Origin of the sequence: Achromobacter sp. Marseille-Q4954 (assembly GCF_943737025.1) — a bacterium.
Classification (GTDB): domain Bacteria; phylum Pseudomonadota; class Gammaproteobacteria; order Burkholderiales; family Burkholderiaceae_B; genus Achromobacter; species Achromobacter bronchisepticus_A.
Window position 1 is genome coordinate 2262499 of the sequence record NZ_CALSFQ010000001.1, and the last position, 112041, is coordinate 2374539.

109 protein-coding genes (2 of these 109 cut by a window edge) are annotated in these 112041 nt (G+C 66.1%); 34 read left to right on the plus strand and 75 right to left on the minus strand.

What is annotated here, in order from left to right; translation table 11 throughout:
* The 6 genes from aspS to NGK62_RS10645 form a co-directional block, all read right to left on the minus strand.
* Positions 1 to 1438, minus strand: partial view of an aspartate--tRNA ligase gene (gene aspS, locus NGK62_RS10620; protein WP_059374057.1) — the 5' portion only. The gene continues 350 nt to the left of window position 1, outside the view; 1438 of the gene's 1788 nt are visible here — the first part of the coding sequence; the start codon lies at positions 1436 to 1438; its stop codon lies beyond the left edge, outside the window.
* Between the two features lie 40 nt (positions 1439 to 1478).
* Positions 1479 to 2144: a DUF502 domain-containing protein gene (locus NGK62_RS10625; protein ID WP_059374056.1), complete on the minus strand. Its 666-nt coding sequence runs from the start codon at positions 2142 to 2144 to the stop codon at positions 1479 to 1481.
* Between the two features lie 16 nt (positions 2145 to 2160).
* Entirely contained in the window at positions 2161 to 2475 is a 315-nt protein-coding gene (locus NGK62_RS10630) for an FmdB family zinc ribbon protein (RefSeq protein ID WP_251878297.1), read from the minus strand.
* Positions 2476 to 2704: 229 nt separating this feature from the next.
* Complete coding sequence (locus NGK62_RS10635) at positions 2705 to 3988, minus strand: putative Na+/H+ antiporter (RefSeq protein WP_059374054.1); 1284 nt, start codon at positions 3986 to 3988, stop codon at positions 2705 to 2707.
* Positions 3989 to 4148: 160 nt separating this feature from the next.
* Positions 4149 to 5645, minus strand: a complete 1497-nt coding sequence (locus tag NGK62_RS10640) for a M81 family metallopeptidase (RefSeq protein ID WP_059374053.1) — start codon at positions 5643 to 5645, stop codon at positions 4149 to 4151.
* Between the two features lie 12 nt (positions 5646 to 5657).
* The gene (locus NGK62_RS10645) at positions 5658 to 6638 is read right to left on the minus strand and encodes a Bug family tripartite tricarboxylate transporter substrate binding protein (RefSeq protein WP_118934586.1); all 981 of its coding nucleotides are present in this window, start codon (positions 6636 to 6638) and stop codon (positions 5658 to 5660) included.
* 121 nt (positions 6639 to 6759) lie between these two features.
* Between NGK62_RS10645 and NGK62_RS10650 the strand changes: the two genes are divergently transcribed.
* Positions 6760 to 8091, plus strand: a complete 1332-nt coding sequence (locus NGK62_RS10650; protein ID WP_251878299.1) for an aspartate aminotransferase family protein — start codon at positions 6760 to 6762, stop codon at positions 8089 to 8091.
* Between the two features lie 26 nt (positions 8092 to 8117).
* Positions 8118 to 8990 carry a MurR/RpiR family transcriptional regulator gene (locus tag NGK62_RS10655; RefSeq protein WP_251878301.1) on the plus strand — a complete coding sequence of 291 codons (873 nt, stop codon included), beginning with the start codon at positions 8118 to 8120 and terminating at the stop codon, positions 8988 to 8990.
* Between the two features lie 4 nt (positions 8991 to 8994).
* Here NGK62_RS10655 and NGK62_RS10660 read toward each other — a convergent pair whose 3' ends face one another.
* The 6 genes from NGK62_RS10660 to msrC form a co-directional block, all read right to left on the minus strand.
* On the minus strand, positions 8995 to 9891 hold the full coding sequence (locus NGK62_RS10660) for a DUF6999 family protein (RefSeq protein WP_251878303.1): 897 nt from the start codon (positions 9889 to 9891) through the stop codon (positions 8995 to 8997).
* A complete protein-coding gene (locus NGK62_RS10665; RefSeq protein ID WP_251878305.1) occupies positions 9891 to 11813 on the minus strand; it encodes an iron-containing redox enzyme family protein in 1923 nt (640 codons plus the stop codon). Before NGK62_RS10665 ends, NGK62_RS10660 begins: the two co-directional genes overlap by 1 nt.
* Positions 11814 to 11846: 33 nt before the next feature.
* Complete coding sequence (locus NGK62_RS10670) at positions 11847 to 12779, minus strand: fatty acid desaturase (protein ID WP_223283407.1); 933 nt, start codon at positions 12777 to 12779, stop codon at positions 11847 to 11849.
* Positions 12739 to 13515, minus strand: a complete 777-nt coding sequence (locus NGK62_RS10675; protein ID WP_059374047.1) for a sterol desaturase family protein — start codon at positions 13513 to 13515, stop codon at positions 12739 to 12741. Before NGK62_RS10675 ends, NGK62_RS10670 begins: the two co-directional genes overlap by 41 nt.
* Before the next feature lie 123 nt (positions 13516 to 13638).
* Positions 13639 to 14535, minus strand: coding sequence for a 4-hydroxy-tetrahydrodipicolinate synthase (dapA, locus tag NGK62_RS10680; RefSeq protein ID WP_059374046.1), 897 nt, complete (start codon positions 14533 to 14535; stop codon positions 13639 to 13641).
* A 316-nt stretch (positions 14536 to 14851) separates the two neighbouring features.
* Entirely contained in the window at positions 14852 to 15337 is a 486-nt protein-coding gene (gene msrC, locus NGK62_RS10685) for a free L-methionine (R)-S-oxide reductase MsrC (RefSeq protein WP_059374045.1), read from the minus strand.
* Positions 15338 to 15501: 164 nt separating this feature from the next.
* On the opposite strand from msrC, the gene NGK62_RS10690 reads away from it, so the two are divergent.
* The 5 genes from NGK62_RS10690 to NGK62_RS10710 all read left to right on the plus strand — a co-directional run bounded on the left by NGK62_RS10690 (position 15502) and on the right by NGK62_RS10710 (position 20284).
* Positions 15502 to 16701: an aminotransferase-like domain-containing protein gene (locus NGK62_RS10690; RefSeq protein WP_059374044.1), complete on the plus strand. Its 1200-nt coding sequence runs from the start codon at positions 15502 to 15504 to the stop codon at positions 16699 to 16701.
* A gap of 108 nt (positions 16702 to 16809) precedes the next feature.
* Positions 16810 to 17736: a 4-hydroxybenzoate octaprenyltransferase gene (gene ubiA / locus NGK62_RS10695; RefSeq protein WP_059374163.1), complete on the plus strand. Its 927-nt coding sequence runs from the start codon at positions 16810 to 16812 to the stop codon at positions 17734 to 17736.
* A 116-nt stretch (positions 17737 to 17852) separates the two neighbouring features.
* Positions 17853 to 18260, plus strand: coding sequence for a DUF1090 domain-containing protein (locus NGK62_RS10700; RefSeq protein ID WP_251878307.1), 408 nt, complete (start codon positions 17853 to 17855; stop codon positions 18258 to 18260).
* A gap of 304 nt (positions 18261 to 18564) precedes the next feature.
* The gene (locus tag NGK62_RS10705; protein WP_118934576.1) at positions 18565 to 18957 is read left to right on the plus strand and encodes a DUF4148 domain-containing protein; all 393 of its coding nucleotides are present in this window, start codon (positions 18565 to 18567) and stop codon (positions 18955 to 18957) included.
* A gap of 202 nt (positions 18958 to 19159) precedes the next feature.
* Positions 19160 to 20284 carry a saccharopine dehydrogenase family protein gene (locus tag NGK62_RS10710; protein ID WP_059374041.1) on the plus strand — a complete coding sequence of 375 codons (1125 nt, stop codon included), beginning with the start codon at positions 19160 to 19162 and terminating at the stop codon, positions 20282 to 20284.
* A gap of 48 nt (positions 20285 to 20332) precedes the next feature.
* Here the strand turns inward: NGK62_RS10710 and glcC are convergent, their stop codons facing one another.
* Positions 20333 to 21097: a transcriptional regulator GlcC gene (gene glcC, locus NGK62_RS10715; protein ID WP_013396917.1), complete on the minus strand. Its 765-nt coding sequence runs from the start codon at positions 21095 to 21097 to the stop codon at positions 20333 to 20335.
* 237 nt (positions 21098 to 21334) lie between these two features.
* On the opposite strand from glcC, the gene NGK62_RS10720 reads away from it, so the two are divergent.
* The 3 genes from NGK62_RS10720 (at position 21335) to NGK62_RS10730 (ending at position 25352) form a co-directional block, all read left to right on the plus strand.
* Positions 21335 to 23509 (plus strand): malate synthase G, encoded by a 2175-nt coding sequence (locus tag NGK62_RS10720; protein WP_251878309.1) that lies wholly within the window; start codon positions 21335 to 21337, stop codon positions 23507 to 23509.
* Positions 23510 to 23624: 115 nt separating this feature from the next.
* Positions 23625 to 24242 carry a TetR/AcrR family transcriptional regulator gene (locus NGK62_RS10725; RefSeq protein ID WP_059374038.1) on the plus strand — a complete coding sequence of 206 codons (618 nt, stop codon included), beginning with the start codon at positions 23625 to 23627 and terminating at the stop codon, positions 24240 to 24242.
* Positions 24243 to 24491: 249 nt separating this feature from the next.
* A complete protein-coding gene (locus NGK62_RS10730) occupies positions 24492 to 25352 on the plus strand; it encodes a cysteine hydrolase family protein (RefSeq protein ID WP_251879560.1) in 861 nt (286 codons plus the stop codon).
* A 77-nt stretch (positions 25353 to 25429) separates the two neighbouring features.
* Here NGK62_RS10730 and NGK62_RS10735 read toward each other — a convergent pair whose 3' ends face one another.
* The 9 genes from NGK62_RS10735 to NGK62_RS10775 all read right to left on the minus strand — a co-directional run bounded on the left by NGK62_RS10735 (position 25430) and on the right by NGK62_RS10775 (position 33920).
* Positions 25430 to 26026 carry a TetR/AcrR family transcriptional regulator gene (locus NGK62_RS10735; RefSeq protein ID WP_059374037.1) on the minus strand — a complete coding sequence of 199 codons (597 nt, stop codon included), beginning with the start codon at positions 26024 to 26026 and terminating at the stop codon, positions 25430 to 25432.
* A gap of 130 nt (positions 26027 to 26156) precedes the next feature.
* On the minus strand, positions 26157 to 26462 hold the full coding sequence (locus NGK62_RS10740) for a DUF4148 domain-containing protein (protein WP_088143445.1): 306 nt from the start codon (positions 26460 to 26462) through the stop codon (positions 26157 to 26159).
* An 84-nt stretch (positions 26463 to 26546) separates the two neighbouring features.
* Positions 26547 to 26852 carry a DUF4148 domain-containing protein gene (locus tag NGK62_RS10745; protein WP_118934569.1) on the minus strand — a complete coding sequence of 102 codons (306 nt, stop codon included), beginning with the start codon at positions 26850 to 26852 and terminating at the stop codon, positions 26547 to 26549.
* A gap of 321 nt (positions 26853 to 27173) precedes the next feature.
* Positions 27174 to 28724: an AAA family ATPase gene (locus NGK62_RS10750; protein ID WP_251878311.1), complete on the minus strand. Its 1551-nt coding sequence runs from the start codon at positions 28722 to 28724 to the stop codon at positions 27174 to 27176.
* Between the two features lie 9 nt (positions 28725 to 28733).
* A complete protein-coding gene (locus NGK62_RS10755; protein ID WP_251878313.1) occupies positions 28734 to 29288 on the minus strand; it encodes a hypothetical protein in 555 nt (184 codons plus the stop codon).
* 189 nt (positions 29289 to 29477) lie between these two features.
* Positions 29478 to 31190 carry a hypothetical protein gene (locus tag NGK62_RS10760; protein ID WP_251878315.1) on the minus strand — a complete coding sequence of 571 codons (1713 nt, stop codon included), beginning with the start codon at positions 31188 to 31190 and terminating at the stop codon, positions 29478 to 29480.
* A gap of 10 nt (positions 31191 to 31200) precedes the next feature.
* Complete coding sequence (locus NGK62_RS10765) at positions 31201 to 31680, minus strand: hypothetical protein (protein ID WP_251878317.1); 480 nt, start codon at positions 31678 to 31680, stop codon at positions 31201 to 31203.
* Between the two features lie 219 nt (positions 31681 to 31899).
* Positions 31900 to 32421, minus strand: a complete 522-nt coding sequence (gene ssb, locus NGK62_RS10770) for a single-stranded DNA-binding protein (RefSeq protein ID WP_054457172.1) — start codon at positions 32419 to 32421, stop codon at positions 31900 to 31902.
* A gap of 281 nt (positions 32422 to 32702) precedes the next feature.
* Entirely contained in the window at positions 32703 to 33920 is a 1218-nt protein-coding gene (locus tag NGK62_RS10775) for an MFS transporter (RefSeq protein WP_059379442.1), read from the minus strand.
* 187 nt (positions 33921 to 34107) lie between these two features.
* Here NGK62_RS10775 and uvrA point away from each other — a divergent pair, with 187 nt between their 5' ends.
* Positions 34108 to 36951 carry an excinuclease ABC subunit UvrA gene (gene uvrA, locus NGK62_RS10780; protein WP_502802956.1) on the plus strand — a complete coding sequence of 948 codons (2844 nt, stop codon included), beginning with the start codon at positions 34108 to 34110 and terminating at the stop codon, positions 36949 to 36951.
* A gap of 45 nt (positions 36952 to 36996) precedes the next feature.
* Positions 36997 to 37659 carry a glutathione S-transferase family protein gene (locus NGK62_RS10785; RefSeq protein ID WP_118933104.1) on the plus strand — a complete coding sequence of 221 codons (663 nt, stop codon included), beginning with the start codon at positions 36997 to 36999 and terminating at the stop codon, positions 37657 to 37659.
* Positions 37660 to 37679: 20 nt separating this feature from the next.
* Here the strand turns inward: NGK62_RS10785 and NGK62_RS10790 are convergent, their stop codons facing one another.
* A complete protein-coding gene (locus NGK62_RS10790; RefSeq protein ID WP_059379439.1) occupies positions 37680 to 38582 on the minus strand; it encodes a LysR family transcriptional regulator in 903 nt (300 codons plus the stop codon).
* A 128-nt stretch (positions 38583 to 38710) separates the two neighbouring features.
* Here NGK62_RS10790 and NGK62_RS10795 point away from each other — a divergent pair, with 128 nt between their 5' ends.
* Both NGK62_RS10795 and NGK62_RS10800 read left to right on the plus strand, forming a co-directional pair.
* Complete coding sequence (locus NGK62_RS10795; protein ID WP_251879562.1) at positions 38711 to 39712, plus strand: tripartite tricarboxylate transporter substrate binding protein; 1002 nt, start codon at positions 38711 to 38713, stop codon at positions 39710 to 39712.
* A 23-nt stretch (positions 39713 to 39735) separates the two neighbouring features.
* Positions 39736 to 40929 (plus strand): M20 aminoacylase family protein, encoded by a 1194-nt coding sequence (locus tag NGK62_RS10800; protein ID WP_118933134.1) that lies wholly within the window; start codon positions 39736 to 39738, stop codon positions 40927 to 40929.
* 31 nt (positions 40930 to 40960) lie between these two features.
* Here the strand turns inward: NGK62_RS10800 and NGK62_RS10805 are convergent, their stop codons facing one another.
* Genes NGK62_RS10805 through NGK62_RS10815 form a run of 3 tightly spaced genes read right to left on the minus strand, consistent with a single transcriptional unit; the run spans position 40961 to position 43826 of the window.
* A complete protein-coding gene (locus NGK62_RS10805) occupies positions 40961 to 42109 on the minus strand; it encodes a deoxyguanosinetriphosphate triphosphohydrolase (protein WP_373429025.1) in 1149 nt (382 codons plus the stop codon).
* A gap of 2 nt (positions 42110 to 42111) precedes the next feature.
* Entirely contained in the window at positions 42112 to 43188 is a 1077-nt protein-coding gene (gene aroB, locus NGK62_RS10810; protein WP_251878321.1) for a 3-dehydroquinate synthase, read from the minus strand.
* Positions 43185 to 43826 carry a shikimate kinase gene (locus NGK62_RS10815; RefSeq protein ID WP_054457189.1) on the minus strand — a complete coding sequence of 214 codons (642 nt, stop codon included), beginning with the start codon at positions 43824 to 43826 and terminating at the stop codon, positions 43185 to 43187. The genes aroB and NGK62_RS10815 overlap by 4 nt, the downstream gene beginning before the upstream one ends.
* Positions 43827 to 43940: 114 nt before the next feature.
* On the opposite strand from NGK62_RS10815, the gene NGK62_RS10820 reads away from it, so the two are divergent.
* On the plus strand, positions 43941 to 46388 hold the full coding sequence (locus NGK62_RS10820; RefSeq protein ID WP_059379435.1) for a penicillin-binding protein 1A: 2448 nt from the start codon (positions 43941 to 43943) through the stop codon (positions 46386 to 46388).
* 61 nt (positions 46389 to 46449) lie between these two features.
* On the opposite strand, the gene cyaY is transcribed toward NGK62_RS10820, so the two are convergent.
* Positions 46450 to 46779, minus strand: coding sequence for an iron donor protein CyaY (gene cyaY / locus NGK62_RS10825; RefSeq protein WP_013396958.1), 330 nt, complete (start codon positions 46777 to 46779; stop codon positions 46450 to 46452).
* Positions 46780 to 46833: 54 nt separating this feature from the next.
* Between cyaY and lptM the strand changes: the two genes are divergently transcribed.
* Both lptM and lysA read left to right on the plus strand, forming a co-directional pair.
* A complete protein-coding gene (gene lptM, locus NGK62_RS10830) occupies positions 46834 to 46992 on the plus strand; it encodes an LPS translocon maturation chaperone LptM (RefSeq protein ID WP_191295227.1) in 159 nt (52 codons plus the stop codon).
* Positions 46989 to 48281: a diaminopimelate decarboxylase gene (lysA, locus tag NGK62_RS10835; RefSeq protein ID WP_251878323.1), complete on the plus strand. Its 1293-nt coding sequence runs from the start codon at positions 46989 to 46991 to the stop codon at positions 48279 to 48281. The genes lptM and lysA overlap by 4 nt, the downstream gene beginning before the upstream one ends.
* A gap of 60 nt (positions 48282 to 48341) precedes the next feature.
* On the opposite strand, the gene NGK62_RS10840 is transcribed toward lysA, so the two are convergent.
* Genes NGK62_RS10840 through tssJ form a run of 6 tightly spaced genes read right to left on the minus strand, consistent with a single transcriptional unit; the run spans position 48342 to position 57252 of the window.
* Positions 48342 to 49679: a hypothetical protein gene (locus NGK62_RS10840; RefSeq protein WP_251878325.1), complete on the minus strand. Its 1338-nt coding sequence runs from the start codon at positions 49677 to 49679 to the stop codon at positions 48342 to 48344.
* 19 nt (positions 49680 to 49698) lie between these two features.
* Positions 49699 to 50415 carry a type VI secretion system-associated protein TagF gene (tagF, locus tag NGK62_RS10845; RefSeq protein ID WP_059379431.1) on the minus strand — a complete coding sequence of 239 codons (717 nt, stop codon included), beginning with the start codon at positions 50413 to 50415 and terminating at the stop codon, positions 49699 to 49701.
* A 13-nt stretch (positions 50416 to 50428) separates the two neighbouring features.
* Complete coding sequence (gene tssM, locus NGK62_RS10850) at positions 50429 to 54058, minus strand: type VI secretion system membrane subunit TssM (RefSeq protein WP_251878328.1); 3630 nt, start codon at positions 54056 to 54058, stop codon at positions 50429 to 50431.
* Positions 54055 to 55332, minus strand: a complete 1278-nt coding sequence (locus tag NGK62_RS10855; RefSeq protein ID WP_059379429.1) for a DotU family type VI secretion system protein — start codon at positions 55330 to 55332, stop codon at positions 54055 to 54057. The genes tssM and NGK62_RS10855 overlap by 4 nt, the downstream gene beginning before the upstream one ends.
* 27 nt (positions 55333 to 55359) lie before the next feature.
* Positions 55360 to 56694, minus strand: a complete 1335-nt coding sequence (gene tssK, locus NGK62_RS10860; RefSeq protein ID WP_118933110.1) for a type VI secretion system baseplate subunit TssK — start codon at positions 56692 to 56694, stop codon at positions 55360 to 55362.
* 18 nt (positions 56695 to 56712) lie between these two features.
* Positions 56713 to 57252, minus strand: coding sequence for a type VI secretion system lipoprotein TssJ (gene tssJ, locus NGK62_RS10865; protein WP_118933111.1), 540 nt, complete (start codon positions 57250 to 57252; stop codon positions 56713 to 56715).
* Between the two features lie 139 nt (positions 57253 to 57391).
* Here tssJ and NGK62_RS10870 point away from each other — a divergent pair, with 139 nt between their 5' ends.
* Both NGK62_RS10870 and NGK62_RS10875 read left to right on the plus strand, forming a co-directional pair.
* Positions 57392 to 57763, plus strand: a complete 372-nt coding sequence (locus NGK62_RS10870) for a TssQ family T6SS-associated lipoprotein (protein ID WP_059379426.1) — start codon at positions 57392 to 57394, stop codon at positions 57761 to 57763.
* A gap of 27 nt (positions 57764 to 57790) precedes the next feature.
* Positions 57791 to 58552 carry an FHA domain-containing protein gene (locus tag NGK62_RS10875; RefSeq protein WP_251878330.1) on the plus strand — a complete coding sequence of 254 codons (762 nt, stop codon included), beginning with the start codon at positions 57791 to 57793 and terminating at the stop codon, positions 58550 to 58552.
* A 4-nt stretch (positions 58553 to 58556) separates the two neighbouring features.
* On the opposite strand, the gene tssH is transcribed toward NGK62_RS10875, so the two are convergent.
* The 10 genes from tssH to tssA all read right to left on the minus strand — a co-directional run bounded on the left by tssH (position 58557) and on the right by tssA (position 69944).
* Positions 58557 to 61166, minus strand: a complete 2610-nt coding sequence (tssH, locus tag NGK62_RS10880) for a type VI secretion system ATPase TssH (RefSeq protein WP_118933135.1) — start codon at positions 61164 to 61166, stop codon at positions 58557 to 58559.
* 14 nt (positions 61167 to 61180) lie between these two features.
* The gene (tssG, locus tag NGK62_RS10885) at positions 61181 to 62284 is read right to left on the minus strand and encodes a type VI secretion system baseplate subunit TssG (protein WP_502802957.1); all 1104 of its coding nucleotides are present in this window, start codon (positions 62282 to 62284) and stop codon (positions 61181 to 61183) included.
* Between the two features lie 4 nt (positions 62285 to 62288).
* Positions 62289 to 62921 (minus strand): DUF3540 domain-containing protein, encoded by a 633-nt coding sequence (locus NGK62_RS10890; RefSeq protein ID WP_059379424.1) that lies wholly within the window; start codon positions 62919 to 62921, stop codon positions 62289 to 62291.
* 28 nt (positions 62922 to 62949) lie between these two features.
* A complete protein-coding gene (gene tssF, locus NGK62_RS10895; protein ID WP_059379423.1) occupies positions 62950 to 64854 on the minus strand; it encodes a type VI secretion system baseplate subunit TssF in 1905 nt (634 codons plus the stop codon).
* Positions 64854 to 65405 (minus strand): type VI secretion system baseplate subunit TssE, encoded by a 552-nt coding sequence (gene tssE / locus NGK62_RS10900; RefSeq protein ID WP_059379422.1) that lies wholly within the window; start codon positions 65403 to 65405, stop codon positions 64854 to 64856. The genes tssF and tssE overlap by 1 nt, the downstream gene beginning before the upstream one ends.
* Positions 65405 to 66220 (minus strand): type VI secretion system accessory protein TagJ, encoded by an 816-nt coding sequence (locus NGK62_RS10905; RefSeq protein ID WP_118933115.1) that lies wholly within the window; start codon positions 66218 to 66220, stop codon positions 65405 to 65407. The genes tssE and NGK62_RS10905 overlap by 1 nt, the downstream gene beginning before the upstream one ends.
* A gap of 13 nt (positions 66221 to 66233) precedes the next feature.
* A complete protein-coding gene (locus NGK62_RS10910; protein ID WP_088607795.1) occupies positions 66234 to 66701 on the minus strand; it encodes an Hcp family type VI secretion system effector in 468 nt (155 codons plus the stop codon).
* Between the two features lie 71 nt (positions 66702 to 66772).
* Positions 66773 to 68275, minus strand: a complete 1503-nt coding sequence (gene tssC / locus NGK62_RS10915) for a type VI secretion system contractile sheath large subunit (RefSeq protein WP_059379448.1) — start codon at positions 68273 to 68275, stop codon at positions 66773 to 66775.
* Positions 68276 to 68306: 31 nt separating this feature from the next.
* Entirely contained in the window at positions 68307 to 68858 is a 552-nt protein-coding gene (gene tssB, locus NGK62_RS10920) for a type VI secretion system contractile sheath small subunit (protein WP_059379420.1), read from the minus strand.
* A 39-nt stretch (positions 68859 to 68897) separates the two neighbouring features.
* Positions 68898 to 69944: a type VI secretion system protein TssA gene (gene tssA, locus NGK62_RS10925; protein WP_059379419.1), complete on the minus strand. Its 1047-nt coding sequence runs from the start codon at positions 69942 to 69944 to the stop codon at positions 68898 to 68900.
* A gap of 527 nt (positions 69945 to 70471) precedes the next feature.
* On the opposite strand from tssA, the gene NGK62_RS10930 reads away from it, so the two are divergent.
* From NGK62_RS10930 to NGK62_RS10950, 5 genes are read left to right on the plus strand one after another with little or no spacing between them, the layout of a single operon-like run.
* Positions 70472 to 72859, plus strand: a complete 2388-nt coding sequence (locus NGK62_RS10930) for a type VI secretion system Vgr family protein (protein ID WP_251878333.1) — start codon at positions 70472 to 70474, stop codon at positions 72857 to 72859.
* A gap of 7 nt (positions 72860 to 72866) precedes the next feature.
* Positions 72867 to 73271: a hypothetical protein gene (locus NGK62_RS10935; RefSeq protein WP_059379417.1), complete on the plus strand. Its 405-nt coding sequence runs from the start codon at positions 72867 to 72869 to the stop codon at positions 73269 to 73271.
* 2 nt (positions 73272 to 73273) lie between these two features.
* On the plus strand, positions 73274 to 75901 hold the full coding sequence (locus NGK62_RS10940) for a DUF2169 family type VI secretion system accessory protein (RefSeq protein WP_251878335.1): 2628 nt from the start codon (positions 73274 to 73276) through the stop codon (positions 75899 to 75901).
* Positions 75898 to 76956: a pentapeptide repeat-containing protein gene (locus tag NGK62_RS10945; RefSeq protein ID WP_251878337.1), complete on the plus strand. Its 1059-nt coding sequence runs from the start codon at positions 75898 to 75900 to the stop codon at positions 76954 to 76956. The genes NGK62_RS10940 and NGK62_RS10945 overlap by 4 nt, the downstream gene beginning before the upstream one ends.
* A gap of 44 nt (positions 76957 to 77000) precedes the next feature.
* Positions 77001 to 77384 (plus strand): DUF4150 domain-containing protein, encoded by a 384-nt coding sequence (locus tag NGK62_RS10950; protein WP_059379414.1) that lies wholly within the window; start codon positions 77001 to 77003, stop codon positions 77382 to 77384.
* 15 nt (positions 77385 to 77399) lie between these two features.
* Here the strand turns inward: NGK62_RS10950 and ccsB are convergent, their stop codons facing one another.
* From ccsB to NGK62_RS10965, 3 genes are all read right to left on the minus strand, one after another.
* Positions 77400 to 78767, minus strand: a complete 1368-nt coding sequence (gene ccsB / locus NGK62_RS10955) for a c-type cytochrome biogenesis protein CcsB (protein WP_059379413.1) — start codon at positions 78765 to 78767, stop codon at positions 77400 to 77402.
* Between the two features lie 8 nt (positions 78768 to 78775).
* Entirely contained in the window at positions 78776 to 80854 is a 2079-nt protein-coding gene (locus NGK62_RS10960; protein WP_187523987.1) for a cytochrome c biogenesis protein ResB, read from the minus strand.
* Positions 80855 to 80972: 118 nt separating this feature from the next.
* Positions 80973 to 81674 carry a c-type cytochrome gene (locus tag NGK62_RS10965; RefSeq protein ID WP_041656906.1) on the minus strand — a complete coding sequence of 234 codons (702 nt, stop codon included), beginning with the start codon at positions 81672 to 81674 and terminating at the stop codon, positions 80973 to 80975.
* Between NGK62_RS10965 and NGK62_RS32350 the strand changes: the two genes are divergently transcribed.
* The 3 genes from NGK62_RS32350 (at position 81673) to hemB (ending at position 83552) form a co-directional block, all read left to right on the plus strand.
* Positions 81673 to 81801, plus strand: coding sequence for a hypothetical protein (locus NGK62_RS32350; RefSeq protein ID WP_255509206.1), 129 nt, complete (start codon positions 81673 to 81675; stop codon positions 81799 to 81801). The genes NGK62_RS10965 and NGK62_RS32350 overlap by 2 nt on opposite strands.
* Positions 81802 to 81915: 114 nt before the next feature.
* Positions 81916 to 82539, plus strand: a complete 624-nt coding sequence (yihA, locus tag NGK62_RS10970) for a ribosome biogenesis GTP-binding protein YihA/YsxC (RefSeq protein ID WP_008169015.1) — start codon at positions 81916 to 81918, stop codon at positions 82537 to 82539.
* The gene (gene hemB / locus NGK62_RS10975; protein WP_059379411.1) at positions 82536 to 83552 is read left to right on the plus strand and encodes a porphobilinogen synthase; all 1017 of its coding nucleotides are present in this window, start codon (positions 82536 to 82538) and stop codon (positions 83550 to 83552) included. The genes yihA and hemB overlap by 4 nt, the downstream gene beginning before the upstream one ends.
* Before the next feature lie 57 nt (positions 83553 to 83609).
* Here hemB and NGK62_RS10980 read toward each other — a convergent pair whose 3' ends face one another.
* From NGK62_RS10980 to NGK62_RS11010, 7 genes are all read right to left on the minus strand, one after another.
* Positions 83610 to 84494, minus strand: coding sequence for a DMT family transporter (locus NGK62_RS10980; protein ID WP_251879564.1), 885 nt, complete (start codon positions 84492 to 84494; stop codon positions 83610 to 83612).
* A 138-nt stretch (positions 84495 to 84632) separates the two neighbouring features.
* Entirely contained in the window at positions 84633 to 85343 is a 711-nt protein-coding gene (locus tag NGK62_RS10985; RefSeq protein WP_054457241.1) for an ABC transporter ATP-binding protein, read from the minus strand.
* A gap of 36 nt (positions 85344 to 85379) precedes the next feature.
* Positions 85380 to 87155, minus strand: coding sequence for a branched-chain amino acid ABC transporter ATP-binding protein/permease (locus NGK62_RS10990; protein ID WP_251878339.1), 1776 nt, complete (start codon positions 87153 to 87155; stop codon positions 85380 to 85382).
* Complete coding sequence (locus tag NGK62_RS10995) at positions 87152 to 88075, minus strand: branched-chain amino acid ABC transporter permease (RefSeq protein ID WP_059379409.1); 924 nt, start codon at positions 88073 to 88075, stop codon at positions 87152 to 87154. The genes NGK62_RS10990 and NGK62_RS10995 overlap by 4 nt, the downstream gene beginning before the upstream one ends.
* A 32-nt stretch (positions 88076 to 88107) precedes the next feature.
* Positions 88108 to 89295, minus strand: coding sequence for an ABC transporter substrate-binding protein (locus NGK62_RS11000; RefSeq protein ID WP_251878341.1), 1188 nt, complete (start codon positions 89293 to 89295; stop codon positions 88108 to 88110).
* Between the two features lie 76 nt (positions 89296 to 89371).
* Positions 89372 to 90139 carry an SDR family NAD(P)-dependent oxidoreductase gene (locus NGK62_RS11005; RefSeq protein ID WP_251878343.1) on the minus strand — a complete coding sequence of 256 codons (768 nt, stop codon included), beginning with the start codon at positions 90137 to 90139 and terminating at the stop codon, positions 89372 to 89374.
* Positions 90136 to 91887, minus strand: a complete 1752-nt coding sequence (locus NGK62_RS11010; protein WP_286012360.1) for an FAD-dependent oxidoreductase — start codon at positions 91885 to 91887, stop codon at positions 90136 to 90138. Before NGK62_RS11010 ends, NGK62_RS11005 begins: the two co-directional genes overlap by 4 nt.
* Before the next feature lie 153 nt (positions 91888 to 92040).
* Between NGK62_RS11010 and NGK62_RS11015 the strand changes: the two genes are divergently transcribed.
* Positions 92041 to 92889: an IclR family transcriptional regulator gene (locus NGK62_RS11015; protein ID WP_251878345.1), complete on the plus strand. Its 849-nt coding sequence runs from the start codon at positions 92041 to 92043 to the stop codon at positions 92887 to 92889.
* 105 nt (positions 92890 to 92994) lie between these two features.
* Here NGK62_RS11015 and dsbD read toward each other — a convergent pair whose 3' ends face one another.
* Positions 92995 to 94884, minus strand: a complete 1890-nt coding sequence (gene dsbD, locus NGK62_RS11020) for a protein-disulfide reductase DsbD (RefSeq protein WP_502802958.1) — start codon at positions 94882 to 94884, stop codon at positions 92995 to 92997.
* Positions 94884 to 95231 carry a divalent-cation tolerance protein CutA gene (cutA, locus tag NGK62_RS11025; protein ID WP_059379404.1) on the minus strand — a complete coding sequence of 116 codons (348 nt, stop codon included), beginning with the start codon at positions 95229 to 95231 and terminating at the stop codon, positions 94884 to 94886. Before cutA ends, dsbD begins: the two co-directional genes overlap by 1 nt.
* Positions 95232 to 95353: 122 nt before the next feature.
* Between cutA and NGK62_RS11030 the strand changes: the two genes are divergently transcribed.
* Positions 95354 to 95791, plus strand: coding sequence for an HIT family protein (locus NGK62_RS11030; RefSeq protein WP_059379403.1), 438 nt, complete (start codon positions 95354 to 95356; stop codon positions 95789 to 95791).
* Between the two features lie 72 nt (positions 95792 to 95863).
* On the opposite strand, the gene rplQ is transcribed toward NGK62_RS11030, so the two are convergent.
* The 19 genes from rplQ to NGK62_RS11125 form a co-directional block, all read right to left on the minus strand.
* Positions 95864 to 96256, minus strand: coding sequence for a 50S ribosomal protein L17 (rplQ, locus tag NGK62_RS11035; RefSeq protein WP_006389635.1), 393 nt, complete (start codon positions 96254 to 96256; stop codon positions 95864 to 95866).
* Between the two features lie 184 nt (positions 96257 to 96440).
* Entirely contained in the window at positions 96441 to 97427 is a 987-nt protein-coding gene (locus NGK62_RS11040) for a DNA-directed RNA polymerase subunit alpha (protein ID WP_006216514.1), read from the minus strand.
* A gap of 215 nt (positions 97428 to 97642) precedes the next feature.
* Positions 97643 to 98266, minus strand: coding sequence for a 30S ribosomal protein S4 (gene rpsD, locus NGK62_RS11045; protein ID WP_054457258.1), 624 nt, complete (start codon positions 98264 to 98266; stop codon positions 97643 to 97645).
* 11 nt (positions 98267 to 98277) lie between these two features.
* Positions 98278 to 98679 (minus strand): 30S ribosomal protein S11, encoded by a 402-nt coding sequence (gene rpsK, locus NGK62_RS11050; protein ID WP_006216516.1) that lies wholly within the window; start codon positions 98677 to 98679, stop codon positions 98278 to 98280.
* A 15-nt stretch (positions 98680 to 98694) separates the two neighbouring features.
* On the minus strand, positions 98695 to 99060 hold the full coding sequence (gene rpsM, locus NGK62_RS11055) for a 30S ribosomal protein S13 (protein ID WP_006216517.1): 366 nt from the start codon (positions 99058 to 99060) through the stop codon (positions 98695 to 98697).
* Between the two features lie 43 nt (positions 99061 to 99103).
* A complete protein-coding gene (gene rpmJ / locus NGK62_RS11060; protein ID WP_003806928.1) occupies positions 99104 to 99217 on the minus strand; it encodes a 50S ribosomal protein L36 in 114 nt (37 codons plus the stop codon).
* Positions 99218 to 99251: 34 nt separating this feature from the next.
* Positions 99252 to 99470, minus strand: coding sequence for a translation initiation factor IF-1 (gene infA, locus NGK62_RS11065; protein ID WP_003806927.1), 219 nt, complete (start codon positions 99468 to 99470; stop codon positions 99252 to 99254).
* An 8-nt stretch (positions 99471 to 99478) separates the two neighbouring features.
* Positions 99479 to 100804, minus strand: a complete 1326-nt coding sequence (gene secY / locus NGK62_RS11070; RefSeq protein ID WP_013397001.1) for a preprotein translocase subunit SecY — start codon at positions 100802 to 100804, stop codon at positions 99479 to 99481.
* 14 nt (positions 100805 to 100818) lie between these two features.
* Positions 100819 to 101259 (minus strand): 50S ribosomal protein L15, encoded by a 441-nt coding sequence (gene rplO, locus NGK62_RS11075; RefSeq protein ID WP_059379401.1) that lies wholly within the window; start codon positions 101257 to 101259, stop codon positions 100819 to 100821.
* A gap of 9 nt (positions 101260 to 101268) precedes the next feature.
* Complete coding sequence (gene rpmD, locus NGK62_RS11080; RefSeq protein WP_006216520.1) at positions 101269 to 101454, minus strand: 50S ribosomal protein L30; 186 nt, start codon at positions 101452 to 101454, stop codon at positions 101269 to 101271.
* A 3-nt stretch (positions 101455 to 101457) separates the two neighbouring features.
* Positions 101458 to 101979: a 30S ribosomal protein S5 gene (gene rpsE, locus NGK62_RS11085; protein WP_013397003.1), complete on the minus strand. Its 522-nt coding sequence runs from the start codon at positions 101977 to 101979 to the stop codon at positions 101458 to 101460.
* Positions 101980 to 101994: 15 nt separating this feature from the next.
* On the minus strand, positions 101995 to 102360 hold the full coding sequence (rplR, locus tag NGK62_RS11090) for a 50S ribosomal protein L18 (protein ID WP_013397004.1): 366 nt from the start codon (positions 102358 to 102360) through the stop codon (positions 101995 to 101997).
* A 21-nt stretch (positions 102361 to 102381) separates the two neighbouring features.
* Complete coding sequence (rplF, locus tag NGK62_RS11095; RefSeq protein WP_054457262.1) at positions 102382 to 102915, minus strand: 50S ribosomal protein L6; 534 nt, start codon at positions 102913 to 102915, stop codon at positions 102382 to 102384.
* Between the two features lie 12 nt (positions 102916 to 102927).
* Complete coding sequence (gene rpsH / locus NGK62_RS11100) at positions 102928 to 103323, minus strand: 30S ribosomal protein S8 (protein WP_006216525.1); 396 nt, start codon at positions 103321 to 103323, stop codon at positions 102928 to 102930.
* 10 nt (positions 103324 to 103333) lie between these two features.
* Complete coding sequence (gene rpsN, locus NGK62_RS11105) at positions 103334 to 103639, minus strand: 30S ribosomal protein S14 (RefSeq protein ID WP_006216527.1); 306 nt, start codon at positions 103637 to 103639, stop codon at positions 103334 to 103336.
* A 12-nt stretch (positions 103640 to 103651) separates the two neighbouring features.
* Positions 103652 to 104191: a 50S ribosomal protein L5 gene (gene rplE, locus NGK62_RS11110; RefSeq protein ID WP_054457265.1), complete on the minus strand. Its 540-nt coding sequence runs from the start codon at positions 104189 to 104191 to the stop codon at positions 103652 to 103654.
* Between the two features lie 12 nt (positions 104192 to 104203).
* The gene (gene rplX / locus NGK62_RS11115; protein ID WP_006389623.1) at positions 104204 to 104524 is read right to left on the minus strand and encodes a 50S ribosomal protein L24; all 321 of its coding nucleotides are present in this window, start codon (positions 104522 to 104524) and stop codon (positions 104204 to 104206) included.
* Positions 104525 to 104535: 11 nt separating this feature from the next.
* Positions 104536 to 104904, minus strand: a complete 369-nt coding sequence (gene rplN, locus NGK62_RS11120; RefSeq protein ID WP_006216531.1) for a 50S ribosomal protein L14 — start codon at positions 104902 to 104904, stop codon at positions 104536 to 104538.
* A 353-nt stretch (positions 104905 to 105257) separates the two neighbouring features.
* A complete protein-coding gene (locus tag NGK62_RS11125; RefSeq protein ID WP_251879572.1) occupies positions 105258 to 106055 on the minus strand; it encodes an aspartyl/asparaginyl beta-hydroxylase domain-containing protein in 798 nt (265 codons plus the stop codon).
* Positions 106056 to 106202: 147 nt separating this feature from the next.
* Here NGK62_RS11125 and NGK62_RS11130 point away from each other — a divergent pair, with 147 nt between their 5' ends.
* Positions 106203 to 107630 (plus strand): NAD-dependent succinate-semialdehyde dehydrogenase, encoded by a 1428-nt coding sequence (locus NGK62_RS11130; protein ID WP_118933125.1) that lies wholly within the window; start codon positions 106203 to 106205, stop codon positions 107628 to 107630.
* A 97-nt stretch (positions 107631 to 107727) separates the two neighbouring features.
* Here the strand turns inward: NGK62_RS11130 and NGK62_RS11135 are convergent, their stop codons facing one another.
* Positions 107728 to 108687 carry an AraC-like ligand-binding domain-containing protein gene (locus NGK62_RS11135; protein WP_059379399.1) on the minus strand — a complete coding sequence of 320 codons (960 nt, stop codon included), beginning with the start codon at positions 108685 to 108687 and terminating at the stop codon, positions 107728 to 107730.
* A gap of 168 nt (positions 108688 to 108855) precedes the next feature.
* On the opposite strand from NGK62_RS11135, the gene NGK62_RS11140 reads away from it, so the two are divergent.
* The 4 genes in view from NGK62_RS11140 to NGK62_RS11155 are tightly spaced (at most 15 nt apart) and all read left to right on the plus strand, a layout consistent with a single transcriptional unit that may run on beyond the window.
* Complete coding sequence (locus NGK62_RS11140) at positions 108856 to 109752, plus strand: alpha/beta fold hydrolase (protein WP_118933126.1); 897 nt, start codon at positions 108856 to 108858, stop codon at positions 109750 to 109752.
* Between the two features lie 12 nt (positions 109753 to 109764).
* The gene (locus NGK62_RS11145) at positions 109765 to 110937 is read left to right on the plus strand and encodes a substrate-binding domain-containing protein (protein WP_118933127.1); all 1173 of its coding nucleotides are present in this window, start codon (positions 109765 to 109767) and stop codon (positions 110935 to 110937) included.
* 15 nt (positions 110938 to 110952) lie between these two features.
* The gene (locus NGK62_RS11150) at positions 110953 to 111723 is read left to right on the plus strand and encodes an ABC transporter ATP-binding protein (protein ID WP_059379396.1); all 771 of its coding nucleotides are present in this window, start codon (positions 110953 to 110955) and stop codon (positions 111721 to 111723) included.
* Positions 111720 to 112041, plus strand: partial view of an ABC transporter ATP-binding protein gene (locus NGK62_RS11155; RefSeq protein WP_059379395.1) — the beginning only. Its footprint extends 428 nt past the window's final position; 322 of the gene's 750 nt are visible here — the first part of the coding sequence; it begins with the start codon at positions 111720 to 111722; its stop codon lies beyond the right edge, outside the window. The genes NGK62_RS11150 and NGK62_RS11155 overlap by 4 nt, the downstream gene beginning before the upstream one ends.

The following is a 112041-nucleotide window of genomic DNA, read 5'->3' on the forward strand; positions in this document are numbered from 1 at the left end:
AGGCCTTGGCGAAAGCCTTGCTGGGATCGGATTCCAGGAAGTCCTCGTGGCCATCCTTCGGGCTGGTGAAGGGGTGATGGGCGGCGGTGTAGCGGCCGTCTTCCTCGTCGTATTCGAACATCGGGAAGTCGACGACCCACAGCGGCTTCCAGCCGGCGGTGGACAGGCCGGTCTTCTTGCCGAATTCGCTGTGGCCAATCTTCACGCGCAGCGCGCCGATGGCGTCGTTGACGACCTTTTCACGGTCAGCGCCGAAGAAAATGATGTCGCCATCCTGCGCGCCGGTGCGCTTGACCAGTTCGGCCAGGGCAGCGTCATGCAGGTTCTTGACGATGGGCGATTGCAGGCCGTCGCGGCCCTTGGCCACTTCGTTGACCTTGATGTAGGCCAGGCCCTTGGCGCCGTAGATGCCGACGAACTGGGTGTAGCCGTCGATCTCGCTGCGCGACATCTCGGCGCCGCCGGGCACGCGCAAGGCGACCACGCGGCTGCCGGGCGCCGTGGCGGCGGCGGCGAACACCTTGAAGTCCACGTCGCGCATGACGTCGGTCATGTCGGTGAATTCGAGGTTCACGCGCAGGTCCGGCTTGTCCGAGCCGTAGCGGCGCATGGCTTCGGTCCAGGTCATGATCGGGAACGGCGTCGGCAGATCGACGTCCTGCACCACCTTGAACACGTGGCGGATCATGTTTTCGAAGATTTCACGGATCTCGAACTCGTTCAGGAACGAGGTTTCGCAGTCGATCTGGGTGAATTCGGGCTGGCGGTCGGCGCGCAGGTCTTCGTCGCGGAAGCACTTGGTGATCTGGTAGTAGCGGTCGAAACCGGACACCATCAGCATCTGCTTGAACAGCTGCGGCGATTGCGGCAGCGCGAAGAAGTGGCCGGCGTTGACGCGCGAAGGCACCAGGTAGTCGCGCGCGCCTTCGGGCGTGCTCTTGGTCAGCATCGGGGTTTCGATGTCGATGAAGCCCAGCTGGTCCAGGAACTTGCGCACTTCGATGGAGACGCGGTAGCGCAGCATCAGGTTGCGCTGCATCTGCGGACGGCGCAGGTCCAGCACGCGGTGCGTGAGGCGCGTCGTTTCCGAGAGGTTGTCGTCGTCCAGCTGGAACGGCGGCGTGACCGACGCGTTCAGGATCTCGACTTCCTTGCAGAGCACTTCGATTTCACCCGAAGCCAGCTCGGCGTTGGCGGTACCCGCCGGACGCTCGCGCACCAGGCCGGTGACGCGGATGCAGAATTCGTTGCGCAGGCGCTCCGCGGTGGCGAAGGCGGCGTTGTCCGGATCGAACACGATCTGCGCCAGGCCCGCGCGGTCGCGCAGGTCGATGAAGATGACCCCGCCGTGGTCGCGGCGGCGGTTCACCCAGCCGTACAGGGTGACGGTCTGGCCGAGATGGTCACGGCAAACCTGGCCGGTGTAGCAGGTACGCATGCGGGGGACTCCGTTTATGTGCTTGGTTATAGCGTAAGGGTTACGAATCGGCGCGAGGCGTGTCTTGCACGCCGGGAGCCGGGACGGGCGCGGCCGGCCGGTCCGCGGGCGTCGCCGCCTGGACCGGGGCGACCACGCCCATGGAAACGATGTACTTCAGGGCCGCGTCCACGCTCATCTGAAGATCCATGGCGTCAGCGCGCGGAACCATCAGGAAGAAGCCGGACGTGGGATTCGGCGTGGTCGGCACGTACACGCTGATGTGATCGCCGGGAAGCCGGTCGGCCACTTCGCCGCTGGGCGTGCCGGTAACGAAAGCAATGGTCCAGCTGCCGGCGCGCGGATACTGCACCAGCACCGCGCGGCGGAACGCCTGACCGTTGGGGGCAAGCACGGTATCGCTGACCTGCTTGACCGAGTTGTAGATCGAACGCACCAGCGGTATGCGGCCCAGCAGGTTTTCCCACTGGTCCACCATGGTACGGCCGATCAGGTTGGCCGCGAATATGCCCGTCAGCAGCACCACCACCACGACCAGGACGAAGCGGAAGCCGGGAATGTCGACGCCGAACAGCGATTCGGACGACAGGAAGCCAGGCACGAACCCTTCCAGGGTCGCGACCAGCAAGCCCAGCACCCACACCGTGATGACCAGGGGAACCCAGATCAGCAGGCCGGTGATGAAGTACTTCTTGATGACGCGCATACGCATCGCGTGTGCTCTAGGAGGCGGTGCTACCGGCAGCGGGCGCCGCAGGAGCGGCCGGGGCTGCGGGCGCGGCGGCAGGTGCGGCTGCGGGCGCGGCGCTTTCGGCCGGGGCCGTCGTGCCGGCCGAGGCCGAACCGCCGCTGCCGTTGCCGCGGAAGTCCGTGACATACCAGCCGGAGCCCTTGAGCTGGAACCCAGCCGCGGTCACCTGCTTGGAGAACGTGCTTTCGCCGCATTCGGGGCAAACCGAAAGCGGCGCATCGGAAATCTTCTGCAAGACGTCTTTGGCATGGCCGCAGGCGCTGCACTTGTAAGCGTAAATGGGCATCTAGGGCTCCCAGGCGCGGGCCCGGCGTATCAAGAGCCGCTGTCGCCGGACGCAATGTCCGGGGCCGGATCGGGTCGCAAGACCTGGTCCGAACGGAAGCGGCGGGTGGGCGAGGCCGGAAAAAGTACGGGAAAGTCTTGAATTTTAGCGGTTTTTCGTGAACGGCCGGTGTCCGGCCCCGGCGGCCCGCCTTGGACGGCGCCTCAGGGGCCTCCCGGGGCCCGTCTCCCTATACGGGAAGCAGGAACATGACCGCCGCCACCAGGGTTGGCGCCAGGGCCGACAGGAACAGCCGCCCCGATGAAATGCTGCCGTCCGGGAAGTGGTTCTTCAGGATGGCGAAACCGGCCGGGTTGGGCGCATTGGCGATCACGGTCAGCCCGCCGCCCGTGACGGCGCCGGCCACCAGCATGTAGCGCCAGGCCTCGCTGGTGCCTTCGACCAGCGAACCCAGGTAGGTCAGCGCGGCGTTGTCGGTGATGGCGGTGAGCGCGGTCGCGCCCCAGAACAGCACGAAAGGTTCAAGCCCGCCCAGCAGGTCCTGCAGCCACCACTTCTGCAGGCCGCCCAGCACCACCAGCCCGGCCAGGAAGAAGCCGACCATCAGGCCTTCCTTGATCATCAGGCGGCTCTGGTGGCGCTTGTAGGCTTCGGCAAAGCCAATGAACATCATCAACAGACCCAGGAAGATGGCCGGATGATGCGCGCTGAGCACCACGGCGACCAGGAAGACCAGGTGCACCAGCATGACCAGCAGCGGCACCGGCCCGCGCGCATCGCCGCCTTCGGGCGCGTCCACGCCGCCGCCCGTGCCCACCGAGCGCTCCAGCAGCGCCTTGCGGCAGATGAAGGTCAACAGCGCCGCATTCAGGCAGACGGCGATCGCGGCGCGCCAGCCGAAATGCTGCGCCATGAAGCTCGAGTCCCAGCCGAAGGTGGAAGCCACCATCAGCACGGGCGGCGCGGCATACGAAGTCAGCACGCCGCCGATGGAGACGTTGACGAACAGCACGCCCAGCGTAAGGTACTTGAAGCCCGCGCGCCCGCTGCTGCGGAAATAGGCGTCGCGCAACAGGATGGCGGCCAGCGTCATCGCGGCGGGTTCGGTGATGAAGGAGCCGCCCAGCGGCACCAGCGACATCACGACAAAAAACGTGGCGAGTTCGCGCGGCAGCGGCAGCACGCGCGCCACCAGCCGCACCAGCATGCCCACCAGCTCCAGAATTGGCCGGCTGGCCGCCACCACCATGATCACGAAGACGAACAGCGGCTCGGTGAAGTTGCGCGTGTCCATGTACTCGATGGCATGCGAGGGACCCGCCAGCGCCGCCATCGCCACGATCAGCACGAAGGCCCAGACGCCGAACACAGCCTCGACTTCGGAGAACAGATGCCAGATGCCCGCATGCGGTCCGCCACGATGCGCGAGCCGCGCGAAGAACGGAACCGAGAAGGTATGAAGAACCGCCACGGCGAACAGGAGGGTGGCGATGACTTCAAGTGTCTGGGGCATGTAAACGACTTCCGGAAGAGGGATACGACAGCGCGGACACCGCCCGGCGGGCCTGCGGGACAAGGGTCGCAATATAGCGCAAGGCCCTTGCCGTGTAACGCAGGGTCAACACCAAGATGCGCGGGTCCGCGCCGCTAGTTCCCCAAGTCTCGCGGGCGGGTCACTGCGCCCTGCGCGCATGCCGGAACGGCAGCAGCCGCAGGTCCAGCGCCGCGGGGCCGGGCGCGTCGACGTCGATGATCGCGGCGCACAGCGGCAGGAAAGCCGCGCGGAAGTGGTTCTTGGCCTTCACGCACAGCAAGCGCACCTGACCGAGGTCGATGCCATGCAAGGTGAAGAAGCCCGGATCGTTGGCTGGCGCCACCAGCTCGGTGATGATGACCTGCACGTTGGGCCTGTCGCGCAGCGACAGCAGCGCGGTGCGTCCGCAGCTCGTGCGCACGCCCGTTTCCATCGGGCCGGCATTGCGGAATTCGCCATCGGTATAGCGTTCGACCCGGAACGCCGCACGCACCGGCGCGCCGAAATCGCGGCTCACGCGGCCGCCCAGGTCCAGTTCGCAAGCGCCGCCCAAACCCGCTTCGTACGCGCGCCGCACCGCCTGCGGATCCGCGAAGCTGGCGAACACGCAAGGCAGGTCGATCGACGCATCCAGCAAGGCGCGGAACAGCGCGGGCGTGTCGCATGCGCCGCCCGACAAGGGGTTGTCCCCCGGGTCTGTGACTGCCACCAAGCCGCCCGCGCGCGCCGCTTCCATGGCCAACGCCAGCCCCTCTTGCGGTGTCGGCAAGCTGACCGCAAACGCGGGCGCCAGACGCCGCATCGCCGCCGTCATGGTCTCGGTCACGGCCTGCGACCGCGCGCCTGCGGCATCGCGCGCCATGTCGGCCACCACCAGCACCGATGCGCCGGTATCGACGGTATCGGCATACGGAAAGCCGCCGAACACCGAGACTTCCACCACGCCCTCGCCCACCTGGGCTGCGGCCAGATCCTGCAATTCGCGCATGGGTCCGGCATCGGTGCGCATATTGAAGCTGGACAACAGCAAATCCGGCTTGGCCACCAGCACGCGCGGCGACAGCATGCCGGCCTGCGTGCGCAACAGCATGCCGAGCACCCGCCCAGCCGCTTCGCGCATGTCTATGTGGGGGTAGGTCTTGTAGCCGCTGGCGCAATCCAGCAGGCCGCCCAGCTCTGGGGCCAGGTTGGCGTGCAAGTCGAAGCTCGCGCCCAGAGGCACTTCGGGCAGCAAGGCCCGCACGGCCCGCACGAAATCCAGATCGGGCGTCTGGCGCAGGTCGGTGATGGCGGCGCCATGCAGCGACAGGTAGACGGCATCCCAGCCATCCTCGTCCGCGGCCAGTCCGGCCAGCACCTCTTCGGTAAAGGCGCGGTGCACGGCGTCGTCTATCGGCCCGCCAGGCAGGGCGGACGCGCAGCGCAAGGCCACCACCTCCCAGTCCGGATGCGCGCGGACGAACTCGGCCACTTCGCCCAGTTCGGTGGCCGTGCCAGCGGCGGCCGCCAGGGCGTCGCCGCCCTTGCGCCACTCGCGCCGCTCGAAATCCGCCATGGTGCAAGGCGCCGGGCAGAAGGCGTTGCCTTCGTACCAGAAGCGCGCCACCGCCAGCCGTTTCTTCGTGCCCTTGCCCATGCGTTTCCCCGTTTATTCCGGACGGATATCGGTACCTTCGATCAGGACGCGGTACTTCTCGCGCTCCGTCTGCAGATGCTGCCCCAGCGCTTGCGGCGTGCCGCCCACGGGCTGCGCGGCCAGCGCCTCGAGCCGTTCGCGCGTGGCGGGCGATTGCAGCACCCGCTGGGCGGCGGCGTTGAGCTTGTCGACGACCGGCTGCGGCGTGCCGGCGGGCGCCATCAGCACGAACCACGAAGTCAGCTCGAAGCCCGGCACGGACTGCGCGATGGCGGCCACGCCCGGCGCTGCGGCAACCGGCTGGGCCGAGGTCACGCCCAGGGCCACCAGCTTGCCTGCCTTGATCAGCGGCAAGGCGGTGGGCAGGTTGTCGGCCGACAGATCGATCTGCCCACCCAGCAGGTCATTGTTGGCCTGGCTCGCGCCCTTGTACGGCACGTGGCGGATGTCCACCTTGCCCATGCGCTTGATCATCTCCAGCGCCAGATGGCCAGAACTGCCCACGCCGGGCGACCCCCAGTTCAAGCGGCCGGGCTCGGCGCGCGCGGTGCGCAGCAGATCGTCCATGTTCTTCAGGCCGGAGCCGGGATGCGTCAACACCACGTTGGGCACCTGCGCCACGTAGGCGACCGGCGCGAAATCCTTGACCGGGTCATAGCCGATCTTCTTGTAGACGTAGGCGTTGATGATCTGCGTACCAGGCGTGCCCAGCAGCAAGGTGTAGCCGTCCGGCTGTGCGTGCGCCACCTCGGATGCGCCCAGGCTGCCGCCCGCGCCGGCCTTGTTGACCACCACCACGGACTGGCCGAGTTCGGCGCCCAGGCCCTCGGCCATCAGGCGGCCCAGCAAGTCGGTCGTGCCGCCGGCGGCGAACGGCACCACCAGACGCACCGGCTGCTCCGGCCACGCGGCGCTGGCCTGCCCGGCCGCGCCCAACGCGGCAGCCGCCGCAATCCCGAAAGTCCAACGACGCAACAGATGGGAAAACTTCATGACGCCCCCTTGAGCGAATGATGACGATGCAACGGCCTACGCGACAATAAAACCGTTTGGTTTATTTTCACAACAAATATACCATGTGTTTTATTTTGCCAACCACACCACGCACGACGCCATGAGCCGCATCATCCATCGCAACTCCAGCCCCCTGCCCGTCGCCATCAAGGGCGAAGGCAGCTTCATCGTCGACCAGGAAGGTCGGCGCTACTTCGACGCCTCCGGCGGCGCGGCGGTCTCGTGCCTGGGACACGCGCACCCCGAAGTGCGCGCCGCGGCTGCCGCGCAGCTGGATGCGCTGGAGTACGCGCACACCAGCTTCTTCACCACCCCGGCCGCCGAAGAACTGGCCGAACTGCTGGCGGCCAACAGCCCGGCGGGCCTGGGCAATGCCTACTTCGTTTCGGGCGGTTCGGAAGCCGTCGAGACCGCCTTGAAGATGGCGCGCCAGTACCACGTCGAGCGCGGCGAGCCCGGGCGCTATCGCTACATCGCCCGGCGTCAGAGCTATCACGGCAACACGCTGGCGGCCTTGTCGGTAGGCGGCAACGCTGGACGCCGCGCGCTGTATCAGCCCATACTGATCGAAAGCCACCACGTCTCGCCCTGCTTTGCCCTGCACTACCGCGAAGCCGGAGAAAGCGACGAGCAATACACCGACCGCCTGGCGGCGGAACTGGACGCAGAGATCTTGCGATTGGGTCCGGATACCGTGTCCGCATTCATCGCGGAAACCGTGGTCGGCGCCACTGCGGGGACCGTCGCGCCGGTACCGGGCTACTTCCGCAAGATCCGCCAGGTATGCGACCGCCATGGCGTGCTGCTGATCCTGGACGAGGTCATGTGCGGGCTGGGCCGCACCGGCAGCTATCACGCCTTCGAACAGGAAGGCGTAACGCCTGACCTGCTGACGCTGGCCAAGGGTTTGGGCGGCGGTTATGTGCCCATCGGCGCCGTGCTGGCGCACGACCGCGTCATCGGCGCCATCAACGCGGGCTCGGGCGCGTTCCAGCACGGCTACACCTATGTCGGCCATCCGGTGGCCTGCGCCGCGGCGCTGGCGGTGCAGCGCATCGTGCTGCGCGACAAGCTGGTGGCGCGCGTGGCGGATATGGGCGCGCAGTTCGGCGCCGTGCTGGCGGCGCGCCTGGAAAGGCATCCGCACGTCGCCGACATCCGCGGCCGGGGCATGTTCTGGAGCGTGGAGCTGGCCGAGGATCCCGGCAGCCTGCGCGCATTCGCGCCGCAGCGCCGCCTGCATGCGCGCATCAAGACTCAGGCGCGCGAACTGGGCCTGCTGTGCTATCCGGGCGGAGGAACCATAGACGGCAAGCTTGGCGACCACGTGCTGCTGGCGCCGCCTTACCTCAGCACGGCCGATGAGCTGGCCTTTGCGGCGGACGCGCTGGCCCGCGCCATCGACCTGGCGCTGGCGGACGATACGCCATAATACGCGGCACCTTACCCGGAGCGCAGATGGATAAAGCCGCCATCGACAAACTGATCGAAACCCAGTTCTCCTCCCTGCCGCCCAAGCTGCGGCAGGCGGCCCGCTATGCAATCGATCATCCCAAGGACATCGCCCTGGAGTCGATGCGCGCCGCGGCCGGCCACGCCGGCGTGCAGGCCGGCGTCATGCTGCGCCTGGCCCGGCAACTGGGGTTCGATACCTACGAAGCGTTCCGCCAGCCCTACCGCGACTGGCTGGCCGCCGGCGGATCCAGCTTCTCGGGCCGCGCCACCGCGTTGCGCAAGCGTCCGCAGCACGACGCCGACGCCGGGCTGGTCGCCGACATCCTCGACGCCGAAGTGCGCAACCTGGGCAGCAGCCTCGGTCCCTCCGCACTGCCGGCGCTGAAGGCCGCCCACGGCCTGCTGGCGGGCGCACGCCGCGTCTATGTCATCGGCCTGCGCAGCCTGTATCCGGCGGCCTATCACTTCAGCTATGCCTGCGGCATGTTCCTGGACAAGGTCACCCTGCTCAGCGGCGTCGGCGGCACCTTGGCCGACGAGTTGCGCCGCATCGGACCGGACGACGCGCTGGTCGCCTTCAGCCAGGCGCCTTATGCGCAGGCGGCAGTCACGGCCGTAGAGTTCGCGCGTGAGCGCGGCGCCGGCGTGGTGGCGGTCACCGACAGCGCGGTGTCGCCCATCGCCCCGGGCACCAAGGCGCTGCTGCTGGTGGCCAACGACACGCCCTCGCTGTTTCCCTCGGTGGTGCCTGCGCTGTCCATCGCCCAGACGCTGGCCGCGATGCTGGTCGCGCACAGCGGCGAGGAAAGCCTGCGCGAAATCGCCAACAGCGAAGCCCAGCTGCAGCGCTTCGGCGTGTACGCCGAAAAGCGCTGAGGACTCAGGCGATCGGCGCGGGCGGCTCGCCGCCTTGCTGCGCCTCTTTCATTTCCATCAGCAGGCTGTGCAGCATTTCGGTGGACAGCCCGTGCAGCACCAGCCGGTAGCCCGCGCGCAGGGTCGACATCGGCACCAGCGGATGGTTGTTGTTGACCAGGATCAGGTGCTGCGGCGCGCCCAGCAGCTTGGCCGCGTAAATGCCTATGGTCTCGTCCAGCTGCAGCGAATTGGCCGCGCGCCAGAAGTCGTTGTCAGTCAGCATCAGTTGATACAGCGGCGTGAAGAGCTCGATGGCGCTTTGCAGGTCCAGGAAATTCAGCTTGCCTTGCGGCATGTCTTCTAGCAACAGGTCCGGGTCGCGGATCATCGAGAAATCGACCTGTTGCGGCGCGTGCATCTCCACCCCCGCATCGCGCAGAGCCTGGTTCAGGCGGATGACGAAGTTGAACAGGTTCAGGTCGTGCTTGACGAACAGTTCGTCCTTCAGATCATCGATGTTGCGCGGTTCCAGCGGCGTGGTGGTGACGCGCACCGGCGAGTTGGCGGCAATGAACGACAGGATCTGCGCGCCTAGATGGAAGTGGCGCAGGATCAGCCAGTTGGCCTCGGGCGACACGAAGCGCTTCAGGCCCCAGGCCAGGATGCGGTGCAACAGCTTCGAATGCGACCAGCGGCGCGGCAGGAAGGTCTTGATGACCTGGATCAGGATGATGAAGGCGCGCGCGAACGGCCGCAGGAACGGCAGCAGGTACTGGCGCGAGGCGCAGCTGGAATCGGTCAGCCAGGCCTTCTTCACCTTGTCCGGCAAGGGCGTGCTGCGGTCCAGGTAGAGCGCAAGCCAGGGGCTGGGGTCGGCGGGATCGTGCGGTTTGGCAAGGAATTCGGGTTCTTTGCTCATTACGCTTCGCCTTCCATCACATGGTGGAACTGCATCAGGTACAGCGCGGCCGTGCGGCGCGCCGTGTCGACGATGCGCTGCTCGGCGCGGCCGTCCTCGTCGCAGTCCAGCGCCAGCTCCACCGCCGACAGCCAGCGCGCCAGGTGATGCTCGTCGTTGTGGCCGTGGTACTCCAGGAAGCGGAAGGCGTCCGGCGGCAGCTTCAGGCTGGCCTTCAGCAGCGGCAGCAGCGCAGGCACGATGCGCTGGCCCGTGCCTTCGATGATGTAGATGGCGCCCAGCAGGCCAATGGGGTCGCGCGTGGCGGCCAAACCGTGGAGATAGGCGTTGAGCGCCTCGCCGCCGGGGTTGCGGCGCAGGGCGTCGATGTCCGCGACCGCGCCGCCCGCGGTGCGATAGTCCTGGAACAGGATCTGGAAGTCGTTCTGCTCCTCGCCCGCATGCGTGTCGATCAAGGCCGCGAGCGGCGCGTACTGCTCCGTCAGCGAGGCCGCGCCTTCGCGCATCCACTTGCTGCCTTCGCGCACCTGCGGAATCCAGTTCTCCATCCAGTTCAGGTAGTCGGCCGTCTGGAATTGGCGGTTGCGCAGGCGCCGCACCACCGGCGTGCGCCACACGCGCGAGCGGTAGTCGTGCCAGATCGCGGCCAGTTCGGTCAGCAGCTGGCCCAGGCCTTGGGGCGCCATGTCCGGGTCATGCGGCGGCGCGATGGCGGCGGCGTCATCGCTGTTCGCGTCCTCGCGCGGCGCAGCCGCCGCCGGCACGCCCGCGGTGATCTGCGGGGCATGGACCGCCTCGGCCTCCAGCAGCATGTAGGCGGCCATGAAACGGCCCGATTCCGGGATGTAGCAGAAGATCTGTTCGCCCGGCTTCACTTCGCGCGTTTCCAGGAACTCCGCCAGCATGATCAGGATGGACGCCGCGCCGGTGTTGCCGCGCCACGCCAGATTGCTGAACCAGCGTTCGCGCGGGATCACCAGGCCGGCCTTCTCCATCAGGTCTTCCACCACAGGAATGAATTTCTCCGACGAGTAGTGGCACAGGAAGTGATCGACCTGGTCCGGATCCACCCAGCCGTCGCGCACCAGCTTGGCGTATTCATGGATGCCGATGTCGAACAGGTGCGGCAGCAGGCGGATGTCCTGGCGCAGCGACAACGCGCCGTCGGCCTCGGCCTCGTTCCAGGACGGATAGTCCAGATGGCCGCGGGCGCGGTCGGCCGACAGGCCCAGCTGCATGCACACCGGATAGTCGCCCGAGAACGAGCGCTGGTGCACCCACTTCAGGCGCAGGCGCACGCCTTGCGACGCGCCCGGCAGGGGCCGGCCGCTATTGCCCAACAGCACCGCCCCCGCGCCGTCCGAAAGCATCCAGCGCAGGAAATGCGCGTCGAAGTCCGCGTCATAGCCGCGCGCCGCAAAACGCGAACGCTTGAACAGCCGCGACGGCAGTTCGCTGGCCACGGCCAGGGCGCTGGCATGTCCGCCCAGTTCCACGCCCTGCGCGGCCGTCTGGATGGCCGATACGCCCGCCGCGCAGATGCCGTGCACCGACAGGGTTTCCATCGGATGCGCGGCCAACTCGCCCTGGATCATGTTGGAGAAGCCCGGCATCAACGCATCCCCGCCCGAGGAGCCGCTGGCCAGCAGCGACACGGCGGACAGGTCGCTGTCGTTGCGCCGCAGGCAATCGCGGATGGCGTTGGCCGCCAGTTGCGCGTTGCTGAACACCGTGGCGCCTTCGGGGTCGATCGCGTAGTAGCGCTGCTTGATGCCGTTCTCGGCCAGGATGCGGCTCTTGATGCGGCTGGACATGCGATTCAGCGGCGCGATGTAGCTGTCCATGGCATCGTTGGACACGGGTTCGCCCGGCATGAAATAACCGGCGCTTTCCAGATAGACACGATGAAACGCGATGGGCATGAGAGGCCTCTGGTGGATATAGGGGGTGCGGCGCTAGCGGATGTGCTCGGGCGCCATGCATGAACGGCTGCGAAAGCGCGGCAGGAAAGCGCCCAGCACGAACACGCGGAACATGTAGGGCGTGAGGCCGGGCTCGTTCAAGGCCGGATTCACGCGGCTGCGGTATTGCTCGCGGTGCAGGCGCACCAGTTCGGACCAGTGCGCCCGCGGATGCTCATGGTGCGCGGTGTGCAGGCCGATGTTGAAGAGCAGCGGATTGACCAGCCCTTCGAAATTGCGCGCATAGTTCAGGCCTGCGACGGACCGGGGTCCGCCATCGGCATGGGCATGCTGCAGATAGTTGGTGGCCAGCAGCCAGTGCAGGCCGTGCAGCTGCGGCACGATGACAAACACCAGCGCCTTCATGGGGTTCACCGCCAACAGCCCGCCCCACAGGCCCAGCCACACGCCGTACTGCGCCATGCAATAGCGCCACGCGCCCGGCCAGTGGCGGCGCAGGCGGCCCAGCCACGCGAAGAACAGCGGGTACAGCACCCAGCCGGCCTGCAAGGGATGGATCAGGTAGCCCCACAGGTGATTGGTGTCGCCGCCGAACCGATAGGTGCGCGCCACGTCGCGCGCGCCGTGCTTGTAGCGATGGTGATTGGCCACGTGCGCCGGATAGAACACGAAGGTCGGATGCCCTTGGAGCAGCGTGATCCAGAAGTCGGTGGCGCGGTTGGTCCAGCGCCCCCGCCACATGCGGATGTGCGTGTGATTGTGGTGGATGACGCCCACGCCCAGGGTCAGGAACAGCATCAGGCCGTACAGCGGCCACCAGAACCCGTGCACCCACTGCCAGGCCGCCAGGGCGGGCAGCGCGGCCAGATAGGCCAGGCTTTGCCAGTCGCGCCAGTTGCGCAGCGACGGCAGCCTGCGTTGCCGCTTAAGCGCGCCCGCCAAGCGATTCTCGCTGCCGGAAAGCATTCAGCTGGGACTGCGCCGCCTCGGCCTTAAGGCGGGTGCGGAACAGGCGGTCCATGAACGTGAACTGGAAACCGTAATTGCCGTTGTAGCAGGCGTGGTGCAGGTGGTGCCGGCGGCTGGCGGCGAACCAATGCGCGTAGGACACATTGGGGAAGAAGTCGTAGTTGGCGTGGCCGATGCAGTTGAAGAACAGGCTGAACAGCGGCACCGAGGCCAGCGCCCAGAAGCTGAAATCATGCAGCACCATGGGCAGCATGATCACGTTGCCCAGCATCAGCGCCTCGATGGGATGGAAGCTGTAGGTCGAGAATGGCGTGGTCACCACCGAGCGGTGATGCGGCAGGTGGAAGCGGCGCAAAAGCTTGGTGTGCAGCAGGCGGTGGTTGATCCAGAAATGCACGTCGTTCCAGGCCACCAGCACCAGGATTTCAAGCGTGATCTTTTGCCAGCTGGCGTCAGGGTCCAGGTGCGCCCAGCCCAGCTGCAGCAGGCCCCACGGAAAAATCATGCCCGTGCCGAACAGCAGGATGGACAAGCCGGATTGCGCGAACTCGCGCCGCAGCTGGCCCGGCGCCAGCGGACGCGGATCCAGCGGACGTCCGATGCCCAGCGCGGGCAGGATATGGTGCGTCAGCAGCCAGGTGGCCGCGCCGAAGACCAGATAGATGCCGCCGAAGAAAAGCAGGCCCGCCAGCATGACTTGCCAGGCGGACAAGGCTACAAAAGCTTGGGCCATGAACGTTCTGTTTCACCCGAAGAATGGGCGCATGATAAGCAATCCGTCAGCTTCCCGGTAGGACATTTATTACAAAATGAATCCGAAGACCACAAAGCTGGCGGACTGCTCACCAAGTTCGGGCTACTGGCAGGGATATTGCCGGTTCAGCCCCGCCACGGCGGCGTCCATGCGCGCGGCCAGACCCGTGCTTGCGGCCGGCATCGGCAGCCGCAGTTCGTCGCTCAGCAGGCCCTGGCGGCCCAGTTGCGCCTTCAAGGGGCCGGGGTTCGGCTCGGCGAAGGTCAGCTGGATGATGGGGACCAGCGCGTGGAACAGCTTCCTGGCCAGGTCCAGTTGCTGCGCCTTCACCGCCTGGTGCATGGCCACGAACAGGTCGGGGCGGATGTGCGCGGCGGCCGCGATCATGCCCGCGCCCCCCAGGCTCATCACGGACAGCGCCTGCAGATCCTCGCCCGCCAGCACGTTCATGTTGCCGTCGGCGATCAACGCGATGGTCTTTTCCAGCGAACCGCCGCAGTCCTTGATCGCCGCGATGTTGGGATGCGCGGCCAGCGCCAGCAGGGTCGCTGTATCCAGCGTAGTGCCGGTGCGGTAGGGAATGTCGTAGAGCACCAGGGGGAAACGCGAGGCATCGGCCAGGCAGCGGAAATACAGGGCGGCGCCTTCCTGGCCGGGGCGCACGTAGTACGGCGCGGGCGCCAGGATGCCGGCCAGCGGACGCGTGCCGAAGGCGGCCAGGCGCTGCATCACGTGTCCATGATGATTGCCCGCCAGGCCCATGATGACGGGCAGCCTGCCCGCCTCGGTCAGCACGGCGTCCAGCACCGCCAGTTGCTCGGCGTCATCCAGCGACGCGGCTTCGCCGGTGCTGCCGCACACGACCAGCCCGTCCACGCCCGCGGCGGCATAGTGGCGCACCAGGCGGCGCAAGGCCCCGCCGTCGACGGCGCCGCCGGAAAACGGCGTGACCAGAGGCACCCAGACGCCCTGGATCGGAGATTGATGATGAGATTGCATGAGAACACTCCTTCGGTGTAAGCGGACCGTGGTTGGACCGTACAGAAGTGCTCGGGATGTCAGGGGATGCGCGGACGGCGCCAAGCGCCGCCAGGAGGCCGCTGTTCCGTCGCCCATCTGACGGAACAGCATGCTCCGGTCAGATGAGCGGCTGTTTTTTGGATTTCAGGCCGGCGCAAACCAGCACCACGCCCTGGGCGCGGAACGGGAAAACGGATTGGTTGGCCTGATGAATCATTTATGGATTGAATGCAGTGATCTGCAAGCGCAGATGCGGGAATCTACCGGTAGCCCGCAACGCTGTCAACGCCGCGCCTCAGCCCAGGCTGGCCAGAAACACCGCGCACAGGGCTTCCATGCCCTGGCGGTCGTCTTGGTCGAAGCGGTCGGGCACGGGGCTGTCCACATCCCACACGCCGATCAATTGGCCCTGGTGCACCAGCGGCACCACGATTTCGGAACGCGAGGCCGCATCGCAGGCGATGTGGCCGGGGAACGCGTGCACGTCAGGCACCAGCTGCGTCTGGCGCTGGCTGGCGGCCGCGCCGCACACGCCGCGGTTCAGCGGAATGCGCACGCAGGCCGGCTTGCCCTGGAACGGGCCCAACACCAGTTCGGTGCCGTCGAAGAAATAGAAACCCGCCCAGTTCAGTTCGGGCAGGGCCTGATAGGCCAGCGCGCTCAGGTTGGCGGCATTGGCGATGCGGTCATGCTCGCCTTCGAGCAGGGCACGGGCCTGGGCGACCAGTCCGGCATACAGGGCGGCCTTGGAATCGGCGACGATGGGAGCGGCTTCGAACATGGGAAATGTAACTGTACAGGCGGTTATCGATGCAGGTGATTTTAGGGGCTGCGGCCATTAAGAGGGCCGGGTGACGGTCGTGTGGGACAATAATTTCTAGATTGCCCTAGCCCACCCCCAACGGACAAACTGCCCGCATTTCCTTACCCTTCCAAAGAGCACTCATGGATAAACCTCTCGAACCCGCATTTTCCTTTTCGGAACGCGCCCAGCAACTCACCAGTTCCGCCATTCGTGAAATCCTCAAGGTAACGGAACGCCCCGAGGTCATCTCGTTCGCTGGCGGCCTGCCGGCGCCCGGCGGTTTCCCGGTAGAAGTGGTGCGTGCGGCATTCGACAAGGTATTGGCCACCAACGGCCGCGCGGCACTCCAGTATGGCCCCACGGAAGGCTACGCACCGCTGCGCCAATGGGTCGCGGACGACATGAAGAAGGCGGGCGTCAACGTCAACCCGGACCAGGTCCTGATCGTGTCGGGCTCGCAGCAGGCGTTGGACCTGCTGGGCAAGGTGCTGATCGACAAGAACAGCAAGGTCCTGGTCGAAGACCCCAGCTATCTGGGCGCGCTGCAATCGTTCGGTCTGTACCAGCCCAAGTTCGTGCCAGTACCCAGCGACGACGGCGGCCTGATCCCCGAAGCCATCACGCCCGAACTGGCCGACGGCGCCCGCTTCCTGTACGCCCTGCCCAACTTCCAGAACCCCACCGGCCGCACGCTCAACCTGGAGCGCCGCATCGCACTGCTCAAGCGCGCCGCCGAACTGAACCTCACCATCGTTGAGGACGATCCCTACGGCGAACTCCGCTACGCGGGCGAGCCTCAGCCCGGCCTGATCGCCCTGGCCGCCGAGTACGGCGCCAACGTCGTACGCCTGGGTACGTTCTCCAAGGTGCTGGCCCCCGGCCTGCGCCTGGGCTACATCGTCGGCGCACAGGCGCTCATCAACAAGCTGCAGCAAGCCAAGCAGGCCACCGACCTGCACACGCCCACCCTAACCCAGATGGCCGTGTACGAGATCGTCAAGGACGGCTTCCTGGAAGAACACCTGCCCAACGTGCGCGAGATCTACCGCGCCCAGGGCAGCTGCATGCTCGAAGCCATCAAGCAGGACTTCCCTGACACCGTCAGCTGGACCAAGCCGGAGGGCGGCATGTTCATCTGGCTCACGCTGCCCAAGCATATCGACGCCACCAAGCTGCTGGAAAAGGCCGTCGCCCAAAACGTCGCCTTCGTGCCCGGCGCGCCGTTCTACAGCGGCGGCGGCGGTGCCAACACGCTGCGCCTGAGCTTTGCCACCGTGCCGGAAGACAAGATCCGCCGCGGCATCGCCATCCTGGGCAAGCTGTTGAAAGAAGAGGTTTGATCCTCCCGAAGCGCCTGCGGCGCTGCGGAACATGAGCGGCGGCCGGGCGCGATGTCCGGCCGCCGTTGTTTTATGCTCTTGGTTTTCCCATTCCGTTTCGCCGTGACAGTGAGCGCTCCCCAACAATCTCCCGTCGACCTCAGCGACATCGTTTTCACCGACTGGGTCGAACGCTGGCTACCCAAGTCCTGGCGGCCCTATGCCCGCCTGTGCCGCCTGGACCGCCCCATCGGCACCTGGCTGACCCTGCTGCCGGCCATTGCCGCGCTGATCCAGGCCGCGGGCGGCCTGCCCGACCTGCAGCGGCTGATCGTGTTCTCGCTGGGCGCGCTGCTGATGCGCGGCATCGGCTGCACCGTCAACGACATGTGCGACCGCAATTTCGACAAGCACGTCGAGCGCACGCGCTTCCGGCCGCTGACCAGCGGCCAGCTGACGATGAAGAACGCGGTCTGGTTCCTGCTCGGGCAGTTGCTGGTCTGCGGGTCGCTGCTGTTCTTCCTGAACGACATGAGCCGCTGGCTGGCCGTGGCCGTGCTGCCCTTCGTCTTCATCTACCCGCTGTGCAAGCGCGTCACCTACTGGCCGCAAGTGGTGCTGGGCATCTGCTTCAACTGGGGCATGCTGATGGCCTGGTCGGATACGCAGAACCACGTGCCGCTGGCCGCCGTCGCCATGTGGGCCGGCGCGGTGCTGTGGCAGGTGGGCTACGACAGCATCTACGCCTACGTGGACGTGCGCGACGACCGCAGCCTGGGCCTGCATTCCACCGCCATGCGATTTGGCGACCAGGGCAAGCTCTGGATCGGCGGCTTCTACGTGGCCACCGTGGCGCTGTGGGCCTGGGGCGGTTACGCCATCGGTCTGTCGTGGGCTTACCAGGTCGGCATGGTGGCCGTGGCGGCGCACCTGGCGTGGCAGCTGAAGGTCTTCGACATCCAGCGCCCCGACCGCAACTTCATGCTGTTCCGCGCCAACCTCTGGCTGGGCGCGCTGCTGGTTGCCGCCGCGCTGGCGGGTACGCTGATCCGCTAAAAGCAGCATCGGCGCCGCACTGGCGACCGCGCCGATGCCCCGTTGACGCCGCGCATTGCCCGTGGCGCCGACTGGGGCCATGATGGAGTCTCCGCAACGCACTACGGAGACCACGCATGCCCTCATTGCTCAAATCCCTGGCCTTGACGGCCGCCGCAGCCGCCGCGTTCGTGGCCATTCCAGCACAGGCCGCCGCCAGCGATTGCTCTGCCCAGCGCGGCTGCGCAGCCAAGTTCTGCGCAATCGAAAACGACATCGCCGCCGCCAAGGCGCAAAACAATACCCGCCGCGAGGCCGGGCTGCGCAAGGCCCTGGCCGAAGCCCGGGCAAATTGCACCGACAGCCGCCTGCAATCCCAGCGCGAAGCGGACGTGCGCGAGAAGCAGAACAAGGTCGCCGAGCGCGAAAGCGAGCTCAAGCAGGCCCGCACCAAGGGCAAGCAGGACAAGATCGACAAAGCCCAGCGCAAGCTGGACGAAGCCCAGGCGGAATACAACGCCGCGCTGGTCGAACTGAACCGCTGATTCCTTCCAGCCGGCCCCGGGGCCTTCCCGGGGCTGCGCGCCCCATTTCCCCCGCCGCCAGATCTCTCCCCTCCCGGGGGGACTACTTCCTATGGTGTCATCAAATGGAAATTCCACCACCCATGGTGCCATTTGGTGAAATGGAAACCTATTAGTCTTCTTTTTGGAAAGATGTTTTCAGAGAATCAGGGTTTATCCGGAGATGATTTGCGCCCAGAATGCATCTCATCGGGACACAGCAAGCGAACCCCAGGCAATCAGGCCAGCGGTTCGGCTCCCAAGCTCAAGACATTGGAGGTCTGCTATGAAAACCCTTGCTACCGCTTTGATGCTGTCCATGTCCGTTCTGGCTGCCGGCGCCCAAGCCGCCGAGGCCGATCAGGGCCCGACCCGCGCTCAGGTCCAAGCCGAACTGCAACAAGCCAAGGCCTCGGGCCAATACACCTTCGGCGAAGAAGGCTACCCCGCCGCCATCGCCCCGAAGTCGACCCTGACCTCGCAGCAAGTGCAAGCTGAACTGCAACAAGCCAAGAACGCCGGTGAAGTGACCTTCGGCAACCTGGACTACCCGCCCGTCGCCGCGGCTGAACAAGCCACCTCGCTGACCCGCGCCCAAGTCCGCACCGAACTGGCTCAAGCCAAGTCGGAAGGCCTGGTCACCTTCGGCAACCTGGACTACCCGCCCCTGGGCAGCTGATCCCCCCCTGGCCTCCCCGGCCAGGCAGCGCCCCAAAGCCCTCCGGCCCCAAACCGGAGGGCTTTGTTTTTGACGTTTCGATATTTGATTAAGTCGAATTGACGTTACCTATGGCCGATTCGACTATTTAGTCTCTACACATCGACAGCGCCCGCGCATAGGATGAGCTCACCTACTCCCCCATCCATGCAGGAGCCGCACCATGACCACCGCCTCTCCCCGGCCCGTCCTACTTCTGGGCGCCGGAAAAATCGGTTTCGCCATTGCCCTGATGCTGGAACGCAGCGGCGGCTATTCGGTGCTGGTCGCCGACCAGGATCCCGAGCGGCTGCGCATCGTGGCCGAACTGGGCTGCGAAACCCGCCAGATTTCCGGCGACGACTCCGTGGCGCAATGCATCGAGGGGCGTTACGCGGTCATCAACGCGCTGCCTTTTCACCGCGCCGCCGCGGTGGCGGGGCTGTGCGCAAAGGCGGGCGTGCACTACTTCGACCTGACCGAAGACGTGGCCAGCACGCACGCCATCCAGGCGCTGGCGGAAAGCGCCCGCAGCGTGCTGATGCCGCAATGCGGCCTGGCCCCGGGTTTCATCGGCGTGGTCGGCAACGCGCTGGCGCGCCGCTTCGATACCCTGCTGGATCTGCGCATGCGCGTGGGCGCCCTGCCGCGCTATCCCTCCAACAGCCTGCGCTACAACCTGACCTGGAGCACGGAGGGACTGATCAACGAGTACTGCAACCCTTGCGAAGCCATCGTCGACGGCCAGCTGACCAGCGTGCCCGCGCTCGAAGGCTACGAGACCTTCGCGCTGGACGGCGTGGAGTACGAAGCCTTCAACACCTCCGGCGGACTGGGCACCCTGCCCGCCACCTTGCGCGGCCGCGCCCGCAACGTGGACTACAAGTCCGTGCGCTACCCGGGCCACTGCAGCATCATGAAGCTGCTGCTCAATGACCTGCGCCTGCGCGACCGCCGCGACCTGCTCAAGGAAATCTTCGAAGCCGCCATTCCCACGACCGAACAGGACGTGATCGTGATCCAGGCTTCGGCTTCAGGCCGCCGGCATGGACGCCTGGAAGAAGAGTCTTACCCCATCCGCATCTTCGGCGCGGACGTCGACGGCCATCGTCTCAGCGCCATCCAACTGTCCACGGCTGCGGGCATCTGCGCCGCGCTGGACCTCGTGGCGCAAGGCGCACTGCCGCAACGCGGGTTCGTCGGGCAGGAAGCCATCGATCTGGATGCGTTCGTCAACAACCGCTTTGGCCGGGTCTACGCGGGCAAGCCGCTGGCCTTGGCGGGCAGCGGCGCCATGGCCGACCGCTGAACCAGGACGCGCAGCCTCTGGCGTCCCGCCCTGCCATAGCGCGGGACGCTAGCTCCAGCCTTCCAGCCGCAGCGTCGCGCGCACCAGACGCTGCTCTTCCTGCTCGATATCGGCCAGGCTCTGGCGCACGCTGTCCACGTGATCCGCGGCCGCCTTGCGCGCCTGTTCCGGCTGGCGCGCGGTCACGGCGTTGAACAGCCGCGTGTGCTGCCGGTCGATCTGGCGTTTCTCCGGCTGGCGATGGTACAGGTTGTTGACACAGGCGAAGACCGAGCCCAGCAGCAGATCCGTCAAGGACTGCAGCGTATGCACCAGCACCGGATTGTGCGAAGCCTCGCAAATCGCCAGGTGAAAGGCGTGGTCCAGATGCGCATGCGTCGCCGTGTCGGTGGCCGTGCCCTGCGCCGCCACCATTTCGTCATAGCGGCGGCGGATCATGATGAAGTCCGCCTCGGTGCCGCGTATGGCCGCCAGCCGGGCGGACTCGGCTTCCAGCAGCGAACGCACTTCCAGCAGGTCATAGAGCGTGCGCGGCTGCGAATTGAACAGATGCATCAAGGGGCCCGCGTCCACCTTGGAGATGTGCGCCACATACGAGCCCTTGCCTTGCGCGGTATGGATGATTTCGCGCGCGCGCAGCAGCTTGAGCCCTTCGCGCAAGGCCGTGCGCGACACGCCCAGCTTCTCGGTCAGGCGCCGTTCGGAAGGCAGCGCCTGGCCGGCCTTCAGCACGCCGTCCAGGATCAGGCGTTCGATCCGTTCGGCGACCTCGTCCGCCACCTGGCGAGGCTTTTCTTCAGTTTCCGCGTACATGCACTCTCCGCACCAGTGGTATGACCAAGGGCATCCCCGATCGGATCTCTTGCATCACACCCCTGTAAGTAGCTGATATAAAACCATAAAAATTACAGGTTTGCCCATACGGCAGCGCACAAACTGGTATGACCAGTGGGTTTTGATATGGACATTGCGACAGGCGCGAACGATGATGTCGAGACCAGATACGCCCGGCGCGCGGCGTCGGCCAGTCCCTTACCGCTAGAGAACCGCATGACTCAACGCATCCAGCACCACGGCCTGCAAGTGGCGGCCAATCTCAATCAATTCATCGAACAGGAAGCCCTGCCCGGCACCGGCCTGGATGCCGAAGGCTTCTGGCAAGGCTTCGCGGCCCTGGTGGACGACCTGGCCCCGAAGAACCGCGCGCTGCTGGCCGAGCGTGACCGCCTTCAGGCCGAGCTCGACGCCTGGCACCGCGCCCACCCCGGCCCCATCGCCGACCCGGCCGCCTACCGCAAATTCCTGGAAGGCATCGGCTACCTGCTGCCGCAGCCGGCCAGCGTGCGCGCCACCACCGACAACGTCGACACCGAGATCTCGCAGCAGGCCGGCCCGCAGCTGGTCGTGCCCATGTCCAACTCGCGCTACGCGCTGAACGCCGCCAACGCGCGCTGGGGCAGCCTGTACGACGCGCTCTACGGCACCGACGCCATTCCCGCCACGCCCGGCGACACCGGCCGCGGCTACAACCCGGAACGCGGCGCCGCCGTCATCGCCCGCGCCCGCGCCTTCCTGGACACCGCCGCCCCGCTGGCCCAGGGCTCGCACGCCGACGCCCGCGCCTATACCGTTGAAAACGGCCGATTGCGCGTGGCGCTGGCCAACGGCTCCACGGGCCTGAAGAACCCCGCGCAGTTCACCGGCTACCAAGGCGGGGCCTCAGCGCCCACGGCCATCCTGCTCAAGAACAACGGCTTGCACTTCGAAATCCAGATCGACCGCAGCCACAGCATCGGCGCCACCGATGCCGCCGGCGTCAAGGACGTGCTGGTGGAAGCCGCGCTCACCACCATCATGGACTGCGAGGACTCCATCGCCGCCGTGGATGCCGAGGACAAGGTCCACGTCTACCGCAACTGGCTGGGCCTGATGAAGGGCGACCTGACCGAAGAAGTCACCAAGGGCGGCAAGACCTTCACCCGCAAGCTCAACGCCGACCGTGACTACACGCGTCCCGACGGCTCGCCGCTGACCCTGCACGGCCGTTCGCTCATGTTCGTGCGCAACGTCGGCCACCTGATGACCAACCCGGCCATCCTGGACCGCGAGGGCCGCGAAATCCCCGAGGGCATCCTGGACGCCGTGGTCACCAGCCTGGCCGCGTTGCAGGACCGCAAGTACAAGCTGAATTCGCGCACCGGCTCCGTCTACATCGTGAAGCCCAAGATGCACGGCCCCGTCGAAGCCGCTTTCGCCAGCGAACTTTTCGATCGCGTCGAAGACCTGCTCAAGCTGCCGCGCAATACCCTGAAAATGGGCATCATGGACGAAGAGCGCCGCACCAGCATCAACCTCAAGGCGTGCATCGAGGCCGCCGCCGCGCGCGTGGCCTTCATCAACACGGGCTTCCTGGACCGCACCGGCGACGAAATGCATTCCAGCATGGAAGCCGGCCCGATGCTGCGCAAGGGCGACATGAAATCCACCGCCTGGATCACCGCCTACGAACGCAACAACGTGCTGGTCGGGCTGGACGCGGGCCTGCGTGGCCGCGCCCAGATCGGCAAGGGCATGTGGGCCATGCCGGACCTGATGGCCGCGATGCTGGAACAGAAGATCGCCCATCCCAAGGCCGGCGCCAACACCGCCTGGGTGCCCTCGCCCACCGCCGCCACGCTGCACGCGCTGCACTACCACCAGGTCGACGTGCAGGCCGTGCAGCAGGAACTGGAACGCACCAAGCTGGACAGCGTGCGCGACGATTTGCTGGGCGGCCTGCTGACCGTGCCGGTCGGCGATCCGTCCAAGTGGTCCGCGCAGGACATCCAGCAGGAACTCGACAACAACGTGCAGGGCATCCTGGGCTACGTAGTGCGCTGGATCGACCAGGGCGTGGGCTGCTCCAAGGTGCCGGACATCCACAACGTCGGCCTGATGGAAGACCGCGCCACGCTGCGCATCTCCAGCCAGCACATCGCCAACTGGCTGCGCCACGGCGTGACCAACCGCGAGCAGGTCATGGAAACCTTCAAGCGCATGGCCAAGGTAGTCGACGGCCAGAACGCGGGCGACGCGCTCTACCGTCCGATGGCCGGCAACTTCGACACCTCGCTGGCGTTCAAGGCCGCCTGCGCGCTGGTGTTCGAAGGCCTGACCCAGCCCAACGGCTACACCGAGCCGCTGCTGCACAAGTACCGCCTGGAGTTCAAGGCCGCCCAGGCCTGATCCCCGCGCGCTTTGCCGCAACAAGACCGGACAGCCTGGCTGTCCGGTTTTTTTTCGGGACGCGACCCCGGAAAATAATCCGTTCAATTTCGCACGGTCGTGCTAAATTTGCCGCATGACTGCCAAAACCGAGAAAAGCGAGCTGACCTTCGCGGCCATTGTCGACGCGGCCCTCGACATGGCTGCCGCGCAAGGCATGGAGAGCCTGTCGCTCGGCCAGGTGGCCAAGCGCCTGGGCATCAGTAAAAGCGGCGTGTTCTCACGCGTGGGGTCGCTGGAAGCCCTGCAGCAGGCGGTGCTGGACGAATACGACCGGCGCTTCCTCGAGGCGGTGTTCACCCCGGCCCTGGCCTATCCGCGCGGCCTGCCGCGCTTGAACGCCCTGGTCTCGCTCTGGATCGAGCGCGCCAGCAATGTCGAAACGCTGACGGGCTGCATCTATGTGGCCGGCGCCTTCGAGTACGACGACGTGGAATCCCCGCTGCGCTCGGTGCTGGAGGGCAATCTGCGGCGCTGGCGCGGCGCCATGCTGCGCACGGTCAACCAGGCATTGGAAGCTGGCCACGTCAGGCCGGACACGGATCCCGAACAGCTCGTGTTCGAGGTCTACAGCCTGATGATCGGGCTGATGCACGATGCCCGCTTCCTGCGGGATCCGAAGGCCCCCCAGCGCGTGCGGGCGGCCTATGAGCGATTGATTTCGACCTACCGCAGTTTCAAGTACCTCGAGTAGCCGTATTTCCAGCGCCGGCCCGTGCCGGCAATTCTTCACTTTAATTTCGCACGGTCGTGCGAAATTATCCAGGAGCCTGACATGTGGATCGTTATCGCAGTGATCGCCGTTTCAGCGGGGGGCAGCGTCTGGCTGCAGTGGCGCGAGCTGCTCAAGCAGCTACCGGACCACGCCGAGCATCTGGTACTTTTCTAGAAAGACATGGCCATCCCGTTCTATATTTCGGGTTCGCCTGTCCCGAACGTCGTCATGCCGCGCTCCAATCATCTCCTGATCATCGATCCGCAGAATGACTTCTGCGATCTGCCCGAGTCCTACCTGCCCACGGATCCCGTGACGGGCGCCGCGCACGCGCCCGCATTGCCCGTGGCCGGCGCGCACGCCGACATGCAGCGGCTTGCGCGCTTTATCGACACCGCCGCGCCTGCGCTTACCTCGATCACGGTGACGCTGGATTCGCACCATCGCCTGGACATCGCCCATCCGACCTTCTGGTCCACCGGCGACGGCCAGCCCGTGGGGCCGTACACGCAGATCACGGCGGCACAGCTGCGCGCGGGCGAGTTCCGTCCGCGCCACGACGACGACCTGCCGCGCACCCTGTCGTATCTGGACGAACTCGAAGCGCGCGGCCGCTACACGCTGATGGTGTGGCCGCTGCATTGCGAAATCGGCACCTGGGGCCATAACGTGCATGCCGACGTGCGCGCCGCCTACAGCCGGTGGGAAGACGAGCGCCAGTTCATCGTGCGCAAGGTGCCCAAGGGCATGAACCCCTGGACCGAGCACTACAGCGCGCTGATGGCCGAAGTTCCAGACGCCGACGATCCGCGCAGCCAGCTCAACCGCAGCCTGCTGGATTCGCTGGACCGCGCCGAACTCATCCTGATCGCCGGCCAAGCCGGCAGCCATTGCGTCAAGGCTACCGTCGAGCACCTGGCCGAGCACCTGCCCGGCCGCGACCTGTCGCGCCTGGTGCTGCTGACGGACTGCATGAGTCCCGTCGCCGGTTTCGAAGACGCGCAGGCAACATTCCAGCAACGCATGCGCGACCTGGGTATCCAGGCGCGCACCAGCGTCGACATGGCGCGGGCGCTGCTCGCGGCCTGAACCCGCCGCGCAAAAGACCACGGCCGCCTGCTTGCGCATGGCGGCCGTGACTGATGGGCTGTTTGGAGCGGGAACGGTCAGGCTGCGCCGCTGCGCTTGCCGTCGCACTCCACGTACAGGGCGCCGATGGCCTCGCACAGCGCCGCGGGCTGTTGGAACAGGCGCGCAACCAGTATGCAGCCCTGCACCGTCGCGAACACCGCGCGGCCGGCCGCCTCGGGCGTGCCGGAGAACTTCATCGTGCCCTGCGCCGCGCCTTCGGCCAGCACGCGGGCCAGCCAGGCCTCGTGCGCGCGGAAGAATCCCTGCAATGCGCCGCGCACGCGTTCGGGCAGCGAATTGACCTCGGCCGCCAGCATGCCAGCCAGGCAGAGTTCGCCGGACCCGCAGGCGCGCGATTCCATCATCGACAGGTATTGGTCGAGCTGCGCTTGCGCCGGCAGCGACGTGTCGATGCCGCGCATGGCTGCCAACGCGCGCGCGCTGTAGGCTTCGACAGCCTCGTAGAGCAAGTCGTCCTTGCCCGGAAAGTAGTAGTGGATGCTGGACGTCTTCACGCCCACATGTTCAGCCAGGTCGCGGTAGCTGAAACCGTTGCATCCGCGCGTGCGGATCAGCTTCTCGGCGTGGGCCAGAAGCTGTTCGCGAGTGGTGTTGGAAGTAGGAGTGTCCATGGCTGAATATTACCTACTAATAGGTTGATTCGTCATCGGTTCCGGCAGCGTTGCCACTGCTCCAAAACCCTTGCGGACCCCGGCCGGGAATCATCCCTCCCCCCGGGATCCGCATGTGCCAGCATGAAACTCAGCCTTGCACGGGCGGGTAGTCCAGCTCGCCGCTGTCGGTCAGGCCATGCGCGCGGGCGGCGGCCAATTCCTGCTGCACCTGCTTGCGGCTCTTGTCGCCAGCCGACGCAAACATCGTGGCGGCGTAGCCTTCTTCGCCCGACACCAGCTCGCCATTGGCGCGGGCCTGGGCCAACTCTTGCTGCACCTGGGCGCGGGTCACCGTGCTTTCGGTGTTCAGGGGAGGCGGATAGTCCAGCTCGCCGGCTTGGGCGGCGCCGATGAAGGAAGCGGACAGGATCAGGGCGGATACGAGGGTCTTCATGGTTGATCTCCAGTAAGGATCAGGTGCTGCATCAGGGTTTCGATGGAGCTATCTACTTATAGATAGATATCAAGGAAAAAAAACTCAGCCTTGCACGGGCGGATAAGCCAGTTCGGCGCTGTCGGTCAGGCCTTGGGCGCGGGCGGCGGCCAGTTCTTTCTGCACCTGAGCGCGGGTCTTGTTGCCGGAGTCGGCAAAGATCGTGGCGGCGTAGCCTTCTTCGCCAGACACCAGTTCGCCATTGGCGCGGGCCTGGGCCAGCTCTTGTTGCACCTGAGCGCGGGTCACCGTGCTTTCGGTATTCAGGGCGGGCGGATAGTCCAGTTCGCCGGCTTGGGCGGCGCCAATGAAGGAAGCGGACAGGATCAGGGCGGATACGAGGGTCTTCATGGTTGATCTCCAGATAACGATTGCGTAGCGGTTCAAAAAACTATCTACTTATAGGTAGATGACTGAGGAAATAAAAAAGCGGTCCTACTGTATTTCTGGTTTCGACGTCGGCGGGTGTTTGGTTTGCTGCGTCGATGGATGAATCTTATCTACTACTAGGTAGATGACACAAGGGGGATTTGTGAAACAAAATGCTTCTGCCAGCAGCATCCGCCTTTCTGGCGCTGTTGCTACTAGCCCCTGCTTCGCCTCGCGAATAGCCGATACGTGCCTGGAACGCCGGCCTGCTCGCACAGCCGGCTCTCACGCCGCGAGGTTCCGTCACCCCAGCACTTGCCGCCGCGGCCGCGTCGGAGCAATGGCCGCGCCTATGGGCTGGCCGGAAGCCGGCACGGCGCGCTCGCGGCCCCACGCACGGATGTTCTCGATCTGCTCCGGGGCGGTCTTGGACAACGGCACCACGTTGCGGAAGCTGTCACGGAACAACTCGGGCGTGGCGGCGGCATCGCCATTGAGATAAGCCTCCTTGACGACCTCGCGCACCGCAGCTTCCAGGTCCGACCCGGCGAAGCCATCGGATAGCTCCACCAACTCGTCCATCAAGGCCTGCGGCTGGACGGCTTTCAGGCCGCGCTTGATGTAGATGTCGATGATCTCGTGACGCTCGTGCGCAGTGGGCAGGTCCACGAAGAACAACTCGTCGAACCGGCCGCGGCGCAGCAGCTCGGGCGGCAGTTTGGACACGTCATTGGCCGTGGCGACCACGAACACCCGCGACCGGGCTTCCTGCAACCAATAGAGGAACTGTCCCACCAATCGGGTTGACGTGCCGCCGTCGCCCGAACCCTGTGCGCCAGCCAGGCCTTTCTCGATCTCGTCGATCCACAATATGCAAGGCGCCACATGGTCCGCCGTGGCAAGCGCGTCCTTGAGACGCGACTCGCTCTGGCCCAGATACTGTCCATGGATGGTGGACAGGTCCAGGCGATACAACGGCAGGCTCCAGCTCGCTGCGATGGCCTTGGCGGACAGGGACTTGCCGCAACCCGGCACGCCCACCAGCAGCACACCGCGCGGCGGCCGGATGCCGCGTTCGCGCAGGTCGGCGGTCAGCAGTGGGCGCTCCTTGTCCAGCCAGGCCTTCAGGCCGCCCAAGCCGCCCACGCTCAATTCATTGCCGCGCACCGACACGCGTTCGATGCCGCTGATGTCGGCGAAGATGCGATCCTTCGCGTGCATGAGCTCCACCATGTCGCTCTTCGCGATCCGGCCGTTGGCCAGCAGCGTCGCGATGATATTCTCGGCTTCTATGCGCGAGATTCCCGCGAGGATCGCGGCGGCGCGACGCTCGTCATCAGTGTCCCATTCGATCTCAAAGTGGCCGCGATACGCCTCCAGCGTCTCGTGGATGATGGCGTACATCTCGTCCTCGCTTGGCGCGGAAAGCGTCAGCGCCATGCCGGCCCGCTGCAACTGCCCCCATACCGGCTTGGTCGTGATCACGATGACCACCCCGCTGTGCTCGGCGGCCAGCATGACGACATCGAGCAAGTGGCGGGCGGAGGCGGTGTCGTCCTCGATATCCGAGATCTCGGTCAGCACGCAAGACAGATTCTGGCGCTGTGCGAACTGCTGGCTCGCGAAGTCGACCGCGCCCGTCACCGAACGGTCTTCGTTCACGCCGCGGCCGGTCGCGAGTTCGCGCGTGCCCTGCGACAGGGTGTGCACGAATACGGGTGCGTTGAGCGGCGCCACCACTTCGCGCAACAGCTCCAGCACCCTGCTGCGCTCGGCGCTGCGGATCGAAATGAAAGGTATGCGGGCTTTGAGGTAGCGCGTCAGCGTGGCCTTGAACTCGATCGTGTCGCTCATGGATCTATATCAGAGAATGATGTTGCGCCGGCGTACGCCGGTTTGCGAAATTGGGGGTTGCGCCGTCGCGCCAGCAGCAGGAACGCCAGCCACAGCCGACTCGTAGCGCACCAGCGGGTTGTTGCGCAACAAGACCAGCAGGCGGCCGCTGCGGTCGGTCTTGGCGCTGTCCTCCAACGACTGTTGCGCGCGCTGCGCGAACTTGCGCAGTTCATCGATCAGGTGCGTGCGCAGCGTCGCGGGAAATATCTCGACCTGCGCCAGGCGATGCAGGAAGGCCAGGTGCTTGCGCGCATTGAGAATGGCGCGCACGATCAGGCTTTCCTCGCCACCGACGCGCAGATCGCGGGTCAGATGCTCCGAGCAACGCGTCAGGCGTGCATTGAACTCGTCCGCCAGTCGCCGTGAAAACAGCGTGACTACGCCGCCGCTGGCATTGAGATCGCCCGCGCGCATCGCATCCAGGCAGGCCTCGTCGTGCAGCCCTTCAGACAAGCGGTCCAGGCAGGCAGACCACTGCGCATAACTGCGCGGAGCTTCGATGGACGCAGGCGCTGCGTTCACTTGACGCGGCGAATGAAGGGCGAGGCTGGCAGGAGATCCCACGCCGGCAAGGCCCCCGCCAACGCGTCGCGCGTATCGGCGGGTGCGGGCGCGGCGGCGGGCGCCGGCGCTGCAACTGGGACTGCCGCAAGTGCCGGCTGCGATTCGGGCGTGGAGTCCGGGGAAATCTGGCGGATCATCGTTGGCTCCTTAAGCCTTGACCATGACGCGGCGCACCGAGTCATGCGAAGAGAGCACGTGCTGTTCAGGGGAAATGCCTTCCAGCAGTTCAACCACACGGGCCGACGTTCCATCGCGGGCCGCAATATCGCGGCGCAGCTCCACCACTTCCGCCAGACACGCGCGCAGGGCGTCGCCGGCCTGCTGACGCAGCTTGGCATAGTTCGCCTTGACCGTCTTGCGCTTGGTCTCCATCTGGCGATGCGTGAGGTAAACCCACAACAGGCCTGCCGCGCCCAGCAGCAAGGGCAGCAAACCCGCACTGACAGCACTCAGGACGAGCGCCACGCTGAGCGCGACGCCCAGCCAATGCTTGGCCGTGAACTTGATGGCCGCCAGATCGCCAGCCTCGCGCGCCGCGATGGCGTCCTCCAGGCTGCGCAGCAGTTCGGCCTCGTTGTCGCCGTTTTGCGTAACGCCCTGCCAGTCTTCAATGTCGAGATGCACGTCGGCCGGCACGGCCATGCGCGCCTTGGCGGTCACGTCGGCATGACCGTCCAGGATCCAGTCTCGCGAATGCGCCACCGCGAACCGTTGCGTGGCCCGAGTCACATGCGAGACCTCGGGGTGCATGGCCGCGTTGGTGAGCAGCTGGGTGAAATCGACTTCCTCGTCCAGCGCCGCGCTCTGCAGGTCGAAACGCTTCTGGGCGGCGCGGCGGTCGCCGCCTTCCTCGATGATGAGGCGGCACAACTCTTCCTGGCGGCGTAGCGGCAGCTCTTCATCATCGAAACGCGTGACCAGCTTGCTCAACAGGTCGTCGACCGCCACCAGCACGCTGGCGGCGGGACGGATCTCGCCCTGGAACACACCTTCGAAGTGCGCCAGCACGGCGGCGTGCACAGCTGTCCCATTGATGGCCTGGTTAAGCTCGGGCCAGGTCGGGCTCATGCGCTTGAGGTGTGGATAGCGATTGCCGTGGTCCTCGTTGGGCGCCTTGGACAGCAGCGCGCGCCCCCATTGGTTGCGTTGCGCCTCGACGAACCCGGCCTGGGCCGACAGCTCGTCGATCCAGTCGGTAATACGCTTGCTGCAATGCAGGGCGACGTCCGCGCCGAATACGCCATTGGCCAGCGCATCGACCATGACCACCGTCTGGCGGTCAAGTTTGAACGGATTCTGCAAACCGAAATAGCGATCCAGCCAGATGCGATTGAGTTCGTTGCGACCCGCGCGGCGGGCGATCAGGGCGAAGAACAACGAGGTTTTCTCGTCATCGCGGCGTATGGCTTCGCTGAGCGCGCGTTCGGCCAGCCCGCGGTTGTCGCCCAACCAGGAGGACAGCGCCACCAACGCCGGTGCGAGCCAATAGCGCGGCGCCGAGATCATGAGTTCCTCGGTCGCGCTACGCAGCGTCTCGTTGCGCACGAGCTGGATATCCGAGGCCTGCAGGATGCCGGTAGCCTGGCGCCGTACGGTACCGTAATACTCGTAGGTCGTGTCCAGTTCCTGGCGCACCTTCACCTGCCGGGTTTCGGCGAGCGATAGTTCCTTGGCTTTCAGGTCGGACGCCACGAAGTCGGCGAACGCCTGCTCGAGCCGGGACAACTCGGCGCGCGTCTGGTTCAACTCACGCCCCACCGAACCTACCTGATCCGATACCGTGCCGATGTCGCCCTGCAACCCGCGCAGTGAACCCAGGATGTTGCTCAGGTCCGCGGTCTGGATGATGCGATCTGCCATGTCTGCCTATTCAGTTTTCGATGATGGCGGTCTGACCGTTGACGCCCACGGCGATCATTTTGTCGGTATAGACCTCGATAAATGCGTAATAGCCGTTGCGCGCCAGCGACCGGGCCTGCTCCATGCCCTGGGGCAAAGCCTCGCCACCCTTGAAATGCTGGATGATGGTGCCCGAACAACTCAGGGTATGAACCTCGTAAGGCGCACCCAGAAAGCATTTGGCGATGATGCCCAAGGGCCAGGCCTCGACATGCACGTCCGGGAATTCCTGGCGGATCGCTTCCGTGAGCGCCTCGGTGGCGGCCTTGCCGTGGACATGGCCGCCGGCATCGAGACGCGTCATGGCTTCGACATAGCCGGTTGATCGACGCTGGCGCAGCCGGGCCTGCAATTCAGCGGGGTTCAAGCGGGCACGAGAGGCCGTGCTGAGGCTCAAATCGGTCTTGAGCTCGACTTTGGGACCTGCAGCCCCAAGGATGGAACGCACCATTTCATCTGGCGGGACGCGAAGGTCCACGGCGCAAAAAACTGTGACGGAGCGAAGCTTAACCTATTCTTACAAAAAATTTCGTAATGAACGGGACGTGCATACGGCGATTGGGCGCGAAGAAAACAGCCGCCGCCGCGCGGACGCCCCAGATCAAAGCAGGACAAAAATAAAAACCCCCTGCCTAGGGCAGGGGGTTTTTTATCAGCCGGCCAGTAGCGGTTAGAACGGAATATCGTCGTCCATATCCGCCAGATTGGCGCCGCTGCTGGCCGGAGCCGCCGCGGGGGCCGGGCGCTGCTGCGGGGCCGGGCGTTGGGCCGGGGCGCGCTGCTGTGCCGGACGCGAAGGCGCGTCGTCGTAGCCGCCACCGCCGCCAAAGCTTGCGCCACCGCCGCCGCCGTCTTCGCGGCCGCCCAGCATCTGCATCTGGTCGGCAACGATTTCGGTGCTGTAGCGGTCAGCGCCGGTATCCTTGTCTTGCCACTTGCGCGTCTTCAGGCGGCCTTCGATGTAGACCGAGCGGCCCTTCTTCAGGTACTCGCCGGCGATTTCAGCCAGGCGGTTGTACATGACGACGCGGTGCCATTCCGTTTCTTCGCGGCGTTCGCCCGAAGCCTTGTCTTTCCAGGTGGAGGTGGTGGCAATGGACATATTGCAGATTGCCGCCCCTTCGGGGCTGTAGCGGACTTCCGGGTCGCGTCCCAGATTGCCCACGAGTATGACTTTGTTAACCGATGCCATGCCGTTGTCCCTCTGTTGTTGACAGCCTGCGTGTGCGTTGCCGCGGACGCGCCGGCAACAACATAAAAGCGATGATGTTGAAGACCGGCTTCATGAAACACGCCGGTCACCGCAACGATGACCGGCGACGCCGGGTTGAACCCTGAGTGAAGCCCTGATTTGATGCGTATTATCGACGAAAAGAGCCCGCCGCGCCAAACCAGGATGTGACAAAGCCGTCCACCCTGGCGAGCCGATTTTCGTGGCTATTGACCGCTTTTGGGGGTGCGATCCGAGATGTTTCAGCCGGCCCGCGCCGACGCGGGGCGGTCCGCCTCGGGCAGCGGCCGCAGCGCCCAGGTCACCGCCAGCCAGATCGCCGACAGGCCGGCGGCGGCGATGAAAACGGCGTTGGAACCGGAATGCGAGGCCAGCCAGCCGCCCAGCGCGCCGCCCGCGAACAGGCCAGCGGCCTGAGCGGTGTTGTAGAAGCCCAGCGCCAGGCCCTTGTAGGCCTGCGGCGCAACCCGCGACACCAGCGAGGGCTGCAGGGCTTCCAGCACGTTGAAAGCCACGAAGAAGCCTGTCAGGGCGGCGGCCAAGGTGTAGAAACCATGGCTGGCCGCGGGCAGCAAGGCGCACACCAGCACCAATCCGGCCACGGCGGCGCGCAGGGCGCCGCGATGGGCGCGGCGCTTTTCGGCGACGAACACCACCGGCACCATCAGCACGAAGGACACCAGGATGACGGGCAGGTAGACCTTCCAGAGCTCGCGCGCGTCCAGGCCGCCCACCTTCGCCAGCAGGGCCGGCACCACGACAAACAGCGCCACCTGGATCAGATGCAGGACAAAAACGCCGAAATTCAGGCGCAGCAGATCGCTGTGGGTCAAGACTTCGCGCGGCCGGGCCGCCTGCATGGTGCGGGCCTGGGTCAGCGGCACCACGGGCACGACCCAGCCGGCCACAGCCAGGCAGATCACGCCCAGGCAGGCGATGGTCCAGAACAGGCCGGACAGGCCCCACCAGCCCACCAGCACGGGCGACAGCACCAGCGAGACGGCAAAGGACAGGCCTATCGAGCCGCCCACCATGGCCATGGCGCGGGTGCGGACCTCGTCGCGGGTCGAGTCCGCCAACCAGGCGGTGACCGCCGCGGAAATCGCGCCCGCGCCCTGAATGGCGCGGCCGATGGTGATCCAGTACACGTCGGAGGCCTGCGCACAGACGATGCTGCCCGCCACGAACAGCAGCAGGCCGAACAGCACCACGGGGCGGCGGCCCCAGCGGTCGGACGCCAGGCCGAAAGGAATCTGCATGAAGGCCTGCGTCAGGCCGTACATGCCCAGCGCCAGGCCGACGCGGGCGGGATCGTCGCCGCCCGGCATGCCGGCGGCGGCCACGGCAAAGACGGGCAGCAACAGGAACAGCCCCAGCATCCGCGCGGCGAACAGGCCGGCCAGCGCCACGCTGGCGCGGCGCTCGGACGGGGTCAATTTCAGTTTTTTATCTGCCTGCATGCGAAAAATTCAACGATGACTAGGGCTCGCCTGCGCGCGTGGATGTCACACGCTCACGGTCTGATCTGGCGGTGCGGCGCCGCCCCCCGGGTCTATCCAGGCTGGAGTACTGCCCCGAACGCAGGGGGATTCGGCGCGCTATAGTACCAAGTTGGCCTTTGAAACCGCTTAAAAGAGCCCGATGGACGTGACAATACGCATTCGGGGTGCGCGCACCCACAATCTCAAGAACGTCTCGCTCGACCTGCCACGCCACAAGCTGGTGGTCGTCACCGGCTTGTCCGGCTCGGGCAAATCGTCGCTGGCCTTCGACACGCTGTACGCGGAGGGCCAACGCCGCTACGTGGAAAGCCTGTCCGCCTACGCCCGCCAGTTCCTGCAGCTGATGGACAAGCCGGACGTGGACCTGATCGAGGGCCTGTCCCCGGCCATCTCCATCGAACAGAAGGCCGCGGGCCACAACCCCCGCTCCACCGTCGGCACCATTACCGAGATCCACGACTACCTGCGGCTCCTGTACGCGCGGGTCGGCACGCCCTACTGCCCTGACCATGGCCTGCCGCTGCAGGCGCAAAGCGTCAGCCAGATGGTGGACGCGGTGCTGTCCTGGACGCCCGAAACCCGGCTGGCGGTGCTGGCGCCGATCGCGCGCGGCAAGAAAGGCAGCTTCGAGGACGAATGCGCCAGCCTGCAGGCGCAGGGCTACGTGCGCCTGCGCGTGGACGGCCAGCTGACCGAAATCGACGGCATGGCGCCGTTGAAAAAGACCGAGAAGCACGACATCGACGTCGTCATCGACCGGCTGCGCATCAAGCCCGAAAGCAAGCAGCGCCTGGCGGAGAGCTTTGAGACCGCGTTGCAGCTGGCCGAAGGCCGCGCCCTGGCATTGGACATGGACAACGGCCGCGAACAGGTCTTCTCCAGCCGCTACGCCTGCCCGGTATGCAGCCACAGCCTGCCCGAGCTGGAACCGCGCCTGTTCAGCTTCAACAACCCCATGGGCGCCTGCCCCAGTTGCGACGGCATCGGCCAGGTCGGTTTCTTCGACCCCAAGCGCGTGGTCGCCTTCCCCGAACTCAGCCTGGCGGCCGGCGCCATCCGCGGCTGGGACCGCCGCAACGCCTTCACCCATTCGCTCTTGACCAGCCTGGCGGCGCACTATGAATTCGACATCGAGGCGCCCTTCGAGGAACTGCCCGAGGCGCTGCGCGACAAGGTGCTGTACGGCTCCGGCGACGAAGAGATCTCGTTCCTCTACCTGAACGAGAAAGGCCGCAGCACGGTCAAGCGCCATACTTTCGAGGGCGTGATCCCGAACCTGGAACGCCGCTGGCGCGAAACCGATTCGGCCACCGTGCGCGAAGAGCTCGGCAAGTACCGCAACATCAAGACCTGCCCGGACTGCGGCGGATCGCGCTTGCGGCCCGAGGCCCGCAACGTGCTGATCGGCCAGGATCCGCGGGGCGGCGAACGCCACGGCCAGGCCATTTACGAAGTCGAGGCCATGCCGCTGTCGACCTGCCTGGCCTGGTTCCGCGACCTGAGCCTGACGGGCGCCAAGCAGGAAATCGCGCAGCGCATCGTGCGCGAGATCGAGGCGCGCCTGAGCTTCCTGAACAACGTGGGCCTGAACTACCTGTCGCTGGACCGCAGCGCCGACACCATCTCGGGCGGCGAGGCGCAGCGCATCCGCCTGGCCAGCCAGATCGGATCGGGCCTGACCGGCGTGATGTACGTGCTGGACGAGCCCTCCATCGGCCTGCACCAGCGCGACAACGATCGCCTGATCGGCACCTTGCAGCACCTGCGCAACCTCGGCAACAGCGTCATCGTCGTGGAGCACGACGAAGACATGATCCGCATGGCCGACTGGGTCGTGGACATGGGACCGGGCGCGGGCGAACACGGCGGCCAGGTGGTGGCGCAGGGCGACCCGGAAACCGTGCAGCGCGACCCCCAGTCGCTGACCGGCCAGTACCTGAGCGGCGCGCGCGCCATCGCCATCCCCAAGCGGCGCCCCGTCAACGACGAACTGTCCTGGCTCACCCTGACGGGCGCCAGCGGCAACAACCTGAAGAACGTGGACCTGCGCATCCCGGCGGGCCGGCTGGTGTGCGTGACCGGCGTGTCCGGTTCCGGCAAGTCCACGCTGGTCAACGACACGCTGGCGGTCGCCGTGTCGCGCCAGTTGCACCATGCGCAGAGCGAACCCGCACCCTACGTGTCGATGCAGGGGCTGGAGAACTTCGACAAGATCATCAGCGTGGACCAGAGCCCCATCGGCCGCACGCCGCGCAGCAACCCCGCTACCTACACGGGCCTGTTCACGCCCATCCGCGAACTCTTCGCGGGCGTGCCGGAAGCGCGCACCCGCGGCTATGACCCCGGGCGCTTCAGCTTCAACGTCAAGGGCGGCCGCTGCGAGGCCTGCCAGGGCGACGGCGTGGTCAAGGTAGAGATGCACTTCCTGCCCGACATGTACGTGCCTTGCGACGTCTGCCACGGCAAGCGCTACAACCGCGAAACGCTGGAAATCCGCTATCGCGGCCGCAACATCAGCGAAGTGCTGGACCTGACGGTCGAGCAGGCGCTGGAATACTTCGAGTCCGTGCCGGCCATCGCCCGCAAGCTGCACACGCTGATCGACGTGGGCCTGTCCTATATCCGGCTGGGCCAGAGCGCGACCACCCTGTCGGGCGGCGAAGCGCAGCGCGTGAAGCTGTCGCAGGAGCTGTCGCGACGCAGCACCGGCCGCACGCTCTACATCCTGGACGAGCCCACCACGGGCCTGCACTTCCGCGACATCGAACTGCTGCTGCAGGTGCTGAACCAGTTGGTCGACAGCGGCAATACGGTGCTGATCATCGAGCACAACCTGGACGTCATCAAGACTGCGGACTGGGTGGTCGACATGGGTCCCGAAGGCGGCGACGGCGGTGGGCGCGTAGTGGCGCAGGGTACGCCCGAAGACGTGGCCGGCACGTCCGCCAGCCACACCGGGCAATACCTGGGCAAGCTGCTGCGCCGCTGAACCGGCGCCTGAATCATCACATCAACGGCTAGGAAGGATCGCGGCATGTACACCTTGATCATCGGCAACAAGAACTACTCGTCCTGGTCCCTGCGGCCATGGATCGCCTTGCGCGTCGCGGGCATCCCGTTTACCGAGCAAAAGCTCGGTTTCTTCACCGAGGAATTCTCGCGCCGCGTGGGCGCGGTATCGCCCGCGGGCCTGGTGCCGGTGCTGCTGGATGGCGAATTCGCGATCTGGGACACGCTGGCGATCTGCGAGTATCTGGCCGAACGCCATCCCGAAGCCCGCCTGTGGCCCCAGGACGCGCGGGCCCGGGCCCGCGCGCGGTCGCTCGCCGCGCAGATGCACAGCGGCTTCGGCGCAATGCGCCAGGCGCTACCCATGAACGTCGAGGCGCACCTGCCCGGCATCGACTTTCCCGCGGCTGCGCTACAGGACATCGCGCGCCTGCAAGCGATCTGGCACGACACGCGCGCGGCATTCGGCCAGGGCGGGCCGTTTCTGTTCGGCGAGTTCTCGATTGCCGACGCCTTCTTCGCGCCGGTGGTCTCGCGCTTCACGACCTATGGCATCGCGGCGTCCGGCCCGGTGCGCGACTATATGGACGCCGTGCTGGCGCTGCCCGCCATGCAGGAATGGACCCGCGACGCGCTCGCGGAAGCCACCTTCGTGCCCGAAGACGAGCCCTACCGCAAGCAGCGCTGAAGCACGTTCAATCGACGCGTTCAATCGCGCAGGCGCTGGGCCACGAATTCACGCACCAGCGCCATCGCCGGCGCTTCGGTGCGGCCCGTCAGCGTCACCATCGCGAACAGCGCGTGACTGCGCAGCGGCGGATCGGTGGGCAACTCCGTCAATTCGCCCGCGGCGATGCCGACCCGCGCCGCGCCCACGATGCCCAGGAACACCGCGTCCGACACGCGCACCGCTTCCAGCACGCTGCCGATTTCATCGCAGCGCAGGCGCATCGCGCTCTGCGGGTCGGCCTCAACACCGAAATGGTCGACCACGATGCGTACGGTATCGGCCGCGAGAAACGTGGACGCCAGCGGATAGGCCGCGACCTCCGCGAAGCGCGCCGGCCGACCCGTCTGCGCCAGCGGATGGCCGCGGCGGCAGATGAACCCGGCGCGCATTTCCGAAATGGGTTCGATGCGCAGATCGGCCGCCGGCACGATGCCGCGCGTATCGACCACCAGCGCATCCAGGCGCCGCTGGCGCAACAGCGCCAGATGCGCCTCCGGCGAACCGCGCATCACGTCCAGCCGCAATTGCGGATAGTGCTGCGCCACGTGCGCCAGCAGCGGCGTCATGAGCATGACGCCCGGCCCCGAACCCAGCCCGATGCTGATGCTGCCCCGGTCGCCTTGGGTCAGCAGTTCCGCGCTGCGGCGCAGCTCGCCCGATTCGAACAGGATGCGCCGCGCGCGGCTGGCGACGGTCAGGCCGAGCGGAGTCAGCTCGGTGCGCTTGCCCATGCGGTCCAGCAGGCGCGCCCCCAGGTCTTCTTCCAGCAGGCGGATGCTGCGGCTGAGCGCCGACTGGGTCAGGTACAGGCGTTCGGCCGCGCGGCTGAAGGAACCCGCCTCGGCCACGGCCAACAGATGTTCGAGCTGCTTGAGATTCATGCTCGAGTCCCCGTTTATCTATGAGTTTTTTTTCTAGCTTCCAGAATAACAATTCGTTAGACAACTAGCGAGGCCTGTCCCTAGCATGCGAATCACGACTAGATCATTCCAAGGGGAATTTCGTGAGCATGCTTTTCAATGGCCTGCGCCTGGCCGGCTGCGCGCTGGCGTTGGGCGCGACGCTGCTGGGCCAGGGCGCCCGCGCCGCAGACTATCCCGACCGTGCCGTCATGATGATGGTGCCCTACCCGGCCGGCGGCGCATCCGATTCCATCGCCCGGGTCGTGGCCTCGCCCGTGTCCAAGCAACTCGGCCAGCCCGTGCTGGTGGAGAACCTGGGCGGCGTCAGCGGCGCGCTGGGAGCGCAAAAGGTGCTGGGAGCCAAGGCCGACGGCTACTACCTGTTCCAGGGCTCGCCCAACGAACTGATTCTGTCCCCCATAGCCAACCCCGCAATCAAGCTCAAGAGCGAGGATTTCCGCCTGGTACAAATGATAGGTATGGCGCCCATGGTGATCGTGGCGCGCGCCGACCTGCCCGCCAACAACGCCGACGAACTGGTCACGCTGGCGCGTTCGCGCTCGGCCACCCAGCCGCTGAGCTTCGGCAGCGTGGGCGTGGGTTCGCTGTACCACGTGCTGGGCGAACACATGGCCCGCACCATCGGCGTCAACATGATGCACGTGCCTTACAAGGGCGGCGCGCCGCTGATGCAGGACATCGGCGGCGGTCAGGTGGACCTGGCCATTCTGCCGCTGTCGCAGCAGCAGGTAGCGCTGGCCGAGCAAGGCCGCATCAAGCTGCTGGCCACCCTGGAGCCGCAGCGCAGCCAGCTGCCCGCGCTCAAGACCGTGCCGTCGGTCAACGAAGGCCAATTGCTCAAGGGGTTCAACTTCACCACCTGGACCGGCTACTTCGTCAAGCGCGACACGCCGCAGGACGTGGTCTTGCGGCTGAATACCGCGCTCAACGCCGCCATGCAGGATCCCTCGGTGAAGGACAGCCTGGCGCATCAGAACATCGAAGTCTCCGCCCCCATGAGCGCGGAACAGGCCGACGCCATGTACCGCGCCGAGACCGAGCGCTTCCGCGAAATCTCCAGCCACATGAAACTGGCAGGCAATCCGTGACCCGATTCCAGGACTTCTCCGCCATGCATCCCGTTCTGCAGGCCATGACCGCCCAGGCCGATGAGTTCGTCTCGATCCGCCGCGACATCCACCGCCACCCCGAACTCGGCTTCCAGGAGTTCCGCACCAGCGATCTGGTGGCGCAATGCCTGACGCAATGGGGCTATGAAGTGGAACGCGGACTGGGCGGCACCGGCGTGGTGGGGCAGTTGCGCCGCGGCAGCGGCGGCAAGCGCCTGGGACTGCGCGCCGACATGGACGCCCTGCCCATCCAGGAAGCGACCGGCCTGGAGCACGCCAGCTGCAACGAAGGCGTGATGCATGCCTGCGGGCACGACGGCCACACCGCCATGCTGCTGGCGGCGGCGCACCATCTGGCCAAGCATGGCGGCTTCGACGGCACGCTCAACCTGATCTTCCAGCCCGCAGAGGAAGGCCTGGGCGGCGCCAAGCGCATGATGGAGGACGGACTGTTCCGCAAGTATCCCTGCGACGCCATCTTCGCGATGCACAACATGCCGGGCCATCCGCAAGGCCGCCTGCTGCTGCGCGACGGCGCCGCGATGGCCTCATCCGACAACGTCACCATCGTGCTGGAAGGCGTGGGCGGACACGGCGCGATGCCGCATTGCGCCGCCGATCCGGTGGTGGCCGGCGCGGCCATCGTGCTGGGCCTGCAAAGCATCGTCGCGCGCAACATCGATCCCCTGCACATGGCGGTGATCACGGTCGGCGCATTCAATGCGGGTAAAGCCAACAACGTCATCCCCCAGACCGCCACGCTGAAACTCAGCGTGCGTGCGCTGGACCGTGGCGTGCGCGACACGCTGCAAGCCCGCATCACGGAACTGGTCCACAGCCAGGCGGCCAGCTATCAGGTGCGCGCCACCATCGACTACGGTCGCGGTTATCCCGTGCTGGTCAACACTCGCGAAGAAACCGATTTCGCGCGCCAGGTCGCGGTGGAACTGGTGGGCGCCGGGCAAGTGGACCTCCAGACCCGGGCGCTGACCGGCAGCGAGGACTTCGCCTTCATGCTGGAGGAAGTGCCCGGCTCCTACCTGCTGGTGGGCAATGGCGATGGCTCGGCGGAAGGCTTCAACAGCGGGCATGGGGCCTGCATGGTGCACAACCCGGGCTATGACTTCAACGACCATAGCCTGCCCGTAGGCGCAGCCTACTGGGTGCTGCTGACGCAGCGCTATCTGGCGGGCTGAAGCCGCGGCGCAAGCCTGAGGCCCGCGGGCCTCAGGCCATCTCGAACAGGCGCTTGTGTTCGCGGATGGCGTAGCGGTCCGTCATGCCCGCAATGTAGTCGGCGATGGCGCGGGCCTGCTCGTTGAAAGCCGGACGGCGATAGTCGGGCGGCAATAGGCGCGGATCGTCCAGGAAAGCCGCAAACAGCTCGCGCACGATGCGGCGCGCCTTGGCCGTCATGCGCAGCACGCGGTAGTGACGGTACAGGTTGTCGAACAGGAATTTCTTCAGCTCGTCGGCCTCGCTACGGATCTCGGGTGAGAAGGTCGCCAGCGGCGGCGCGCGGCGCACGTCGTCGGCGGTGGCGGGCGCGAACTCGCGGATGCGCGCCAGCGAGGTCCGCGTCAGGTCGACGATCAGCGTATTGATCATGCGGCGTATGGTCTCGGCCACGGCGCGGCGCGCAGCCAGCCCCGGATAGCTTTCCAGCACATGGGCGTGATGGCGCTCGAAGATCGATACTTCCTTCAGCTGTTCCAGCGTGATCAGGCCCGACCGCAGGCCGTCGTCGATGTCGTGGTTGTTGTAAGCGACCTCGTCCGCCAGGTTGGCCAACTGCGCCTCCAGCGAGGGCTGGGTGCGGTCCAGAAAGCGCTGGCCGACCTCGCCCAACTGGCGCGCGTGCGCGGCCGAGCAGTGCTTGAGAATGCCTTCCCGCGTTTCGAAACACAGGTTCAGGCCGTTGAAGTCCGCGTAGCGTTCTTCGAGTTCGTCCACCACCCGCAGGCTTTGCAGGTTGTGCTCGAAGCCGCCCGCCTCGGGCGCCAATTCGCGCATGCAGGCGTTGAGCTCGTCCTGGCCGGCATGGCCGAACGGCGTGTGGCCCAGGTCATGCGCCAGCGAAATGGCTTCGGTCAGGTCTTCGGACAGGCCCAGGCTGCGCGCCAGCGTGCGCGCAATCTGGGCCACTTCCAGGCTGTGGGTCAGGCGGGTGCGGAACAGGTCGCCCTCGTGGTTCACGAAGACCTGGGTCTTGTATTCCAGGCGCCGGAAGGCGCCGGAATGGACGATGCGATCACGATCGCGTTGAAACTCCGTCCGGTTTTCCGGCGGCGGCTCGGCATAGGTCCGCCCGCGCGATTGAGACGGGTGGGATGCATAGGAAGCCAGCTCTTTCATCTGCAACACCGTCTCCAGCATGTCTATTGAGTAGTGCGAGCCAGGACGGCGCGCACGGCGTCGTCGGGAGCAGCCCGGGTCATGGCTTCGCCGATGCGCGGCATGAGCACGTAGCGGATCGAGCCGCCTTCCGTCTTCTTGTCCACCTGCATCAGGTCCAGCCAGCGGTCGGCGCCCAGGTCAGGAGCCACGACGGGGCAACCGATGGCGGCCACCAGGGCGCGCACCCGCGCCACGTCGGCGCGGTCGAAACCGGCGACATCGGCCGACAGCTCGGCAGCCTGCACCATGCCGCAACCGACCGCCTCGCCATGCAGCCAGGCGCCATAACCCAGGCCGGACTCGATGGCGTGGCCGAAGGTGTGGCCCAGGTTGAGTATGGCGCGCAGGCCGGACTCGCGCTCGTCCTTGCCTACCACTTGGGCCTTGAGCTCGCAGGAGCGGCGGATGGCGTAGGCCACCGCCTCGGCATCCAGCTCGCGCAGTTTCTGCGCATTTTCCTCGCACCAGGACCAGAAGGCCGGATCCAGGATCAGGCCATACTTGATCACTTCCGCCAGGCCCGCGGACACCTCGCGCGCCGGCAGCGTGTTCAGCACGTCGGTATCGATCTCGACGGCCACCGGCTGGTAGAACGCGCCGATCATGTTCTTGCCCAGCGGATGGTTGACGGCGGTCTTGCCGCCCACGGACGAATCGACCTGCGACAGCAGGGTCGTGGGCACCTGCAGGAAGCGCACGCCGCGCATGTAGACCGCGGCCGCGAAACCGGTCATGTCGCCGATGACGCCGCCGCCCAGCGCCACCAGCACGCAGCGGCGGTCCAGGCGGTTGCCCAGCAAGGCATCGAAGATCAGGTTCAGCGATTGCCAGTCCTTGTAGGCTTCGCCATCGGGCAATTCGATGCGCAGCACCCGCTTGCCGGTACGGGCCAGCGCGGCTTCGGCGCGTTCGCCATACAGGGCCGCGACGGTCGGATTGGTGACCACGGCGATCGCGGTGGCGTCCGCCGGAATGCTCTGGTCCAGGACGTCCAGGCGGCCGGCGCCGATATGGATCGGGTAGGCCCCGCCCGGGGTGTCCACGTGTACAACGTTCATATGCGCTTCTCGAAGGCTTGCAGTTGCGGCAGCAGCGCCTTGACCAGGGTGTGGATGGGCATGGCGCCCGTCTCCACCACCAGGTCGGCCACTTCCTTATAGAGGGGTTCCCGCAGGGTCATGAGGTCACGCAGCGTGCCGCGCGGGTCGGCCGTGGCCAACAGGGGACGGTTGCGGTCGCGGCAGGTGCGGCGGAACAGTTCGTCCACGCTGGCGCGCAGGTAGACCACGATGCCGCGTTCGCGCAGGCGCTGGCGGTTTTCCGGCGCCAGGATCGCGCCGCCGCCGGTGGCAAGAATTATGTTGCGCCGTTGGGTACACTCTTCCAAGGCGGCGGATTCCCGGCGACGAAAACCGGCCTCGCCCTCGATTTCGAAGATTACCGGCACCCGCACGCCGCAACGCGCCTCGAGCTCATGATCCAAGTCCATAAACTCGCGCCCCAGGGCACGCGCCAAGCCACGCCCTATGGTGGTCTTGCCCGCGCCCATCATCCCGACCAGGAAAACCGGCAGGTCATGCGGCAGCGTGGCGGCCTTGCCTGTGCACTCGATCGCGCAAGGCTGGTTTTCGGGCGTCTCGCAGGAGGACGCCGGGTCCGGGTCAGCCTCCGGACATGAGTTAGCGGAAAAGTTCATGACGGCATTATCACATCAGCCGCCAGTTGCCCGCCTACCACACTGAACGACTTTGTTACAGAAACCGGTGCCCCGTGCCAAGACGGACCCGGAGATACCCGTAAAATCGCCGCGATGAGCAAGCCCCAGAATTCCTCCAAGAAAGACAAGCCCGCCAAGAGCGGTTCCCCGATACTGCGATTCTTCGTAAAAACCGGCATTTTCTTTGCCGGCCTGTTCCTGTGCGGCGTGTTGCTGGCCGGGATGGCGTTGGCGCTGGCCTGGCCCAACCTGCCCGACCTGAACGCCATGACGGACTACCGCCCCCGGGTGCCGCTGCGCGTCTTTACGGCGGATCGCGTCCTGATCGGCGAATTCGGCGAAGAGCGCCGCAACGTGCTGCGCTTCAACGAAATCCCGGACGTCATGAAGTCCGCGGTGCTGGCGGCCGAGGACGACCGCTTCTATCAGCACGGCGGGATCGACTGGATGGGCGTGGTGCGGGCGGGCCTGACCAACCTGGTCAACATGTCGAAGTCGCAGGGCGCCAGCACCATCACGATGCAGGTGGCGCGCAACTTCTACCTGTCGTCGGAAAAGACCTATTCGCGCAAGTTCTATGAACTGCTGCTGACCTTCAAGATCGAGTCGGAGCTCACCAAGGACCAGATCCTCGAGCTCTACATGAACCAGATCTACCTGGGCCACCGCGCCTATGGTTTCGCGGCCGCCTCGCGCACCTATTTCGGCAAACCCCTGTCGGAAGTCACGCCCGCGGAAGCCGCCATGCTGGCCGGCATTCCCAAGGCGCCGTCGCGTTTCAACCCCATCGCCAACCGTCCGCGCGCCGAGCTGCGCCAGCGCTACGTGCTGGGCCGCATGCACTCGCTGGGCTACCTGACCGAACCGGAATACCAACAGGCGCTGGCCCAGCCCATCGTCATGAAGTCCGCGGAAGGCACGCCGGCCGGCGGCTATTCCGTCCATGGCGAATACGTGGCGGAACTGGCGCGCCAGCTGTTGTTCAACGTGTACCAGGACAACGTCTATTCGCGCGGCATCAACATCTACACCACGGTGCAGTCCAAGGACCAGGAAGCGGCCTATCGCGCCGTGCGCGAAGGCGTGCTGGAATACACGCGCCGCGCGCCCTACCCCGGCCCCGAGGAACAGCTCGACCTGCCGCCGGGCACCGAGAACAATCCGCAGGCGCTCGACGAATTCCTGGACGGCGTGTTCGACAAGTTCAGCGACAGCGGCGACCTGCTGACCGCGCTGGTGCTGTCGGCCAGCCCCACCGAAGTAAAGCTGGCGCGCAGCTCGCGCGAGATCATCACGGTCACCGACAAGAAGGTGCTGGGCGTCGTGGCGCGCGCACTGAACGACAAGGCCAAACCCGAGCAGCGCATCAAGCGCGGCTCCGTGGTCTACATCCGCAAGTTCGGCGACAACTGGGAAATCATCAACCTGCCTTCGGTGCAGGCGGCCTTCGTGGCGCTGTCGCCGCAAGATGGCGCCATCCGCGCCATGGTCGGCGGCTTTGACTTCTACCGCGGCAACTTCAACCGCGTGACGCAAGCCTGGCGCCAGCCCGGTTCGAACATCAAGCCCTTCATCTATGCCGCTTCGCTGGAGCGCGGCCTGACCCCGGGCACGCAGATCTCGGACCAGCCCTTCGAACTGACGGCCGCGCAGACCGGCTCCAAGGCCTGGAACCCGAAGAACTACGGCAACCAGTACGAACCCATGCTGACCCTGCGCCAGGGCCTGTACAAGTCCAAGAACATGGTGTCGATCCGTATCCTGCAGGCCATCGGCCCGCAGTACGCGCAGGACTACCTGACCCGCTTCGGCTTCGACAAGGCCCGCCAGCCCGCCGTGTTGCCGCTGGCGCTGGGCGCGGGCTCGGTCACGCCCTTGCAGCTGGCCGGCGCCTTCTCGGTGTTCGCCAACGGCGGCTACCGCGTCACGCCCTACCTGATCGACCGCGTCACCGACAGCAGCGGCAAGGTCATCATGCAGTCCAAGCCGGTCGTGGCCGGCGACGCCGCCGCCCGCGCCATCGATCCGCGCACCGCCTGGGTCATGGACGACATCCTGCGCGGCGTGGCCACCTACGGCACCGCGGCGCGCGCCCGCGTCCTGCTCAAGCGCAACGACATCGCCGGCAAGACCGGCACCACCAACGAATCGGTGGACGCCTGGTTCTCCGGCTACACCCCGTCGCTGGTCGCCACCGCGTGGCTGGGCTTTGACCAGCCCAAGTCCCTGGGTTCGCGCGAAACCGGCGGCGGCGTCGCCATGCCGATTTGGGTCGATTACATGCAGACGGTCCTCAAGGGCGTGCCCGAAGAGAAGCCGCGCCCCCGTCCCGATGGCCTGTTGGTCGAAAACGGCGAGTTCTACTTCTCCGAATTCCCGCCCGGGCAGGCGGTGGCGCGCCTGGGCTTGCCCGAGGCCGACACGCTGGGTGAATTCCTCAACGGCCTGAACGGCAGCACCAGCGAGGAAACCAAGATCAAGGTGGCGCCGGGCGTGGGCACGCAAGGCAACACGCCCTGGTCCCAGAAGATTCCGTTCTGACGCGCAAATGACAAGGCCGGCCCCATGGGGCCGGCCTTTTTTTTCGCCTGAACCTGGTGTTTTACAGGCGTATCGTCACGGGCACGCCCGCGGCCGCGGAACAGATCTGCGACAGGGCGTCCGGCAACTGCGGGCCGCCTCGGGTATCGTTCCAGTGCTGGCCATCGTAGCGGTAGTGGAAGCCGCCGCTGCGCGCCGCGACCCACAGTTCCTGCATGGCAGCCTGGCTATTCACCACCACGTGGGTGTTGTCTTCGAAAACCATCGTCAGCACATTGCCGCTGCGGCTGGTTTCGACATCGACATCGAGCGAAGCCGCCCAGTCATCGGCCTGGCTTTCGATGCTGTTCAGCACCTGGTCGATCAACGCAAGAAATTCGGTTTCGGTCATAATCGAGCCTGCAAGATTTAGGAGTTCCCAGTGTTCCACTTGGCATTTCGCCGCATGGTCCTTCGCATTGTAGCCACGCTGCTGGCGACCGGCATGGTTGCCGCCTGCGGGTATAAAGGTCCCTTGTACATGCCGACGCCGGACGGCAAGCCGCCCTCGCGTACGGAGCAACCGCCGCAGACGGTCATTCCGCCGGCGCCATCGCTGCCATGACACCCCGATTCCCCGCGCAGCCTGAACTGGCCGGTCATCCGTACTTCCAGTTCCGCAACAATGTCCTGTACGCCGAGGACGTGCCGCTGGATCACCTGGCCGAAAAGCTGGGCACGCCGCTGTACGTGTACTCGCGCGCCGCGCTCAAGGCTGCCTGGGAATCCTACCGCAACGCCGTCGGCCAGCATCCGGTGCTGGTCTGCTACGGCATGAAGGCCAATTCCAACCTGGCCGTCCTGAAGGAATTCGCGCGCCTGGGCGCGGGCTTCGACATCGTTTCCGGCGGCGAACTCAAGCGCGCCCTGGCGGTGGGTGCGGACCCGTCCAGGATCGTGTTTTCCGGCGTGGGCAAGCAGGCCTGGGAAATGCGCGCCGCGCTCGCGGCCAAGGTCAAGTGCTTCAACGTCGAGTCCGAAGCCGAGCTACGCCTGCTATCGACAATTGCGCATGGCATGGGCCTGCGCGCACCCGTCTCGCTGCGGGTGAACCCGGACGTGGACGCGCAGACGCATCCCTACATCTCCACCGGCCTGAAGGAGAACAAGTTCGGCATCGCCATCGAGTCGGCGCTGGACGTCTACCGCCTGGCCCAGTCGCTGCCGGCCTTGGAAATCGTGGGAGTGGACTGCCATATCGGTTCGCAGCTCACGGATATCAGTCCCTATTTCGACGCGCTGGAAAAACTGCTGGACCTGATCGAAAAGCTGGATCAGGCCGGCATCCGGATCGCCCATCTGGACCTGGGCGGCGGCCTGGGCATCCGCTATACGGATGAAATTCCGCCCTCGCCCCAGGCCCTGCTGGACCGTGTCTTCGAACGCCTGAACGCGCGCGGCTTCGGCCATCTGCACCTGGTGCTGGAGCCCGGCCGCTCGCTGGTGGGCAACGCCGGCGTGCTGCTCACGCGGGTCCAGTACCTGAAGCATTCGGAAGCGCGCAACTTCGCCATCGTCGACGCCGCCATGAACGACCTGCTGCGTCCCGCGCTGTACGAAGCCTTCCACGGCGTGCGCCCCGTGCATCCGCGCGCGGGCGACGAAACCCTATACGACATCGTCGGCCCGGTCTGCGAAAGCGCCGACTGGCTGGCCCGGCAGCGCAAGCTGGCCATCCAACAGGGCGACCTGCTGGCGGTGGAGTCCGCGGGCGCCTACAGCATGGCCATGGCCAGCAATTACAACGCCCGCCCCCGCGCGGCCGAAGCCATGGTCGATGGCGACAAGTACTACGTCGTGCGCCAGCGCGAAACGCTGGAAGACCTGCTCAAGGGCGAGTCCACGCTGCCCTGAGGGGCTGCCGCCACTCGCGGCACGGACCGCGCGCCGCAGGCGGACCCGATACCGAATCGTTCATTCGAACTCATGCGTAATGGAAGCCGGACGGCCGGCCGCCACCGTCAGGGTCATGCGGTAGTCGCCCGCTGATGCGTTGCGCACCGTCACCTGGTAACGGCCGGGCGGCAGGGACAGTTCGCGCAGCGGCGGGCTGACGCCGCGCGAGCGGCCATTGACCAGCACCTCTCCCCATGGACGCACGGCCACGCGCACCGTGACGGGCGCCGCCTGAGGCGGCGGGGTCACGGGCGCGGCGGGGGCTGCCGCGGCTTCAGGCTCAGAGGCGCTTTCTGGTTTTGGGCCGGCGGACGGCATGGCGGAGCCAATGGCCGCGGCCTGCGGCGGCGAGGCTGGTACGGCCGCGGCGGGGGAATCTGGCAAGGTCGGTGGAGCCGGCGCGGGCGCGGGTTGCGGCTGTGGTTCCGACTGCGGCTGGGGTTGCGGCGGCGGTTGGGACGGTGGCTCCGATTGCGGCTGGGGTTGCGGTTGGGGTTGGGGCGGCGCCACGCCAGCCAGTTCGACCGGCGGCTGTGCCGGCCGCAGCCATGCATATCCCCCCGCCGCCAGCAGCAGAAGGCCCGCCACGGCCAGCGGCAGCATGCGCCGCGCCGGCCCCGGGTGTTCAGGCCGCATCGCCGTCAGGCGCGCCGCAGCCGGCGGTGGATCGTCAAACTCGTCGGCGGGCGTCTCCGCCATCAATGAAGGCGCGGCCGTGTCCGGCTCCGGATCCTCCATCGGACCGGGTACGGAAGCCGCCGCAGGCGCCGGCACCGCCGGCGGGATCACCCCCATCGCCGCAGCAAGCGCCGCGGCTGTGCGCGGCCTCGCCTGCTCGTCCATCGCCAGGCCCTCGTCCACGGCGGCGCAGAACGCCGCGCGATAGGCGCCCGGCTGCCATGCATCCAGAGGCAGGCAATCGTCGCGCACGCGGCGCGCCAGCGCGCCTGGCGGGGCCGCGCCCGTCGCCAGGAAGTACGCCAGCGCCGCCAGCCCGTACACGTCCGTCCAGGGGCCGCAAGAATGGCCCGGATCGTCCGTGTACTGTTCGAACGCGGCGTAACCGGCATGGCGTGCGGCGTCTTCATCATCGGGCGCCGCATCGCAAGGCGGCGCCAGGACGGCAAAATCCTGTCCGTCACGGACCACGGCATCAGGGCTGATGCCGCCATGCGCCCGGCCGGCTTCGTGCATGGCGGCCAGGGACGCGGACAAGCCGGCGACGACTCGCAGGATCTCCTGTTCACGCAGCCTCCCGGGCGGCAGGCGCAGGATATCGTCCAGGCGTGCCGCATCTGAAGCGGCCGGGAAGCCTGCCGCGCCCGGCTCAGGCGGCACAGCTGAAGTTCGTAGCATGCGCGGTCCTCCGGCAGTTTCAGGGATGCCAGGTCGGCAGGGATGAGAACAGCCTGGCGAACAGCGTCGCGTTCAACGCGCCGCCATGGATGTAGGTCTGCAATGCCGCGCCGTCCGCCTGGTTGGTCCACCAATAGCTGGTGTGGGAACTGGGGTTGAAGCAGAACGGCAGATCGGGCCAGGCGCCCAGCGCGCGGCGCGCCAGCGGCGCGGAGTCCTGCTCCCGGCCGGCGCTCAGGATGTCCATGATGTCGCTGCCGCCGCGCGGCGCGGCGGCGCCCGGCGCCGCGGCAGGCGTACGCACCTGCTGCAGGCTGCGGTCGAACTGTTCCGCCGGGCAGCCATGACGCACCGCCGCCAGCATGCTGGCGCCGATCTGCCGGTAGTAGTCGCTGGCGCCATCCAGGATGCTGCTGTGGTATTGCGCGGGCGGCACGGCCATGACCACGCACAGCGGATAGCCCCGGCCCACCCGGTCGCGGCTGGGCGTGATGCAGCCCAGCTGTGCGACACCCGCGCCCGGCCCCGCCGGAATCGCGAAATTCCAGATGGGCGCCGACGCGAAGCCGCGCGCGGCATTGATGTCTGGCGCCTGCTTCAGCGCCGCCAGCCCGAACTGCAGCCAGCGGTCCCACCAGGTGATCAGCTCACGCGGCAGGCGCCGGTGCACGAAGTCGCCCGCCGCCGGAATCTTGCCGTACCAGCCCACACGCCCACGCTCCACTGCTAGCTCCATGTCCTTGTCCTGTTCACGACGCGCCCGGGCAGGCAAATGCCTGCATCTCGCCCAGATGGAAAGGGCTCTTGACGCTGCTGGCGGTGATCTCCAGCACCACCTTGCGTCCGCCCAGGTCGAATGTGGCCAGCGTGACCTCCGGCGTGGCCCCGCGCCGCAGCTGGGCGCGGTCCAGCATGCGGTTCAGCGCCCAGGGACCGGACGTGGTCATGCCCGCCGCCCCGACCTGTGGCGTAAGCTCGATGCGCACCTGGTTGCTGCCGCGGGGGCCGGGCCACTGCACCGTGGTCGCCACCTGCGGGCCATGCGCGTAGCGCACCGCCTGGCCGTCCACGTCCATCACGAACTGGGTAATGCCCGCGTCCATTTCCACGGGCTTGATGGCCACCCGATACGAGGGCATGGGGTTGCCTGCCATGAAGTACACGTCGCGGATCACGCCCGCGCGCTGGAACGCGTCCAGCGTGGCGGAGTTCTCCCCCGACTTGCCGTCGATGCCCGGTTTGAAGCGCCACCGCTGTCCGGAAACGTCGATCTGGTTCGCCAAATTCTTCTGGAAGAAGTCGTCCATCAGGCCGTTGGGCCCGAACAGCCGCGCCATGTCGTTGGGCGCCACGTCGCGCGCCGAACGGCTCGAAAACGGATAGCGTCCGGCCACCGACTGGCCGCAGAACATGCCGATGGTGGCGGACACGGTCTCGCCCATGCGCGCGCGGGCCACGTCGGACACTTCGCCGGACGCGTTCACCGATAGCGCATTGAGCACGTCGCGCAGCGGCCCCGGCAAGCGGCCCGCCTCGGCCCGCAGCTTGGTCACGGAATCCGAGCTGGGCGCGGGGCTGCCGCTGCGCAAGGCCGCATCCGCCGCCGTCAGGTAGGTATAGAGCTCGTTGATGAGGCCGGTGGTGGCGGCGATCGGCGAGGTGGCGCCGGCCGCCGCGCCCTCGCCTTCGGCCAGCCGGCGGTACGGCTCGAAATGCTGGTCCACGATGCGCTCGAGCTTCTCGTCCGTGGCGTCGGCCCGCATGGCCGCGCCGGGTCCGGTTGGCCCGAACATCTGCTCCAACGCCTCGCGCGTGCTGCTGACGCGATCGCGCGCCTGGTCCACCAGCGAGCGGTCATCCTTGCCGGTATCGCGCAGCAAGGAGGTCTCTCGTGCAACGCCGCGCACCAGCTGCACCAGCGGCGACTCTGGCGCGGACAAGGTGCGCGCCATCTGGATGTTCTGCAGCAGCGACTTGCTGGGCGCCAGCTGCATATCGTTCAGATAGCCGTCCCACTGCGCCACGTAATCGTTCATGTACAAGCGCTTGATGTCCACCACCAGCTGGCGTTGCGCCGTCTGGTCCAGCTGGCTGCGCAATGGGATGTTCAGGATCCACGCATCATCCGAACGCAACACCTCGGCCACGCCGGTCACGCGCTTGTTGAAGACGTCCCAATAGCCGCGATAGCTGTAGAGCGCGGGAATGCCCTGGCTCAACGGCTTGCCGCTCTTGCGCACGAAGACGGCGCTGGCCTGCGCGCCGCCCAGCGTCACCACCGTGATCTCGGGCGCCGCATCGGCGTTGGCCAGGGTACGGCGCAGCCGGCTGTACGCGCGTTGCGCCAGCGTGTAGCGTGCCAGCTTCTCGCGCGCCTGGGCCACCAGCGCGTCGTCCTTGGGAAACGGCGAGGCCAGCACGTGGCTCTGCGTCAGGTTGCGCAGGTGCAGCGACAGCTGTTCGTACTGGCGCCGCGTGTAGCCTTCAGGCAGGGTGGCCTGCATGTCCGAGAGCAGCCACGCATGCATGAACTCCGCATCGTAGCGCTCGGCCTCGTACAGCATCAGGTAGGCCCGCAGCGCCTCGTAGGAATACTCCAGGTCGCTGGCCGAGGCGTCGCGCAGGGCCGTCTCGACGCGCCGCGCCACCTGCGGCAGCAGCACCTGGTCCAGCGTATTGCCGTACACGCCCTGCGCCGCCGCCCGCAGCTTCTGGCCCTGGTAGAGGCCATAGCGATAGCTCAGCGGCGGATTGTCGATCTCGAAGCCCTCGTGCTGGGGCAGGTACCAGAGGCTGTCCAGGAACGGCATCAGCCCCAACAGGTCGCCGGTGCGCGTGATCTTGATGTCGCGGCTCAGCTTCTCCACCGCTGGCACCCGCCGCGCCACTTCTTCCACGTAATCCGCGTTGTTGCGATAGCTCATGGCCCAGCCCGCGACCAGGGTCAGGAAGGCCGCCGTCACCAGGCCGTACCCCGCCCAGTGCAGCTGCCGATAGCGACGTTCCCAGCGCAGGTTGCGGCTGGCCAGGCCCGCCTCGCGGAAGATGACGTCCTGCAGCAGGTTCTTCAGGAAGTAGCTGCGTCCTTCCGCCTCGCCCGGCACGCTGGCCGCGGGCGCGGCGCCGCCGTCGATGCGCAGGTAGCGCTTCAGATGGCCAGTCACCTGGTCGAAGGTCTCTCCGCCCTGCGTGCCGCTGGTGAAGTAGACGCCTCGCGGGATCACGCGCGCTTCGAACTTCGAGGTCGCGAACACGTCACTCAGGAAATGGCCCAGGATGGCCTGCAGGCCCGCGAACTGCTGCGGCAGCATGTAGGCCAGCGCGCGCCGCGCCGGATCGCTCTCTGCCGCCACCACTTCAGGCAAGGCGTCATCCAAGCGCCGCTGCAACAGCGCATATTCTTCGTGAAAGGCTTCATACAGGTCGAAACCCGGCTCCTGCGCACGCGCATACGGCAAGGTAAAGCCCCAGATCTGCGCCAGCTCGTCGCGGGTAAAGGAAGCGAAGTACTCTTCGAAGCCCGACAACAGATCCGTCTTGGTCACCAGCACGTACACCGGAAACGCGATGCCCAGCTGCTCGCGCAATTCCTGCAGGCGGCGCCGCAGCACTGCCGCATGCTGCGCGCGCTCTGCGTCGGACGCCGACAGCAGGTCTTCGACACTGACGGTGAGCATGGCGCCGTTGATGGGCTGGCGGCCGCGGTACTTGGACAGCAGGCCGAGAAAGCCGCGCCACTCTTCTTCGTCTCCGGTCGGATCGCTTTCGTGCGTGGTGTAGCGCCCCGCCGTGTCCAGCAGCACCGCATCGTCCGTGAACCACCAGTCGCAATTGCGGGTGCCGCCCACGCCGCGCAAGGCCACCTTGCCGTAGCGTTCGGCCAAGGGAAAGTTCAGCCCCGAATTCACCAACGCGGTGGTCTTGCCCGCGCCCGGCGCGCCGATGATCACGTACCAGGGCAGCTGATACAGGTACTGCTTGGAGAACCGGTCGAGCGCGCCGCGCCTGCCGCGGCTCTCGAAGCGGGTCTTGCGCAATAGTTCCACGGCTTCGTGAAAGCGCGCTTCCAGCTGGCGTATCTCATCGTTGCCGGCGGCTTCCTCCAGCGGCTTTTCCGCCTTGGGTCTGGGCCGCCGCAACTGGCTCAGCAGCTGCGCGTTCAAGCGCCCTTCGCGCCATTTGCGCCACAACAGCCGCAGCAGCCAGATCGCGAACATCGCCACGATGACAGCGATGCGCACCGTTTCGCTTTCCAGCGGGCGCACCGTGCCGATGGCGATGAGAGGCCCCGCGATCCAGATCAGCACCGCCAGGGCCACCAGCCCCAGGAAGTTCCACACGCGGCGGCTGAAGAACCATCCGAACAGCCTGTAGATCATTCCTGTCCTCCCTGCTCGTGCGCCACCGGCGGCACCAGCACCGTGATCTCCACCCGCCGGTTCAGCGCGCGGCCCGCGGCCGTATCGTTGGGCGCCACCGGATCGGCATCGCCGCGGCCTTCGGCGCGCACCCTGGCCGTCTGGCCCAGGCGCTGCTCCAGCATGTCCTTGACCGCATCGGCGCGCGCCTGCGAAAGATGCCAGTTGGACGGGAAGCGCGCGCTGCGCATCGGTGTGTTGTCGGAGTAGCCGCGCACCAGGATGCTGCCCTGCGTCTCGCGCAAAGCGTCGGCCACGCGCGACAGCACCGGCAGGTACTGGTCGCGCACGGAACTGGCGCCGGATTCAAATACGCCGTCGCCCCGCAGCACCACCACGCTGCGGTCCACCTCGTCGCGCACGGTGACCAACTGGTCGCGGATCTCGGGCGCCAGGAACACCGCCAGCCGCGGCGCGGGCGCGGGCCGCTTCACGGTGGTCGGGGCGATCTGTACGGTCGGCGGACGCAGCTTGGCGATGGACGCGAACACGGCGTCGGATTCGCTGCCCAGGCGCCAACCCAGGCCCCAATACAAGGCCAGCGCCAGGACGGCAGCCAACGCGCCGAACACCCATAGCGGCACCGGCAGGCGGCGCAATGGCGTCTGCGCCGGCTCGTCGCGCCAATGCGGAGACAGCGCCAGCGGATAGTCGCCGCGCGCGCCGCGCAGGATGCGCAACAGGCGCTGGCGCAGCGTTTCCAGCTGCGAACGGCCGTTGTCGATGACGCGATAGCGTCCCTCGAAACCCAGCAGCAGGCAGTAATACAGCAATTCCAGCAGATCCAGGTGCTGCCCCGGATTCTGCGACAGCTTGGCCAGCAGCTGGAAGAACTTCTCTCCGCCCCAGGTCTCGTTGTGGAACGTGACCAGCAGGCTGTGCGCGGACCATACGCCGCCCCCGCCCCATGGCGTAAGCGCCGCGGCCTCGTCCAGCGCCGTGCACAGGCAATAGCGCGCACCCAGTATGGTTTCGTTGGGGATGCCCGCCTGCTGCGCGCGCAGCTCGAATTGACGCACCTCGTCCAGCAAGTGCTCGCGCAGCATCGCGGGCGAGGGATGCGTCGCCGTGGCGCGGATCTGCGGAATCAGGTCCAGCAGCGGGTTCGCCGCCGCCACCAGCGGATTGGCGCCGCTGATGACGTAGTCGTGAGGCCGCAGCCTGCCCGCCGTATTGGCGGCGCCTTCGCCGATGCCGCCCGGGGGGCCGGCCAGCGTGTGATCCGAAGCATGCATAGTTGTCTCCGCCTGGTCTGGCCGCGCTCAGTCGCGCAGCGCCCAGAACTCCATCGTCAGCCCGGGAAAATCGCCCGCCAGATGCAACGCGAGCGCGCCGGTGCGCTCCAGCTGCTTCCAGAACTCGCCACTCTTATCCAGTTCGAAATAGACATGTCCGGCGCTGTACGGAATCTGCCGCGGCGCCACGGGCAGCGCGCGCACGCCGACGCCCGGCAATTGCAGGTGCACCAGGTCGCGGATGCGCTCCACCGGACCGATCTTGACCTGCGCCGGAAAGCGCGCCCGCACGGTCTCCACGCCCATGTCCGCATGCACCGCCAGCACGAAGCCGGCCGACTGCAACAGTTCCGCGTCCTGGATCTGCGCCACGCGCACGCCCTGGCCGCGGTCCTGCAGCGGTATCTGCAAGGCGCGCTGCTCCAGCACGGCCGACAGCGATCGGCGCAGCTCATTCATCAACGGCGTGAAGCTGCCCTGCAGATCGTCGTGCACGTAGTCCGGCAGCACGCCGGGCCGCCGCGTGGCGGACGTGAAGGTGGCCAGGTCGCAGGCCAGCATCAGCCAGTCGTGGAACAGGCGTTCGGGATGCTGCGCCGGAAGCTGCCGCGCATGCCAGATCGAACCCATGTAGCGGTTGACGGTCTCCAGCAGCATGAAGTCCGACACCTCGGAAACGCCGCCGCGGCCGGGCTGCGACAGGCGCGAGGCCAGCGCCTCGCTGCGCGCGTCGAGCAGCCCCTGCAGTTCATCGACGAAGCCGCGCAGGACCGGATGCTCGCCCGCCGCCAGCCACGGCGCCACATAGCCTTCGTCCAGCACCACCCGGTTGTCCGAACGCCGCTCCAGCACGCGCGCCACCCCCAGGCCCAGCCAGTCGTCGGTAAGTTCGTCTTCCAGCATCAACCGCAGCCGCAAGCGTCCAAGCTGCATCAGGACGGGTTCCAGAGCCACGGAGCCGCTGTCTTCCACTTCGGCTTCGTGCACCAGATAGCGCGCCAGCGTGTCTTCCTCGCCTTCGTAGATGACGTCGCTGGCGCCGGCGCGCACGCGCGGCAGGGCAAGCACGACGCGCGCGCCGCGCGTCTGCGCCGGCACTTCGAACGCCGCGGGCGCCGCGTCCGGATGCGAGAAATCAAAAGGCGTGCCGTCGGGCATGACGCCTTGCGCCCTGGTCACCGCCACCTTGCCGATCGCCAGCGCGTCGCGGTCCAGCGACAGTTGGCCAAAGCCCCAGAAGCATCCCTGGAGCATGGCTGCGCGTTGCTGCGCGGTGTGCAGCATATGGCGTTCAAACTGCTGGAAATGCTGCGGCCGCAGGAACATGCCCTCCGACCAGATCACTTTGTCTCTGCTCACCATGTGCGGTTCTCTTCGCTTCTAAAAGGGCCACCACGAACGGCTGCGATCCACTTCTTCCAGCCCGTCGCGCTTGACCGCGACCTTCACCGTCTCCTCGTTCGGCGAAAACTGCCAGACCTTGTAGATGTTGGTGTTCTGCGCCTCGGGCAACGACACCAGCAGCCGCCATTTGCTTTGCTCCAGTTCGCGATAGGCCGCCACCACGCCCACCACGCGCGCCTCGGCGTTGCCGGGGTACTGCACCACCTTGGTTTCGCCCGGCTTCAGGATGACCTGGTCGACATTGAGCAGCTCCGCGCCCAGCGCCGCGTGCGCATCGCCCTGCAGCGTGAAGAAGTCGCGCGATTCGAAGATGCTGGCCGATTTCAGTTCATAGATGGTCACCTGCACCGGCGACGGCCTGCCGCTGGCGTTCTGGTTCACTTTCGGATCCGCGCGCAGTTCGATCGCGTACGGCACGGGCACGCGCTTGGCCGTCGACGAACATGCCGCGAGCATCGCCGCCGTCAACGCAGCCGCGAGTATCGCCGCGATGCGCCGCCGTTTCGTCGGAATCACTCGTAGGCATGGACTGCTCATAAGACCTCGGAAATAAAAGTACACACGTCTGTTACGCCGCGACGCATACCTTGCACGGCGGGCCGCTATCATCGGCGGAATGACCAGGCCTACACACTCCGAACGACACGCCCGCGCCATGAAACAGCCCGCACGCATCTGCTTGATATCCACGCTCGCGCTGCTTGCGGCCTGTGCTTCCACCCCATCGCCGCAGGCTGTGGAAGCCTTGCAGCAGGTGCGCGACGAATACGCCGCCAGCCGCTTCGGCGCCGTCGTGCGCACGGTGGCCACTTCCGACGCGCTTGCCACCGCGCCCACGGCCATGCGGGTCGAAGCGCTCAAGCTGCAGGCCTTCAGCTACTGCGTGACCAACTATCGCCAGCTGTGCGAAGACAGCTTCGCGCGCATCCTGCAGTTGCAGCCCTCGTTCCAGCTCGCGCCGAATGAGGCCGGACACCCCCAGTGGGGGCCGGCGTTCCAGGCGGCGCAAGCGTCCCAGACCCGTTAACGCGCCGACGGCGCCCAGGAGACAGGCGTGAAGCTCACCGTGTTCCAGCGTGCCGGCGATCCGGCCTTCGAACCCATCCACGCCGTATTCACGGCGCCCGGCGGCACGGTAGGCCGCAGTCTCGACAACCAACTGGCCCTGCCCGACCCGACGCGCGGCATCTGCCGCGTGCAGGCGGCGATCCGCGTCAATGACGAGGACGCTGGCTTTCTGCTCAACCTGAGCGACATGAGCACGGTCAGCGTCAATGGCCAGGCGCTCGCGCGCGACCAGGAAGTGCCGCTGCATCCAGGCGACGAGCTGCAGATCGGCGACTACCGGCTGCGTGCCGCAGCGGCCACGCCCGAGGCGCCGGCAACCAGCGTGGCCGCCGCGGCCGACGACGACATCTTCAGCGACCTGATCGGCCCGGGCACCCTGCCCGTGGGCAGCGCGCCGGACGTCTCCACGCACCCCTTCGATCTGGACTCCGCGCAAGCGCGCAACCCGGAGGATCCCCTGCGCCACCTGCCGCCCGGCGACGGCGCGGTGTCGCGCCCGCCCACCGATCCCCTGGCGCTGTTCGATGCGCCCGGCGACGGCACGCCCAGCATCTTCTCGGACGGCACCCCGTCCGCCCTGCCCGCCCACGACGCGCTGGCCGAGCACCGCACTCATCCCGTCGACGACACGCTGGGCCACCCGCGCGACGCGGCAGACGCCCGCAGCGCGTCCAACCATCTGCGCGAGATCGGCGGCTACCTGCGGCCCGCGCCCGTCAAGCCCGAGTCCGGCGACAAGAACCGCTGAGGTCTCAGGCGTAGTCATAGCGGAACTCCCCGTCGGCGGCCGACAGGCTCACCTTGCTCAGCCTGCGGTCCTGCATGGAGGCGCCCAGCAGTTCCCGGCTGATCCGCGGCAGCACCGTATTGGTCAGCACGGCATCCACCATGCGCGCCCCCGACTCCACTTCGGCGCAGCGCGCCACCACCAGCGCAGTAGCCTCGGGCGTCACCTCCAGCACGATGCCGTGCTGCTCGAACAGGCGGCGGCGCACGCGTTCGAACTGCAGGTCCACGATGCGCGCCAGCATGGCGTCCGGCAGCGGCAGGTAGGGCACCGCGACCAGCCGCCCCAGCAGCGCGGCCGGAAAGGCTTGCAGCAGCGGCTCGCGCAATGCCGCGGCCAACGCGGCGGCGTCGGGCAGCAGCTCCGGATCACGGCATAGAGCCGCAATCCGTTCCGCGCCCACGTTGGAGGTCAGGATGATCACCGCATTGCGGAAATCGATGTAGCGCCCCTCGCCGTCCTCCATCCAGCCCTTGTCAAAGACCTGGAAGAAGATCTCGTGCACGTCGGCATGCGCCTTCTCCACCTCGTCCAGCAACACCACGCTGTAGGGCCGCCGGCGCACGGCCTCGGTCAGCACGCCGCCCTCGCCATACCCGACATATCCCGGCGGCGCGCCCTTGAGCGTGGACACCGTGTGCGACTCCTGGAACTCGCTCATGTTGATGGTGATCAGGTTCTGTTCGCCGCCGTAAAGCGCCTCGGCCAACGCCAGCGCGGTCTCCGTCTTGCCGACGCCGCTGGGACCGCAGAGCAGGAACACGCCTACCGGCTTGTCCGGGTCGGTCAGGCCGGCGCGCGAAGTCTGGACGCGGCGCGCCACCGCATCCAGCGCTTCACGCTGGCCGATCACCCGCGCCGAAAGCGTATCCGCCAGGTCCAGCACGGCGCGCGCCTCGTCCCGCAGCATGCGGCCCACGGGTATGCCGGTCCAGTCGGCCACCACCGCGGCCACGGCGGCGGCATCGACCGCGCAATGCACCATCGCCGTCTCGCCCTGGCTGGCCGTCAGCGCTGCACGCGCCTGCGCCAAGGCGTGGCGCTGATCTTCCTGGGCGTCGGAGGACGCGAGTTCCAGCGTCTGGCGGAGTGTCAGCACGCGCTCGGCCAGCCCGCGCTCGGAATCCCAGCGCTCCGCCAGCGCCCGCTCCTCTTCCGTCGCGACGGCCTGCTCGGCCGCCAGCCGTTCGATCCGCTGCGCGTCGCCTTCTCCCAGACACAGCTCGCGTTCGGCGATGCGTAGCGCCAGCTCCAGCGCCTGCACCCGCCTGCGCGCGTCCTCCAGGCTGGGCGGTGCCGCATGCTGGCTGACCGCGACGCGCGCGCAGGCCGTGTCCAGCAATGCGACGGCCTTGTCGGGCAGCTGGCGCGCCGGAATGTAGCGGTGCGACAGCGTCACCGCCGCTTCGATCGCCTCGTCCAGCAGCAGCACGCCATGGTGCGCCTGCAGCGTTTCAGCCAGCCCGCGCAGCATGCCGAATGCGCGCGCCTCGTCGGGCTCGTGCACTTGTATGACCTGAAAGCGGCGGCTCAATGCGGGGTCTTTCTCGATGTACTTCTTGTATTCCGACCAGGTGGTGGCGCCTATGGTGCGCAGTTGGCCTCGCGCCAGCGCCGGCTTCAACAGATTGGCCGCGTCTCCGGTGCCTGCCGCGCCGCCCGCGCCCACCAGCGTGTGGATCTCGTCGATGAACAGCACCACCGGCTTCTCGCTGGCCTGCACCTCGTCGATGACGCCGCGCAGCCGCTGCTCGAATTCGCCCTTCACGCCCGCGCCCGCCTGCAGCAGGCCGATATCCAGCAGATACAGCGTCACGTCGCGCAGTTGCGGCGGCACCTCGCCTGCCGCCAGGCGCAGCGCCAGCCCTTCCACCACGGCTGTCTTGCCGACGCCGGCCTCGCCGGCCAGCAACGGATTGTTCTGCCGCCGCCGCATCAGCACGTCAATGAGCTGGCGGATTTCCTCGTCGCGCCCGGACACCGGGTCGATCTCGCCCGCGCGCGCCCGCGCAGTCAGGTCGACGGCGAACCGCGCCAGCGCGGAACCGCCCGCGTCCGGCGCCCCGGCAGCGGCGACGGATGCAGTCTCGGCCGCGTCTTCCGGCGAGCCCTGCACGATCTCCGGAAGCTGTTCCAACAGCGTGTCTGGCGCGATGCGCGAGAACTGGGCCGACATGCCCAGCAGCACATGGCGCAGCGCGTAGGTCCGCGCCAGTCCCGCCAGCAGATGGCCGCTGCGGATGCGCGCCGCGCCATAGCGCAGCGAGCCCAGCACCCAGGCTCTTTCGACCGCATGGTCGATGTGTTCGGACAGGTCGGAAACCGAGCCCGCGCCGGCCGGCAGGCGGTCGAGCTCCGCGGTAAGGTCGGCCTGCAGGATGGCCAGGTCCAGCCCGAAGCGGCGCGCGATGCGATGCAGGTCGCTGTCTTGCGCGTGCAGGATCTGATGCACCCAATGCACCAGCTCCACATAGGGATTGCCGCGCAGCTTGCAGAACGCGGTGGCGCCCTCCAGCGTCTGGTAGAGCAGCGGATTGAGCTTTCCGAAGAGGTCGATGCGGCCGATATCGGACATGGCATGGTGGCGCGTCATACGCGCGTCGTCGTTGAGGTTGAGGCCGGCGCACGGCCACGTGGCGGCCGAGCGCCGCGGCTTTCGTAGTCCAGCAGGAGATCGCCCGCCTCGCCTTGTTCGGGCCGGCGCCTGCCCAGCCACGACGACAGGCCCAGCGGACGACTTGCGCCCAGGCTCAGTCCGCGCGCGTCCTCAGCACGCAGCACCGGTCTCAGGTCCCAGGCCAGCTCCATGCCGATGTAATGCCTGACCCAATGCGTCAGTTGGCGGGCGCGTGCGCCTCCCGGCAGAAAGCTCTGGTAGTCCTCCAGCGCCAGCGGGCCGATCTCGATGCGGAACTTGTGCTGGGCATCGCGCACCGCCACGCCCAGCACCGTGTCGCGTCCCAGTCCCGCAAAGCCGCCCAGGCCCAGACGCTGCCCGGGCTCCAGGCGGATCCATTGCGGCACGAACTCGCGGATACGCACGGGCAGGCCGAAGAACGATTGCAGGATGTGCTTGAGTCCTTCGGGGTTGCGGGTCTGCCGCGTCAGGTGGCCCGCCATGTGGTACTTGGCGTGATCCAGCACCGCATCGCGGCGCCGCATCGACGGTTCGCCCATGTGCAACAGGCTGGCTACGTAGCGCGTAAAGCGCTCGTCCTTGCGGTCCAGGCTGACCGTGCTCTGCGCGTCCGCCCAGGCGCGGTAGAACAGCAGGATGAGCCGGTGATGGAACACGTCGGCAAATGCGGACAGCGTGCGGTCGCCGTGATGCGCCAGGCGCTCGCGGGCATGCTCCGTCAGGTGCAGGGGCAAGGGTCCGTTGGGACCGAACAGGCCGAAGCTGTAGATCGACAGTTCCGCGGGCCGCCCGCCCGTCGCGGCGCGCGCGGCGGCCACGGTGGACGGCGCGAACGCCATCGACGGCTCCTGCCGCAGCCGCACGGGTTCGTGGCGCGCAACCGTGTCGCGTCCCAAGGGTTTGCGCGCGCCCGAGAGCGCATCGATCCAGCGCAAGGCATGGAACAGGTCATGGGCGTACGGTTCGCGCTCGACTGCGCGCCACCATTGCGCCAGCGCGCCGACAGGCGCGGCGGACGAGTGGACGGGATCGGCGACGGGCTGGGCGATATCCACCGTCCTACCCCATGTGTATCTGCTTGGCGTCCACCTTGACCAGGTCGCCGCCCGTCACCACCGTGTAGGCCGCGTGCAGCCGCGCGCTCTGCTCGGCCTGGAAATCGATGGCGCCGGCGCGCACCTGGTCCATCTCGCTGACGCTGCGCTGCGACAGCCGCGCCATCAGCGTCATGCGATCCATCACCGCCTCGTAACTGCGGCCCACCAGCCGCACTTCACCCACGGTGGCATGCAGCTGCTTCGCCACCATGCGCATGCTGCCGCAGGTATGGCGTTCCTCTCCGGCCTCTACCGCGTACTCGGGCGCCCGCACGCGCACGGCGCTCTCGCCCTCCAGCAGCACGCCGCCGCTGCGCGAGCGCAATACCAGATCGCCCTCGGCTTGCAGCGTGGCGCGCGCGGGATCGGCCTGCACGGTCACGGCGATCAGGTAAATGCGGGCGGGGTCCGGGCCGCTGATCAGCACCTCGTCGCCCGGCTGCGGCTCCAGCAGGCAGCTGGCGGCGCGCTGCACGGTCCAGACGCGGCCATCGCAGGCCACGGCATAGCTGCCGTCGTCTTCGCGGCGCAGCAGTTCGCCCAGCAAATGGACGGGGTCGTAAGCCATGCGGCTCAGATGTGCGGCGGACTTCATCACGCGCTCCTTTTAGTGTGCACAGCCCCTAGACCACGGGCCGGCGTCCCATGCGGGGCTTGTAGCGGGCGATCTCGCCGCGCTGCAGGGTCGACAGGACCAGCTCCGACATCAGGTTGATCGATACATGGCGTGCGAAGAACTGCTCCAGCACGGCGCCAAACAGATAGGGGCTGATGCCCGAAAACGCGGTCTCGTCCACCTGCAGCGCGATGCGCACGCCGCGCCCGTGGACGATGGGGCCGGGCACGGGCAGGCGGTGATGCACTGGTGTCGCGCTGACGTGCCGCAGGCCCGCGATGTGCCGGCGCATGCCCGGCTCGGCCAGGTTGCCGTACACGTGCAGCATCTCGCGCAGGGTCTGCGCGCCCTGCTCGGCGTCCAGGTCGGTCAGGCTGAGGTAGTTCAGGCCCAGGTGGCTGATCAGGTGCCAGGTAGCGGCGTTCTCGGCCAGCGCCGCGCGCGGCCGTGAGGGCCCGTGCAGCACCTTGACCGCGCGCACCGGCGCCGACACGCGCAAGGTCATGTCGGTGTCGCCGCCCAGCGGCAACAGCAGCGCCAGATCGCGATTGGTGCACAGGGTTTCCAGGGTCAGGTGGCGCAGGTCGCCCGAGAACGGCGCCTCACGCCGGTCCACCAGCGACAGGAACACTTCGCTGCCGATGTAGCCGCTGCGCGTGCCGTTGCGTTGCGCGCTATCGGACACCAGCCGCGGCTCGCGGCGCATGGAGAAGTACGCGCCATGCTCGTCGGGGTCGCTGCCCAGCGAACCGTAGAACGGCCGGAACTCCTGCTCCTGCCGTTGCGCGGCGGCATGGCCGGCGACGCGCGTCACGCCGTAGACCTCGTAGTCCAGCGGCCGGCTGCGGTCGATGACCACGTGGTACTCGGAAGTCCTGGGCGTTACCGCCACGCGGTCCGCCCGCTTGGCGAACAGGTTGATCACCGGCACGCAATGCAGCGCCAGGTTGGCGGCCGATATCGCCCCTTCCAGTTCCGGCGCCGCCATCGAGAACAGCAGGGTCAGGTCGAAAGCACGGGTTTCGCGCTGCGCGCCCTGGGGCAGCGCGGGCGTGCGCAGACCCTGCTTCAATCCGTTGACGCTGAAGAACAGATAGCGTTGCGCAAATGCGAAATACTCCTGCAAGAGGCGATAGCCCTGGAACACGCGGGCGTCGCCCGGCAGCAACGCCTGTTCGTCGGCAAAACCTTCGTGGCGCACCGCGTCCGGCGGCAACCTGTTGATCCATGCCACCGGCCTGGCGGTGTCGTGCCCCAGCACCGCCACGGTATGCCCCATGACGACTTCAAGCAGACGCTGCATCTGCAGGTCCTGGCCGTTCAGGTGGAACACCAGCTGATCGAGATCCAGGTCCTCCAGGCGTTGCCCGCCGCAAACCTCTATCCGGATGCGCAGCGCGCTCAGCACGCGCGCAGTGCGCCCGGCCAGGCCCAGCCGCGCCAGCGGCAGATCCTGCGGCGCGGCGGTGAATTCCGCCTGCGTGACCTGCAGCGGCCACAGGCGCAGGGCGTGGCCGGTGGTGAAATCGCACGGCGTCTGCTCGCCGCGCGCCACACGGCCGCGCAACAGCGTGCCGCGCGGCAATTCGAAGCCTCCCGCCAACGTGCCCTCGTTCATGCTGGGCGCGAACTGCACGATGGCCATCGCCGGGGTGGGCGCCAGGTAGTTGGGATACACCACCTCCAGCAGCCGCTGCGAGAAGCGCGGAAACTCGGCATCCATCTTCATATGGATGCGGGCGGTCAGAAAGCTGAAGCCCTCCAGCAGGCGTTCGACATAAGGATCGGCGACCTCCGTGGCATTCATGCCCAGCCGCGCCGCCACCTTGGGATGGGCCTGCGCAAACTCCGCGCCCAGCTCCCGCAGATAGACCAGTTCCCGGTTGTAGTAATCCAGCAGCCGATCGTCCATCAGGCACCGCCCAGATCGCGCAGATCCATGTGGCCGCTTTCCAGGTCGATGTCCGTGCGGAACAGGAACTCGAGCGGCTGCGGCACGCACCACAGCATGCCGCGTATCTCCAGGCTCAGCACATTGTGGTGCTCCAGCGTGCCGGCATCGGACACGCAGCGCACTTCCACCGACGAATCCAGGATGCGTGGCTCGAACGCGGCGATCGCTTCGCGGATCGACTCTTCGACGTCGATCCAGTCGATCTCCGACATGCGCTTCCCGGCCATGGCGCGCACGCCGAAGTTCAGCGCCGAGGCGGCCACCGGGCGGTGCGCCGACAGATCCTGGGATGCCTGAAGATTGACGGTATTGAGCAGCCAGCGCAGGTCCCGCAGCACCGCCGCGCGCAGCGCCTCATGCGTCAGCATGGCGTTTTCGCGCGGTTCTTCGCGCTTGGCGGGTTCGTTGTCCATCAGGCGGTCCAGCAGCGACGGCTGCAGCCGGTCGCGCGCCGCGCGCTGGCCGCGCGAGAGCGGCTCCCAATCGCCCGGACGGTCGGCGTGGCCCATCACGCCAGCTCCAGGCTGCGTACCTCGAGCAGCGCAATATCCGCCGCATCCGTCAGCCACATCTTCTGCCCCACGCCCGCGTAGGTATCACCCTGCAACGCGCGCCAGTCGGTCGTCCTGCCCAGCTTGGCCGAGTCGGAGAGTTCCACCATGCGCGCGCCGGGCGCCGCGGGGTAGCGCGCCGGCACCAGGCCCTGCCGCACCCGGCCGTCTTCCAGTTCGATCTCGGCCTGCGCCCAGACCAGATCGCACAGGCCTTCCGGCGCAAGCAGACGCACGCGCTTGAGCGCGGCGAAGGGCAGCCACACGTAGCGCCCGCCTGCCAGGAACTCGAACACCGGCCCAAGGCGGCTGTCGCCGTCGCAGATCCACTGGAACGGCTGCGCAGTCTCTTGCGCCGCCAGTTCCAGCAGACCGGCGCGCGCGCTGGCATCCTCGAAAGCCTTGCCGCGCAGCTCGGCCGCCTGGGCTGGCGCGGTACCGTCCAGGCGCAGCGCCGATATCATGGCTCGCAGCCAATCGGCGGGCTCGCCCAGCAGCGCGGGTTCGCCTTGCCCGGCAAGCACGGCCTCGCGCTCGCGCTCCGCCGCGATGGCGCTGGCGTAGAGCACCTGCGTCGGCCGCGCCTGCGCGTTCAGATGCCCGCAGACATTGAGCTGCTCGGCCGCGCGCGCCCAATCGCCCTGCACCGCCAGCAGCTGGAACAGCTGGGCGCGCAGGTCCGCGTCGGCGGGCTGCCGGCGCACCTGCGCCTGCAGCTCGTCCAATTGGCCGGCCAGGCTGAGCGCGCCGAAAGGAACCGCGGCGATGGACATGGGTGCCTCCGCCCTAGCCCACTTCCTTGTTCTGCTTGATATCCCAGGCCACCAGGCTTTCCGCGCCCTTGCCGCCCTTGTCGGTCTGCTCCCAGTACTGCTGCTTGACCTTGGCCGCCTGGAACGCGAAGTTCACCACCACGCCTTCGGCGCTGCGGTCCCCGGATATCTGCACCGACGACACCAGCACGTCTTCCAGCGTGATCTTGGAGTATTCGATCTGCTCGCCGCCCGCCTTGCACATGGACAGCTCGATCTTGCTGAGGTGCTTGCCGCTGGCGCAGTGCTTCATCACGGCCGGCGCGGCCTTGTCGATGCGGGCCACTACGTGCAGGTCGTTGAAGCTGGCCTTGCCCGCGCCCAGGCCGCCGCCGCTGGCCAGGTTGCCTGGCTGGGTGGCGCCCCATGAGAAGGACACGATATCGGTCCAGTCCTTGTGGTTGGCGTCCTTGGACTCACCGTTGGCGCCATCGATCTTCATGAACATATCCACTGCCACATCTGTCTCCTGGAGTTATGGGGCACGGTTGCGCCCCGACTTGTCAGCGCCACTCAGCCTTCGTTCTGTTTGAGCGAAGGCAGCTTGGAAACCAATCGCAGCGACACCGTCAGCCCTTCCAGCTGATAGTGCGGCCGCAGGAAAAACTTGGCGGAGTAATAGCCCGGGTTGTCCTCGATCTCCTGCACCTGCACCTCGGCGGCGGCCAGCGGCTTGCGCGCCTTGGTTTCCTGCGAGGAGTTCACGGGATCGCCATCCACGTAATTCATGATCCAGTCGTTCAGCCAGCGCTCCATGTCGTCGCGTTCGCGGAACGAGCCGATCTTGTCGCGCACGATGCACTTCAGGTAATGCGCAAAGCGGCAGCACGCGAAGAGATACGGCAGGCGCGCGGCCAGCTTGGCATTGGCTGAGGCGTCGGCCTCGTAGTAGTCGTGCGGCTTTTGCAGCGACTGCGCGCCGATGAAGGCGGCGAAGTCGGAGTTCTTCCGATGCACCAGCGGCATGAAGCCGTTCTTGGCCAGTTCGGCCTCGCGCCGGTCGCTGATGGCGATCTCGGTCGGGCACTTCAGGTCCACGCCGCCGTCATCGGTGGGAAAGCTGTGGCACGGCAGGTTTTCCACCGCGCCGCCCGACTCCACGCCGCGGATGGAGGTGCACCAGCCGTACAGCTTGAACGAGCGGTTCACGTTGGCCGCCATCGCATAGGCGGAATTGGTCCAGGTGTAGCGGTCGTGATTCGCGCCGTCGGTGTCTTCCTCGAAGTCGAATTCGTCGACGGGGTTGGTGCGCGCGCCGTACGGCAGCCGCGCCAGGAAGCGCGGCATCGCCAGCCCGATGTAGCGCGAGTCCTCGGATTCGCGCAGGCTGCGCCATGCGGCGTATTCCGTGTTGGTGAAGATCTTGGTCAGGTCGCGCGGGTTGGCCAGTTCCTGCCACGAATCCATCTGCATTACGTTGGGCGAAGCGCCCGCAATGAAAGGGCAATGCGCGGCGGACGAGATCTTGGCGATCTCGCCCAGCAGTTCCACGTCGGGCGGGCTGTGGTCGAAGTAGTAGTCGCCGACCAGGCAGCCGATGGGTTCGCCGCCGAACTGGCCGTACTCTTCCTCGTACACGCGCTTGAAGATGGGGCTCTGGTCCCAGCCCACGCCCTTGTGCCGCTTGAGCGTGCGGCCCAGCTCCGACTTGGACAGGCACATCACGCGGATCTTCAGAAGTTCATCGGTCTCGGTGTTGGTGACCAGGTAATGCAGGCCGCGCCACGCGCCCTCCAGCTGCTGGAAGTCGGGGTGGTGCATCACGCGGTTGATCTGTTCCGACATCTTGCGGTCGATCTCGGCGATGATGGCCTGGATGGTGCGGTAGGCGTCCGACGACAGGCCGACGCCGCTGTTCTCCAGCGCCTGGTGCGCCAGCGTGCGCACGGCATGCTCCACCGCCTCCTGCGCCTGCTCGGTCTTGGGCTTGAATTCCTTCTTCAGCAGGGCGGAAAGATCGTCCGCCTGCAGGGTCTCGACAGCGCGCGCGTCGGCGCGTTTGGCCACTGCGGTCATGGCATTCTCCGAAAAGCGATTCAAGCGGAAATCAGGCGGCCGGATCCTGCGCGGGGGCATCGGATGCGCGCGGATCCTCCTGCGGCTTAGGCGCGGCCGCCAGCGCGTTCATCAGCGCCGGATTCTTGAGCACGCTGCCGATCAGTTCCTCGGCGCCGGTCTTGCCGTCCATGTACGTCAACAGGTTCGCCAGCTGGGTGCGCGCGCTCAGCAGTTCATTCAGCGCGCCAACCTTGCGGGCTACGGTGGCCGGCGAAAAGTCGTCGATGCTCTCGAACGTGACGTCCACGTTCAGGTTGCCTTCGCCCGTCAGCGTGTTGGGTACCTGGAACGCCACGCGCGGCTGGATGGAGCGCATGCGTTCATCGAAGTTGTCGATGTCGATGTCGAGGAACTTGCGCTCGCCCACTTCCGGCTGCGGCGTTTCGGACTTGCCGGCCAGGTCCGCCAGCACGCCCATCACGAACGGCAACTGGATCTTGCGTTCCGCGCCGTAGATCTCCACGTCGTACTCGATCTGCACCCGCGGCGCGCGGTTTCTTGCAATGAACTTCTGGCCGCTTCCCTTCAGGCTGGTCGCCATGATGTCGTCTCCTCTTGTTGGTGCGGTGGCTGGCCCGCCTTACGGTTCCTGCCGGTTTGCTTCGGACCGCGGCAGCCATGCCTCGAACTGCTCCAGCCCCTGGGGCGCCAGATTCCTGATGATGTCGTGAAAGCTCATCGGGATGAGCTGCTGGGCCCGGCGGATGAGGTAGGGCGCGGGATGGCCGGGCTCGTTGGCCTCGAAGTAGGCGCAGACCTTGGACAGCATCGCCACGGCCTCGTCGCGCGATTGGATGGGCATGTCCCGCCAGCGCGGCGCGCCCTCGGCGGCGGCGGCAAGCGGCATGGCGGCGATGTCGCCGGCGGCCGGCGCATCGTCCGCGGGCATCGCGGCCGGCGGCGCGGGTTGAACGTCCCGCATTGCGTCCAGCACCAGGTCCAGGGTGCGGAGAATGGCGGCGTAATCGGGCGCCCAGGCGGCGCCCAGCTTGTCCGCCACGAGCTTCTGCATGCGCCGCAGCGCCTGGGCGGCCGACTGCAGCGCGTGCGCCTCGGCATTGCCCTGCGCCCAGGCCTGGCGCAAGCGCTCAACCAGGCGCGGCCGTCCGCCAGGATAGGCGTCCGCGTCCTGGCGGCTGCCATCGAGCAGCGCCTCGGTATCACGCAAGCTCAGTTGCCCGTGCACGCCGCTGACCAGGCTGGCCGAGCGCACGCTGCGCGCACAGCCTTGCATGTCACCAAAGGCCGCCAGCGCATTCATGCGGGGCATGGGATCGTTTTCGCCGACGCTGTCGAGCCGCGGATGCACCGGCTCCCAATAGCGTTCCAGCGTATCGACGGCCAGCGCCAGGCCGTCGCTATAGCCGGGCAGGCCGCGGATCTCGGTCCAGGCAGAGGTCAACAGGCCGATGATGCGCAGGTCGCGGGTGCGCTCCAGCAGTGCGCGCGCCAGGCGTTCGACCTCGCGCCAGTCGGGCGGCTGCGCAGCAATGATGGTCGAGCCGAACTGCTGTTCGTCGCGACCCGCCGCAGCTTGCTGCAGTTGCAGGAAGTCGGCGTCGTATTCGAGGTCTTCCCCGCAGGGCAGACGTGAATCGAGTGTATTGAGGATGTCGGCGAATTCCATAGTCATCAGTTAAATGCCTGCTGGGATGCTGCCTGGATACAACCACTACGCTCCGCGCTGCTTCACGGAAGGGTGAATTCTAGGCATCTCTTTCCGCATGCAACGGCAACCTAACAACTACAGATTTTTCTTACAGATAACTAACACTCGAGTAAATAATTGAACACTTCTCTCCCTGCTGCATTGATTTTTAGACACAGACCTTACGGAATCCAGCCCGGCGCGGAAGGACTGTTACCGAAGCGTAAAAAACACAAAAGCATGTGAGAGCGCTTCTCGGGCGCTTTCGCCCCTGCCTACAATCGGCGCTCACGCTGGCGGCAAGACCGGCGCGCATCAGATCCAGAGACAGATTTCCCCGGCGCAGACCCGTTCGTGACGAGCCCTGCCCGCCCTTTGCAAGCGGCCCCATCGCGTGGCCGGACATCCCATTGCAGTCATCGCGACGCGCTTCACGCGCGGCCGCGAAGAAATCGAAAGCAGCACACGCAGCAACAGGCGAAGCATTCTCATAAGGAGACGGTGAGATGGACCGCAACGTGCCCAGCGAACGTGTCGTCAAGGCGCATACGCCCCTGCCGCCGGAACAACTGAAGTTCCGCGCCATGCACGGCGCCGAGAGCCTTTCGCAGCTGTACGAGCTGGAGATCGAACTGGTCTCGGAATCCTATTCGCTGGACATGAAGTCGCTGCTGGGCAAGCCGCTGACGCTGGAGATCGAAACCGGGTCCGCCGCGCCGCGCTATCTCAGCGGACACATCACGCGTTGCGCGTTGGTAGGCCGCGAGAACAACACCTCGCGCTACACCATCTACCGCGCCACGGTGCGGCCGTGGCTCTGGTACCTGACCCAGACCTCGGACAACAAGATATTCCAGAACAAGAGCGTGCCCGACGTCATCCGGGAAGTGCTGAAGGACTACGACTATCCCATCGAGTTCAAGCTGGTGGACAGCTACCGCAATTGGGAATACTGCGTCCAGTATCAGGAAACCGACTACGCCTTCATCAGCCGCCTGATGGAGCACGAGGGCATCTACTTCTGGTTCAAGCACGACAAGGGCAAGCACACCCTGGTCCTCACCGACGACATCACGCAGCACGAGCCCGTCTCCGGCTACGAGCAGATTCCCTATTACGGGCCGGACCGCATCACCATCCCGCGCGAAGACCATGTCTACAAATGGGAAGTGGCCGAACAGATCACGCCCGGCGCCTTTGCCACCACGGACTATTACCCGCTCACGCCCGCCGCCAGCCTGGAAGCGCGCCGCAACAACCCCGGCGCCCACGATCACGGCGATCTGGAAATGTACGAATGGCAAGGCGGCTACACCAACCCCGATGACGCGGAGCACTACACCCGCGTGCGGCTTGAAGACCTGCAATGCCGAAAGGAGCAGAGCGCAGGCGGCTCCAACGCCCGCGGGCTGGCCACGGGCCATCTCTTCACGCTGCGCAATCATCCGCGCCAGGCCGTGAACCGCGAGTACCTCGTCGTCAGCACCTACTACCGGATCCGTGAAACAGGCTATGCCAGCGGCCAGCCCGATCCCGGCGACTTCGACCTGGAATTCGTCGTGCTGCCGTCCAGCACCCAGTTCCGCGCGCCGCGCGTGACTCCCGTCCCTCGCACCCATGGCCCACAGACCGCCACGGTAGTGGGCAAGGAAGGAGAGGAAATCTGGACGGACAAGATGGGCCGCATCAAGGTGCAGTTCCATTGGGACCGCTACGGCAAGAAGGACGAGAACAGCTCGTGCTGGGTGCGCGTGTCCAGCCCCTGGGCCGGCGGCGGCTTTGGCGGGATCCAGCTTCCGCGCGTGCGCGATGAAGTGATCGTCGACTTCATCGGCGGCCAGCCCGACCGCCCCATCGTGATCGGCCGCGTCTTCAACGCCAACAATCTGCCGCCCTGGGACCTGCCGGACAATGCCACGCAAAGCGGCTTTCTCAGCCGCTCCAAGAGCGGCACGCCCGCGACTGCGAACGCGCTCATGTTCGAGGACAAGAGCGGCAGCGAACGCATCTGGCTGCACGCGGAACGCGAACTGTGCACCGAAGTGGAGGCCAACGAGTTCCACTCGACCGACGAGAACCGCACCACCACCATCGGCGACAACGACACCACCAAGATCGGCGGCAACCGCGACATCAAGGTCACCGGCACCGACAAGCTGCACGTCGAAAAGACGCGCGATGTGTTCGTGAAGGGACACGAGGAATACACCGTCAAGGCATCGCGCACGGTCAACGTGAAAGACGGCCTGATGGACGAGAAATTCGACAACGGCCTGAAGACGACGGTCGCGGCCAAGGGCGAGGAACGCGAGATCACGGGACTCTTCAAGGAAACCTTGAAGAATGGCGAGCAGGTCTACGTGAACGAAGGCGACTCGCTCCATCACGTCAAGACCGGCGCGCTCACCGAGAAGGCCAAGGGCAAGGTCGAGGTGCTTTCCACTGACGCGAACATGGACGTCAAGGCCAAGACCGCGATGCACGTGGAGTCCGAAACGTCCACCATGGATCTCAAAGCCAAGGGCAAGATAGACATGGAGTCGACAGGATCCACCGTGCTGGTCAAGGCCGATGGCAACATCACTTTAAAAACGCCCGCCGACGTCGTCATGGACGCCGCCAACGTCAAGGATCTTTCCAAGAAGAGCTGGCTGCAGGCCACGCCCTTCTCCATCGGCCTGGCGGTGGCCAAGGCGGAATTCGGCATGCATCGCATGGCGCTGTTCCGCACGACGGTCATGCTGAATACGTCGTTCACCAACTACGCCATCGTCAGCAGTATCGGACAGGTAGTGTCCTACCGCACCACCGGCTCGAGTTACGCCTACGATGGTGTCAAGGCTGAACAGGTCCCGCTGCGCGCGTCGATGGCCGGCCTCTGGAGCATCATCTAAGGCCGCCATGTCCGACTTCATCGATGCATGGCCCGGCTGGGCCAAGTGGGTGTGGCTGGGCCTCTTGCTGTCCCTGGCGCAAGCGGCATACATGCTGTGGCGCGAGCGCCAACGCCGCGCGGCGGGACGCAAGCAAGTGCGGCGGCAGGACGGCTTGCGCGCCAGCGGACTGCCTGGCACCGCGCGGGTGACTGCGGCGCGCGACACGCGCCGCCGCATCGGCGACACCTTGTATTTCATCATCGAACTGGACCTGGAGGTCGCCGCCACCAGCGCCACGCCCGCCCTGTCGCGCACGCTCAGCGTGCCGCTGTCGCCCCTGCACCTGGCCGATTTCAGCGCTGGCAAGACCATACAGGTGCGGGTCGATCCCGCGACCCGGGAGGTTGTCGTGGACCAGGCCACCGGATAGCCATGAAGACCATCAAGCCGTTCCGCCTGGGCCTGCTTACCCGCCCCTACCGCTGGCAGCGCCGCGACGTGCTGGGCGTGGCGGTTTTCGCGCTGGTCGATATCGCGCAGGCGCCCACGTTGCTCATGGACCAGGAACTGTGGAAGCTGGCCGGCGCCGAAGCCGGCGGCCTGCTGGACCTGGCCACGCCCAAGCTATGTCCGGAGGTGCTGGTCGCGGGCCACGCCTACCCGCATGATCCCGCGAGTCCCGGCGCCTGCGCCGTGCGCCTGAAGGTGGGCGCGATCGACAAATCATTGCTGGTCTTCGGCGACCGCTACTGGCTCGATGGCAAGGCCACCGCCCCCCAACCCTTCGAGCGCATGCGTCTGGACTGGAGCCGCGCCTACGGCGGCCCCGGCTGCGCGGAGAACCCGCTGGGCATCGGCGCGCAGGAAGAAGACGTCAACGGCGTGCGCGTGCGCCGGCTGCCCAACATCGAGCACCCGCAGGAGCGCGTCGCGTCGCCCTCCCAGCGCGTCGCCCCCGCCGGTTTTACGGCCATGCCCATGGACTGGCCGCAACGGGCCGCGCTGCTGGGCCGCCAGTATGGCCAGCAGTGGCTGGAGCATGACTTCCCGGGTTTCGCGTCCGACATGGATTGGCGCTTCTTCAATGCCGCGCCGCCCGACCAATGGGGCCCCGCCAATTCGGCGCTTGCTGGCGGCGCCGACTTTGAGCTGTGGAACATGCACCCTGAACACGAGGTGCTGCGCGGCCGCCTGCCCGACTGGCGCGCCCGCTGCTTCGTCAGCCGCCAGACCGACGGCAGCGCGCTTGAAGAAGTCGCGCTGCGCCTGACCACGGCCTGGTTCTTCCCCGACCGCGCGCAGCTGGCGCTGATCTGGCACGGCGCGCTGCCGGTGCGCGAAGATGACGCCGCCGATATCCTGCACATCATGCCCGCGCTGGAACACGCCGGCCAGGCGCGCGACATGGCGCATTACCAGACGGTGATGGGACAGCGCCTCGAGACCGAGCTCGGCGCGGTCCATGCCCTGCTGGATGCCCAGCTCGTGCCGGAAGACATCTGCGGCGACCTGCCGCAGGCGGCCATGGAAGCCACGGTCCAGCGGCCGTCGAACCGCAACCTCCATGCCGGCGCGGCACGGCGGCATGCCCGCGAGCGCGAATCGCTGCTCGCCCAGGGCCTGGATCCCGACCTGTACATGGTTCCCCTGGAGCCGCCGTCAAAGGCGCCGGACCTGGCCGATCTGCCTCAGACCATCCTGCGCATGCAGCAGGAGCTGGAAGAGGCCAAACGCCTGTCCGGCGGACCCGCCGCGCGCGCGCTGGCCGATCCCAACCTGCCGTCCATGGCCGCGGTCTCGGGCGTCGACGTGGACGCGCTGCGCAAGCTGGAGGATGACGGCAAGCTTCCCGCCGGCTTCGACCCGCGCGTGGTGAAGCGGCACATCGCCGACTTCGATGCCAACCCTCACGCGCAGGCCGAGCGCGGCGTACAGCAAGCCGCAGATTCGCCGCCATCGCTCAGCCAAACCCTGGGCCCGCAGGTGCATCAGGCCTATCAGCAATCGGCGCATCAGTTCGCGCCGCCCCCGTCCATGCCGCCGTTGCGCGCACGGCGCACGCGCATGAAGCTGGAAGCGCGCCTGAAAGGCGATCGCGATTGCCGGGACATGAACCTGACCGGCGCGGACCTGAGCGGCATGGATCTTTCCGGGGTCGACTTCCAGCGCGCCATCCTGGCCGGCGCCCGGCTCGCCGGCGCGCGGCTGGACGGCTGCAACCTCGCCGACGCCGTGCTGGCCGGCGCCGACCTGACGCGCGCCAGCGTGCGCGGCGCCGACATGTCGCGCGCGAACCTGGGCCGCACGCAATGCGTGCAGACGGACTTCACCGAAAGTCGCATCACGGAGACCATCTGGGACCATGCCAGCTGCGAGGATTGCAGCTTTGCCGGCAGCGTCTGGCTGCTGGGACGCCTGCATCAGGCGCGCTTGCGCGGTTGCGACCTGAGCGGCGCGTCATTCGAGCAATGGGCCGCAATGATGGCCGCCTTCGAGGATTGCCGCTTTCACGAAGCGCGCTTGAATCAGTGCGTGTTCATGCAGGGAACGATGGCGAACGCCGATTTCTCCCGCGCGGACCTGCTGCGCGTCAGCTTCATGGACGTGGAGTTTTCGGGCCGCCATAGCCTGGAGAACGCCACGCTCGATGGCTGCGCCTACGCGGGACGCGTAGCGCTTGCCGGCGCATGCCTGCGCGGCATGCGGTTCAAGGTGGGCAGCATGCGCGGCGCGATGCTCGATCGCGCCGACTTGCGTGACGCGCAACTTGCCGCCAGTGACTTTTCGAACTGCAGCCTGCGGGAAGCAGACCTCAGCGGCGTGGCCGTCCCCGACACCCACTTCGTGCGCGCCGATTTCACCGGCGCGCGGCTGCGCAACGCCAACCTGATCAACAGCCTGCTCGGCAAGGCCATCCTGCTGCGCGCCGACCTGACCGGCGCCAACCTCTTTCGCGCCGATGTCGCGCAGGCGCAGATGGACGGCAGCACCGGGCTGGACGACGCCCATACCCAGGGCGCCAAGCTCTGGCCGGCCCGGCAGCCGGAGAACGCCGCATGAATCTGGACCAGTTGCTGGACCAGGTGCGCCACGGCGAGCCGATAGCGCACCTCAGCCTGGCGGGCCAGGACCTGCGCGGCCTGGACCTGGCGGGCGCGTTCTTCGATCAGGTGGATTTGAGCGGCGCCAGGATGAGCGGTTGCCAGTTGCAGGACAGCCAATTCCTCAACTGCGTGCTGGCTGGCGTGGACGCCGCGGACGCCAATCTGGATATGGCCCGGCTGTTTCGCTGCCAGGCCCGCGGCGCGGTGCTGGACCGCAGCCACGCCCATGGCGTCAGCTTCACCGAATGCGATCTGGGACAGGCCAGCCTGGAAGGGGCCGAGCTGCGGGAAGCGGCTTTCAACTCCACCTCGCTCGAAGCGGCCTCCTTCCGTTCCGCCCGCGTGGAGCGCTCGGTGTTCTCGCGCGGCGCGCTTGCGCGTGCCGACCTGTCGCAGGCCCGGATGAGCTACACCCTGCTCCACCAGCTGGACCTGCGCAGCATCGTGCTGGCGGGCGCCAGCGCGGAAAGCACCATGTTCATCGAATGCGATCTGACGGCGCAGGACTTCTCCTCGCAAGCCTACCCGCTCTGCCATTTCACCGACAGCCGGCTGGACGGCGCGGACTTCCGCAATGCCGACCTGCGCCAGGCCGGCTTCAAGGGCGCAACGCTGCGCGGCGCACGCTTCGCTGGCGCGTCGGCCCCACAGTGCTTGTTCCCTCAGGCCGACCTGAGCGGCGCCGACCTGCAGGGCGGCCGTTTCGACGGCGCCATCTGGGCCGAGGCGACGCTGGACGGCGCGTCCTTGCGCGGCGCCAGCCTGTCGCTGTGCGTCTTCCAGCGCGCGCGCTGCGCCGACACCGATTTCCGCGGCGCCAACCTGACCGACGCCGATTTCTCGCTGGCCGACCTGGGCGGGGCCGACCTGCGCGACGCCACGTTCCTGCGCACGCGCATGCATCGCGCGTTGACGCACGGCGCGCGTTGGACGCAGCGCCGCGGCATCATCGAAAACGACGCGCCCCTGCTTGAAGCCGAACTCTGGTCAGCCGGACGCGCCCCCCTTTGACCCCACGCGGCATCGCCGCCCCCTCGCCGCACAAGGAGATCAATATGCTCGCAGTCTGCCAATTGCCCAGCCTGGCCGTGGGCGTACCCGACGTCTGCAAAACCCCGGTGCCGCCGGTGCCGCACATCGACACGGCGACGTCGTCCATGGGTATCCCCGTGGTCTGGAATGTATGGTTGATGGCCGCGCCCGTGCACAACATGGCCACGCTGATACCCGTCACGCTGGGCGATACCGCCGGCGTGGGCGGCGGCCTGATCTCGCAGACCTTCATGGGACAGTCGCGCTACATGACGGGCGCGTTCACTATGCTGGTGCGCGGCGCGCCCATCGTCCGCATGACCAGCCTGACCCTGCAGAACACCATCAATGCGCCCGGCGTCAAGGTGTACTCGCCCCAGCCCGTGATGGTCGTGCTGAAGGCCTGAACAGGCCGTCAGCGACTACAGCTCGCCGTAGGAGTGCAGCCCGGACAGGAACATGTTCACGCCCAGGAAGGCGAAGCCGGTGATCAGCAGGCCCATCAGCGCCCAATAGGCCGCCATGGTGCCGCGCAGGCCCTTGATCAGGCGCATGTGCAGCCAGGCCGCGTAGTTGAGCCAGACGATCAGCGCCCAGGTTTCCTTGGGGTCCCACTGCCAGTACGCGCCCCAGGCGTCGGCCGCCCACAACGCGCCCAGGATGGTGGCGACCGTGAAGAACGCGAAGCCGATCGCGATGGCGCGATACATGATGTCGTCCAGCACTTCCAGCGAGGGCAGCGCCGCTGCGATGCGGCGGCGTCCCAGCAGGATGGCGCCCACGATCACCGCGCCCACGCCGAAATACAGCATCCAGGTGGCCGACAGGCCGTCGGTGCGGAACACCATGGGCTCGGCGCACAACAGCACGCCCAGCACGAACAGCGGGGCCAGCTTGGCCCAGGACGTGGTCTGGCCGTGCTGCTTGACCAGGTAGGCAAAGCCCACCATGGCGGCCAGCGAGAAGGTGCCGTAGCCGATGAAGTTGGCGGGCACGTGCAGTTTCATCCACCAGCTCTTGAGCGCCGGCACCAGCGGCTGGATCTGCCCGGCATCGCGCGTGAACGAATACCACAGCAGGAACACCACGGCCGACGTCACCACCAGCATCACGAAGCCGCCCAGCGCGCGCGTGGCGTACTTGCGTTCGTAGTAGAGGTAGAACAGCGCCGTGATCAGCGCAAACAGCACGAATACTTCATACAGGTTGCTGACCGGGATGTGGCCCAGGTCCGGGCCCATCAGGTGTCCTTCGCGCCAGCGCACCAAAAGGCCCGTGACGCCGGCGAACACCGCGCCCCAGCTCAACGCCGTGCCCAGCCAGGCGGCCGTGGGGCTGAAGAAGCCGATCCAGTAGCAGACCATGGCCAGCGCGAACAGCGCGCACATCCACAGGATGGCGGATTGCGAGGAGAACAGGTACTTCAGGAAGAACACCTGCTCGGCGCGGGCCAGGTCGTTGCCGTACAGCATCAGCGCCAGTCCGGCCGCGATGGCACAGGCGACCATCAGGTGGCGCAGCGGACGCCACAACCAGCCCATCCAGGCCAGCACCGGCACGGTGCCGCACAGGATGATCTTCTCGTAATAGTCCATCGCGTTGCTGTAGCGGGTCAGCGCGAAGCCCGCACCCACTGCCAGCAACAAAAAGAAGACGACGTCGGTCCAGTCAGGCCTGCCGCGCTGGGCGCGGCCATCGCCGGTTTCGGACAAGGCGTCCTGCCAGAGCTGGTCCGGCGAGGCTGCCAGCGACTGCGGCGAGGAGGGATGCGTGGTGGTCGTAGTGGACATAGGAAACCTTAAGACCTCTTCTGGCGCAGCAGCGCCTGCTTGAAGCGTTCAAACTCCTGGTTGAAGTCGAGTGTACGCTTCTGGGACGTCATGGCCGCCAGGACGCTGCTGCCGCCGCCTTGCGGCTTGATCCAGATCCAGATGCGGCGGTCTCGAATATAGAACATCGAGAACACGCCCAGGACCAGCAGCAGGCTGCCCAGATAGACGGTGTTCTTGCCGGGCGTACGGCTGACCTGGAACACGCTGGCCTGCACGTGCTTGAAGTCCGCCAGCGACAGGAACACCGGCGCCGGATAGACGGTCAGGTCCGACAGCGCGGCCACGGACAGGCGCGACCAGACGGCGGCGCGTTCGGCCTCCGGGCCCTCGGTGGCCACGGGCGGCAGGCCGGCGCGCTCGCGCTCGATGGCGCGCAGTTCGTTCATGCTGGCGCCGATCAGGCGGATCACCACGTCGGCTGCCCGTTCCAGGTCCTGCGGCGGCGTATTGGCCTGCAGGAACGCCGCCACGGCTTGCAAGCCGCCGGAGGAGAAGGTTTCCAGGGCGCGCTCGGCGGCCGTCTGTAGCGGCTGGCGATCCGTCCCCGCAGGGCTGTTGCGTTCCGCGAAGCGGCGCGCGGCTTCCTGGCGCGCCGCGGGGTCGGCCAGCGTCGCGCGCAGGCGCATGAATTCGGCGATCGAGCTGTCGTCGTCGGCCGGAATGCGCAGGTAGCGGAACGGCTCGGAGGCGTTGTTGCGCACCCCGGCCAGGAACACGGCGGCGCCGTCCAGCTCGACGGGCAGCATGTAATTCTGGAATTCGTGGGCCTGGCCGGCGTCATCGATCAGCTTGTACTCAACGCTGGGGCCGACGTTGCGCAGGTTTTCGTTCTTTTTGCCCGCGGCGCTGCCGGATACCGACGCGACATGGTCGGCGAAGCTCTGGTTGCCGCCCTTGGGCGCGCCCCCGGTCAGATCCTCGACGTTGATGGGCCGCAGGGCCGTAATCTCGATGCCCATGCTGCGCGCGCCGCGGGCAGTGTGAGCGGTTACTTCGCTGGTCTTGCCCACCGTGCCGTCAACCGCGAAGGTAGCGGCGTCAGATCCTACTAGCGGGTAGCCTTTCAGCGTCACCGCGCTGCCGCCATCGTCAAAACTGGACTGGTAGACCGTCATGCCCTTGAAGCGCAGCGGCTCGTTGACCTCGATGGTGGAGTCGAAACTCTTGCCGGTGTCCGGGTCGGTGACCTCGACCTCGCTGGCGAAGCGGCTAGGCATGCCGGTGGAGTAATAGTCGACCACGAACTTCTTGAGCTTCAGCGTGAAGGGCATGGGCTGCACCAGGGCGCCGTCGCCCACCATCACGACCGCCGTGCTGGCCTGACCGCCCTCCGGGACCAGCACGCTGGCGCGGAAACTCGGGTTGTCGACCGACAGGCGGCCGCTTTCCGGCACTTCCGAGATCAGCATGTTCTCGACGATGGGCTTCTTGCCGCCGAACATGACCTGCAGGCGCACCGGCAACTCGCTGTCCAGCAAGCCGCCGATACAGATGATGACCATGGCCGCGTGGGCGAACACATAGCCCAGGCGGTTGGCGCTGCCTTTCTTGGCCGCCAGCAGCACGCCGTCCGCGTCCTGGCGTTCGCGTACGGCATAGCCCAGCCGGCCCAGCAGGGATTTGAGGCCCGCGGCCGTCTGCGGCACGTCGGTGGGTTCTTCGGTTTCCACCCGGTGCGGGAAGGCGCGCAGGCTGCTGGCGCGCACGTGCTCGCGGAACGAACGGGCATCGCGCAGCATCTTGGGCGCGTTGCGGATCAGGCAGACCGAGGTCGACACGACCAGGAACCCCATGATCAGCAGGAACCACCAGCTGTTGTAGACGTGCCAGATGGAGAATTTGTCGAACACTTCGAACCAGAACGGCCCGAACTGGTCGATGTAATTGTTGGACGAGCGGTTCTGCTGCAAGACCGTTCCCACCAGGCTCGCCACGCAGATGAACATCAGCAGGCTGACGGCGAAACGCATCGAGCCCAGCAATTCGAAGAAATCGCCGGGCAGGCTGCGCAGGGAAGGACGGGAGTGTGTACGGGTCGAATTCATGAAAAAAGGGGGGCCGCGCTATCGGCTACCCCCCTCATAGACAACGCGCGGCGGAACCAGGTTCCGCTGCGCTGAGTTTGCAGAACGCGGACCAGCCGCGCGCGTGGCTGGCTGGCGCCTACCGCAGACCGGCGGCGTAGTCCGACACGGCCTTGATGTCGGCGTCCGACATGCGGTCCGCGATCGCGAACATGACGTCGTTCTTGCGGTCGCCGCTGCGGAACAGCTTCAGCTGCTCTTCAATGTACATGGGGAACTGGCCCGACAACCGGGGGTACTGGCTGGGAATGCCCGCGCCATTGGCAGAATGGCACGAGGCGCAGGCCGGAACCTTGCGATCCGGCAAACCGCCGCGCCAGATCTTTTGACCCAGATCAACCAGCTTCTCCTGGCCGGCCGTGGCGGGTTCCTTCAGCGGCTGCTGCGCCAGGTACAGCGCGATGTTCTGCATGTCGGCGGGCGTCAGGTTCTGCGCCATGGCCGTCATCGGGGTGGGATTGCCGCCCGCGCCATTGCGCACCGGCAGCTTGGCGCCAGGCTTGATCTGGAAGTCCGCCAATTGCTTGGCCAGGTACTCGTGGGACTGCGCGGCCAGATTGGGGTTCACCGGGATGGTGCTATTGCCCGCCGCGCCATGACAGGACGCACAGGCGATGATGCCCCTGGCCGCATCACCCTGGTCAAACAGCTGTCCGCCCTTGGCGGCATCTGGTTTTACCGGGCCCGCGGCGCCTTCGGCGGCGAAACTCGTAGTAGATAAGGCGGAGGCGCCGAGCAACAGCCCGCTCGCAACCAACATCCGGGACAGCACACGCTTCATGAAGACCTCGACGATCGCATCGATCAAGGCGCAAAAAGGCGCCCACGCCTGCCCGCACACCCTGGAATACCGTATCGAACCTGTTTTGCCTTCCTGCCTGCGATGTTGCTGCGAGCTTGCCGGATAAAGCGATCAGCAAGCCAAACAGTAAGCAAAAAAGACGGCTCCGCGCACGGGGACCACTGTTGCAAACGCCGGATTATACAATAGGGCTCGAAACCAACCGTATCCAAAGCCACCCGTGTCCCTCCTACATCGCGCCTCTTTCCTCACTTCCGCGGCTCGCCTCGACCAGTTGCCGGCCGCCGGCGCTCCCGAGGTCTGCTTTGTCGGCCGCTCCAACGCCGGCAAATCCACGGCCATCAACGTGCTGTGCAACCAGCGTCGTCTTGCCTTCTCCAGCAAGACGCCGGGCCGCACGCGCTTGATCAACATGTTCGGCTTGCCCGACCCCCTGGATCCGGAAGGCCACATCGGTTATCTCGTCGACCTGCCCGGCTACGGCTACGCCTCCGTGGCCCGCAACGAAAAGGAAAAGTGGGCCGACATCCTGGGCGGCTACCTGCGTGACCGCGAATCGCTGGTCGGCATCGTGCTGCTCATCGACATCCGCCGCGGCGTCACCGAACTGGACCGCCGCCTCGCCAACTTCATCGCCCCCACCGGACGCCCGGTGCTGGCGCTGCTGACCAAGGCCGACAAGCTGCCCTACGGCCAGCGCATGCGCACCGTGTTCTCCGTGCGCAAGGACCTGGCCGACATCGGCGCCTTGCACACCATCCCCTTCTCGGCGCCCGAACGCATCGGCCTGGAAGAGGCCGGCGCGCATATAGAAAACTGGATTTCACCCAAGGTCGTACCATGAACCCGCAGATCATCTCCCCTGAATTCCCGGTATCCCGCCCGCGCCGCCTGCGCCGCGACGACTTCACCCGCCGCCTGGTGCGCGAGAACGCCCTGACGGTCAACGATCTGATCTACCCCGTGTTCGTGGCCGAAGGCACCGGCCTGCAACAGGCCGTGCCGTCGCTGCCGGGCGTGGTCCGCTATTCGCTGGACACGCTGCTGCCGGTGGCCCGCGAATGCGTGGAACTCGGCATTCCCGTGCTGGCGCTGTTCCCCGCCATCGACCCCTCGCTCAAGACGCCCGACGGCATCGAAGCCACCAACCCGAACGGCCTGATCCCGCGCGTGGTGCGTGAACTGAAGAAGCAGGTCCCCGAACTCGGCATTCTGTGCGACGTGGCGCTGGACCCCTACACCAGCCACGGCCAGGACGGCGTCATCGACGACAACGGCTACGTCATCAACGAAGCCACCGTCGAAATCCTGGTCAAGCAGGCGCTCACGCAAGCCGAGGCCGGCGTCGACATGGTCGCCCCCAGCGACATGATGGACGGCCGCATCGGCGCCGTGCGCCGCGCGCTGGAAGCCAACGGCCACATCCACACGCAGATCATGGCCTACTCCGCCAAGTACGCCAGCGCCTTCTACGGCCCGTTCCGCGACGCCGTGGGCTCGGCCACCAACCTGGGCAAGTCCAACAAGATGGCTTACCAGATGGATCCGGGCAACCTCGACGAAGCCCTGCGCGAAGTCGCGGCCGACCTGCAGGAAGGCGCCGACATGGTCATGGTCAAGCCCGGCATGCCCTACCTGGACGTGCTGCGCCGGGTCAAGGACACGTTCCGCGTGCCTACCTTCGCCTACCAGGTCAGCGGCGAGTACGCCATGATCAAGGCCGCCGCCGCCAACGGCTGGCTGGACCACGACAAGGTCATGATGGAAGCGCTCCTGGCGTTCAAACGCGCCGGCGCCGACGGCATCCTGACGTACTTCGCGGTCGAAGCCGCGAAGCTGCTGAAGAGCCAGCGTTAAGCGCTTGCGGCATCGCCGGCCGGGCCTGTACCGGCCGGCCGCGACGCTTGCCGCGGATCAGGTCTTGGCGGCCGCATTGCGGCCCGCCGCCGGCGCCCCGCGCCGCAATCCCAGCCAGGTTCCCCCCAGCACGCAGGCCAGCCCCGCGACGTGCGTGGGCGTGACGTGCTCATCCAGGAACAGGGCCGCGAACAGCAGGCCGAAGATCGGCAGCCAGTTCACGAACAAGGCGGCGCGGCTGATGCCCAGCCGCGCAATGCCGGCATTCCAGACGATGTTGCTGACGCCTGAGGCGATCACCGCCGAAAACAGCAGCACCAGCCACGGCCACCACGTCATCTGCCAGGTATCGCCCTGGTAGGACGCGGGCGTCAGCGCCGCGTGCACCACCAGCATCAGGCCACCGGCCAGGTACATGTACCAGAGCATGCCCAGCGGATCCATGCTGCGCGACATGCGCTGGATCACCAGCCCACCGCAGACGAACACCAGCACCGCCACGAACACGATGGCATCGCCCCAGCCCGTCAGGCCGATCCGCGCGCCGCTGCCGACCACCACCATGCCCACGCCCAAGAGGCCCAGCAAGGCGCCGGAAATACGCACCAGCGTCAGCCTCTCGCGATAGAAGATGGCTGCCAGCAGCGCCGACAGCAAAGGGCTGGTCGCCATGATCAGCGTGCCGTTCGCGGCCGAGGACACCCGCAGTCCCGTCACCAGCGCCATCTGGTGCGCATACACCACCAGGAAGCCCGCCAGCGCGACCCAGCCCAGCTCGGCGCGGCCCAGCCGCGGAATGCGGCCCCGGCGGGCCTTGATGATGAGGGTGACGGTGATGAACGCGATGACGATGCGCACGGCCGCCAGGGCCTGCACATCCATGTGCAGCGTCAGGTACTTGACCGAGACGATGTTCAGGCCCCAAGTGGCCATGACGAACATCAATTGAAGATAGATAAGACCGGTGCGGTCCTGGCTTGCATCAACTGTCGGGGACGTCACGGGCGCCGGCCTGGAAGGAAAATGGGACGCGCCGCCCACGCGGCGCCGCGGACATGGTATCGCGCCTGGGGCCTGGACTCAATGCGCGCCGAGATACGCCGCCCGTACGTTGGGGTCGCGCAGCAGTTCCGCGCCCGAGCCGCTCAACGTGATGCGTCCGGTCTCCAGCACATAGGCCCGGTCCGCCACGCCCAACGCCTGGTTGGCCATCTGCTCCACCAGCACGATGGTCAGCCCGTCGTCGCGCAGCTTGCAGATCGCCGCGAAGATGTCCTGCACGATCAAAGGCGCCAGCCCCAGCGAGGGTTCGTCCAGGCACAGCAGGCGCGGCTCGCTCATCAGGGCGCGCGCCATCGCCAGCATCTGCTGCTCGCCGCCCGACAAGGTGCCGGCCAGCTGCTCGCGCCGTTCGCGCAGCCGCGGGAACAGCCGGTAGCCACGCTCCACGCCTTCGGCCACTGCCGCGGGGTCCCTGCGCCGGATGTAGGCGCCCAGCACCAGGTTGTCGTAGACGGTCTGGTCCGCGAACACGCCGCGCCCCTCCGGCGACAGCGCCAGGCCCAGGCCCACGCGCTGATGCGCCGCGACCTGCGTGATGTCGCGCCCATCGAAGGTCACGCGTCCGCCCTGCAAGGGCTCCAGGCCCGCCACGCCCTTCAGCAAGGTGCTCTTGCCCGCGCCGTTGGCGCCGATGATGGTCACGATCTCGCCCGCGCGGATCTCCAGCGACACATCGCGCACCGCCTGGATGGCGCCATACGAAATCTGCACGGATTCTAGTTTCAGCATCGTCTTGCGGCCTGTTCCTATGCCTATGGCCTGGCCTCAGGCCATGCCGGTTCCCAGATACGCCTCGATCACGCGCTTGTCCGCCTGCACCTGGGCGGGCTTGCCCTCGGCGATCTTGATGCCGTAGTCCAGCACAATCACGTGATCGGAAATCGCCATCACCAGATCCATGTGGTGCTCGACCATCAGCAGCGTGATGCCGCAGGATGCGCCGATGCGCACCAGCAGCTCGCCCAGCTCCGCGGTCTCCTGCGGGTTCAGCCCAGCCGCCGGTTCGTCCAGCAGCAGCAGGGTCGGCTCCGTCGCCAATGCGCGCGCCAGTTCCACGCGCCGCTGCAGGCCATACGGCAGGCTGCCCGCCGGCGTGTCGGCCAGATGCTCCAGGCCCACCATGCGCACCAGCCGATAGGCGTGCTCGCGCGCGCGGCGCTCCTCGGCGCGTGCGCCCGGCAGACCCAGCAGCGATGCCCAGAAACCGTTCTTCATGCGGCTGTGGCGGCCCAGCAGCACGTTGTCCAGCACCGACAGCTCGCCGAACAAGCGCAGGTTCTGGAAGCTGCGGCCTATGCCCAGCTTGCAGATGACGTGCGGCCGCTCGCCCGCAATGTCCGTGCCCTGGAAGCGGACCACGCCCGCGTCCGGCAGCACCACGCCGCTGAGCATGTTGATAAGCGTGCTCTTGCCGGCGCCGTTCGGTCCGATCAGGGCGTGCACGTGGCCGCGCCGCAAGCAGAAGGAAATGTCCTGCGCCGGCTTCACCCCGCCATAGGCCTTGGACAGGCTCTCGACCACGAGCAGCAGCTCTTCCTGCGCCGCAACCGCCGGCTTGGCCATGGCCGGCGCCGCCGCCTCGCTGCCGCCGCCTTGCGGCCGCGCATCCGCGACCCGGCGCGCGCGGCGCGAGAACAGACCCATCACGCCGCCCGGCATGAAGTACAGCGCGAACAGCAGCAACGCGCCGTAGAAGAAATGCTGCACCGACGGCCAGCGCGCCAGCATCGCATCGATGATGGTCAGCGCTATCGCTCCCACGGCCGGCCCCGCCTTCGAGCCCGCCCCGCCGAACAGCACCAGCAGCAGAATGAAGATAGACAGATTGAAGCCGATGAAATCCGAGTTGATGTACTGGTTCTGCTGCGCCACCAGCGCGCCCGCGATGCCGCAGGTCACGGCCGCCACCACGAAGGCGATGACCTTGGCGCGATACACGCGCACCCCGACGGAAGACGAGGCGATCTCATCGGCCTGCACCGACAGCAATGCGCGTCCGAAGCGTCCGTCCAGCACGTTGCGCAGCAGCAGCTGCGTCGCCACGCACAGCACCAGCGCGAACCACACCCACTGTTGGTTGGTGAACGGGTTGCCGCCCCAGGTCAACGGCATGATGCCGAACAGGCCCGAAGGGCCGCCGAACACGTCCACCCATTCTGTGACGATCTTCTCCATGACGATGCCGAAAGCCAGCGTCACCATGGCCAGGTACGGCCCCTTAACGCGCAGCGACGGCAGGGCGATCAGCACGCCGAACACGCCGGCCACCACCGGCGCCGCGGCCAGGGCCAGCCACGGATCGACTTGCCAACGCGAGGTCAGCAAGGCCGCCGTATAGGCGCCGGCCGCAAACAAGCCTGCCTGGCCCAGCGACTTCTGTCCCGCATACCCCACCAGCACGTTCACGCCCGCCGCGCACAGGTAGTACACGCAAGCCATGAATACGATGCGCAGGTAGTAATCGTTGTCCACCAGGGCGGCGAATACGGCGAGCGCCGCCGCCAGCGCCACGGCGATCAGGGTCTGGCCGTGCCGCTTCATACCTTCTCCACCAGACGCTTGCCGAACAGGCCGGTGGGCTTGACTGCCAGCACCAGGATCACCAACCCGAAAATCGCCACTTCACGCCATTGCGACTGCCAGAGGTTCACATAGGACTCCAGCAGCCCCAGCACGAAGCCGCCCAGCACGCAGCCGCGCGGATTCGACAGGCCGCCTATCATCGCGCCGGAAAAGCCCTTCAGGCCGATGGCCAGGCCCATGAATATCGAAGCCGACGTGATCGGCGCGACCAGAAAACCCGCCAGGCCGGCCAGCGCCGAACTGGCGAAGAAGGCCCCGGTCATCACTGCGTTCACATTGATGCCCATCAGGTTGGCGACCGCGGGGTTGGCGGCCACGGCCCGCATCGCCTTGCCCAGCACCGTGCGGTTCATGACGCGGTCGAACAGCACCATCACCACCACCGCCACGGCGAGCAGCAGCAGTTCCTGGCTGCGCACCCCCGCGCCGAACACGCGGATCACCTCGTCGCCGAAGGGCGCCGGCACCGTGACCGGCGCGGGTCCCCAGACCGCGAACGCGGCGCTCTGCAGCAGGATGCCGAAGCCTAGCGTGCTCATGACCCAGGCCATGCCCGGGCGCGAGGCGAACGGCCGCACGCCGAACACGTACAGCAGCACGCCCAGCAAGCCCATCACCAGCACCGCCGCCAGCCCGGCCAGCAAGTACTCCCAACCACTCAGTTCCAGGCCTGTGAAGGCCGCGGTAGTGATCGGCTTGCCGGCAAACAGGAACAAGGCGCCTACCCCGATGAACGCACCCACGGACACGAATTCCCCGTGTCCGAAGTTGAGCGTGCGCGTGGTCGTGAACGTGATGCTGAAGCCCAGCGCCACCAACGCATACGCGCCCCCTACGGCTAGCCCGCTGACGAGCGCCTGCAACAATGTCGCCAACATGATGGCCCCTTATGCCTGTCGCTGTCCTGCTGCTACTTGGCGACGGCGACGGTCACGTCATCCGCGTAAGGCACCAGCTTGCCGTCCTGCCAGTGCGCCCACTTGTAGTCGCTTACCAGCAGCGCGTCATGCACCGTGGCCGAGAACGGCTTGGTGTAGGTCTTCATCGCGCCTTCGTAGGTGCCATCCAGGTTCTCCAGCGCCAGGCGCACCTTGTCGCCATCGGTGGAGTTCGCCTGCTTGATCGCCATGCCCAGCAGATTCATGCCGTCATAGGCATGCGCCAGAAAGCCGAACGCGGTGGGCGAGGTCATCTTGGCCGATACGCGGTCATACAGCTTCTGCTGCGCGGCCGTGCGGTTGTCGGTGATGGTGCGCAGGAAAAAAGGCTTTTCCGACAGCGTCTTGCCCGCCGTGTCGTAGAACGCGATGTTGTCCGCCGCCCACGAGGTCAGCGTCAGCGGGAACCAGTTGATCTTCTCCATGCTGCGGAACACGTGCGCGATCGGCGTGCTCTGCGCCCAGATCACCACCGTGTCCACGCCCGCCGCCTTCAGCTTGTTCAGCTGCGAGGTCATGTCGGTATCGGCCACGCCGAACTTCTCGACCGCGACGGCCTTGACGCCCTGCGCCGCGCCCACTTCCTCCAGGTCCTTGAGCGCGCTCTGGCCGTAGCCGGTCGTCTCGATCATGAAGCCCACGTTCTTGACCTTGGGATTCTTCTTCAGGTAGCCGATCACGCCATCGACCTGTTCGCGGTCCACCATGCCGACGCGGAACATGTAGTTGTCGGCGCCTGCGCGCATGGGCTTGGTGATGTCGGTGCCGGAACCGATGGCGCCCATGACGGGGATCTTCTTCTGGTTCGGGATGTGCTTCCAGGCGAGCGCGTTGCCCGAGTTGGTGGGGCCGACGATGGCCACGACCTTTTCGTTGTCGATCAGGTCCGTCATGTTCTGGATCGACTTCGGCGGCTGCGACAGGTCATCGCGCACCACCAGCACCAGCTTGCGTCCGAGCAGGCCGCCGTTGGCGTTGATGTCGTCGATGGCCGTGCGCAGGCCCAGCACCGCGGCCTGCCCGCTTTGCGCGGACGGCGAAGCCGACAGGTCGCCGTTAAAGCCGATCTTGATGTCCTGGGCGTAGGCCTGCGCGCCCACCGCCAGCGCGCACAAGGCAGCCGCCTTGGACAAGGTGGAAAAAATCCCCGTTGCTTTCATCGTTGTCTCCAGTGTTTTTCAGATGTGCTGCACGTCGATGATTCTTTTTTCTGTCCCTCGCCCGTGGAGCCTGGCGCTATACCGCGAGGTAGCCGCCATCCACCGGCAGGGACACGCCTGTCACGTACTGCGCCATCGGCGAAGCCAGGAACACGGCGGGGCCCACCAGGTCTTCGGGCTGTCCCACCCGTCCCAGCGGAATGCGCTGCATGAAGTTCGCCAGCCGGGCGGGATCGTCCCGCGTGTACTGCGTCATCGGCGTTTCGATGACACCTGGCGCAATGGCATTGACCCGTATGCCGTCGGGCGCGAGGTCGCGCGCCATGGCCTGCGTCATCATCTTTACACCGCCCTTGGACGGTGAATAGCCCAGGGTCGCGCCCACCCCGGCAAACGACGCGATCGAGCCGACGTTGATGATGACGCCGCGCGTGGCGCGCAACGCGCCCAGGAAGGCGTGGATCATGTTGAAGCTGCCGTTCAGGTTCACGTCCAGCACGCGACGCCAGTTCTCGGCGGCGCGCGGACTGTCTATGCCTTCGCGGATCAGGATGCCGGCGTTGTTGACCAGCGCGTCGATCGGCCCCACTTCCAGCTGCACCTGCGCCGCGATCGCCGTGCATGCCTCGGGGTCCGTCACGTCGAGCGCGTGGCTCCAGGCCTCTCCGCCCGCGGCGATGATGGCGCTTGCCGTCTGCATGGCGTTATCGGCCTGCACGTCGGTCGCCACCACGCGCGCGCCCGCAGCCGCCAGGCCCAGCGCCAATGCCCGTCCGTTGCCCTGCCCCGCTCCCGTCACCAGGGCAAGCTTGCCCTGCAGCAGCCCCGCCGTCGCGGCGCTCATGCGGCCGCCTGCGCGGAAGCGTCCGCGGCTTGCTCGCGCGCAGCGGCCTTGCCGGCGGCTGCAATGCTCTGGCCCGCGACGTAACCGAAGGTCAGCGCCGGACCCAAGGTGATGCCCGCGCCAGGGTAGTTGCCTCCCATGATGCTGCAGGCGTCGTTGCCCACGGCGTACAGGCCGGGTATGACCGCGCCCAGCTCGTTCAATGCGCGGCCCTGGCCATCGACCTTCAGGCCGGCGAAGGTGCCGATATCGCCGATCATGACCTTGATCGCGTAATACGGCCCTTTCACGATGGGCGCCACGCAGGGATTCGGGCCATGCAGCGCATCGCCTTGATAGCGGTTGTAGGCCTTGCTGCCCTTGCCGAATTGCGGATCACGGCCCAGCGCGGCCTCGCGGTTGTACGCTTCGACCGTCTGGCGCAGGCTGCCGGCATCGATGCCGGTCTTCTGCGCCAGCTCCGCCACCGACGCACCGCGAGTCAGATAGCCTGTGTCCAGGTAGCGCTTGATGGGCAACGGGAACGGCGCCACGCTGCCCAGGCCATATTTGCGCAGGGTCTTGTGATCGCAGATCAGCCAGGCGCAGGTCTCGCCCTGTCCCTCGCATGCGCGCACCATCTCCTGCACGAAGTCATGGTACGAACTGCCTTCGTTGGTGAAGCGGCGGCCATTGCGCGTGACGGCGATGACGCCCGGCTTGGCGCGGTCGATGAAGTGCGGCATGTAGCCCGGGCTGCCGTCCTTGCGTGTCACCACGGACACCGGCACCCATGCCGCGGCATTGGGCAGGGCGGTATTGACCTGCCCGCCCGCGCTCTCGGCCAGGCGCAGCCCGTCGCCGCTGTTGCCCGTGGGCGATGGCGAATAGTGTTCCGTGCCGTTGGGTGCGTGCGCATACAGCTGCTTGCGGCGTTCGATGTCATAGGGAAAGCCGCCGGAAGCCAGCACCACGGCGCGCGCGGCGCGCACGCGCACGGTCGCGCCATCGCGCTGCACCACCGCGCCGCGCACGGCGCCATCTTCGATGATGAGCGACCTGGCCGGCGCGTTCAGCCACAGAGGCACGCCCAGCTTGAACGCGGAGGCGGCCAGCCGGCCGGCCAACGCATTGCCGTTGGTCAGCGTCATGCCGCGGCCATGCTTGGCCACATCCAGGAAATGCCGGCTCAGGCGCTTGGCCACGTACCAGGCCGAGGCCAGCGAGCGCGTGACCCGCATGAAATGCACGATCTCCTTGCCCGAGCCCAGCATCATGCCGAACACGGTCAACTCGGGCAGCGCGGGCGCCAGGTCCCTGACGTGGGCGCCGAGCTTGCGGCCATCGTAGGGCCGCGCCACCATTGAACGTCCGCCCTGCTTTCCGCCGGGGGCTTCCGCGTGATAGTCGGGGAACACCAGCGGCATGTCGAACTGCACTTCGGTGTTCGACGTGAAGAAGTCGACAGCGCGCGGCCCCTGCTCCAGAAAGGCATCCACGCGTTCGGCGTTGTAGCTGTCGCCGGCTTCGTGACTCAGATAGGCGCGGCCTTCGTCCGGTGTTTCATGGATGCCCTGCACCTTGGCCAGCGAGGTGCCCGGTATCCACAGCCAGCCGCCGGAACGCGCGGTGGAGCCGCCAAAGCGCGGCTCTTTTTCAACGATAAGGACCTTCAGGCCTGACGTTGCCGCGGTGATTGCAGCTGCCATGCCCGACGCGCCCGACCCGACCACCAACACGTCGCAGTCGTATTGACGAGAATCTTCCACGTTGTCTCCATACCCTTGGGGCGGCTTGCTCCCGATCGCGAAACCAGGGCAGCCTTCTTATTCTTTGGACTGTAGAGAACGCATTTGATAATGTCAATATGGTTCACGATTAGCGAAAGTACTAACATAGGCAATCTCATTCGATAAAAGAAAATGGCCACCAGACCCAGCTCCGGCAAGCGCAATGCCGATCACGCTCCCGCCTCGCCGCCGCGCAGACGCGGCATCCAGTCCATCGAAGTCGGCGGCAAGATCCTGCTGGCGCTGCTGGAACACTCGTCTTCGCGACCGCTGGGCGCGCTGGCGAAGGCCGCCGGCATGTCGGGCGCCAACGCCCACGCCTATCTCGTCAGCTACGGCAATCTGGGCCTGGTCAGGCAGGACCCAAATACCGGCGAATACGAGTTGGGACCGCTCGCGCTGCAGCTGGGGCTGGCGGCGTTGCACCGGCTCGATCCCATCAAGATCGCCATCCCGATGACGCGCGAGTTCGCCGAAAGAACCGGACAGACCATCGCCATCGCAGTGCTGGGCAACCTGGGGCCAGTCATCGTGCATCTGCACGAATCCAACTACCCCATTCACGTCAACATGCGCACCGGCACGGTCATGTCGCTGACCAACACGGCAACGGGCAAGGTGTTCGCGGCGCTGCTGCCGCCCAAGAAGATAGAAAGCCTGCTGCACGAAGACCATCTGCGCCTGGGCGCAGTGCCTTCATTGGGCAAGACGGAGAAGTTCGAACGGACCCTGCGCGAAGTCCGCCAGCGCGGCGTCGCGCGCGCCATGGGCGATCCCATCCCCGGCATCAACGGCCTGAGCGCGCCGGTGTTCGACTCGAACGGCAACGTGGTGCTGGTGATCACCGCCATCGGCGCCGCCGGCGTGTTCGACGTACGCTGGACCAGTCCGCTGATCGATGACATCAAACGCTGTGCCGACGCCATCTCGGCTGAACTGGGCTGGCAGAACCGCGACGTGCGCGCGACGCGCCAGAGCTAGGACCGGCAACGCAATATCGCCACGCGGCAAAAGGCCGCTGCATGGATGCATCCGCGCAGCGGCCTTTGTGTATTTCGAGTCAGCCTTGCGGCAAGGCTGCGATGCTCAACGCAGCAACACCTTGTCCAGCGATTCGGTGAAGCGCTTGGCATCCTGGAAGCCCACCACGCGCGCCTCGGGCAGCTCCTTGCCGCCCGGCTCGAAGAACATGATGCCGGGTGGACCGAACAGGCGGAAGCGCTTGAGCAGCGCACGGTCATCGGCGTTGTTCGCGGTCACGTCGGCCTGCACCAGCAGCATGCCCGACATGCGCTGCGCGACGCCCGGATCGGTAAAGGTGAAGCGCTCCATCTCGCGGCACGACACGCACCAGTCGGCGTAGAAATCCAGCATCACCGGCTGACGACTTTGCGCCAGCAAGGCATCCAGTTCGGCGTTGTTGCGCACGCGCTGGAAATGCACTTCGCCGCTGCTGGCCGCCACGCCTGCGGGCGCATCGGCGCGCGCCGCAAGGTGCGACAGCGGCTGCAGCACGTCGCGTCCGCCGCTGGCCGCGCCGATCAGCCAGGCCGCAGCCGCCAGCGCCAGCAACAGGCCTACGCCCTTGCCGAACATGCGCGCGGCGCCCGCGCCATCGGGCAAGGCATCGAACGCCCGCAGCATCACCGCAGCAACCACAGCCAGGAAAGCCCAGCCCGTCATCTGCACCCAGGTCGGCACCACAGGGATCAGCATCCACCAGGCGGTCCCCAGCAAGAGCATGCCGAACAATCGCTTCACGCCGTCCATCCAGGGACCCGCCTTGGGCAGCAAGGCGCCCGAGGACGCGCCCACGATCAAGAGCGGCACGCCCATGCCCCAGGCCATTGCGAAGAGCGCCGACCCGCCCAGCACCACGTCCCCGGTCTGCGAGATGTACAGCAGTGCGCCCGCCAACGGCGCGGCCACGCAAGGGCCGACGATCAGCGCCGACAGCGCGCCCATCACCAGCGCGCCGGTGTAGCGCCCGCCCGGAATGCGCGCAGAGCGTTGCGACAGCCAGCCCTGGATGCCTGCAGGCATCTGGAACGTAAAGGCATCGAACATGGCCAGCGCCAACACGGCCAACAGGATGGCAAACAGCGTCAGGATCCAAGGCGTCTGCAGCCAGGCCGCGAGTCCCGCTCCGCTCAGTCCGGCCGCCACGCCCAACGCGGTATAGACCACGGACATGCCCAGCACGTAGGTCGCGGCCAGGGCCAGACCGCGACCGCGCGACGGCCTGGCCTGCGCGGCGCCGCCCAACACGATGGAGGACAGGATGGGGATCATGGGCAACACGCAGGGCGTGAAAGCCAGCAGCAACCCCAGCACCAGGAACACGCCGGCGGTCTTCACCCAACCCAGGCCGCCCAAGGCGTCGGCCAGGCCGGTGTCGCCGGCATTGACCAGCGCGCCAAGGCCGCCGGATGCGCCGGATGCGGCTGCGGAAATACCTCCCGGTCCGGCCAGCGCATAACCGCCAGCCACTGGCGTGAGCTTCACGCTGCTATCCATGGGCGGATAGCACAGCCCCGCATCGGCGCAGCCTTGCGCGGTCAGGGTCAGGGTGAAGGGCTGTCCGCCCGCGGCCACCGGCACGCGGATCGCCACGTCCTGGTGGAAGACCTCCATGTCCTTCTCGAAGGTCGGGTCGTACTTGACCTCGCCCTTGGGATAGACGGCCTCGCCCAGCTTGGCCGCGCCGATGGGACTGATGGTGATGCCAAAGCGCTCGCGGTACATGTAGTAGCCGGGTGCGACGCGGTAGCGCAGTTCCAGCATTTCAGGCGCCACCATCTCGGCGCTGAATACGAAGGCCTTCTCGGGCTCCAGGAACTCGGCCTCGGCGCGCGCGGCAGCCTGCCAGCCCAACAACAGCAGCATCATGGCCAACAGGGCCAACCACTGCCTGAAGAAGGCGCGCGACGCGCGGGACTCGCGCCGGAGCGCGCCGATACCGACTAGTTGCAACATCAGTCTCTCTTGTTCTGCGTGACGGCCGTCTGTTCACGCACCCAATCCAGATAGGGCGCCGCGCCGCCGATGACGGGCAGCACGATGATCTCGGGCACATCGTAGGGATGCATCTGCGCCAGGGCCTGCACTACAGCCTCGTGGCGCGCGTATGTGGTCTTGATGTGGATGGGGATTTCTTCCGCCCCTTCGACCTCTCCTTTCCACATGTAGATGGACAGGCCCGGCGCGCCAAGGTTCACGCAGGCGGCCAATCCGTCTTCGACCAGGACATGCGCAATCCGCTTGGCCAGCAGCAGGTCGGGCGCATTGCTGATGACCAGCACAACGTCGTCATCTCGCAACATGGAGGCTCCTCGGAATACCCGTATGGGATGTAACTCGGGGTATTTTATCGGTATTGCGGCCATCGTCCGGATCCGCCGGGCCAGAACGCGCCGCCATGCCACCCGCACCCACCGAGGCACGCATGTCCGATAACTGCCTGTTCTGCCGCATTGCCCGTCACGAAATCCCCGCGCACGTGATCCACGAAGACGAACGCCTGCTGGCCTTTCTCGATATCCACCCGGTGCGCCCCGGGCACGTGCTCATCATCCCCAAGCAGCACTATCCCTATTACGAGGACATGCCGGCCGACCTGGCGGGCAGCATCCTCAACCTGGGCCAGAAGCTCGGACGCCACATGAAGCGCCTGTATGACGTCGAGCGCGTGGGCTTCGCCTTCACCGGCATCCACGTGGCGCATGCGCACGCCCACGTCATCCCCATGCATCATCCGCAGGACGTCACGTCCACCCAGTACATCGAGCAGCAGGACCTGACCTTCAAGATGCCGCCCCAGCCCGCAGCCGAGGCGCTGGCCGCGACAGCCGCGCAACTGCGCGGCGAGCTGCACGCCTCGTAACGCGCGGCGGCCGCACAAAAAAACAAGGGCGGGTCCGAAGACCCGCCCTTGTCGCTTATCGAGCTACCGAAATTATTCGGCGCTGTCCTCAGCGGCTTCATCGACTTCCGGACGGTCAACCAGTTCCATGAAAGCCATGGGAGCGTTGTCGCCTTGACGGAAGCCCATCTTCAGCACGCGGGTGTAGCCGCCGTTACGAGCCGCGTAGCGCGGGCCGATTTCGGCGAACAGCTTCACCACCGCATCGCGATCGCGCAGACGGGCAAAAGCCAGACGCTTGTTCGCGAGCGTGGGCTCCTTGCCCAGCGTGATCAGGGGTTCGATGACGCGGCGCAATTCTTTCGCCTTCGGCAGCGTGGTCTTGATGGCTTCGTGGGTGATCAACGAAACGGCCATGTTGCGGAACATGGCAAGACGGTGACTGCTGGTGCGGTTGAGCTTACGCAAGCCATTACCGTGACGCATGATAAGTTTCCTTTGAATCTAAAGATGGCGTCAGCCATCGGGTTGCCGGCTCTTCTATCAACCTGCAATCAGGCCGCGGTCCGGTAGAAAACGGTGCATTTTACGACGGTTTCGCAAACTGGCCGGCGCAAGGCCGGCTGCCTGCGGGAACCGCCTCTTTTCAGAGGCGGCACCCTTTCAAGACTTAGGGACGCTCCAGGCCCAGGGGGGGCCAGTTTTCGAGCTTCATGCCCAGCGTCAGGCCGCGTGCGGCCAGGACTTCCTTGATCTCGTTGAGCGACTTGCGACCCAGGTTCGGGGTCTTGAGCAGCTCGTTTTCGGTACGCTGGATCAGGTCGCCGATGTAGTAGATGTTTTCGGCCTTCAGGCAGTTGGCCGAACGCACGGTCAGTTCCAGGTCGTCGACCGGGCGCAGCAGCACCGGATCGATCTGCGGCGTGCCGCGGACCGGGGCTTCGTACGAATCGCCAGCGCCTTCCAGGGCGGCGAAGACCGAGATCTGGTCCATCAGGATGCGGGCCGACTGGCGCACCGCTTCCTCGGGCGAGATCACGCCGTTGGTTTCGATGTCCAGGACCAGCTTGTCCAGGTCGGTACGCTGTTCCACACGGGCGCTTTCAACCGCGTAGCTCACGCGGCGGACCGGGCTGAACGAAGCGTCCAGAACGATGCGGCCGATGGTGTGGGTGCGGTCTTCCGACAGCGCGCGCACGTTGCCCGGCACGTAGCCACGGCCCTTTTCAACCTTGATCTGCATTTCCAGCTTGCCTGCGTCCGTCAGGTTGCAGATGGCATGGCCGGGGTTGATGATCTCGACGTCGTGCGGCAGCTCGATGTCGCTGGCCAGCACGGTGCCCGCGCCGGTCTTGCGCAGAACCAGGGTCACTTCGTCGCGATTGTGCAGCTTGAAGACCACGCCCTTCAGGTTCAGCAGGATGTCGACGACATCTTCGCGAACGCCCGGGATGGTCGAGTATTCGTGCACCACGCCCGTCATCTGGACTTCGGTCGGCGCGTAGCCGGTCATCGAAGACAGCAGGATGCGGCGCAGGGCGTTGCCCAGCGTGTGACCGTAGCCACGCTCGAACGGCTCCATCACGATCTTGGCATGGTGCGTGCCGACCGGCTCGACTTCAATGGAGCGCGGCTTCAGGAAACCTTGAGTGGACATTTACTGTGTTCCTTTTCAATACCCTCGGCTCGTTACACCGATAAGGCTGATGGACAGGGTGAAACTTGAAACGCGGACGATGCGAAAAACACCGGCCGATACTTACCGCAAAGCCCGCTCCGCCTGAAGGCGAAAAGCGGGCTGCTGCGGGACGTGCAAACGGGTCGCGAGACCAGCTCGCCGGCGCCTTGCGAAGGTAGCGCCGGCAGGCCTGATTAACGCGAGTACAGTTCGACGACCATCGATTCGTTGATGTCGCGAGCGACGTCAGCGCGATCGGGGGCCGACTTGAACGTACCGGTCAACTTGGTCGTATCGACTTCCACCCACTGGGGGATGCCGATGCTGGTGGCCAGGTCGAGCGATTCCTTGATGCGGCCTTGCTTCTTGGCCTTTTCGCGGACCGACACGACGTCGCCAGCCTTGACCAGCATCGAAGCGATGTCAGCCGTGTGGCCGTTCAGTTCGATGGCGCGGTGGCTCACCAGCTGGCGAGCTTCGGCGCGGGTCGAGCCGAAGCCCATGCGGTAGACGACGTTGTCCAGGCGCGATTCCAGCAGCTGGATCAGCGTTTCGCCGGTGTTGCCACGGCGACGCTCAGCTTCAGCGAAGTACTTGCGGAATTGCTTTTCCAGCACGCCGTACATGCGCTTGAGCTTTTGCTTTTCGCGCAGTTGCAGACCGTAGTCGGAAGTGCGGGCACCCGAAGTGCGGCCGTGTTGGCCAGGCTTGGAATCCAGCTTGCACTTGGAATCCAGCGAGCGGCGGGCGCTCTTCAGGAACAGATCAGTACCCTCGCGACGCGAGAGCTTGCATTTGGGTCCAGTATAACGAGCCATGTGGATTCCCTTTAGATACGACGACGCTTCGGCGGACGGCAGCCGTTGTGCGGAACGGGCGTGATGTCGGCGATGGACGAAATCTTGATGCCCAGCGCGTTCAGAGCGCGGACCGACGATTCGCGACCAGGACCGGGGCCCTTGATACGCACTTCCAGCGTCTTGATGCCGTACTCCAGCGCGACGCGGCCAGCCGTTTCAGCAGCGACCTGCGCGGCGAACGGGGTCGACTTGCGCGAGCCCTTGAAACCAGCACCGCCCGACGTGGCCCACGACAGCGCGTTGCCCTGACGATCGGTGATGGTGATGATGGTGTTGTTGAACGAAGCGTGAACGTGCGCGATGCCGTCCGAGACGTTCTTCTTGACCTTTTTGCGCACGCGCGAAGCGCCGCTGGTGGAAGCTTTCGCCATAATCCAGTTCCTCGATTATTTCTTCAGGGACGCAGCAGCACGACGCGGGCCCTTGCGGGTCCGGGCGTTGGTGCGAGTGCGCTGGCCGCGCACGGGCAAACCGCGCTTGTGACGCATACCGCGGTAGGTTCCCAGGTCGATCAAACGCTTGATCGAGAGCTGTACTTCACGACGCAGGTCGCCTTCAACCGTGAACAGACCAACATGTTCGCGGACGCGTTCCAATTCAGCGTCGTTCAGATCCTTGACCTTCTTGTCAAAGGGTACGTTTGCCGCTTCGCAAATCTTGCGAGCGCGCGTACGACCGATGCCAAAAATGGCGGTCAGTCCGATCTCGGCGTGCTGTTGCGGCGGGATGTTAATGCCAGCAATACGGGCCATGACTATTCCTTGAATAAATCTGTTGCGTAGTCGCTAACCCGGGTTAGCCTTGACGCTGCTTATGACGCGGGTCGGTGCAGATAACGCGCACCACGCCGTGACGTTTGATAACTTTGCAGTTGCGGCAGATCCGCTTAACCGATGCCATTACTTTCATGGTTGACTCCTAATTTTCCGTAATCCGGTTCCGCTCATTTGGAGCGGAAAACTATCCTGGCTCGCGTCAGATCATAGGGCGTGAGCTCCACTGTGACCTTGTCACCCGGCAGGATCCGGATGTAATGCATACGCATCTTGCCGGAAATATGGCCCAACACCACGTGGCCGTTTTCGAGCTTGACGCGAAATGTCGCGTTCGGGAGGTTCTCAAGAACCTCGCCTTGCATCTGAATGACGTCGTCCTTGGACATTCTTTTGCTTACCGCATCGGCAAACCCGCGCCCTTGAAGTTAGCCTTCTTGAGCAACGAGTCGTACTGGTGAGACATCATGTAGGCCTGAACCTGCGCCATGAAATCCATCGTCACCACCACAATAATCAACAGGGACGTACCACCGAAGTAGAAGGGAACGTTCCAGCGCATCACCAAGAATTCCGGCAACAGGCACACCAACGTGATGTAGATGGCACCTGCGAGCGTCAGACGCATCAGGATCTTGTCGATGTAGCGCGCTGTTTGTTCGCCCGGACGGATGCCCGGAACAAACGCACCACTCTTCTTCAGGTTGTCCGCCGTTTCGCGGCTGTTGAACACCAGAGCCGTGTAGAAAAAGCAGAAGAAAATAATCGCGACCGAGTACAGCGTGATGTAGAGCGGTTGACGAGGCGACAGGGCCGCAGCCAGGTCGCTAAGCCAGCGCATGTTCTCACTGCTGGAGAACCAGCTCGTGATCGTGGCCGGGAACAGAATGATCGACGATGCGAAGATCGGCGGAATCACCCCTGCCATGTTCAGCTTCAGCGGCAAATGCGAGCTTTGACCACCGTAGACCTTGTTGCCGACCTGACGCTTGGCGTAGTTCACCGTGATCTTGCGCTGTCCGCGTTCCACGAACACCACAAAAGCGGTAACCAGCACCACCAGAGCCACGATGAACAGTGCCGAAAGCACGGACATCGAGTTGGTGCGGACCAGGTCCAACAGTGCAGCCAGCGCCGCGGGCAGACCCGCAACGATACCTGCGAAGATCAGGATGGAAATCCCGTTGCCCAGACCACGTTCCGTGATTTGCTCACCCAGCCACATGACGAACATGGTGCCGGTGACCAAGGTCACGACGGTCGTAAAGCGGAACAGCATGCCCGGATCGATCACCAGTCCCTGCTGGGACTCCAACGCTACCGAAATGCCCACAGCCTGCACCAGCGCCAGCACGACCGTGCCGTAGCGGGTGTATTGGGTGATCTTCCGACGGCCGGCTTCGCCCTCTTTCTTGAGCGATTCCAGCGACGGCACCACCACAGACATCAGCTGCATGATGATGGATGCCGAAATGTACGGCATGATCCCCAGGGCAAAAATCGAGAAGCGCGAGAGCGCCCCGCCCGAGAACATGTTGAACAGGCCCAGGATCCCGCCCTGGTTCTGACGGAACAAGTCCGCCAGCGCATCCGGGTTGATGCCCGGCACGGGGATGTGTGTACCCAAACGGTAAACCACCAGGGCGAGCACCAGGAACACGAGGCGGCGCTTCAGATCGCCGTACCGTGCTCCGGTTTTGCCCAATGCCTGCGCGTTAGCCACTCGTCACCTCGTGATCAAGCAAGCGAGCCGCCCGCGGCTTCGATGGCGGCGCGAGCGCCGGCCGTCGCGGTAATGCCCTTGAGCACGACCTTGCGCGAGAGTTCACCCGACTTGATGACCTTGGCGAAACGAACCGCCTGGCCAATCACGCCAGCGGCCTTCAGCACTTGCACGTCGACTTCGTCGATGGGCAGGGCTTGCAGGTCCGACAGACGGACTTCGGCGTACAGGTGCTGGCCGAGCGGGGTGAAACCGCGCTTGGGCAGACGACGCTGCAGCGGCATTTGACCGCCTTCGAAGCCAACCTTATGGAAACCGCCCGAACGCGACTTCTGACCCTTGTGACCACGGCCGGCGGTCTTACCCAGACCCGAACCGATGCCACGGCCGACGCGGCGCTTGGCGTGCTTGCTGCCCTCGGCGGGCTTCAGCGAATTAAGTTGCATATCCGACATGGTGATTCCTTAGGCTTCCGAGACGGAAACGAGATAATCCACCTTACGGATCATCCCACGCACCTCGGGCGTATCGACCAGCACGCGGCTGCTGTTGATACGGCCCAAGCCCAAACCGCGAACCGTGTCACGGTGCGATTGCTTGGTACCGATCACCGAGCGCACGAGGGTCACTTTGATCTGCTTCTGAGCCATGATTTACCCCAGGATTTCTTCGACCGACTTGCCGCGCTTGGCAGCAACATCAGCCGGGGTCATGGAGGCGCGCAGGCCGTTCAACGTGGCGCGAACCATGTTGTAGGGGTTGCTCGAGCCCAGGCTCTTGGCAACCACGTTACGCACACCCATCACATCAAAAATAGCGCGCATCGGGCCGCCGGCGATAACGCCGGTACCTTCAGCAGCGGGCGAGATCAGCACGGTAGCGGCGCCATGCTTGCCAACCACGGTGTGGTGCAGCGTGCCGTTCTTCAGAGCGACCTTGAACATGCCGCGACGGGCCTGTTCCATAGCCTTCTGAACGGACACCGGCACTTCACGCGCCTTGCCCTTACCCATGCCGATGCGGCCATCGCCATCGCCAACCACGGTCAGCGCGGCAAAGCTCATGGTGCGACCACCCTTGACCACTTTGCTCACGCGGTTGACCGCGATCATCTTTTCGCGGAGGCCGTCATCGTTCTCTTTTTCCGCGGCGTTCTTGCCTTGTACTTTAGCCATTTGACAGATCCTCGCTTAGAACTTCAGGCCGGCTTCACGCGCGGCATCGGCCAGCGCTTTCACGCGGCCATGGTAACGAAAGCCCGAGCGATCGAAAGCGACCAGTTCGATACCGGCAGCCTTGGCCTTTTCGGCCACGCGCTTGCCAACCAGCGACGCAGCGGCTTTGTTGCCGCCCTGGCCGGTTTGGCCGGCCAGTTGCGCGCGCACTTCGGCTTCGACCGTCGAGGCGCTGACCAGAACGCGATCGCCTTCCGGCGAAATGATGTTGGCGTAGATGTGCTGGTTCGAGCGGAAAATCGAGAGGCGATGAACGCGCAGCTCGTTGATCTTCCGGCGGGTCGGAACCGCACGACGCAAACGGGAAACTTTTTTGTCCATGATTCGTCCTTGCGTGCGCCGTTATTTCTTCTTGGTTTCTTTGATGACGACGCGTTCGTCCGAGTAACGCACGCCCTTGCCCTTGTAGGGTTCGGGTTCGCGGTACGCGCGGATTTCAGCGGCCATCTGACCGACGACTTGCTTGTTGGCGCCCTTGATGACGATTTCCGTCTGGGTCGGGCACTCGGCCTTGATACCGGCCGGCAACTGGTGCAAAACGTCGTGCGAGAAACCGAGCTGCAGCTTAACGGCGTCGCCTTGGATCGATGCGCGGTAACCCACGCCGACCAGGGTCAGCTTGCGCTCGAAGCCCTTGCTCACGCCCGTGACCATGTTGGCCACCAGAGCGCGCACGGTACCCGACATGGCGTTGGCGTGACGGCTGTCGTTGGCGGCGGCAAACGTGAGCTTGCCATTGTCCAACGCAATCGTGACGTCGCCGGTCAGGGCTTGGGTCAGGGAGCCCAGCGGGCCCTTGACGGTGATCTGATCCTGCTGGATGTTGGCTTCAACACCCTTGGGCAGTTCGACCGGATACTTAGCGATACGTGACATTCGAATTTCTCCTTAGGCCACGTAGCACAGCACTTCGCCGCCGACGCCGTTGGCGCGAGCCTTACGGTCGGTCATGACGCCGCGCGAGGTCGAAACGATAGCCACGCCCAGGCCGTTCATGACCTGAGGAATGCTGGTACGGCCCTTGTAGATACGCAGACCGGGGCGCGAAACGCGTTCGATGCGCTCGATGACCGGACGGCCAGCGTAGTACTTCAGGGTGATCTCGAGCTCAGGCTTGGCCTGGGTGCCCTTGATTTCAAAGCTGTCGATGTAGCCTTCGTCCTTCAGCACAGCGGCAATGGCCGCCTTCAGCTTCGAGGAGGGCATGCTCACCGTAACTTTGTCCACTTGCTGCGCATTGCGAATGCGGGTCAGCATATCGGCGATGGGATCGCTCATGCTCATATTGTTTCTCCTACCAGCTGGCCTTGGTGATGCCGGGGATTTCACCCTTCATCGCCATTTCACGCAGTTTGTGGCGCGTCAGGCCGAACTTGCGGAACACGCCGCGCGGACGACCGGTGACCACGCAACGGTTACGTTGACGCGTCGGGTTGGCATTGCGCGGCAGCTGTTGCAGCTTGAGCCGAGCTTGGTAACGTTCTTCGTCGGTCTTCGACTGGTCGTCGATGATCGCCTTCAACTCAGCGCGCTTGGCGGCGAACTTGTCAGCCAGCTTGGCGCGCTTGATGTCGCGATTGATGAGGGAAAGTTTAGCCACGTCATCAGCCCCTTAGTTACGGAACGGGAAGCTGAAGGCCGTCAACAGCGCCTTGGCTTCTTCGTCGGTCTTCGCGGTGGTGGTGATGCTGATGTTCAGCCCACGCAGCGCGTCGATCTTGTCGTACTCGATTTCGGGGAAAATGATCTGCTCTTTCACCCCGATGTTGTAGTTGCCACGGCCGTCGAACGCACGACCCGAGATGCCGCGGAAGTCGCGCACGCGAGGCAGCGCAACCGCCACCAGGCGATCCAGGAATTCGTACATGCGTTGACCGCGCAGCGTGACCATGCAACCGATCGGGTAGTTTTCGCGGATCTTGAACCCGGCGATAGCCTTCTTGGTCTTCGTCACGACGGGCTTCTGGCCGGCGATCTTGGTCAGGTCGCCAACAGCGTGCTCAATGACTTTCTTGTCCGACACCGCTTCCGACACACCCATGTTCAGGGTGATCTTGGTGATGCGCGGCACTTCCATCGTGCTCTTGTAGCCAAACTTGGCTTGCAGGTCGGCAGCGACCTTGCTCTTGTAGAGATCTTGCAAACGAGACATGTCTATCGCCCCTTACGCCTTGGCGCCGACAACGGCACCATTGGAACGGAACACGCGAACCTTGCGGCCTTCGACTTCTTGCACGCCCACGCGGTCGCCGCGGCCGGTGGCCGGGTTGAACAGCGCGACGTTCGAGATGTGAATCGGCATGGTCTTTTCGACAATCCCGCCCGGGTTGTTAGCCATCGGGTTGGCTTTCACGTGCTTCTTGACGACGTTGACGCCTTCGACCAGAACGTGGTCGGCATCGACGCGCGCCAGCACGGTACCGCGACGCTTCTTGTCGCGGCCGGTCAGGACGATGACTTCGTCGCCTTTACGAATGTTGTTCATCGTAGGGCTCCTTACAGCACTTCCGGGGCCAACGACACGATCTTCATGAACTTCTCGGTACGCAGTTCACGCGTAACGGGTCCGAAGATGCGGGTGCCGATGGGCTCCAGCTTGGCGTTGAGCAACACGGCGGCATTGCCACCGAAACGAATCAGCGAACCGTCTTTACGGCGCACGCCCTTGGCGGTACGAACCACCACGGCATTGTAAATTTCGCCTTTCTTGACGCGTCCGCGCGGAGCCGCATCTTTGACGCTCACCTTGATGATGTCGCCGATACCGGCATAACGGCGCTTGGAGCCACCGAGCACCTTAATGCACATGACATGACGCGCACCAGTGTTATCGGCCACATCCAGCGTGGTCTGCATTTGGATCATGATTTTTCCTGTTCCAACTTAACTGGAAATACGGTTTTCCCAACAAGGGAACACTGCAATTCCTGCCAGTTTTGGTCCCGTCAGGTCTGCCGCCCTGCTTTAGTGTTGGCATGTCTGGAGCTTTCGCCCTACTCACGCAACTGGTTGGCAACGCAACGACCCTGGGTTGAAATCCTGCGGGTATTCCCCCAACACGTCGGGCTAACCTGCATAGGCGCGGGCCAACTCGATCGACAATCTGGGAAAGCTGATAATTCTAACGTGGTTAATTTTTGAGCGCAAGCACTTTGTGTGGATAACCCACAAAAGCCACGCTTTCCCCGTGACCGGGGTGGACCGAGGCTATCTGCCCCCTATTTCTGGCGGTAGTAGCCCTTTTCCCAGGCATCGTGGTTGGCCTTGCCGCGACGGATCTCGTCCGTGAACGGGGCGGCCATGAGCACCAGGCGGTTGAGCCATTTTACCGGAACGCGGCAGGGGCGCTCGAAGTCCACGAAGAGCACTGCGCGCAGTCCGGCGGTGTCGTTGTGGACCTGATGCGGGTAGAGGTCGTCGAACACCACCGCCCGCCCTTCCCGCCAACTGTAACGCTCACCTCCGACCTCGATCCAGCATTGCTCGGCCGGTTCCGGCACCACCAGTCCCAGGTGCAGGCGCAGGACGCCGTTGTACGGACCCGTGTGCAGGGGGATGCGCTTGCCGGCCTCCAGGATGGAGAAGAACGCCGTACGGATACCAGGGATTCCCTGCAGCGCCCGGGCGGTCGCCGGGCAGCGCGCCAGATTGCGCTCGGAGCGCAAGCCGTAGCCCATGAAGACGAAGGTCTTCCATTGATCGTCCGAGGTGATCTGGCCCACGTCGGGGGAGATCTCATGGAAGGCGGGCAGATACTGGCGCTCGGAGAGCAGGCCGGCCAGCTCGGCGCGGATGGCGGGCGCCTCTGCCTCGAGCGCGGCGACCCAGGGGAACTGGCTGTTGTCGAAAATGGGACGGTCGCCGACCAGCGAGGCCTGGGCGATGCGGTTGCGCAACCAGTCTATGAAGCGGAAAAAGACGCGCGAGTAGAAACTGGGCTTGCTGGGCGGACGCGCATCGACGGGTTGCACAATAATTAGCCCGATAGACAGCCAAAGATGCACCATTTTGTCCATGCCGGCGCGCGCATGCAAGACTTGCGCCGACATATTGGCTCCAATGCGCGGCCGGGCATTGGCCCTCCCCGCCGCCGACAAGCTGGTTTAGACTGGAGTGGGCGACAGTGATCGCTATCCACTCCTATTTCGCAAGGGAAGACAGGCATGTATGAACAGTTGGCGCTGTATATCGACGGCGAATTCGTCGCCGGAGAGGGCAGGCGCACCCAGGACGTCATCAACCCGGCCACGCTGGAAGTTCTCGGCCAGCTGCCCCACGCCACCGAAGCGGATCTGGATCGGGCGCTAGCCGCCGCCCAGCGCGCGTTCGAGTCGTGGAAGAAATCCTCTCCCATGGACCGCTCGGCCATCCTGCGCAAGGTCGCGACGCTGTCGCGCGAACGCGCCCAGGAAATCGGCCGCAACATGACGCTGGACCAGGGCAAGCCGCTGGCGGAAGCCGTGGGCGAAGTCACCTCCTGCGCCGAACACGCCGACTGGCACGCCGAGGAATGCCGCCGCATCTACGGCCGCGTGGTCCCGCCGCGCAATCCTGACGTGCGCCAGATCGTGGTGCGCGAACCGATAGGCGTCTGCGCTGCCTTCACGCCCTGGAACTTCCCGTACAACCAGGCCATCCGCAAGATCGCCGCCGCCATCGGCGCCGGCTGCACGGTGGTGCTGAAGGGCCCCGAGGACTCGCCCAGCGCCGTCATGGCCATTGCCCGCATGTTCCACGACGCCGGCCTGCCCAAGGGCTGCCTGAACATCGTCTGGGGCGAACCCGCCAAGATCTCCGACTACCTGATCCGCTCGCCCATCGTGCGCAAGGTGTCGTTCACCGGCTCCGTGCCGGTGGGCAAGCAGCTGGCCGCGCTGGCCGGCGCCCACATGAAGCGCGTCACCATGGAACTGGGCGGCCACTCGCCCGTGCTGGTGTTCGACGACGCCGACATCGACCGCGCCGCCACCATGCTGGCCAAGTTCAAGATCCGCAACGCCGGCCAGGTGTGCGTGTCGCCGACCCGCTTCTATGTCCAGAACGGCGCCTACGAGCAGTTCCTCGCGCGCTTCTCGGAAGTGCTGAAGAACATCAAGGTCGGCGACGGCCTGGAAGCCGGTACCGACATGGGTCCGCTGGCACACGAGCGCCGCGTCCCCGCCATGAGCGCCTTCATCGACGACGCCAAGAAGCACGGCGGCAAGGTGGTGGTCGGCGGCGGCCCGCTGGACCGCAAGGGCTTCTTCTTCGCCCCCACGGTCGTGACCGAAGTGCCCGACAACTCCATGCTGATGACCGAGGAGCCCTTCGGCCCGGTCGCGCCGGTGGTCCGCTTCACGGATACCGATGAAGTGCTGCGCCGCGCCAACAGCCTGCCCTTCGGCCTGTCGTCCTACGTGTTCACGAACTCGCTGCAGACGGCCACCAAGGTCTCCAACGGCCTGGAAGCCGGCATGGTCAACATCAACCACTTCGGCAGCGCCCTGGCCGAGACGCCCTTCGGCGGCATCAAGGACAGCGGCATCGGCAGCGAAGGCGGCCTGGAAACGTTCGACGGCTACCTGGTCACGAAATTCATTACGCACATCTGACCTGGCAGTGACAAAAAAGCCCCGCAGGATTTTGCGGGGCTTTTTTTATGCCTCACGCCGGGGGAACCGGGCCGGGCAGTTCGCGGCAGAAGGCCGCTCAGGAACTTGCCCGCAGGTCGCGCGGCGTCATGCCGAAGCGGCGCTTGAACAGGCGGCTGAAATGCGAGGGGTGCGAGAAGCCCACCTGATAGGCCAGTTCGGCAATGCTGCGGTGGCTGTGCTGCGGGTTCAACAACAGTTCGCGGCACTTGTCGAGCCGCTGGTCGAAGATGAAGGATTCCACCGACAGGCCGCCCGCACGCGCGATGCGGTGCAGATAGGCCACCGACAAGCCGCAGCCCTGCGCCACCTGCTGCGGCGACAGGGCCGGATCCGCCAGATGCTGGCGGATGTAGGCCAGCGCGCGCTGCCGATGCGCCAGCGTGACGCTGCTGTCCGACTCCGACACCTGCCCCTGGCCTGACTGCACCAGGAACAGCACGATCAGGTCGATCAGGCGTTCGCCCAGTTCCGCCGCTTCGACATCCGACCAGCCGTCCACCCCTTTGAACAAGTGGTCCATGTAGCTGGCCAGCAAGGCGCCTCGCGGCGAACCGTCATCGACGCGCAGCTTGTAGAAAGCGCCGACGCGGGAATCGCGCTGCAACAGCGCACTGCGCGGAAAGGACACGCTCAGGCTGCGGTAGCCCGCCGCGCCCTGCGCCGTGGCCTGGTAGGGCAGGCTCTGGTTCATCAGATAGACGCAGCCGGGTTCGACCTGGAACTCTCGCCCCTGCTGCTGCACGGCCAGGGGTCCCGCCAGCGGCAGACCAAAGGTATAGAACTCCTGATCCAGGCGCGACACGTTGCCGGCGGTGCGCTCCAGCTTCTGCCCCTGGTAATGGAGATCGTTGAACTGCAGGCTGCCCCGCCGCGCATAGCGCACATGCCCGGCGAAGCTGTCGGGCCCGCCGCCATGCACCTCGAAGGGACCGAACGCGTGCGACAACGCCGCGCGCCATTCGTCGCGCCGGTCAGCGCCAGCGCTGGCCGAAATGGCGAATTCCGTATCGGACATGGTTCAGTCTCCTTGGACGCCTGCGCCGCGGCCGGGCGCTCGTGATCCTGCGTCTACATATTCTTGACTCACCCTGCTGCGGGGCGTCTGGCGCCTTGAAGGCGCGCTTGGCGCAAGTCTATATTCAGCCCGATAAGCACACAACCTGGACAACCCGGGAGGAGACTCATGGCACCAGCGCCCGCACCAGCCGGCCGCCACGCGCCGGCTTCGCGCTATTTGCGCTGCGCAGGCCGCGAGCTGCATTACACCGAATGGGGCGCGGCGGACGCGCCCCCCATCATCATGTGGCATGGGCTGGCACGCACCGGCCGCGACTTCGACGATCTGGCGCAAGCGCTCGCCGGCGACTACCGCATCATCTGTCCGGACGCGATCGGCCGGGGCCTGTCGCAATGGAGCCCCGACCCGGTCGCCGAGTACCAGCTGGACTTCTATGCAACGCTGGCCCGCGCCCTGGCGGACGGGCTGTCGCTGGACCGCGTGCGCTGGGTGGGGACGTCCATGGGCGGCGCCACCGGCATGCACGCTGCCGCCACCACCTTGCGCGACCGGATCTCGCACCTGGTCGTCAACGACATCGGGCCCGAACTGCCGCAGGCCGCGATCGACCGCATCGTGGCCTATGTCGGCGCGCCGCCGGCCTTCGATACGGTCACGGAGCTGGAAGCCTGGCTGCGCGTCGCCTACAAGCCCTACGGCTGGCAAAGCGACGAACAATGGCGCCGGATGGCCGAAACATCCGTACGCCGGCTGCCGGACGGCCGGATCACACTGCACTATGACCCGGCCATCGTCGGCCAGTTCAACGACCATCCCGCCGACTACGACCGCTGGAGCGGCTACGACTCGCTGCGCATGCCGCTGCTGCTGCTGCGCGGCGCCGATTCGGACCTGCTGCTGCCCGAAGTCGCCGACGCCATGACCCGCCGCGGGCCGCGCGCGCAACGCATCGACTTCCCCGATTGCGGCCACGCCCCCGCCCTGAACGTCGCTCCCCAGATCGACGCCATCCGCCTATTCCTTGCCACGCCGGATCACACGGCGGCTGACCGCCCCCAATAACAGGAGACTCCCATGAAACGCGTCCTGCTCGCCGCGCTCGCCGGCCTCTGCATGAATTCCGCCATCGCGGCGAAAGACTTCGTCGTGGCCCACGTCTACGACAAGACCGGTCCGCTGGAGGCCTACGCCAAGCAAACTCAGAACGGCCTGATGCTGGGGCTGGAATATGCGACGCAAGGCACCATGACGGTCGCCGGGCGCAAGATCCGCGTGATCGAAAAGGACAACCAGGGCAAGCCCGACGTGGCGCGCGCCCAGCTGGCCTCGGCCTATGCGGACGACAACGCCGACATCGCCGTCGGCCCCACCTCGTCCGGCGTCGCGCTGGCCATGCTGCCCATCGCCGAGGAATACGAAAAGATCCTGCTGGTCGAGCCTGCCGTGGCGGATTCGATCACCGGCGACAAGTGGAACAAGTACATCTTCCGCACCGGCCGCAACTCGTCGCAGGACGCCATCGCCAATGCGGTCGCCTTCGACCAGGCCGGCACGTCGATCGCCATGCTGGCGCAGGACTATGCCTTCGGCCGCGACGGCGTGAAGGCGTTCAAGGGCGCCTTGAAGAACGCCAAGATCGTGCACGAGGAATACCTGCCGGCCAACGCCACCGACTTCACGGCTGGCGCGCAGCGCCTGTTCGATGCGCTCAAGGACAAGCCGGGCCGCAAGATCATCTTCATCCTGTGGGCGGGCGCGGGCAATCCGTTCAAGATCGCCGATCTGGATCCCAAGCGCTTCGGCATCGAGATCGCCACCGGCGGCAACACGCTGGCCGCGATGACGCCGCTGAAATCGCTGGCCGGCATGGAAGGCGCCACCTATTACTACTACGGCATTCCCAAGAATCCGATCAACGACTGGCTGGTGGCCGAACACCAGAAGCGTTACGGCCAGCCGCCGGACTTCTTCACCGCGGGCGGCATGGCCTCGGGCATCGCGATCGCCACCGCGCTGGCCAAGACCAACGGCAATTCCGATACCGACACGATGATCAAGGCCATGGAAGGCATGAGCTTCGAGACGCCCAAGGGCAAGATGACCTTCCGTCCCGAAGACCACCAGGCCATGCAGTCCATGTACCACTTCCGCATCAAGAATGATCCGTCGGTGCCGTGGGCCGTGCAGGACCTGGTCAAGGAAATCACGCCGGACCAGATGTCGGTGCCGATTCAGAACAAACGCTGAGCGCGCTGCCCATCCATGCTGGAAACCCAATCGCTCACGATCCGTTTCGGCGGACACGTGGCGGTCAACGAAGTCAGCTGCAGCTTTGCGCCTGGCACCTTGACCGCCATCGTCGGCCCGAACGGCGCGGGCAAGACCACCTACTTCAACCTGATCTCCGGCCAGCTGCGCGCCAGTGCCGGCACGGTGCGCCTGAACGGGCGCGACCTGACGCCGCTGGCCGCGCCCGCGCGCATGCATGCGGGGCTGGGCCGAGCCTTCCAGCTGACCCAGCTGTTTCCGCGCCTGAGCGTGCATGAGAACGTACGCCTGGCCCTGCAATCGCGCCAGCAAGGCATGGGCTGGCGCCAGATCCGGTTCTGGCGCACCTGGAGCGACGACCGCGGCCTGATCGAACGCGCCGACGCGCTGCTGGAACGCACCCGCCTGTCTGCGCGCCGTGACCAGTCTGCCGCCGACTTGCCGCACGGCGACCAGCGCAAGCTGGAGATCGCCATGCTGATCGCGCTGGAACCGCAGGTCTTCATGTTCGACGAACCCACGGCAGGCATGAGCGTGGACGACGTGCCCGTCGTGCTGGAACTGATCCGCGAACTCAAGAATGATCCGTCGAAGACGATCTTGCTCGTGGAGCACAAGATGGACGTGGTGCGGGAACTGGCGGACCGCATCGTGGTGCTGCACAACGGCCAGCTGATGGCCGACGGCGACCCGGCGACGGTGATCGCCTCGCCCATCGTGCAGCAGGCCTATCTGGGCGTGAGTCCAGTGGAGAAGGCGGCATGACGCAAGCGCTGCTGGAATTGAAGAACGTGCATACGCATATCGGCGCGTACCACATCCTGCACGGCGTGGATCTGGCCGTCGCGCCGGCGGCCGTGACCATGCTGCTGGGCCGCAACGGCGCCGGCAAGACCACCACGCTGCGCACCATCATGGGGTTGTGGCGGGCGTCGCAAGGCCAGGTGAGCTTTGACGGCGCGCCCGTCGGCGGCCCCGGCACGCGCACCTCGCCGCCCGACATGGCGCGCCTGGGCATGGCCTACGTGCCGGAGAACATGGGCATCTTCGCCGACCTGTCCGTGAAGGAGAACATCCTGCTGG

What these genes read in the sequence shown, in the direction of transcription:
- NGK62_RS10625 (WP_059374056.1), bottom strand. Translation starts at nt 2,144, where the DNA reads ATGCGCGTCATCAAGAAGTACTTCATCACCGGCCTGCTGATCTGGGTT.
- NGK62_RS10630 (WP_251878297.1), bottom strand. Translation starts at nt 2,475, where the DNA reads ATGCCCATTTACGCTTACAAGTGCAGCGCCTGCGGCCATGCCAAAGAC.
- NGK62_RS10635 (WP_059374054.1), bottom strand. Translation starts at nt 3,988, where the DNA reads ATGCCCCAGACACTTGAAGTCATCGCCACCCTCCTGTTCGCCGTGGCG.
- NGK62_RS10640 (WP_059374053.1), bottom strand. Translation starts at nt 5,645, where the DNA reads ATGGGCAAGGGCACGAAGAAACGGCTGGCGGTGGCGCGCTTCTGGTAC.
- NGK62_RS10645 (WP_118934586.1), bottom strand. Translation starts at nt 6,638, where the DNA reads ATGAAGTTTTCCCATCTGTTGCGTCGTTGGACTTTCGGGATTGCGGCG.
- NGK62_RS10650 (WP_251878299.1), top strand. Translation starts at nt 6,760, where the DNA reads ATGAGCCGCATCATCCATCGCAACTCCAGCCCCCTGCCCGTCGCCATC.
- NGK62_RS10655 (WP_251878301.1), top strand. Translation starts at nt 8,118, where the DNA reads ATGGATAAAGCCGCCATCGACAAACTGATCGAAACCCAGTTCTCCTCC.
- NGK62_RS10660 (WP_251878303.1), bottom strand. Translation starts at nt 9,891, where the DNA reads ATGAGCAAAGAACCCGAATTCCTTGCCAAACCGCACGATCCCGCCGAC.
- NGK62_RS10665 (WP_251878305.1), bottom strand. Translation starts at nt 11,813, where the DNA reads ATGCCCATCGCGTTTCATCGTGTCTATCTGGAAAGCGCCGGTTATTTC.
- NGK62_RS10670 (WP_223283407.1), bottom strand. Translation starts at nt 12,779, where the DNA reads ATGCTTTCCGGCAGCGAGAATCGCTTGGCGGGCGCGCTTAAGCGGCAA.
- NGK62_RS10675 (WP_059374047.1), bottom strand. Translation starts at nt 13,515, where the DNA reads ATGGCCCAAGCTTTTGTAGCCTTGTCCGCCTGGCAAGTCATGCTGGCG.
- dapA (WP_059374046.1), bottom strand. Translation starts at nt 14,535, where the DNA reads ATGCAATCTCATCATCAATCTCCGATCCAGGGCGTCTGGGTGCCTCTG.
- msrC (WP_059374045.1), bottom strand. Translation starts at nt 15,337, where the DNA reads ATGTTCGAAGCCGCTCCCATCGTCGCCGATTCCAAGGCCGCCCTGTAT.
- NGK62_RS10690 (WP_059374044.1), top strand. Translation starts at nt 15,502, where the DNA reads ATGGATAAACCTCTCGAACCCGCATTTTCCTTTTCGGAACGCGCCCAG.
- NGK62_RS10700 (WP_251878307.1), top strand. Translation starts at nt 17,853, where the DNA reads ATGCCCTCATTGCTCAAATCCCTGGCCTTGACGGCCGCCGCAGCCGCC.
- NGK62_RS10705 (WP_118934576.1), top strand. Translation starts at nt 18,565, where the DNA reads ATGAAAACCCTTGCTACCGCTTTGATGCTGTCCATGTCCGTTCTGGCT.
- NGK62_RS10710 (WP_059374041.1), top strand. Translation starts at nt 19,160, where the DNA reads ATGACCACCGCCTCTCCCCGGCCCGTCCTACTTCTGGGCGCCGGAAAA.
- glcC (WP_013396917.1), bottom strand. Translation starts at nt 21,097, where the DNA reads ATGTACGCGGAAACTGAAGAAAAGCCTCGCCAGGTGGCGGACGAGGTC.
- NGK62_RS10720 (WP_251878309.1), top strand. Translation starts at nt 21,335, where the DNA reads ATGACTCAACGCATCCAGCACCACGGCCTGCAAGTGGCGGCCAATCTC.
- NGK62_RS10725 (WP_059374038.1), top strand. Translation starts at nt 23,625, where the DNA reads ATGACTGCCAAAACCGAGAAAAGCGAGCTGACCTTCGCGGCCATTGTC.
- NGK62_RS10730 (WP_251879560.1), top strand. Translation starts at nt 24,492, where the DNA reads ATGCCGCGCTCCAATCATCTCCTGATCATCGATCCGCAGAATGACTTC.
- NGK62_RS10735 (WP_059374037.1), bottom strand. Translation starts at nt 26,026, where the DNA reads ATGGACACTCCTACTTCCAACACCACTCGCGAACAGCTTCTGGCCCAC.
- NGK62_RS10740 (WP_088143445.1), bottom strand. Translation starts at nt 26,462, where the DNA reads ATGAAGACCCTCGTATCCGCCCTGATCCTGTCCGCTTCCTTCATCGGC.
- NGK62_RS10745 (WP_118934569.1), bottom strand. Translation starts at nt 26,852, where the DNA reads ATGAAGACCCTCGTATCCGCCCTGATCCTGTCCGCTTCCTTCATTGGC.
- NGK62_RS10750 (WP_251878311.1), bottom strand. Translation starts at nt 28,724, where the DNA reads ATGAGCGACACGATCGAGTTCAAGGCCACGCTGACGCGCTACCTCAAA.
- NGK62_RS10760 (WP_251878315.1), bottom strand. Translation starts at nt 31,190, where the DNA reads ATGGCAGATCGCATCATCCAGACCGCGGACCTGAGCAACATCCTGGGT.
- NGK62_RS10765 (WP_251878317.1), bottom strand. Translation starts at nt 31,680, where the DNA reads ATGGTGCGTTCCATCCTTGGGGCTGCAGGTCCCAAAGTCGAGCTCAAG.
- ssb (WP_054457172.1), bottom strand. Translation starts at nt 32,421, where the DNA reads ATGGCATCGGTTAACAAAGTCATACTCGTGGGCAATCTGGGACGCGAC.
- NGK62_RS10775 (WP_059379442.1), bottom strand. Translation starts at nt 33,920, where the DNA reads ATGCAGGCAGATAAAAAACTGAAATTGACCCCGTCCGAGCGCCGCGCC.
- NGK62_RS10785 (WP_118933104.1), top strand. Translation starts at nt 36,997, where the DNA reads ATGTACACCTTGATCATCGGCAACAAGAACTACTCGTCCTGGTCCCTG.
- NGK62_RS10790 (WP_059379439.1), bottom strand. Translation starts at nt 38,582, where the DNA reads ATGAATCTCAAGCAGCTCGAACATCTGTTGGCCGTGGCCGAGGCGGGT.
- NGK62_RS10795 (WP_251879562.1), top strand. Translation starts at nt 38,711, where the DNA reads ATGCTTTTCAATGGCCTGCGCCTGGCCGGCTGCGCGCTGGCGTTGGGC.
- NGK62_RS10800 (WP_118933134.1), top strand. Translation starts at nt 39,736, where the DNA reads ATGCATCCCGTTCTGCAGGCCATGACCGCCCAGGCCGATGAGTTCGTC.
- NGK62_RS10805 (WP_373429025.1), bottom strand. Translation starts at nt 42,109, where the DNA reads ATGCTGGAGACGGTGTTGCAGATGAAAGAGCTGGCTTCCTATGCATCC.
- aroB (WP_251878321.1), bottom strand. Translation starts at nt 43,188, where the DNA reads ATGAACGTTGTACACGTGGACACCCCGGGCGGGGCCTACCCGATCCAT.
- NGK62_RS10815 (WP_054457189.1), bottom strand. Translation starts at nt 43,826, where the DNA reads ATGAACTTTTCCGCTAACTCATGTCCGGAGGCTGACCCGGACCCGGCG.
- NGK62_RS10820 (WP_059379435.1), top strand. Translation starts at nt 43,941, where the DNA reads ATGAGCAAGCCCCAGAATTCCTCCAAGAAAGACAAGCCCGCCAAGAGC.
- cyaY (WP_013396958.1), bottom strand. Translation starts at nt 46,779, where the DNA reads ATGACCGAAACCGAATTTCTTGCGTTGATCGACCAGGTGCTGAACAGC.
- lptM (WP_191295227.1), top strand. Translation starts at nt 46,834, where the DNA reads ATGGTCCTTCGCATTGTAGCCACGCTGCTGGCGACCGGCATGGTTGCC.
- lysA (WP_251878323.1), top strand. Translation starts at nt 46,989, where the DNA reads ATGACACCCCGATTCCCCGCGCAGCCTGAACTGGCCGGTCATCCGTAC.
- NGK62_RS10840 (WP_251878325.1), bottom strand. Translation starts at nt 49,679, where the DNA reads ATGCTACGAACTTCAGCTGTGCCGCCTGAGCCGGGCGCGGCAGGCTTC.
- tagF (WP_059379431.1), bottom strand. Translation starts at nt 50,415, where the DNA reads ATGGAGCTAGCAGTGGAGCGTGGGCGTGTGGGCTGGTACGGCAAGATT.
- tssM (WP_251878328.1), bottom strand. Translation starts at nt 54,058, where the DNA reads ATGATCTACAGGCTGTTCGGATGGTTCTTCAGCCGCCGCGTGTGGAAC.
- NGK62_RS10855 (WP_059379429.1), bottom strand. Translation starts at nt 55,332, where the DNA reads ATGCATGCTTCGGATCACACGCTGGCCGGCCCCCCGGGCGGCATCGGC.
- tssK (WP_118933110.1), bottom strand. Translation starts at nt 56,694, where the DNA reads ATGGTGAGCAGAGACAAAGTGATCTGGTCGGAGGGCATGTTCCTGCGG.
- NGK62_RS10870 (WP_059379426.1), top strand. Translation starts at nt 57,392, where the DNA reads ATGAAACAGCCCGCACGCATCTGCTTGATATCCACGCTCGCGCTGCTT.
- tssH (WP_118933135.1), bottom strand. Translation starts at nt 61,166, where the DNA reads ATGTCCGATATCGGCCGCATCGACCTCTTCGGAAAGCTCAATCCGCTG.
- NGK62_RS10890 (WP_059379424.1), bottom strand. Translation starts at nt 62,921, where the DNA reads ATGAAGTCCGCCGCACATCTGAGCCGCATGGCTTACGACCCCGTCCAT.
- tssF (WP_059379423.1), bottom strand. Translation starts at nt 64,854, where the DNA reads ATGGACGATCGGCTGCTGGATTACTACAACCGGGAACTGGTCTATCTG.
- tssE (WP_059379422.1), bottom strand. Translation starts at nt 65,405, where the DNA reads ATGGGCCACGCCGACCGTCCGGGCGATTGGGAGCCGCTCTCGCGCGGC.
- NGK62_RS10905 (WP_118933115.1), bottom strand. Translation starts at nt 66,220, where the DNA reads ATGTCCATCGCCGCGGTTCCTTTCGGCGCGCTCAGCCTGGCCGGCCAA.
- NGK62_RS10910 (WP_088607795.1), bottom strand. Translation starts at nt 66,701, where the DNA reads ATGAAGATCGATGGCGCCAACGGTGAGTCCAAGGACGCCAACCACAAG.
- tssC (WP_059379448.1), bottom strand. Translation starts at nt 68,275, where the DNA reads ATGACCGCAGTGGCCAAACGCGCCGACGCGCGCGCTGTCGAGACCCTG.
- tssB (WP_059379420.1), bottom strand. Translation starts at nt 68,858, where the DNA reads ATGGCGACCAGCCTGAAGGGAAGCGGCCAGAAGTTCATTGCAAGAAAC.
- tssA (WP_059379419.1), bottom strand. Translation starts at nt 69,944, where the DNA reads ATGGAATTCGCCGACATCCTCAATACACTCGATTCACGTCTGCCCTGC.
- NGK62_RS10930 (WP_251878333.1), top strand. Translation starts at nt 70,472, where the DNA reads ATGGACCGCAACGTGCCCAGCGAACGTGTCGTCAAGGCGCATACGCCC.
- NGK62_RS10935 (WP_059379417.1), top strand. Translation starts at nt 72,867, where the DNA reads ATGTCCGACTTCATCGATGCATGGCCCGGCTGGGCCAAGTGGGTGTGG.
- NGK62_RS10940 (WP_251878335.1), top strand. Translation starts at nt 73,274, where the DNA reads ATGAAGACCATCAAGCCGTTCCGCCTGGGCCTGCTTACCCGCCCCTAC.
- NGK62_RS10945 (WP_251878337.1), top strand. Translation starts at nt 75,898, where the DNA reads ATGAATCTGGACCAGTTGCTGGACCAGGTGCGCCACGGCGAGCCGATA.
- NGK62_RS10950 (WP_059379414.1), top strand. Translation starts at nt 77,001, where the DNA reads ATGCTCGCAGTCTGCCAATTGCCCAGCCTGGCCGTGGGCGTACCCGAC.
- ccsB (WP_059379413.1), bottom strand. Translation starts at nt 78,767, where the DNA reads ATGTCCACTACGACCACCACGCATCCCTCCTCGCCGCAGTCGCTGGCA.
- NGK62_RS10960 (WP_187523987.1), bottom strand. Translation starts at nt 80,854, where the DNA reads ATGAATTCGACCCGTACACACTCCCGTCCTTCCCTGCGCAGCCTGCCC.
- NGK62_RS32350 (WP_255509206.1), top strand. Translation starts at nt 81,673, where the DNA reads ATGAAGACCTCGACGATCGCATCGATCAAGGCGCAAAAAGGCGCCCAC.
- NGK62_RS10965 (WP_041656906.1), bottom strand. Translation starts at nt 81,674, where the DNA reads ATGAAGCGTGTGCTGTCCCGGATGTTGGTTGCGAGCGGGCTGTTGCTC.
- hemB (WP_059379411.1), top strand. Translation starts at nt 82,536, where the DNA reads ATGAACCCGCAGATCATCTCCCCTGAATTCCCGGTATCCCGCCCGCGC.
- NGK62_RS10980 (WP_251879564.1), bottom strand. Translation starts at nt 84,494, where the DNA reads ATGTTCGTCATGGCCACTTGGGGCCTGAACATCGTCTCGGTCAAGTAC.
- NGK62_RS10985 (WP_054457241.1), bottom strand. Translation starts at nt 85,343, where the DNA reads ATGCTGAAACTAGAATCCGTGCAGATTTCGTATGGCGCCATCCAGGCG.
- NGK62_RS10990 (WP_251878339.1), bottom strand. Translation starts at nt 87,155, where the DNA reads ATGAAGCGGCACGGCCAGACCCTGATCGCCGTGGCGCTGGCGGCGGCG.
- NGK62_RS10995 (WP_059379409.1), bottom strand. Translation starts at nt 88,075, where the DNA reads ATGTTGGCGACATTGTTGCAGGCGCTCGTCAGCGGGCTAGCCGTAGGG.
- NGK62_RS11000 (WP_251878341.1), bottom strand. Translation starts at nt 89,295, where the DNA reads ATGAAAGCAACGGGGATTTTTTCCACCTTGTCCAAGGCGGCTGCCTTG.
- NGK62_RS11005 (WP_251878343.1), bottom strand. Translation starts at nt 90,139, where the DNA reads ATGAGCGCCGCGACGGCGGGGCTGCTGCAGGGCAAGCTTGCCCTGGTG.
- NGK62_RS11015 (WP_251878345.1), top strand. Translation starts at nt 92,041, where the DNA reads ATGGCCACCAGACCCAGCTCCGGCAAGCGCAATGCCGATCACGCTCCC.
- dsbD (WP_502802958.1), bottom strand. Translation starts at nt 94,884, where the DNA reads ATGTTGCAACTAGTCGGTATCGGCGCGCTCCGGCGCGAGTCCCGCGCG.
- cutA (WP_059379404.1), bottom strand. Translation starts at nt 95,231, where the DNA reads ATGTTGCGAGATGACGACGTTGTGCTGGTCATCAGCAATGCGCCCGAC.
- NGK62_RS11030 (WP_059379403.1), top strand. Translation starts at nt 95,354, where the DNA reads ATGTCCGATAACTGCCTGTTCTGCCGCATTGCCCGTCACGAAATCCCC.
- rplQ (WP_006389635.1), bottom strand. Translation starts at nt 96,256, where the DNA reads ATGCGTCACGGTAATGGCTTGCGTAAGCTCAACCGCACCAGCAGTCAC.
- NGK62_RS11040 (WP_006216514.1), bottom strand. Translation starts at nt 97,427, where the DNA reads ATGTCCACTCAAGGTTTCCTGAAGCCGCGCTCCATTGAAGTCGAGCCG.
- rpsD (WP_054457258.1), bottom strand. Translation starts at nt 98,266, where the DNA reads ATGGCTCGTTATACTGGACCCAAATGCAAGCTCTCGCGTCGCGAGGGT.
- rpsK (WP_006216516.1), bottom strand. Translation starts at nt 98,679, where the DNA reads ATGGCGAAAGCTTCCACCAGCGGCGCTTCGCGCGTGCGCAAAAAGGTC.
- rpsM (WP_006216517.1), bottom strand. Translation starts at nt 99,060, where the DNA reads ATGGCCCGTATTGCTGGCATTAACATCCCGCCGCAACAGCACGCCGAG.
- rpmJ (WP_003806928.1), bottom strand. Translation starts at nt 99,217, where the DNA reads ATGAAAGTAATGGCATCGGTTAAGCGGATCTGCCGCAACTGCAAAGTT.
- infA (WP_003806927.1), bottom strand. Translation starts at nt 99,470, where the DNA reads ATGTCCAAGGACGACGTCATTCAGATGCAAGGCGAGGTTCTTGAGAAC.
- rplO (WP_059379401.1), bottom strand. Translation starts at nt 101,259, where the DNA reads ATGTCGGATATGCAACTTAATTCGCTGAAGCCCGCCGAGGGCAGCAAG.
- rpmD (WP_006216520.1), bottom strand. Translation starts at nt 101,454, where the DNA reads ATGGCTCAGAAGCAGATCAAAGTGACCCTCGTGCGCTCGGTGATCGGT.
- rpsE (WP_013397003.1), bottom strand. Translation starts at nt 101,979, where the DNA reads ATGGCTAAAGTACAAGGCAAGAACGCCGCGGAAAAAGAGAACGATGAC.
- rplR (WP_013397004.1), bottom strand. Translation starts at nt 102,360, where the DNA reads ATGGACAAAAAAGTTTCCCGTTTGCGTCGTGCGGTTCCGACCCGCCGG.
- rplF (WP_054457262.1), bottom strand. Translation starts at nt 102,915, where the DNA reads ATGTCACGTATCGCTAAGTATCCGGTCGAACTGCCCAAGGGTGTTGAA.
- rpsH (WP_006216525.1), bottom strand. Translation starts at nt 103,323, where the DNA reads ATGAGCATGAGCGATCCCATCGCCGATATGCTGACCCGCATTCGCAAT.
- rplE (WP_054457265.1), bottom strand. Translation starts at nt 104,191, where the DNA reads ATGTCTCGTTTGCAAGATCTCTACAAGAGCAAGGTCGCTGCCGACCTG.
- rplX (WP_006389623.1), bottom strand. Translation starts at nt 104,524, where the DNA reads ATGAACAACATTCGTAAAGGCGACGAAGTCATCGTCCTGACCGGCCGC.
- rplN (WP_006216531.1), bottom strand. Translation starts at nt 104,904, where the DNA reads ATGATCCAAATGCAGACCACGCTGGATGTGGCCGATAACACTGGTGCG.
- NGK62_RS11125 (WP_251879572.1), bottom strand. Translation starts at nt 106,055, where the DNA reads ATGGACAAAATGGTGCATCTTTGGCTGTCTATCGGGCTAATTATTGTG.
- NGK62_RS11130 (WP_118933125.1), top strand. Translation starts at nt 106,203, where the DNA reads ATGTATGAACAGTTGGCGCTGTATATCGACGGCGAATTCGTCGCCGGA.
- NGK62_RS11135 (WP_059379399.1), bottom strand. Translation starts at nt 108,687, where the DNA reads ATGTCCGATACGGAATTCGCCATTTCGGCCAGCGCTGGCGCTGACCGG.
- NGK62_RS11140 (WP_118933126.1), top strand. Translation starts at nt 108,856, where the DNA reads ATGGCACCAGCGCCCGCACCAGCCGGCCGCCACGCGCCGGCTTCGCGC.
- NGK62_RS11145 (WP_118933127.1), top strand. Translation starts at nt 109,765, where the DNA reads ATGAAACGCGTCCTGCTCGCCGCGCTCGCCGGCCTCTGCATGAATTCC.
- NGK62_RS11150 (WP_059379396.1), top strand. Translation starts at nt 110,953, where the DNA reads ATGCTGGAAACCCAATCGCTCACGATCCGTTTCGGCGGACACGTGGCG.